112 protein-coding genes and 2 tRNA genes (1 of these 114 running past the window's edge) are annotated in these 115,343 nt (G+C 36.8%); 79 read left to right on the top strand and 35 right to left on the bottom strand.

Going from position 1 to position 115,343, the window contains the following annotated elements; genetic code table 11:
• The 4 genes from mdtN to DK858_RS14405 all read right to left on the bottom strand — a co-directional run.
• On the bottom strand, positions 1–251 hold the 5' portion of the coding sequence (gene mdtN, locus DK858_RS14420; protein ID WP_109397996.1) for a multidrug transporter subunit MdtN. 766 nt of this gene lie to the left of the window's left edge; 251 of the gene's 1,017 nt are visible here — the first part of the coding sequence; the start codon lies at positions 249–251; its stop codon lies beyond the left edge, outside the window.
• Positions 252–263: 12 nt separating this feature from the next.
• On the bottom strand, positions 264–530 hold the full coding sequence (locus DK858_RS14415; protein ID WP_109397995.1) for a YtcA family lipoprotein: 267 nt from the start codon (positions 528–530) through the stop codon (positions 264–266).
• Between the two features lie 373 nt (positions 531–903).
• Positions 904–1,422 (bottom strand): bifunctional 3-hydroxydecanoyl-ACP dehydratase/trans-2-decenoyl-ACP isomerase, encoded by a 519-nt coding sequence (gene fabA / locus DK858_RS14410; protein WP_023581351.1) that lies wholly within the window; start codon positions 1,420–1,422, stop codon positions 904–906.
• 83 nt (positions 1,423–1,505) lie between these two features.
• Entirely contained in the window at positions 1,506–3,248 is a 1,743-nt protein-coding gene (locus tag DK858_RS14405; RefSeq protein WP_109397994.1) for an AAA family ATPase, read from the bottom strand.
• Between the two features lie 362 nt (positions 3,249–3,610).
• Here DK858_RS14405 and matP point away from each other — a divergent pair, with 362 nt between their 5' ends.
• Entirely contained in the window at positions 3,611–4,072 is a 462-nt protein-coding gene (matP, locus tag DK858_RS14400; protein ID WP_109397993.1) for a macrodomain Ter protein MatP, read from the top strand.
• A 207-nt stretch (positions 4,073–4,279) separates the two neighbouring features.
• On the opposite strand, the gene ompA is transcribed toward matP, so the two are convergent.
• The gene (ompA, locus tag DK858_RS14395; protein ID WP_109397992.1) at positions 4,280–5,365 is read right to left on the bottom strand and encodes a porin OmpA; all 1,086 of its coding nucleotides are present in this window, start codon (positions 5,363–5,365) and stop codon (positions 4,280–4,282) included.
• Positions 5,366–5,713: 348 nt separating this feature from the next.
• Positions 5,714–6,265 carry an SOS-induced cell division inhibitor SulA gene (gene sulA, locus DK858_RS14390; RefSeq protein WP_109397991.1) on the bottom strand — a complete coding sequence of 184 codons (552 nt, stop codon included), beginning with the start codon at positions 6,263–6,265 and terminating at the stop codon, positions 5,714–5,716.
• A gap of 228 nt (positions 6,266–6,493) precedes the next feature.
• On the opposite strand from sulA, the gene DK858_RS14385 reads away from it, so the two are divergent.
• Positions 6,494–7,102, top strand: a complete 609-nt coding sequence (locus DK858_RS14385; protein ID WP_109397990.1) for a TfoX/Sxy family DNA transformation protein — start codon at positions 6,494–6,496, stop codon at positions 7,100–7,102.
• A 69-nt stretch (positions 7,103–7,171) separates the two neighbouring features.
• Here the strand turns inward: DK858_RS14385 and yccS are convergent, their stop codons facing one another.
• Positions 7,172–9,334, bottom strand: a complete 2,163-nt coding sequence (gene yccS / locus DK858_RS14380; RefSeq protein WP_109397989.1) for a YccS family putative transporter — start codon at positions 9,332–9,334, stop codon at positions 7,172–7,174.
• A gap of 114 nt (positions 9,335–9,448) precedes the next feature.
• On the opposite strand from yccS, the gene helD reads away from it, so the two are divergent.
• Positions 9,449–11,500 carry a DNA helicase IV gene (gene helD, locus DK858_RS14375; RefSeq protein ID WP_109397988.1) on the top strand — a complete coding sequence of 684 codons (2,052 nt, stop codon included), beginning with the start codon at positions 9,449–9,451 and terminating at the stop codon, positions 11,498–11,500.
• Positions 11,501–11,502: 2 nt separating this feature from the next.
• Here the strand turns inward: helD and DK858_RS14370 are convergent, their stop codons facing one another.
• Positions 11,503–11,961: a methylglyoxal synthase gene (locus DK858_RS14370; RefSeq protein ID WP_109397987.1), complete on the bottom strand. Its 459-nt coding sequence runs from the start codon at positions 11,959–11,961 to the stop codon at positions 11,503–11,505.
• A gap of 137 nt (positions 11,962–12,098) precedes the next feature.
• Here DK858_RS14370 and DK858_RS14365 point away from each other — a divergent pair, with 137 nt between their 5' ends.
• Positions 12,099–12,512 carry a CoA-binding protein gene (locus tag DK858_RS14365; protein WP_109397986.1) on the top strand — a complete coding sequence of 138 codons (414 nt, stop codon included), beginning with the start codon at positions 12,099–12,101 and terminating at the stop codon, positions 12,510–12,512.
• A 79-nt stretch (positions 12,513–12,591) separates the two neighbouring features.
• Here DK858_RS14365 and hspQ read toward each other — a convergent pair whose 3' ends face one another.
• Positions 12,592–12,912, bottom strand: a complete 321-nt coding sequence (gene hspQ / locus DK858_RS14360; protein WP_006537351.1) for a heat shock protein HspQ — start codon at positions 12,910–12,912, stop codon at positions 12,592–12,594.
• Between the two features lie 195 nt (positions 12,913–13,107).
• On the opposite strand from hspQ, the gene DK858_RS14355 reads away from it, so the two are divergent.
• Entirely contained in the window at positions 13,108–13,389 is a 282-nt protein-coding gene (locus tag DK858_RS14355) for an acylphosphatase (protein WP_109398211.1), read from the top strand.
• Between the two features lie 34 nt (positions 13,390–13,423).
• Here DK858_RS14355 and tusE read toward each other — a convergent pair whose 3' ends face one another.
• Positions 13,424–13,753 carry a sulfurtransferase TusE gene (gene tusE / locus DK858_RS14350; RefSeq protein WP_006537349.1) on the bottom strand — a complete coding sequence of 110 codons (330 nt, stop codon included), beginning with the start codon at positions 13,751–13,753 and terminating at the stop codon, positions 13,424–13,426.
• A 182-nt stretch (positions 13,754–13,935) separates the two neighbouring features.
• Between tusE and DK858_RS14345 the strand changes: the two genes are divergently transcribed.
• The 6 genes from DK858_RS14345 (at position 13,936) to DK858_RS14320 (ending at position 20,341) form a co-directional block, all read left to right on the top strand.
• A tRNA-Ser gene (locus DK858_RS14345) sits at positions 13,936–14,023 on the top strand.
• 308 nt (positions 14,024–14,331) lie between these two features.
• Positions 14,332–15,015, top strand: a complete 684-nt coding sequence (locus tag DK858_RS14340) for a hypothetical protein (protein WP_109397985.1) — start codon at positions 14,332–14,334, stop codon at positions 15,013–15,015.
• Between the two features lie 351 nt (positions 15,016–15,366).
• Complete coding sequence (locus DK858_RS14335; RefSeq protein WP_109397984.1) at positions 15,367–16,494, top strand: ABC transporter substrate-binding protein; 1,128 nt, start codon at positions 15,367–15,369, stop codon at positions 16,492–16,494.
• Between the two features lie 518 nt (positions 16,495–17,012).
• Positions 17,013–17,954: a curved DNA-binding protein gene (gene cbpA / locus DK858_RS14330; RefSeq protein WP_109397983.1), complete on the top strand. Its 942-nt coding sequence runs from the start codon at positions 17,013–17,015 to the stop codon at positions 17,952–17,954.
• Positions 17,954–18,259: a chaperone modulator CbpM gene (cbpM, locus tag DK858_RS14325; RefSeq protein WP_109397982.1), complete on the top strand. Its 306-nt coding sequence runs from the start codon at positions 17,954–17,956 to the stop codon at positions 18,257–18,259. The genes cbpA and cbpM overlap by 1 nt, the downstream gene beginning before the upstream one ends.
• A gap of 585 nt (positions 18,260–18,844) precedes the next feature.
• Positions 18,845–20,341 carry a C69 family dipeptidase gene (locus tag DK858_RS14320; RefSeq protein WP_109397981.1) on the top strand — a complete coding sequence of 499 codons (1,497 nt, stop codon included), beginning with the start codon at positions 18,845–18,847 and terminating at the stop codon, positions 20,339–20,341.
• 79 nt (positions 20,342–20,420) lie between these two features.
• Here the strand turns inward: DK858_RS14320 and DK858_RS14315 are convergent, their stop codons facing one another.
• Positions 20,421–21,317: an AraC family transcriptional regulator gene (locus DK858_RS14315; RefSeq protein WP_109397980.1), complete on the bottom strand. Its 897-nt coding sequence runs from the start codon at positions 21,315–21,317 to the stop codon at positions 20,421–20,423.
• Between the two features lie 358 nt (positions 21,318–21,675).
• Here DK858_RS14315 and DK858_RS14310 point away from each other — a divergent pair, with 358 nt between their 5' ends.
• The 4 genes from DK858_RS14310 (at position 21,676) to lpxL (ending at position 25,222) form a co-directional block, all read left to right on the top strand.
• On the top strand, positions 21,676–22,008 hold the full coding sequence (locus DK858_RS14310; RefSeq protein ID WP_109397979.1) for an MliC family protein: 333 nt from the start codon (positions 21,676–21,678) through the stop codon (positions 22,006–22,008).
• A 358-nt stretch (positions 22,009–22,366) separates the two neighbouring features.
• Positions 22,367–23,224, top strand: a complete 858-nt coding sequence (locus tag DK858_RS14305; RefSeq protein WP_109397978.1) for an alpha/beta fold hydrolase — start codon at positions 22,367–22,369, stop codon at positions 23,222–23,224.
• A gap of 393 nt (positions 23,225–23,617) precedes the next feature.
• Entirely contained in the window at positions 23,618–23,830 is a 213-nt protein-coding gene (gene cspE, locus DK858_RS14300) for a transcription antiterminator/RNA stability regulator CspE (protein ID WP_006537332.1), read from the top strand.
• 462 nt (positions 23,831–24,292) lie between these two features.
• On the top strand, positions 24,293–25,222 hold the full coding sequence (gene lpxL, locus DK858_RS14295) for an LpxL/LpxP family Kdo(2)-lipid IV(A) lauroyl/palmitoleoyl acyltransferase (protein WP_109397977.1): 930 nt from the start codon (positions 24,293–24,295) through the stop codon (positions 25,220–25,222).
• Positions 25,223–25,414: 192 nt separating this feature from the next.
• Here the strand turns inward: lpxL and DK858_RS14290 are convergent, their stop codons facing one another.
• On the bottom strand, positions 25,415–25,726 hold the full coding sequence (locus DK858_RS14290; protein WP_109397976.1) for a hypothetical protein: 312 nt from the start codon (positions 25,724–25,726) through the stop codon (positions 25,415–25,417).
• Positions 25,727–27,323: 1,597 nt separating this feature from the next.
• On the opposite strand from DK858_RS14290, the gene DK858_RS18185 reads away from it, so the two are divergent.
• The 4 genes from DK858_RS18185 to DK858_RS14275 all read left to right on the top strand — a co-directional run bounded on the left by DK858_RS18185 (position 27,324) and on the right by DK858_RS14275 (position 32,403).
• Positions 27,324–27,500 carry a hypothetical protein gene (locus tag DK858_RS18185; protein WP_185901974.1) on the top strand — a complete coding sequence of 59 codons (177 nt, stop codon included), beginning with the start codon at positions 27,324–27,326 and terminating at the stop codon, positions 27,498–27,500.
• A 659-nt stretch (positions 27,501–28,159) separates the two neighbouring features.
• Positions 28,160–28,720, top strand: coding sequence for an RBBP9/YdeN family alpha/beta hydrolase (locus tag DK858_RS14285; protein WP_109397975.1), 561 nt, complete (start codon positions 28,160–28,162; stop codon positions 28,718–28,720).
• A gap of 880 nt (positions 28,721–29,600) precedes the next feature.
• Positions 29,601–30,170 (top strand): hypothetical protein, encoded by a 570-nt coding sequence (locus DK858_RS14280; RefSeq protein WP_109397974.1) that lies wholly within the window; start codon positions 29,601–29,603, stop codon positions 30,168–30,170.
• Between the two features lie 793 nt (positions 30,171–30,963).
• Positions 30,964–32,403: a lipase family protein gene (locus DK858_RS14275; RefSeq protein WP_109397973.1), complete on the top strand. Its 1,440-nt coding sequence runs from the start codon at positions 30,964–30,966 to the stop codon at positions 32,401–32,403.
• A gap of 96 nt (positions 32,404–32,499) precedes the next feature.
• Here DK858_RS14275 and DK858_RS14270 read toward each other — a convergent pair whose 3' ends face one another.
• From DK858_RS14270 to DK858_RS14230, 9 genes are all read right to left on the bottom strand, one after another.
• Positions 32,500–33,675 carry a tyrosine-type recombinase/integrase gene (locus DK858_RS14270; protein WP_109397972.1) on the bottom strand — a complete coding sequence of 392 codons (1,176 nt, stop codon included), beginning with the start codon at positions 33,673–33,675 and terminating at the stop codon, positions 32,500–32,502.
• 1 nt (position 33,676) lies between these two features.
• On the bottom strand, positions 33,677–33,889 hold the full coding sequence (locus DK858_RS14265; RefSeq protein WP_020945460.1) for a hypothetical protein: 213 nt from the start codon (positions 33,887–33,889) through the stop codon (positions 33,677–33,679).
• A 414-nt stretch (positions 33,890–34,303) separates the two neighbouring features.
• Positions 34,304–34,474, bottom strand: a complete 171-nt coding sequence (locus DK858_RS18180; RefSeq protein ID WP_194294856.1) for a hypothetical protein — start codon at positions 34,472–34,474, stop codon at positions 34,304–34,306.
• 28 nt (positions 34,475–34,502) lie between these two features.
• Positions 34,503–34,682: a hypothetical protein gene (locus DK858_RS14255; protein ID WP_109397971.1), complete on the bottom strand. Its 180-nt coding sequence runs from the start codon at positions 34,680–34,682 to the stop codon at positions 34,503–34,505.
• A 47-nt stretch (positions 34,683–34,729) separates the two neighbouring features.
• On the bottom strand, positions 34,730–35,230 hold the full coding sequence (locus DK858_RS14250; RefSeq protein ID WP_103004851.1) for a siphovirus Gp157 family protein: 501 nt from the start codon (positions 35,228–35,230) through the stop codon (positions 34,730–34,732).
• On the bottom strand, positions 35,230–37,197 hold the full coding sequence (locus DK858_RS14245) for a hypothetical protein (RefSeq protein WP_109397970.1): 1,968 nt from the start codon (positions 37,195–37,197) through the stop codon (positions 35,230–35,232). Before DK858_RS14245 ends, DK858_RS14250 begins: the two co-directional genes overlap by 1 nt.
• A gap of 12 nt (positions 37,198–37,209) precedes the next feature.
• Entirely contained in the window at positions 37,210–37,458 is a 249-nt protein-coding gene (locus tag DK858_RS14240; protein WP_023843544.1) for a hypothetical protein, read from the bottom strand.
• A gap of 11 nt (positions 37,459–37,469) precedes the next feature.
• A complete protein-coding gene (locus DK858_RS14235) occupies positions 37,470–37,802 on the bottom strand; it encodes a hypothetical protein (protein ID WP_109397969.1) in 333 nt (110 codons plus the stop codon).
• Between the two features lie 401 nt (positions 37,803–38,203).
• A complete protein-coding gene (locus DK858_RS14230) occupies positions 38,204–38,896 on the bottom strand; it encodes a S24 family peptidase (protein ID WP_109397968.1) in 693 nt (230 codons plus the stop codon).
• Positions 38,897–39,001: 105 nt separating this feature from the next.
• On the opposite strand from DK858_RS14230, the gene DK858_RS14225 reads away from it, so the two are divergent.
• The 44 genes from DK858_RS14225 to DK858_RS14010 all read left to right on the top strand — a co-directional run bounded on the left by DK858_RS14225 (position 39,002) and on the right by DK858_RS14010 (position 71,371).
• Positions 39,002–39,247 (top strand): transcriptional regulator, encoded by a 246-nt coding sequence (locus tag DK858_RS14225; protein ID WP_100159634.1) that lies wholly within the window; start codon positions 39,002–39,004, stop codon positions 39,245–39,247.
• Between the two features lie 47 nt (positions 39,248–39,294).
• On the top strand, positions 39,295–39,750 hold the full coding sequence (locus DK858_RS14220; protein ID WP_109397967.1) for a toxin YdaT family protein: 456 nt from the start codon (positions 39,295–39,297) through the stop codon (positions 39,748–39,750).
• Positions 39,751–39,767: 17 nt separating this feature from the next.
• Positions 39,768–39,992, top strand: a complete 225-nt coding sequence (locus DK858_RS14215; protein ID WP_109397966.1) for a hypothetical protein — start codon at positions 39,768–39,770, stop codon at positions 39,990–39,992.
• Between the two features lies 1 nt (position 39,993).
• The gene (locus tag DK858_RS14210; RefSeq protein WP_109397965.1) at positions 39,994–40,878 is read left to right on the top strand and encodes a helix-turn-helix domain-containing protein; all 885 of its coding nucleotides are present in this window, start codon (positions 39,994–39,996) and stop codon (positions 40,876–40,878) included.
• Positions 40,871–41,464 carry an ATP-binding protein gene (locus DK858_RS14205; protein ID WP_099659441.1) on the top strand — a complete coding sequence of 198 codons (594 nt, stop codon included), beginning with the start codon at positions 40,871–40,873 and terminating at the stop codon, positions 41,462–41,464. Before DK858_RS14210 ends, DK858_RS14205 begins: the two co-directional genes overlap by 8 nt.
• Positions 41,457–42,830 (top strand): replicative DNA helicase, encoded by a 1,374-nt coding sequence (locus tag DK858_RS14200; RefSeq protein ID WP_109397964.1) that lies wholly within the window; start codon positions 41,457–41,459, stop codon positions 42,828–42,830. The genes DK858_RS14205 and DK858_RS14200 overlap by 8 nt, the downstream gene beginning before the upstream one ends.
• 19 nt (positions 42,831–42,849) lie before the next feature.
• Positions 42,850–43,026 carry a hypothetical protein gene (locus DK858_RS14195; RefSeq protein WP_004250541.1) on the top strand — a complete coding sequence of 59 codons (177 nt, stop codon included), beginning with the start codon at positions 42,850–42,852 and terminating at the stop codon, positions 43,024–43,026.
• A gap of 2 nt (positions 43,027–43,028) precedes the next feature.
• On the top strand, positions 43,029–43,262 hold the full coding sequence (locus DK858_RS14190; protein WP_109397963.1) for a hypothetical protein: 234 nt from the start codon (positions 43,029–43,031) through the stop codon (positions 43,260–43,262).
• Positions 43,263–43,265: 3 nt separating this feature from the next.
• Positions 43,266–43,604 (top strand): hypothetical protein, encoded by a 339-nt coding sequence (locus DK858_RS14185; protein WP_087726625.1) that lies wholly within the window; start codon positions 43,266–43,268, stop codon positions 43,602–43,604.
• Positions 43,605–43,719: 115 nt separating this feature from the next.
• On the top strand, positions 43,720–44,355 hold the full coding sequence (locus tag DK858_RS14180) for a hypothetical protein (RefSeq protein ID WP_087726624.1): 636 nt from the start codon (positions 43,720–43,722) through the stop codon (positions 44,353–44,355).
• Positions 44,342–45,445 carry an ImmA/IrrE family metallo-endopeptidase gene (locus DK858_RS14175; RefSeq protein ID WP_087726623.1) on the top strand — a complete coding sequence of 368 codons (1,104 nt, stop codon included), beginning with the start codon at positions 44,342–44,344 and terminating at the stop codon, positions 45,443–45,445. Before DK858_RS14180 ends, DK858_RS14175 begins: the two co-directional genes overlap by 14 nt.
• 73 nt (positions 45,446–45,518) lie before the next feature.
• Positions 45,519–46,112: a DUF1367 family protein gene (locus DK858_RS14170; RefSeq protein ID WP_109397962.1), complete on the top strand. Its 594-nt coding sequence runs from the start codon at positions 45,519–45,521 to the stop codon at positions 46,110–46,112.
• A gap of 11 nt (positions 46,113–46,123) precedes the next feature.
• The gene (locus tag DK858_RS14165; protein WP_109397961.1) at positions 46,124–46,435 is read left to right on the top strand and encodes a Ref family recombination enhancement nuclease; all 312 of its coding nucleotides are present in this window, start codon (positions 46,124–46,126) and stop codon (positions 46,433–46,435) included.
• The gene (locus DK858_RS14160) at positions 46,423–46,956 is read left to right on the top strand and encodes an antiterminator Q family protein (protein WP_109397960.1); all 534 of its coding nucleotides are present in this window, start codon (positions 46,423–46,425) and stop codon (positions 46,954–46,956) included. The genes DK858_RS14165 and DK858_RS14160 overlap by 13 nt, the downstream gene beginning before the upstream one ends.
• 162 nt (positions 46,957–47,118) lie before the next feature.
• Positions 47,119–47,316 carry a TrmB family transcriptional regulator gene (locus DK858_RS14155; RefSeq protein WP_036908152.1) on the top strand — a complete coding sequence of 66 codons (198 nt, stop codon included), beginning with the start codon at positions 47,119–47,121 and terminating at the stop codon, positions 47,314–47,316.
• Between the two features lie 142 nt (positions 47,317–47,458).
• On the top strand, positions 47,459–48,511 hold the full coding sequence (locus DK858_RS14150) for a DNA-methyltransferase (protein ID WP_194294855.1): 1,053 nt from the start codon (positions 47,459–47,461) through the stop codon (positions 48,509–48,511).
• Positions 48,512–48,565: 54 nt separating this feature from the next.
• Positions 48,566–48,880, top strand: coding sequence for a phage holin family protein (locus DK858_RS14145; protein ID WP_306666608.1), 315 nt, complete (start codon positions 48,566–48,568; stop codon positions 48,878–48,880).
• Positions 48,873–49,265, top strand: coding sequence for a M15 family metallopeptidase (locus tag DK858_RS14140; RefSeq protein ID WP_109397959.1), 393 nt, complete (start codon positions 48,873–48,875; stop codon positions 49,263–49,265). Before DK858_RS14145 ends, DK858_RS14140 begins: the two co-directional genes overlap by 8 nt.
• Positions 49,265–49,717: a lysis protein gene (locus tag DK858_RS14135; protein WP_410110870.1), complete on the top strand. Its 453-nt coding sequence runs from the start codon at positions 49,265–49,267 to the stop codon at positions 49,715–49,717. Before DK858_RS14140 ends, DK858_RS14135 begins: the two co-directional genes overlap by 1 nt.
• A 534-nt stretch (positions 49,718–50,251) precedes the next feature.
• A complete protein-coding gene (locus DK858_RS14130; protein ID WP_109397958.1) occupies positions 50,252–51,271 on the top strand; it encodes a terminase small subunit in 1,020 nt (339 codons plus the stop codon).
• Between the two features lie 122 nt (positions 51,272–51,393).
• Positions 51,394–51,804: a hypothetical protein gene (locus DK858_RS14125; protein ID WP_161670942.1), complete on the top strand. Its 411-nt coding sequence runs from the start codon at positions 51,394–51,396 to the stop codon at positions 51,802–51,804.
• 224 nt (positions 51,805–52,028) lie between these two features.
• The gene (gene terL, locus DK858_RS14120; protein ID WP_103004839.1) at positions 52,029–53,426 is read left to right on the top strand and encodes a phage terminase large subunit; all 1,398 of its coding nucleotides are present in this window, start codon (positions 52,029–52,031) and stop codon (positions 53,424–53,426) included.
• A 3-nt stretch (positions 53,427–53,429) separates the two neighbouring features.
• Entirely contained in the window at positions 53,430–54,932 is a 1,503-nt protein-coding gene (locus DK858_RS14115) for a phage portal protein (RefSeq protein WP_109397956.1), read from the top strand.
• Between the two features lie 37 nt (positions 54,933–54,969).
• Positions 54,970–55,683, top strand: coding sequence for a phage head morphogenesis protein (locus DK858_RS14110; RefSeq protein WP_103004974.1), 714 nt, complete (start codon positions 54,970–54,972; stop codon positions 55,681–55,683).
• Positions 55,680–56,942, top strand: coding sequence for a DUF2213 domain-containing protein (locus tag DK858_RS14105; RefSeq protein WP_103004838.1), 1,263 nt, complete (start codon positions 55,680–55,682; stop codon positions 56,940–56,942). The genes DK858_RS14110 and DK858_RS14105 overlap by 4 nt, the downstream gene beginning before the upstream one ends.
• Positions 56,942–57,439 carry a structural cement protein Gp24 gene (locus tag DK858_RS14100; RefSeq protein ID WP_109397955.1) on the top strand — a complete coding sequence of 166 codons (498 nt, stop codon included), beginning with the start codon at positions 56,942–56,944 and terminating at the stop codon, positions 57,437–57,439. The genes DK858_RS14105 and DK858_RS14100 overlap by 1 nt, the downstream gene beginning before the upstream one ends.
• The gene (locus DK858_RS14095) at positions 57,439–58,506 is read left to right on the top strand and encodes a major capsid family protein (RefSeq protein WP_109397954.1); all 1,068 of its coding nucleotides are present in this window, start codon (positions 57,439–57,441) and stop codon (positions 58,504–58,506) included. The genes DK858_RS14100 and DK858_RS14095 overlap by 1 nt, the downstream gene beginning before the upstream one ends.
• 69 nt (positions 58,507–58,575) lie before the next feature.
• Positions 58,576–58,917, top strand: coding sequence for a hypothetical protein (locus tag DK858_RS14090; RefSeq protein WP_109397953.1), 342 nt, complete (start codon positions 58,576–58,578; stop codon positions 58,915–58,917).
• A 2-nt stretch (positions 58,918–58,919) separates the two neighbouring features.
• Entirely contained in the window at positions 58,920–59,351 is a 432-nt protein-coding gene (locus DK858_RS14085) for a DUF4054 domain-containing protein (RefSeq protein ID WP_109397952.1), read from the top strand.
• Positions 59,351–59,809, top strand: a complete 459-nt coding sequence (locus DK858_RS14080) for a hypothetical protein (RefSeq protein WP_088206686.1) — start codon at positions 59,351–59,353, stop codon at positions 59,807–59,809. The genes DK858_RS14085 and DK858_RS14080 overlap by 1 nt, the downstream gene beginning before the upstream one ends.
• On the top strand, positions 59,809–60,180 hold the full coding sequence (locus DK858_RS14075) for a phage collar protein (protein WP_004250582.1): 372 nt from the start codon (positions 59,809–59,811) through the stop codon (positions 60,178–60,180). Before DK858_RS14080 ends, DK858_RS14075 begins: the two co-directional genes overlap by 1 nt.
• Positions 60,167–60,682 (top strand): phage gateway protein, encoded by a 516-nt coding sequence (locus DK858_RS14070; protein WP_109397951.1) that lies wholly within the window; start codon positions 60,167–60,169, stop codon positions 60,680–60,682. Before DK858_RS14075 ends, DK858_RS14070 begins: the two co-directional genes overlap by 14 nt.
• Positions 60,683–60,690: 8 nt before the next feature.
• The gene (locus DK858_RS14065; protein ID WP_109397950.1) at positions 60,691–62,178 is read left to right on the top strand and encodes a DUF3383 domain-containing protein; all 1,488 of its coding nucleotides are present in this window, start codon (positions 60,691–60,693) and stop codon (positions 62,176–62,178) included.
• A gap of 10 nt (positions 62,179–62,188) precedes the next feature.
• A complete protein-coding gene (locus DK858_RS14060; RefSeq protein ID WP_109397949.1) occupies positions 62,189–62,641 on the top strand; it encodes a phage tail fiber protein in 453 nt (150 codons plus the stop codon).
• Positions 62,642–62,681: 40 nt separating this feature from the next.
• On the top strand, positions 62,682–63,140 hold the full coding sequence (locus DK858_RS14055; RefSeq protein WP_109397948.1) for a hypothetical protein: 459 nt from the start codon (positions 62,682–62,684) through the stop codon (positions 63,138–63,140).
• Positions 63,141–63,225: 85 nt separating this feature from the next.
• Positions 63,226–65,487, top strand: coding sequence for a coiled-coil domain-containing protein (locus tag DK858_RS14050; RefSeq protein WP_109397947.1), 2,262 nt, complete (start codon positions 63,226–63,228; stop codon positions 65,485–65,487).
• Position 65,488: 1 nt separating this feature from the next.
• Complete coding sequence (locus tag DK858_RS14045) at positions 65,489–66,019, top strand: phage baseplate protein (protein WP_109398208.1); 531 nt, start codon at positions 65,489–65,491, stop codon at positions 66,017–66,019.
• Positions 66,016–66,333 carry a phage baseplate plug family protein gene (locus tag DK858_RS14040; protein ID WP_109397946.1) on the top strand — a complete coding sequence of 106 codons (318 nt, stop codon included), beginning with the start codon at positions 66,016–66,018 and terminating at the stop codon, positions 66,331–66,333. The genes DK858_RS14045 and DK858_RS14040 overlap by 4 nt, the downstream gene beginning before the upstream one ends.
• Positions 66,299–67,114, top strand: coding sequence for a baseplate hub protein (locus DK858_RS14035; protein WP_109397945.1), 816 nt, complete (start codon positions 66,299–66,301; stop codon positions 67,112–67,114). The genes DK858_RS14040 and DK858_RS14035 overlap by 35 nt, the downstream gene beginning before the upstream one ends.
• A gap of 2 nt (positions 67,115–67,116) precedes the next feature.
• Complete coding sequence (locus tag DK858_RS14030; RefSeq protein ID WP_109397944.1) at positions 67,117–67,809, top strand: Gp138 family membrane-puncturing spike protein; 693 nt, start codon at positions 67,117–67,119, stop codon at positions 67,807–67,809.
• Positions 67,806–68,150 carry a hypothetical protein gene (locus tag DK858_RS14025; protein WP_109397943.1) on the top strand — a complete coding sequence of 115 codons (345 nt, stop codon included), beginning with the start codon at positions 67,806–67,808 and terminating at the stop codon, positions 68,148–68,150. Before DK858_RS14030 ends, DK858_RS14025 begins: the two co-directional genes overlap by 4 nt.
• Positions 68,143–69,330 carry a baseplate J/gp47 family protein gene (locus DK858_RS14020; protein ID WP_109397942.1) on the top strand — a complete coding sequence of 396 codons (1,188 nt, stop codon included), beginning with the start codon at positions 68,143–68,145 and terminating at the stop codon, positions 69,328–69,330. Before DK858_RS14025 ends, DK858_RS14020 begins: the two co-directional genes overlap by 8 nt.
• Positions 69,327–69,983 (top strand): DUF2612 domain-containing protein, encoded by a 657-nt coding sequence (locus DK858_RS14015; RefSeq protein ID WP_109397941.1) that lies wholly within the window; start codon positions 69,327–69,329, stop codon positions 69,981–69,983. The genes DK858_RS14020 and DK858_RS14015 overlap by 4 nt, the downstream gene beginning before the upstream one ends.
• Before the next feature lie 5 nt (positions 69,984–69,988).
• On the top strand, positions 69,989–71,371 hold the full coding sequence (locus tag DK858_RS14010) for a hypothetical protein (protein ID WP_228407336.1): 1,383 nt from the start codon (positions 69,989–69,991) through the stop codon (positions 71,369–71,371).
• Positions 71,372–71,420: 49 nt separating this feature from the next.
• On the opposite strand, the gene DK858_RS14005 is transcribed toward DK858_RS14010, so the two are convergent.
• The 5 genes from DK858_RS14005 to DK858_RS13985 form a co-directional block, all read right to left on the bottom strand.
• Complete coding sequence (locus DK858_RS14005; RefSeq protein ID WP_109397940.1) at positions 71,421–72,209, bottom strand: glycosyltransferase family 25 protein; 789 nt, start codon at positions 72,207–72,209, stop codon at positions 71,421–71,423.
• A gap of 83 nt (positions 72,210–72,292) precedes the next feature.
• Positions 72,293–72,541 (bottom strand): hypothetical protein, encoded by a 249-nt coding sequence (locus DK858_RS14000; protein WP_109397939.1) that lies wholly within the window; start codon positions 72,539–72,541, stop codon positions 72,293–72,295.
• A 214-nt stretch (positions 72,542–72,755) separates the two neighbouring features.
• Positions 72,756–72,832: transfer RNA gene (locus DK858_RS13995), tRNA-Pro, on the bottom strand.
• A gap of 86 nt (positions 72,833–72,918) precedes the next feature.
• The gene (yejM, locus tag DK858_RS13990) at positions 72,919–74,655 is read right to left on the bottom strand and encodes an LPS biosynthesis-modulating metalloenzyme YejM (RefSeq protein ID WP_109397938.1); all 1,737 of its coding nucleotides are present in this window, start codon (positions 74,653–74,655) and stop codon (positions 72,919–72,921) included.
• A 26-nt stretch (positions 74,656–74,681) separates the two neighbouring features.
• A complete protein-coding gene (locus DK858_RS13985; RefSeq protein ID WP_004247042.1) occupies positions 74,682–74,909 on the bottom strand; it encodes a YejL family protein in 228 nt (75 codons plus the stop codon).
• Between the two features lie 155 nt (positions 74,910–75,064).
• On the opposite strand from DK858_RS13985, the gene yejK reads away from it, so the two are divergent.
• Positions 75,065–76,069, top strand: coding sequence for a nucleoid-associated protein YejK (gene yejK, locus DK858_RS13980; RefSeq protein ID WP_099074944.1), 1,005 nt, complete (start codon positions 75,065–75,067; stop codon positions 76,067–76,069).
• Between the two features lie 83 nt (positions 76,070–76,152).
• Here the strand turns inward: yejK and rplY are convergent, their stop codons facing one another.
• Both rplY and DK858_RS13970 read right to left on the bottom strand, forming a co-directional pair.
• A complete protein-coding gene (gene rplY, locus DK858_RS13975) occupies positions 76,153–76,437 on the bottom strand; it encodes a 50S ribosomal protein L25 (RefSeq protein ID WP_023581385.1) in 285 nt (94 codons plus the stop codon).
• A 144-nt stretch (positions 76,438–76,581) separates the two neighbouring features.
• The gene (locus tag DK858_RS13970; RefSeq protein ID WP_109397937.1) at positions 76,582–78,345 is read right to left on the bottom strand and encodes a DEAD/DEAH box helicase; all 1,764 of its coding nucleotides are present in this window, start codon (positions 78,343–78,345) and stop codon (positions 76,582–76,584) included.
• 183 nt (positions 78,346–78,528) lie between these two features.
• Here DK858_RS13970 and rsuA point away from each other — a divergent pair, with 183 nt between their 5' ends.
• The 3 genes from rsuA (at position 78,529) to DK858_RS13955 (ending at position 81,324) form a co-directional block, all read left to right on the top strand.
• Positions 78,529–79,233 carry a 16S rRNA pseudouridine(516) synthase RsuA gene (gene rsuA / locus DK858_RS13965; protein WP_109397936.1) on the top strand — a complete coding sequence of 235 codons (705 nt, stop codon included), beginning with the start codon at positions 78,529–78,531 and terminating at the stop codon, positions 79,231–79,233.
• Positions 79,234–79,270: 37 nt separating this feature from the next.
• Positions 79,271–80,455, top strand: coding sequence for a Bcr/CflA family multidrug efflux MFS transporter (locus DK858_RS13960; RefSeq protein WP_109397935.1), 1,185 nt, complete (start codon positions 79,271–79,273; stop codon positions 80,453–80,455).
• A gap of 521 nt (positions 80,456–80,976) precedes the next feature.
• Complete coding sequence (locus DK858_RS13955; RefSeq protein ID WP_072062745.1) at positions 80,977–81,324, top strand: YejG family protein; 348 nt, start codon at positions 80,977–80,979, stop codon at positions 81,322–81,324.
• Between the two features lie 124 nt (positions 81,325–81,448).
• On the opposite strand, the gene mepS is transcribed toward DK858_RS13955, so the two are convergent.
• On the bottom strand, positions 81,449–82,063 hold the full coding sequence (gene mepS, locus DK858_RS13950; protein WP_109397934.1) for a bifunctional murein DD-endopeptidase/murein LD-carboxypeptidase: 615 nt from the start codon (positions 82,061–82,063) through the stop codon (positions 81,449–81,451).
• A gap of 368 nt (positions 82,064–82,431) precedes the next feature.
• On the bottom strand, positions 82,432–83,139 hold the full coding sequence (locus tag DK858_RS13945; protein WP_109397933.1) for a phosphatase PAP2 family protein: 708 nt from the start codon (positions 83,137–83,139) through the stop codon (positions 82,432–82,434).
• Between the two features lie 346 nt (positions 83,140–83,485).
• Between DK858_RS13945 and DK858_RS13940 the strand changes: the two genes are divergently transcribed.
• A complete protein-coding gene (locus DK858_RS13940; RefSeq protein ID WP_109397932.1) occupies positions 83,486–83,797 on the top strand; it encodes a fimbrial protein in 312 nt (103 codons plus the stop codon).
• A gap of 266 nt (positions 83,798–84,063) precedes the next feature.
• The gene (locus tag DK858_RS13935; protein ID WP_109397931.1) at positions 84,064–84,393 is read left to right on the top strand and encodes a hypothetical protein; all 330 of its coding nucleotides are present in this window, start codon (positions 84,064–84,066) and stop codon (positions 84,391–84,393) included.
• Positions 84,394–84,537: 144 nt separating this feature from the next.
• Here DK858_RS13935 and yeiP read toward each other — a convergent pair whose 3' ends face one another.
• From yeiP to DK858_RS13920, 3 genes are all read right to left on the bottom strand, one after another.
• Positions 84,538–85,110 (bottom strand): elongation factor P-like protein YeiP, encoded by a 573-nt coding sequence (yeiP, locus tag DK858_RS13930; protein WP_072062741.1) that lies wholly within the window; start codon positions 85,108–85,110, stop codon positions 84,538–84,540.
• A gap of 144 nt (positions 85,111–85,254) precedes the next feature.
• Positions 85,255–86,496 (bottom strand): tryptophan permease, encoded by a 1,242-nt coding sequence (gene mtr / locus DK858_RS13925; RefSeq protein ID WP_109397930.1) that lies wholly within the window; start codon positions 86,494–86,496, stop codon positions 85,255–85,257.
• A 290-nt stretch (positions 86,497–86,786) separates the two neighbouring features.
• On the bottom strand, positions 86,787–87,203 hold the full coding sequence (locus DK858_RS13920) for a nucleotide triphosphate diphosphatase NUDT15 (RefSeq protein WP_109397929.1): 417 nt from the start codon (positions 87,201–87,203) through the stop codon (positions 86,787–86,789).
• Positions 87,204–87,392: 189 nt separating this feature from the next.
• Here DK858_RS13920 and fruK point away from each other — a divergent pair, with 189 nt between their 5' ends.
• A complete protein-coding gene (fruK, locus tag DK858_RS13915) occupies positions 87,393–88,331 on the top strand; it encodes a 1-phosphofructokinase (RefSeq protein WP_109397928.1) in 939 nt (312 codons plus the stop codon).
• 72 nt (positions 88,332–88,403) lie between these two features.
• On the opposite strand, the gene nfo is transcribed toward fruK, so the two are convergent.
• Complete coding sequence (gene nfo / locus DK858_RS13910; protein WP_109397927.1) at positions 88,404–89,246, bottom strand: deoxyribonuclease IV; 843 nt, start codon at positions 89,244–89,246, stop codon at positions 88,404–88,406.
• A gap of 166 nt (positions 89,247–89,412) precedes the next feature.
• Positions 89,413–90,507: a YeiH family protein gene (locus DK858_RS13905; protein ID WP_162556405.1), complete on the bottom strand. Its 1,095-nt coding sequence runs from the start codon at positions 90,505–90,507 to the stop codon at positions 89,413–89,415.
• 184 nt (positions 90,508–90,691) lie between these two features.
• Here DK858_RS13905 and yieE point away from each other — a divergent pair, with 184 nt between their 5' ends.
• The 9 genes from yieE (at position 90,692) to DK858_RS13855 (ending at position 115,307) form a co-directional block, all read left to right on the top strand.
• Complete coding sequence (yieE, locus tag DK858_RS13900; protein WP_109398206.1) at positions 90,692–91,585, top strand: DNA-binding transcriptional regulator YeiE; 894 nt, start codon at positions 90,692–90,694, stop codon at positions 91,583–91,585.
• A 118-nt stretch (positions 91,586–91,703) separates the two neighbouring features.
• A complete protein-coding gene (locus tag DK858_RS13895; RefSeq protein ID WP_109397925.1) occupies positions 91,704–93,191 on the top strand; it encodes an amino acid permease in 1,488 nt (495 codons plus the stop codon).
• Between the two features lie 486 nt (positions 93,192–93,677).
• On the top strand, positions 93,678–94,766 hold the full coding sequence (locus DK858_RS13890) for a FecCD family ABC transporter permease (RefSeq protein ID WP_109397924.1): 1,089 nt from the start codon (positions 93,678–93,680) through the stop codon (positions 94,764–94,766).
• A complete protein-coding gene (locus tag DK858_RS13885; protein ID WP_109397923.1) occupies positions 94,766–95,548 on the top strand; it encodes an ABC transporter ATP-binding protein in 783 nt (260 codons plus the stop codon). The genes DK858_RS13890 and DK858_RS13885 overlap by 1 nt, the downstream gene beginning before the upstream one ends.
• A gap of 171 nt (positions 95,549–95,719) precedes the next feature.
• Positions 95,720–97,741 carry a ligand-gated channel protein gene (locus DK858_RS13880; RefSeq protein ID WP_109397922.1) on the top strand — a complete coding sequence of 674 codons (2,022 nt, stop codon included), beginning with the start codon at positions 95,720–95,722 and terminating at the stop codon, positions 97,739–97,741.
• Positions 97,742–98,708: 967 nt separating this feature from the next.
• On the top strand, positions 98,709–100,088 hold the full coding sequence (locus DK858_RS13870; protein ID WP_109397921.1) for an APC family permease: 1,380 nt from the start codon (positions 98,709–98,711) through the stop codon (positions 100,086–100,088).
• A 494-nt stretch (positions 100,089–100,582) separates the two neighbouring features.
• Entirely contained in the window at positions 100,583–102,262 is a 1,680-nt protein-coding gene (locus DK858_RS13865; RefSeq protein ID WP_228407334.1) for a ShlB/FhaC/HecB family hemolysin secretion/activation protein, read from the top strand.
• An 81-nt stretch (positions 102,263–102,343) separates the two neighbouring features.
• Complete coding sequence (locus DK858_RS13860; protein WP_109397919.1) at positions 102,344–114,142, top strand: two-partner secretion domain-containing protein; 11,799 nt, start codon at positions 102,344–102,346, stop codon at positions 114,140–114,142.
• A gap of 103 nt (positions 114,143–114,245) precedes the next feature.
• On the top strand, positions 114,246–115,307 hold the full coding sequence (locus DK858_RS13855; RefSeq protein ID WP_458368156.1) for a VENN motif pre-toxin domain-containing protein: 1,062 nt from the start codon (positions 114,246–114,248) through the stop codon (positions 115,305–115,307).
• Positions 115,308–115,343 lie beyond the last annotated feature (36 nt).

Here is a 115,343-nt window from a genome sequence, read left to right as displayed (position 1 = left end):
TAATTTAAATCAGCTTGATAAAGCTGAGGATCTATTCGATAAAGTAAGTCTCCTTTTTTGACTAATTGATTATTTTCGATAGGAAGCTCAATAATTTTACCGTTAATTTCAGGTACTACATTAATTGTATCTGCGTAAATATAAGCATCATCTGTTCTTGGCGCATTATTAACATTCCAAAGCACTATCCCTAATACAATTAATGTGATTAATAGAAGTAATAGGCTATATATTTTACGTACTAATATCATTTCTAGTCCTTTTTACTTAGGAAAAAATAATAACCAAGTTAACATTGAAATTAATGCTGTAACGCAAGGATATACAATAATAACAGGGTACAAAAAGAAGTGTCCTTTAGTTTTGGATAGTATGATATGAATGATAATCATTCCTAAAACGCCAATAGCAGAACATAATAACCAATCAGGAAATGATGCACCAAATAATACAATGGAAGGGGCAGGTGAGCATCCTGTAAGGAATAATATCATTAATACAGTTGCTACTAATTTTTTTATATTATTCATAACATCCTATTTTCTAATAATGACGCATAAAAATGGCTTATTAAAATAAGTAATATTATTCATTATTGCACAAAAATTATTTAAAAATATAACAATAAGCTAAATTTATAGTCTTTGTTTAACTTTTAAATGTTAAATTTATCTTTGATATAAAAACAAAGAATAGATGAAATTCGGAGTTATGATATGAATAAGATTAAATTACTCACGTAATCAAAATGTTATCACTATGCTTTTTTGGAAAGGCAAGTTTTCAATATGATAGATAGGATGAAAAATAGATGAGAAGAGATTTTATTTTTATAACAGAAATAAAAAAGCCTAATCTTAAAAAGAGTATAGAGTAGGCTTTTGTTTATGAGTTACTATCGATTTAGAATGCAGTTGTATCTTTAAATAAGCCAACTTTTAAGTCTTTTGCTTCATAAATCAGCTTACCATCAACATACACTTCGCCATCAGCAATACCCATAATCAGTTTACGATTGATAACACGTTTGAAATCAATTTTATAGGTAACTTTTTTTGCTGTCGGTAATATTTGTCCTGTGAATTTTACTTCACCAACACCAAGTGCTCGACCTTTACCTTCGCCACCAAGCCAGCCAAGATAGAAGCCAACAAGTTGCCACATGGCATCTAGGCCTAAGCAACCAGGCATAACAGGATCATTGACGAAATGGCAATCAAAGAACCATAAATCTGGCTTGATATCGAATTCTGCTTCGATAAAGCCTTTATTATGGGTGCCGCCATCTTCTGTCATTTTAATGATGCGATCCATCATTAGCATATTACCAGATGGCAGTGGTGGGCCATCTTGGCCAAATAATTCACCACGGCCTGAAGCAATGAGGTCTTCTTTAGAATAAGATTCGCGTTTATCAACCATTGTCTATATAGCCTTTATCAAGTGTAAGACAACAGAATAGCTTACACTTGTACGCTGAACAACTCCGATCACTTGAAACAGAATTATCTGAATAGACGTAAGAACCAAGGTAATTTAGGTCTATCTTGATTATTTGCAAGTGTTATACGATCATGAATAACAGCTAACAAGTGTGAGTCTGATTGTTCTGGTTCACATTGCTCTTCATAATATGGCTGACGAGTTAGTAACGTTATGGCTTCCGCTACATGTGTGACAGGCCAAATATGAAATTTTTCCTCTTTTACTGCTTGTTGCACATTCTCGTTAAGTACAAGGTGACGAATATTGGCGAGAGGAATAATTACGCCTTGTGCACCTGTTAATCCTCTTTGTTGGCAGATATCAAAGAAGCCTTCAATTTTCTGGTTTACGCCACCAATCGGTTGAACTTGGCCAAATTGATCGACGGCGCCTGTAACAGCAATTTGCTGATCAATAGGCTGTTGTGCCAGTGTGCTAATAAAAGCACATAATTCAGCCAAAGAGGCGCTATCACCATCAACCTCACCATATGATTGCTCAAAAACAATCGAAGTGCTAAATGGCTGAGGTTGGTCTAAACGCAATTCTGAGTTTAAGTAAGCTTGCATAATCATCATGCCTTTCGCGTGAAGATTGCCACCAAGCTCGGCTTTTCGCTCAACATCCGTAAACTCACCATCACCTATATGTGCAACGCAGGTAATGCGAGTCGGTTCTCCGATTAAATCAGGATATCCAGGGTAATCTAAAACAGAAAGCCCATTGATTTGACCAATAGCTTCACCTTCTGTTTGTATCATAACTTGATCTTGTAAAATCTCATCACGACTGCGTTCTAACAAATAACTGTGTCGCCATAGGCGATTTTCTTCTGCTTTTTTTAATGCATCAGCATTTAAAGAAGCATCATGATTAAAACGCATTGCATAACGAAGCTGGCGTAAGATCCATTCTAAATCTAGGCTCAGTATTAGTTGATCTTCATGTTGTCTTGCTGCTTGTGTTAGCAAAACTTCCCAAGCATCCGCAGATAAAGAAGGTAGGTGATATTTTTGGCACAGTGAGTTTACAAAACCACACCATTGAGAAAGAGTTTTTTCGTTCTCTAAATACATGTCGTATTCATATTCACCATATAAAGCAGTACTACTTAGCTCCGGCTCCATAAATTCAAGCTCTTCAAGACTAAGTCTATCACCTACTAAAATAACGCGAAGATTGAGTGGCATACTCTCAATAGGTAAAGGCAGAGATTGATTGTCATTCCAAACTAGCCACTCAAAACGCTGTTCTTCAACCATTTTTTTAAGGCGGAACCACATGAGTGGTTGTGTAAGTAAAGACTTTATAGAGAGGACTAAGATGCCACCATTTACTTTATGCAATAAGCCGGGGCTGAGGGTCACTTCATCTTTATGGCAATAGAATGAGCCAAAGAGTTGTTCTGGCTCTATCCATTGGCAGCAAGTAATAGATTCTGATGATGAAAATGCACCTTGTACATTTTCTTGCCAATCGATTTTATTGGTTTCTGCTTGATAACTACCAACAACAGGATCAGTTTTGATCCCTGATTGCATTAGTGTGTCTGTCAGCATATCAAAGTAAGCAGTTGAATCATCCGCTTTTAACAGCATAAACTGTCCTGAATCTGCATTGTTTAACCATTGCAGGCTTTCATACAGGCGAGGTTGAACCTCACGAAGTAGAGATGCAGGTAATTGAGATGCTGATTGAAAGAAAGTTTGGTAGGAGGCGTAATCAGGACGTAACGCCTGCCATTCTAATTCGTTGTTTTTCAAGGTTACCGTTTTTATTATTGGTTAGTGAAAAGAGATAATTAGATATCGTATAAATTGATATCTATCCTGCAATAAGACGGTTCTTTAACTGTCATCAACTGCATAGGCAGGGAATATGTATCGCTATGACCTTATAATGACGAGTTAATAAAATTGGCCATTAAGGTTTTATGATAGCGACGCTCGATTCTATCATAACGTGCCCAGAAAACTATCCCTTATCAAGGCTTGTTATTAATTGATAAGAAAGATTATCTAAAATAACTTCGTTTATAAAATAGTCAAAAAATTTCGGTTCTGTGGAAGTATTTTTGTAAAATTGTTGATATGCTAGTATATAGTTACGTTGTCACGGGGGTTGTATGAAATATCAACAATTAGAGAACCTAGAATGTGGTTGGAAATGGGCCTATCTAGTAAAAAAACACCGTGAAGGTGAATTAATTACCCGTTATATAGAAAAAAGTGCTGCGGATGAAGTTGTTGAGCAATTGTTGCTTCTTGAATCGCAACCATTAAAAGTTTTAGAGTGGATAGATTTGCATATGAATCCTGACTTATCTAATCGGATGAAGCAAACTATTCGAGCTCGTAGAAAACGTTATTTTAATGCTGAGCATCAACACACACGCAAAAAATCAATCGATTTAACGTTTAAAGTTTGGCAACGTTTATCTGCATTATCACAACGCAGAGGAATAACATTATCAGAAACAATAGTGCAATTAATTGAAGACGCTGAGAGAAAAGAGCAATATGCATTAAAAGTGCATAGTTTAAAAGATGGGCTTATTGAGTTACTAGTACGTGATAAAGAAAAATAAGTTAAATTAATTTTCTCTTACTGGTTTCGACCGTTTATTGTTATAGCGGTTTTTGTTCTCTGTTTTTATTGTCATATTTCATACCTTGTACCTTTTCGAAAACGTTCTTACCTTTAGATTTTTACCTAATTTTATCTCCATAAAAGAAAAACCCTGCCAGTGGCAGGGTTTTGAATTCATCAACAGTAGATTATTCTACTATTTGAATTATTTAGCAGGAACAACAACTTCAGTTGTACCTTGGATTTCGATCTCAACACGACGGTCTGGTGCTAAGCAATCGATCAGAGCTGAACGAGCTTTAACGTTGTCACATGTGTTGCCAGTAACTGGGTTTTCTTTACCACGACCTTCTGCAGAGATGCTGTTTGCAGGGATACCTTTAGAAACCAGGTAATCAACTACAGATTGAGCACGTTTTTCTGACAGAGGCAGGTTGTAGTTTTGTGAACCAATACGGTCAGTGTAACCGATAACGACTACACGGCCTTGAGTTGGGTCGATGTTAGCCAGTTCAGCGTACAGACCATTCAGAGCTTCTTGACCTTCAGCTTTCAGAGTAGATTTGTTGAAGTTGAACAGAACGTCTGAACGCAGAGTAAAGGTTTTGTTCTCAACAACTGGCGCTGGAGCTACAACTGGCGCTGGAGCTACAACTGGAGCTGGAGTTTCTTGGTTGAAGCGGTAAGCAACACCAACACTCAGCATGCCGTTGTCTGGACGAGCATTCAGAGTACCTTTATCACCGATGTTGTTGATCCACTGATATTCAACACGAGTAGCGATGTTTGGAGTGATCGCGTATTCAGTACCTAATGCGAATACTGGAGAAACGCCAGTATCATTTTCAGAGAAACGTCTTTGAGTATCTGCTGAAGTTGCATTAACAGTTGCAGAAGAATCTGCACGCCATACCATACCACCTAAACGAGTATAAACGTCTAAGTCTTCCATTACTGGATAGCTTAATTTAGTAGTTAACTGGATACCTTGAGCTTTGAAAGCACCGTTGTTGTATGAACCTTTGTAAGTCATACGACCTAACCAGTCATAACCCAGCTCAAAACCTAAGTATTGGTTGTATTGATAACCAGCAAATGCACCAGCACCTAATTGGTCTTTATGAGTATTACCGTTACCGATAGATACATCACCCCATTGGTTGCTAGTACCTTGGTATTGAGACCAACCTAATTTACCACCAGTATACCAGGTATTGTCTTTTGGAGCTGCTTGCGCTGCAGTTGCGAAAGCTGCCACTGCCACTGCTAATGCGATAGCTGTCTTTTTCATTTTACGCCTCGTTATCATCCAAGTTAGGCATTTGGCTTTAAGCCTTATTATTTGCCCTTGGTTAAATTATTGTTAGGAATCCAATACTTTCATCAAATGATGATCCCAAAAAATGGGATTTAAAGCATAACCTTAACGACATAAAGTCTACAATGAACTTAAAAAGTTACAAGTAATCCTTTAAAATTCGACTTAAAATTTTAAAAAGATCTGCATTATTCCACAATGGGAAAGATTCTGTATTTTTGTTAAATTTATTGTAACTATATGATTTAGGTTATAAATACATTTGACTTATCTTAAATGATACAAGGGTGTTTTGAGTATTAGGAAAACTCTTAAATTTCACTAATGGTAGTGAATTGAATGAATTTTTACAGAATTCAAATGTCGTTTAGAGGTATTGCTACTTTCTAAATGGATATTCGTGTTAATTTGCTGCCGCATAATAAACCCGAGGGTTTTTCCTTTACTGGCAGCAGATTCTAATCGTTTCATCTCTTCTGACGATATTTCTGGTAACCAGCCGAGTACTACACTGTAATTACCACTCACCAGTGCTTTTTCCATTAAATCAACCGTAGTTATCATATTCACATGATTTAACTGGATTATTTTGTTAAGTGGTAAGCCTGCATTTTTTAACCAAGTACGGTTTAGCTTTTGTTGTGGGTTTAACCACAATAACCAACGTGATTCATGACTATACTGTTTCAGTAACGGTAAAAGGATGTGATTAATGACGAGTGGATTTTGGTAGAGAAGTTCACTCACCATGCCTTGTTTATTATTGCTATCGTCAGTCGCCATTGTGGAGGGGATAGATAGAGGTAATACCTCATTTGAGATCTCTTGGAGAATGGCGTTCTGTCTTGTCGGAGATGATGTTGAGAGTTTCATATATACCTCGTTCCATATGCACTGTATGAATATACAGTATATCTATATTTCGCTTAAATCAAGCTCATTTTTTGAAAGTTCCTCTCAAATTTCATGTAAATTTCTATTTTTAAGTTGTTAACTATTGGCAATAAAAAGGAATTTATTTATTGTCTTTCTTGTAATGTCTTATGCATGTTTTTGAATTCAAAGATAAAATTAAATCTTAAAGTTTGTTTTGGAGTTTCAATGTTATTTTTACCTGAGCAAAGGAAGGCTCATTTGTTATCGCGTATTGCACAATATGGAGAGTTAACAACAAAGTCTCAATTTGGTGGTGTTAGCTTAATGATTGATGATGTTATGTTTGCTATCACATCTAATAATGAGTTTTATTTAAAGGGGAGTGGCTTTTTAGAAACGCTCTATAAGGCAACAAAAATGAGTTCCTATACCTATATGAAAAAAGGAATTCCTATTATATTGCGTTATTACCATATAACGGATTCATTATGGACGAATCAGCAAAAACTAGATCAATATATTGATATGTCATATCACTACAGTATTCAAGAATATTTAGGACAACGAAAAAAGCCTTGCAGAATAAAAGATTTACCTAATCTAGGTGTGATATTAGAAAAAAGATTGAATCAAATTGGCATTAATCAAGTTGAAGAGTTGCGTTTAATCGGTGCTAAAGCGTGTTATTTAAAATTAATGCATAGTCACAATTTGAAAAATAGTGAGCTTTTGCTTTCATTGGCCGGAGCTATCATTGGATGCCATCGTTCTGTATTACCAAGCCAACTTAAAATGGAGTTATTAGATTGGTATAACGAATTATCTTTCCAATAAGATAAAAATATGACGGTTATTTTCTCTAATATGCTTATGGGAATTAGAGAAAATAACGTCAATAAGAGGTTAAGATTGAGGCAGTTTTTTTGATTCGCTTTGCTCAATAATTTGGATACAGCTAATAATTTGTGGTAGTAAATCCAATAGTAATCGGATTTGAGTGAGTACTAATTGAATGCGAGGATTATCTGCATTAGGTAATAGATTGATCCTTTCAATTAATTCTACATGAGATTGCTTAAATTCTTTGATTTGTGGCGTTTTACGACGTAAAGCCGAATCGATATAACACACGGTATCATTAAGTAACGTAAGTACATTCTCATCTTCTATTTTTGAACGATGAACGCCAAGTGCAGAAATATAACTGAGTAAGGTATGATTTAAACAAAGTAACTGAAAAGCCACTTCTTGGGATGATTGATAACTTTTGGGTTCTGATGACATATTTGAGATCAGGGATGCTAATTCACCATCACTACTATGAGCATTTCGACGAGCAATTCGATAACTCAAGCTATTATCTTTTCCTTGGTAATACTGAATAAGTATGGCATCAAGATAGTAGCAGTTATTTGTCATTGTTTTTTGAATGACAATAGGTAGTTGACGGAATTTCCAGTCAGGCCAAATAAAGCTGACAGCAAACCATGCTATGGCGCAACCAATTAAGGTATCGATAATACGAGGAAAGGCAACATCATAACCTTCACCAAGCAAATTGAAACTTAATAAAACCAATAAAGTAATAAATAGTGTGGCATGTGCGTATTGTATGGTTCTAAATGCGAAAAAGAGCGTACCAGTTATTACAATTAAAACGAGTTGTCCTTCAATCGAAGGCACAAAATATAAAATAGGGAAGCCAATTAAAATACCAATAATAGTACCACTCACACGTAAGGTAAGACGCCGGCGAGTAGCATTATAGTTGGGTTGGCAAACAAATAGGCTGGTCAATAATATCCAATAGCCTCTATCCAATTGGAAAAATTGAATAATGGCATAGCCAATACATAACACCAGTGACATCCTAACAGCATGTCTAAAAAGCGCTGATTTAGGCGTGAGGTGCTCTTTTATTCTTAGTGCAATATCGCGCCATCCAGTTAAACCATCATCAGAAAGTTGCGTTTCTTCTTTTTGGTCATGGGATATTTGGTATTGCTCTGTACTGATACTTCGTAAAAGTGCATCAATGCCTTGAAGGTTTTGTAGTAAATTATTTAAAGGTGTTATTAATTGTGGTTCTGAGGTCGTATTTTTTAAATGATTTAATGCATTCTCTAGATAATTTATAGCGCGTTCTAATGAAGGATTATGCTGATATTTTTTATGCCAAAGAATAGATTGTGCAACTTGTTCACAAGCTCGTGCCTGCATCGAAAGTAAACGTTGAAAACGAAATAACACATCGCTATGCCGTAATTCATTACTTAATAGCTGGTATTGAGCATGTGACGAACTTGCTCGCTCATGAATATCTTGAGCAACGAAATAGTAATGAAGTGTGAAACGACTACTACGTTGGCCTCTATCACCTTTTAACCGACTTAATAATGTAACTTTAGTTTGGTTCATCGTGTCAATTAATTGGCTATTTGCCATTGCTAAATTATAAAGCGAATGTTGATAGTCATCTTCGATATCGGGATCAAATAATGTCGCTTTAGCTTCAAGATAAGTTGCGAGTTGTTGGTAGCAGCGAGTTAAATTGTCCTGAACTGGGCGAATTGGGAATAATAAGTGACCAATTAACGTTAAAGAGTTATACCAAATAGCACCTAATAACAATAAAACGGGTTGTTCATACCATTCTGGGAAAATAGGCATACCGAGCATGGTATAAATCGCGATTAATAAAGCACCAAAAGCAATAGTTGCGTACCGTTGCCCTAGAGCACCCAATAAAATAAACCCCCAAGTAGAAATAGCTAAACCACAAAAGAATAAAATAGGATAGGGATAAAGCAATCCTATAGATGCTGAAGCAAGAAGAAAACAGCATAAAGTGATAACAAGGTTTTTTAAACGACCAACAAGCCTATCATCTAAGTCAGTTAATGCAGCCGCAACCACGCCTAAAGTTAGAGGAATTGTGTATTTAGGCTCTTGCCCTAAAATCCAAGGAAACAAAGTCGTTCCTGTAAGCGCGATTATTATGCGAATATAATATAAAAAGTGGCTATTATAGATAAATCGGCGGGCGCCATTTAGCAAAGTGAACACAAAAAGCCCTTAAATAAACAAGATGAAGATAATTACCTCTTAGAATATAGGGTTTATCACCGATTAAAAAGAGCTTAACGACAGACTATTTGTTATTTATTGCAGGAATTACGTATGGAACTGAAATCCACCCCGATGGGACAACGTTTAGCACAACATCCTTATAATAGAGTCAAATTGTTAAATGCAGGCATTGAAGTCAGTGGTGAAAAACATCAGTATTTAATTCCTTTTAACGAATTGATTAATATTTTCTGTAAAAAAGGGATTGTGTGGGGGGAGTTAGAATTTTTATTGCCTGAAGATAAAGTTGTTCGACTACATGGAACAGACTGGGAAGAAACTCAACAGTTTTATCGTTATCTTTATCAATCATGGCAAAATTGGAGCAAAGAAATGAGCGAAATAAGTGCTCAAGTGCTTGAGAAGCAACTCCATAATATTAATGAAATCACGCAATCAAATAGATGGATAAAAAAGTCTAAACTTAATGAAATTCAACAATCTATAAAAGAAAGTTTTTCTGCTATACCTCTACCCCTTGAACGCCTTATTCAATTTGACAATTGTCAGACTCTTTATCAGCAATGTTTAGAGTGGCTAAAGCAAGGTGAAGCACTTATTAATAAAGAAAATTCTGTCTGGGTAACTCAAATATTAAATGAGCATGCGGAATTTTTTAATACGATTGAATCATCGCCATTAAATGAATCACAGTGTCGTGCCGTAATTAATGGAGAAGAAAACATTCTTGTTCTCGCTGGTGCAGGAAGTGGTAAAACATCGGTATTAGTTGCCAGAGCGGGATGGTTATTACGTCGTCAATTAGCGCAACCCGAGCAAATTTTATTACTTGCTTTTGGGCGTAAAGCTGCACAAGAAATGAATGAAAGGCTTTCTAGTCGTTTAAATAACGATATTATGGCAAAGACGTTTCATGCACTGGCATTATCCATTATTCAACAAGCGACAAAAAAACAACCTAAAATTAGTGAGCTTGAAATAAATAGTGAAAAAAGAAGAGCTCTATTATTAGGTGAGTGGCGAGATCAGTGTCAACAGAAAAAAGCACAAGCAAAAGGGTGGCGAGAGTGGTTATCCCAAGAGTTTGAATGGGATATCCCTGATGGTGAGTTTTGGCATGATAAAAAATTAGAAAACCAAGTTGCTGTAAGATTAGAGCGTTGGGTTGGTCTATTAAGGATGCAAGGTGGTAGCCAAAAATCTCTGATTGAAAGTGTAGATCCCGAATATACCGAATCCTTTAAAAATCATTTAAAATTATTATCGCCATTATTAAAAGCTTGGAAAACAGCATTAAAAGAAGAAGATGCGATCGATTTTTCAGGCTTATTACATCAAGCTATTAACCTTATTGAAAAAGGGCGTTTTATTAGCCCATGGAAACATATTCTTGTTGATGAGTTTCAAGATATTTCACCATTAAGAGCTTCATTATTAACCGCATTAAAACAGCAAAATAAACAAACATCTCTATTTGCAGTAGGAGATGATTGGCAAGCCATTTATCGTTTTAGTGGTGCAGAATTATTATTAACGACTTCTTTCCATCACGCTTTTGGTGAAGGGGCTGAATGCGCATTAGATACGACTTATCGTTTTAATGACACGATAGGAAATGTTGCCAATACGTTTATTCAGCAAAATCCAGCTCAATTATCTAAACCTTTAAATAGTTTAGTGAAAGGTAATAAAAAGTCTGTTGTACTGTTATCTGACGATCAACTTGAAAATTTACTAAATAAAATGAGTGGTTATGTGGAAGAGAATGAAACTATTCTTTTACTCGCTCGTTATCACTATTTAAAACCAGAATTATTAAAAAAAGCGAAAACACGCTGGCCTAAATTAAATCTACAGTTTATGACTTTTCATGCTTCAAAAGGGCAACAGGCAGATTACGTTATTATTTTAGGTTTACAAGAAGGTAAAGATGCTTTTCCCGCACCCGCAAGAGAATCGATTATTGAATTGGCATTACTGCCAAGTGTTGAAGATTATCCTAATGCAGAAGAACGACGTTTAATGTATGTCGCTTTAACAAGAGCCAAAAAACAAGTATGGCTATTATTTAATAAACAACAGCCATCTTGTTTTGTTTCAGAACTAAAATCTCAAGGTGTTCCTCTACAGCGAAAACCTTAGGATTATTTTAATCTCTCTTTTAAATAACCTTCGTAATCTGGAATTTTAATTGTAGATTCTTGTGAAAAGAGAGGTGATGAAATCAAAAAGTTTGCAGTAGCGCGATTCGTTGCAACTGGGATGTTCCAGACCGTAGCTAAGCGTAGAAGAGCTTTAACATCAGGGTCGTGTGGAACTGCATTTAATGGATCCCAAAAGAAAATCATAATATCAATTTTCTTTTCAGCGATCATGGCGCCTATTTGTTGGTCGCCCCCCATTGGACCACTTAGCATTTGGGTAACATTAAGACCAGTATGGTGATTAATTAAGTTACCAGTTGTTCCTGTTGCAAATAACTTGTGTAGAGAGAGTTGTTCACGATTATTTTCAACCCATTCCAGTAATGAGGTTTTACAGTGATCATGGGCAACAAGCGCGATATTTTTTTCTTTTAAGAGCGTGCGGTCAATTTGTTCCATTTGATACCTTTAAAAATAAATATAGTAATTGTTTCAGTTTTCAAAATACCTTTTTTTTATCTCATAAGCTATGAACAGATCAAGATACTATGATGTATCATAATATTTTCAATCTTCATGATGAACGGAGTAGATAAATGGTGGATTCAGACATTTATGACATTTTAAGAAGCGTTAAAACCATTGCGCTTATTGGTGCGAGTAATAAAGAAGATCGCCCAAGCTATAAAGTCATGAAATTCCTATTAGAACAAGGCTATGATGTTATTCCTGTCAATCCAGGCATGTTAGGACAAACCTTATTGGGGCAGCAATGTTATGCCTCATTAAAAGATATTCCTGTTACGGTTGATATGGTGGATGTTTTTCGTCAATCTGACGTCGCACTAGAAATTGCGCAAGAAGCAATTGCAATTAATGCCAAAGTATTATGGTTGCAGATTGGTGTTATCAATGAAGAAGCGAAAGATTTAGCTGAAAATTCAGGGTTACGAGTGGTAATGGATCGTTGTCCTAAAAAAGAAATTGAAGCGCATGGACTTCCCTGGTAATGCACTAAAATAAAATCGCCGAAAACAAATTCGGCGATTATCATTTCATTCAGATTACTGGTTATATAGATTAATTGGGTTAATTTCTTAGTCGTGGAGCCTGTAATTGGCTACGAATTGACTGTGATAACTCATCCAATGAGTCATTATCTAAGTGTTCATCTGAAACTTCATAGGTTATCTGCGCTTCAGCAAGATAAGTATGAACGGGTTGCCCCTCATCATCTTCCATCACAACATGGTACCAAGGTGCTGCTCGCAAGGTCACATTAGATGCAATATCATCCTCATTAGGTTGATCAAGGGAATATTCAGCATCCACATCGACAACAACGCCTAAGTAGCCGAGTAATTTATGTCTAACTTGCTGTCCTATTCCAAATTTGCTGGCGGTCATCATAGTATCACCTCCATATAGCCTTGCTTGTTGGTTATATATATGAGGGCACAAAGTGAAATTTCAAGGAGTTAAAAAAATATAATCCTTAACTTTCATTATGAATAAAAACCTCACAAAATCAGATTATCTATTGTATAAAGAAAAGACAATAAGTTAGACAGAATTTTTATTTGAAGAATGTGGTTAGAAGGGTATATGAAAATAGGTAGAGAATATATTATTCAAGGGCGTGTTCAAGGTGTTGGTTTTCGTTTTTTTACTTATCAGTGGATGAAAAAACAACCAATTACGGGATATGTTTGGAATCGTGATGACGGTAGTGTGGGAGTAAAGGCTTTCGCGGAAGAGAATGCATTAAAAGAATTTGAAGATTGGCTAGAAGCGGGTGGTCCAAGAAGTGCTAACATTACATTCTGGTCAGCGACATCTTGTGAATATGAACAAATGGCAGATTTTTCAATCCACCATTATGAGTAATATTGTTTTAATTATCTTTTATCTAAAGATAATATTAAATACATTTAACGGGTTTTGGTAAACCAGCAAGTTTTGTAGCTTGTTTTGCAGGGCCTTTTGGAAACAAACGATAAAGATAACGGCTATTTCCTTTTTCATCGCCATATTTTTGTGCAAGCGCTTTTACTAACATACGAATAGCGGGGGAGGTATTAAATTCTAAATAAAACTGTCGAACAAAACGAATGATTTCCCAATGTTGTTCTGTTAGCTCAATTTCTTCTAATTCAGCTAATATTGGAACCATATCTTCATTCCACTCATTGCTATTTTTTAAATAACCATGACTATCTGTCTCGATTTCTTTTCCGTTAAATACAAACATGTGCGTAGCAACCAATCAAAAATAATACTGCTAATTTATCAAAAATAAGGAAAATACCCAAGTAGAACCCATAAATCGTTGATAAATTAAGCCATTGACTTGTAATGCGTTTAATTTTACGGCAAACAGTACAATAAGGGCTTTACAACATAAGCTTAGGTGTTTATATTGCTCCCCATTGCGGAGGGGTGGCCGAGCGGCTGAAGGCAGCGGTCTTGAAAACCGCCGATGGGAAACCATCCGAGAGTTCGAATCTCTCCTCCTCCGCCATCTCATCATCTCCTAGTGTCTCCTAAAGTCTCCTTATCCCAAGTAAATCAAGCAGTTCAACTAAATTCCATTATCCCAGTGCCTACTTACGTTTATTGAAACCAACTTCCTTTAGCTGGTACCCATTAAAGTTAGTTGTATTTGATATTAATTTGCTTGAGCCAGAAAAAAAACTAATTAATTTCACAGGTCGTTATGAGTGGTTTAATGGTTATCAGTTAACAGAGTCGTAGATAGTTACTTGCTAGAATCTGTATGTAAATGTAATCTTTAATGCCTATTTATATTTGTAACGAGTTTCTATCAAAATGAAAAAATTATTAGTTTCAATTGGTTGTGCTTTTTCTTTATCTGGATGTGCTGTGACTGAATATAATTACACTCCAGACTCGTATAAAATAAGTGAGCCGAAAGTAGGTAGTGTTAATAGTGTGACCATAGGTCAAAGTTTAGTAAGAGAAGGTAATATAAGTGAACTGAAGGCAATTAAGGTACTAAACCCAATACAAATAGATCTGGCCTATAAAATTATTCCTGGAGTCTTCAAAAAAGTTGGTTCAAGCGACAAAGGCGATTTTTATATGCCAACTCAAACTATTGACTCTGGTTCTGTCGTTGTTGAGGTTCTTGGTCAACCATGGAGTTCAATTTTAATAAAAAAAGGAGCTAAGGCTGATGAAATTTGTATAGTAACTGACTTAAATGTCGCTGTTTGTAGTGATAAGGCTAAAATTGAATATCTTAAGTTGAATAATTCCGATGGTAATTCATTTGAGCAGGCTTTAATTTTTAATGGGATACATGATCAAGTTGTAGATGTTAGTTATAGAAAAATAGGCTCAAACATAGAAAATCAAGGGTTTGGTAACAACATTCAATTTAATCTTAAACAAAGTAATATTATTTCATATGAAAATGTTAAATTGAAAATTATAAATAGTTCTGATAATTCATTAACGTATGAAGTGATAAGTAATTTTTCTAGTAATTAAAATTATCTAAAATGAATGGTTGTTTCTTCAAAATATAGCGTTAAACAAAGAATTTACTTTATCTGTTTAACGCTGCTATCGTAACTTGAAATAAACTTGTGACAAGAACATACGATAGTTTATGGTTAGGATTATTGTTGTATTGTTATCAGAATCATCATAAAAGGCTTTTTCAGTTAGATAGTTAACTGCACTAGTGAAATAAGCTGACATATCAGACTCGAATATTTCTTTATTGTTAGATATCGCGCTACTAAAGTGAATTTATTTAGTGGTCATAAAAAGATTATTTTTTATTGATGATGTTAATGATAATTGTTAGCATTAACTCTCTATTATGGAGAGTACATTATGAAAAATAAATATCACCTGTTAGCAATATCTCTTTCTGCATTACTTCCTTTTAGCGCATTGGCTACAACATATCCTGTTACAATTACGGATACTGATGGGCAAAAAATAACGTTAAAACATGAACCAAAACGCATTGTATTACAAGATGGTAGAGATATTTTAACGCTAGCGTTGCTTGATAGAAATAATCCGTTTGAAAGAGTTGTAGCATGGAATAATAATCTAAAAAAATCGGATCCACAGACAGTTTCTTTGCTAGAACAGAAATGGAAATCCAATATAAATTCAATCCCTGATATGGGATTTAATGATAAAGGTGAAGTGAATGCAGAACAAGTTATTGCACAACAACCAGATGTTGTGATTGCTCAACTCAGAGCAAAACCCGCATTAGAAGGATCGGGTGTTGTCAGTATTTTAAAAGAAGCCAATATTCCTATTATTTATGTTGATACTTTCTTAGAGCCAGTCAAAAACACGAAAGAAAGTGTAGAGCTTCTTGGTATCATTTTAAATAAAGAAAGTGAAGCTAAAGAATATACAGATTTTTATCAACAACACCTAGATAGTATTAAAAATAAAACTCAAGAAATTAAAAATAAACCACGTGTATTTGTAGAGGCAAAGGCTGGAGCAAATGGTGATGGGTGTTGCTTTACACATAATAATGCCGGTTGGGGTGGTTTGATTCAAGCTGTTGGTGGTGACAATATTGGTAGCCATTTCTTACCAGGAGCTTCAGGTGTAATTTCTTTAGAGCAAGTTATTAGCACTAAACCTGATGTATATATTGTAACGGGCTCTCGCTGGGTTAATAAAAATAATATTGCTGCACCATTTGGTTATGGGGTATCTAGCAAAGAGACTCAAGAAGGCTTTAAACGATTGAAGAGTCGAATTGGATTTAATCAAATCGCTGCGGTTGAAAATGGGCGATTATATGGTATATATCATAATTTCTATAATCATCCATATAATATCGTTGGCTTAGAATATTTAGCAACCTTCATTTACCCTGAACAATTTGCAGAATTAAAACCAGAGAATACTTATAAAGAGATAATAGAAAAATATACAACCTTGCCTAGCGCTAAATTTCTTTGGGCTGCAAAAGCAGATAAATAATAATGCTAATTATAGCCCTTGTTTTTAAGGGCTTTTTATATTCATCTGCATTTTGACCAATCAAAGTATTTGGCTTAATAAAGTTAAAATAAGGCTAATAACCATAAATAATAAGTAAAATACCAAGAAACGTTCTGACTAAAAGGTAAGAAAGCGTTGTAGCGGCACTTTAGGAAAAAATGCAGAAAAACACCTAATGATAGTTCAAAAGGTGTTTTCACATATCACCCATTTGGCTTGTCGAACAATTTGGGCATGAGTTATTAGTTAGTTTAAATTACGATCAGTTTCCGAAAAAATAGATATTGATTTGGTGTGGTCAAAAAATAATCTACCAGGAAAAGTGAGATATTGGATGATAGATAACTTATTGAAAAACAATATTCCGCATTCAATTTAGGCATTCGATTGTTGTTATTATAGGGTTTTACTCATCAATATAATTTCTTTGTTCTATAATTAATTAAGTCTAGGGTATTAATATTTAATTCATTATTTAACATAATTGAGATGTCACTATGGAATTAAAGGATTACTACGCCATAATGGGTGTCAAACCCACTGATGATACTAAAACGATTAAAACAGCTTATCGCCGTTTAGCGAAAAAATATCATCCAGATGTAAGTAAAGAGCCAAATGCTGAAGCTCGTTTTAAAGAAATTGCTCAAGCATGGGAAGTATTAGGTGATGAACAACGTAGAGCTGAATATGATGAACTTTGGGCTCATCGTAACGATCCTAAATTTAGGCAATTTACACAACAACATTCAAATAAGTCTCAAGAAAGCTTTAGCCAAGAAGATTTTGATGATTTTTACGCTTCATTCTTTGGTCAACATTCTCCATTTGAAGGACGCCGAACTCAACAAGCCTCTAAACAACGTGGGCATGATTTAGAAATAGAATTAGCTGTTTTTTTGGAAGAATCACAGGAAGAGCAGAAGCGTACAATTAGTTATCACTTACCTGTTTATAATGTTTTTGGAATTGTGGAAAAAGAGATCCCTAAAACTTTAAATGTTAAAATTCCAGCAGGTGTGATTGACGGACAACGTATTCGTTTAAAAGGTCAGGGAACAATTGGTGAAAATGGAGGAGAAAATGGTGATTTATGGTTAACAATTCGTATTGCACCTCATCCTCTATTTGATATTAAAGGTCATGATTTAGAAATAGTTGTTCCGGTCGCTCCTTGGGAAGCAGCATTAGGTGCAAAAATTCCTATACCAACAATAAAAGAAAAAATCTTGTTAACTATTCCGGCGGGAAGTCAAGCAGGACAAAAGTTACGTATTAAGGGGAAAGGGTTAATTAGCAAAAAGGTCAGCGGTGATTTATATGCGATTCTAAAAATTGTGATGCCACCTAAACCCGATGAAAAGATGCGCGAATTATGGCAACAAATTGCAGATAGCCAGACCGATTATAATCCACGTAAAGACTGGGAGAATAAATAATGGGTCAATTAACAACAACAGTATTTACTGTTACTGAGTTTTGTCATCATACGGGAATATCAAACGACGTGCTCAAAGAGTTTGTAGCTCTTGGGGTGATCGAACCACTAGAAATTGAAACTCAGGAGTGGTTTTTCGATGATAACGCTGTTGTGGTAACACATCGCGCATTAAAACTTCATAAAGAGCTTGCACTAGATTGGCATGGTATCGCCATAGCACTGACTTTATTAGATGAAAATGAACAATTAAAACAAGAAAATAAGCAATTACGTCAGCAGTTAATGCGTTTTATAAATGAATAACGATTGATAAAATAGCCACTAAAATAGAAAGCAACTTTAGTGGCTATTTTTATGCCTAAATTATATTTTTTATGTTTTTATTATTTTGCTACTGATCTAGTTATTTTTAGACTCTTTTCCTCTCTAGGAGAATATTTAACAAAAAGAAATGAAAAGAGAGATTGAAGAAGTTGGTTATCAGTTTGACTATAAAATAAAATTGGCACTACTTTTTAGTTTGAGATAAGAAATTAACATAATTTATTATCGGATTTAATTTATTGTTATTGTTTTTAATATTGATAGCTGTTTTATATAAATAATATCCCTGTTAATTACATAATAGTAATGCTAATAACAAACTCCATTTGTATTTATTTGCATATTAAATGTATCTTTCTATAAAACTCATTGATATTAATATGATGCGTATAATTAATGTTTTTATTTCAAAATATAATAATCATTGAGATATAAATCACGGAAACACACTATTTTTCATTGTTAATATTTTGCATCAGTTTATCTATCTGGTTTTTTATTTCGATTCTAAAAAGATACTTAATTGATCTACAAACTATAAATAACAAGCAAATGGGGAGTTTTATGTCTTTATTTAAAAAAGGCATTGTTGCCTTATCCGTTAATATTGCATTAGTTTCTTCAGCTTTAGCCTGTACAACGTTGCTAGCAGGAAGTGAAGCAACAAATGATGGTTCGTTGATTATTGCTCGTAGCGCTGATAGCGATGCATTAAAAGCACAACATTTTGTTATTCACCCTGCTAAAACAAATCAAACGGGTATTTACAGTACCAAGGAACATAATGGTGCTAATAATTTTACATATCCATTACCTAAGAATTCATTACGCTATACCACTGTGCCGAATTGGAAAACACAACTTCATGGTGCAACAGGATTTAATGAACTTGGGGTAGGGGTCAGTGGTACTGAATCTATTTTTGCTTCACCAAAAGCACTCTCTTTTGATCCCTATGTCGAAGATACGGGGATAACTGAAGATGATATTCCTGATGTCCTACTTTCAAGAGCAAAAACGGCTCGTGAAGCTGTGGAATTATTAGGGAGCATTATTGAAAAACAAGGTGCTGGCGAAGGATTTGGTGTTGCTGTTGTTGATAAAAATGAGCTTTGGTATTTAGAAACTGGAACAGGGCATCATTGGATTGCACAAAAATTACCTAAAGATAAATATTTTGCGACAGGAAACCAAGGTCGATTACAACACTATGATATTAACAGCAATGATGTTTTAGGCTCTAAAAATCTAGTGGAATTTGCTGTTGAGAAAGGCCTTTATCATCCTGAAAAAGAGGGGGAATTTAATTTTTCAAAAGCTTATACACGAGATGACGAACGAGATCGTACTTATAACGATCCACGAGTATGGGTTATCCAGCAACAATTCAATCCATCATTAAAACAAGCAGTGGATGATGGCCGTAATTTCGCACCTTTATTAACGCCAGAGAAAAAAGTATCTGTTGAAGAAGCAAAAGCGATGTTGCGTAATCATTTTGAAGGAACAGAGCATGACCCATATACTAATGGGTTAAATGGTCAAGAATCTTGGCGTCCAATTAGTGTATTTAGAACTTATGAAGCGCATGTTATGCAAGTTCGCCCTGAGCTTCCTCAAGAAATAGGTGAAGTGACCTATGTTGGTTTAGGAATGGCGGATTTAACTGCATTTGTTCCGTATTACAGTGGATTAAAAGCTTATCCGCAACATTATGGAATAGGAAGTAATCAAGCAGACAGTGATTCTATTTACTGGAAATATAGAAAGTTACAAACACTAGTAATGACAGATTATCCAAAACTCGCACCAATAGTGAAGAAAGCGTATCAAGAGTGGGAAGCAAAAACTGCATTAGAGCAAAAAAATATGGAAGCTAAATATCTTACTATGGTGAAAACAGATAAAGCTGGTGCAGATAAAATGCTTAATGAATTTAATCTACGAGTTATGGCTGATGCTGAAAAATTAACTGAAAACTTAATGAATGAATTATTCACAATAAGAACAAAAGATATTCAAGACGATATTTTCTTTGCGAATAAATCAAAAAAGGATTGATAGAAGAGTCGTATTTTAGATATCTATTTTAATAGAAAGATCCCAATTAAATTGGGATCTTTTTTATAGATGAAACTCATTAAAGAACAGGAATATAGTAGCTAATTTTTTGTACGTAATGATCACTTTGACCAAGCAGTTTATCGTAATCTACTGACTCTTTTAATGTATATCGTTCAATGTCTGGGCCCGGTCTGCGCAATAAATTCATTTTTGGAAGTACTTTTGTATAGACGGTATAAATAATGTCATCATAACCAGTCAGTGAATCTAAGATTTCATTCATATGAAATGTAATGGCCAGATAGTTGCCACTTGGTAATTCTAGTTGTGACATAGCAGAAATATTTGATGTTTTCGCTAACTTTTCTTTATCAACAGCAGTGCTATAAATATACATAGTATCTTCTAATGTACTTGCAGATGCTCGATGCATTGCATATAGCTCTGTAGGTATTGTATGTACATCTTTTAAAAATTTACGCCAAAACTCTTTTCTGAATTTTTTCTTGTCTGAATCCCATGTTGAAATAGGTTTATTGTAATGATGTGACATACCAACTAATTTTTGAGATGGGAATGTAACTAGTTCATATTGAGCACTCAGTTCAACGGTTTCTAATGCTGGGAAAATCAGTTCACTAATATCCCATCCTGGTTTTTTTCTATATTCCGAAGGTGTGATATTAAACTGTTTTTTAAAGGCTCGGCAAAATGTTTGTTGGGAATCAAAACGATACTTCAATGATATATCTAATAAACTACAACGTGTTACTCTTAACGCGTAGGCGCCACAAGATAAACGACGAGCGAGTATGTATTTTCCTAAAGATATACCTGTATATGCTTTAAATAAGCGCTGAAAATGCCATTTTGTATAGCCTGATTTTTCCGCAACAATATCTAACGATAAACGTGAATCGAGATTTTGCTCAATCCAAACGATGATATCTTTAACAACATTCTCTTGTAGCATGAATATTCCTATTATTTTTTCTATCGATATTTTTCAATAAGATCGACTTAATTTATTGAACTACAATAATATTTATAGGTGTTAGAATAATAGCATATCGTATAATGATAGTTACATTGAATAAAGTAAAATAGGTCGGTGGTAATGTAAAGTTATGTATTGCGATTTATTGTAATTAAAAAATTCTATTTTAATGCACTCATCGATAATTGATGGTTTTTTATTAAAATTAATTTTAAATTAAAATGCTCATGGTTTTTTTAGTTTTTATAAAATGCGGAGCTATCCTATTTTATATTTAAAATATAAAGCCTATTTTTATTTAGTAAATCTTGTTTGATTATTTTTGGAGATGTAAATGAATAAGTTACTTTCTATTTCTGCTATTGCTTTAATTTCTTCATTAATAACGGCTCCTGCTTTAGCTGCTAAAACGGATACTTATAACTGTGAAGGCCAAAAAATCAGAGTTTCTTTTCCTACTGAACAGCTCGCAGTTATGTATTACAGTGATGAAATTATTGTTTTAAAAGAAGCCATTGCGGCTAGTGGTGCTCGTTATGTTGGTGAGAATTTCCAAATTTGGGGTAAAGGAAAAGGTGAATTTAATTTAGCAACGATTTCAGAAGATGATGCTGTTAATGGACGAGTTGCTGAAGATAAAGGGCGTACTTGTAAATTAGTAAAATAACGTAGAAAGCAGCTATAAATAAAAAAAGAGGGCAACTTTATTGTCCTCTTTTTTATAAGAAAAAGATTAAGTAAATATAACAATAATTGAAAGTAAAAACTATTAGTGTAACAAAAATAATAATATATTTTTTGTCATATAAATAAGGTTGTCACAAAAATAAATTAGTTATAAAAATAGCTTTATTCTTCGTTCAGAATATTTTTTATGATTGTTGAATATATATTTTTTACTTATCTAAAATAGATAAAAATGTTGAGTTGTTTTTTAAAATAAATATGATGATTAAAATTATCATATTTCGATGGTGTGATTTAGGATAATATGTTACCCATAAATTAATAAAGAATAAAATTTAATGAAAATTAAAAACTTAAGAAAAAATAATTTATTGTTGCCAGATAATAGAATTTTAACGTGGTGTGAGTCAGGCCCAAAACAAGGTAAGCCAGTGTTATTTTGTACTGGTGCAGGTATGAGCGGTTTATTAGGGGTAGAGATTGACCTTTTAAATAAGCTTAATATTCGGTTGATTACACCTACTCGTCCAGGATTAGGTGATTCCACTTTTGATCCTCAAAAATCGTTAAAATCTTGCTCTAAAGATATTATATTTTTATTAGATCATCTTCGTATCAAAAACTTTAATGTAATGGGGTTTTCACAAGGTGCTGTTTTTGCTATGGCTCTTTGTATTTATTGCCATGTTGATAAATTACTTATTGTTGCAGGGCAAGATCAATTTGATTATCCGAATACACAAAATAGGCTAACAGATGATGTTGTTAATATGCAACGCCAAGCTGTTGAATCACCCGATGTGTTAGCTAGTTGGATTAAGCAAAATATAACAGCTAAGTGGTTAATGGATTTTATTCTAAAGCACAGTGCTGATGTTGATTTAGCTATTTATCAATCAATTGATTTTCTTCCAGTTTATCAAGAATGTATGGTAGAAGCCTTTAAACAAGGCAATGATGGATACACTCAAGATTTGCTGATTACTATGCAACCTTGGGGTTTTTCGCCTGAAGATATAAAGACACCAACAACCTTATGGTATGGAATGAAAGATATGAGTACAGTTCATTCTCCGGATTTTGGAGATTTATTATTTCAACGTATTCCTAATGCTGAGCGACATTTATGGCCAGAAGAGGGGGGCTCACTGTTATGGACGAAAACAGAAGAAATTTTATTAGAGCTAGCTAATTAAGGTGATGTAGTACATTAATGATAGAGTAGATACTGGTTACCTTAAAAATAACAGTATCTACTTTTTACTCATATTATTAAATTAAAATAATGAGATAGGTGAAATAGATGATTATTTTTATCTTATAATTATTTTCTAATTTTGCGTATAAAAAGTTTTTTTTAAATAAAGATGAAAATGATTTGCTATAAAACGAATTATATGACTTAATAGCACCACTGGTTTGGAAGTACAGACCTATTTATGTTAGTGCAGTTTTAAGTAGTTCACCGTTTAGCGTTATCCCTGATACCTCTTCGTTGCGAATTCCTTCAAATAGTGACCATAAGTAAAAATCCGAAATCAAACCGCAAACAATGCCTTATGGCAAAATAATTAATTAAAGGAAATCTTATGTCTAATACAATGACAGGTACAGTAAAATGGTTTAACGATGATAAAGGTTTTGGCTTTATCACTCCTAAAGACGGTAGCAAAGACGTATTTGTACACTTTTCAGCAATTCAAAGCGATAGCTTTAAATCTCTGAAAGAAGGCCAAGAAGTTTCATTTTCTATTGAAAATGGCGCTAAAGGCCCAGCAGCAGCGAACGTAATCGCTTTATAATCTGTTGATCTGTAATTACTGTATATATTGCTTAATGTAATATTTATATAAGTAAGATTTAAAAGCCTCACTTCGGTGGGGTTTTTTTATACCAATTTCTAGCGTTATTTAAATTTTAAGTATATTTAGTAAAGCCTATAAAAAATAAATTTATTAAATTTATGTAAGTGTTTAATGTAAATTTTTTAAAATTTTAGAAGAATATTTACTTTAATACTCGATAATATTTACAGATAAATAAATTAATGGATAAATAAATGTTTATAATGGCAAAATAAAGGCATTAAGATGCTGTCTTCTCAATCAAAAGAGAGAAAAGAATTTTATTAGAATAAAAAGATATCAGATAAATCATAAAAATAATTTAAGATAAAATTCAATAAATATTTTATGACTTATTTTAAACAATTGCTGTCTAATTCAGAGTGGCTTAAATGCTTTTAGTTCCTAGAGGACAAACTTGTGTACGCTAAAAATATTTTTTCATTGCATTTATTACATCCAAAATATTTCTTAACTTGGTTTGGTGTTTTTATTCTTTTTTTATTAGTACAACTTCCTTATTCTTGGTTACTTTTTTTAGGTAAACATCTCGGACTGTTATCTCGTTTTTTTGTCAAAAGAAGAGTCTCAATAATAAAGAAAAATTTAGAACTATGTTTCCCTGACAAAAATGAAAATGAAATTAACAAACTTGTTATGGATAATTTATCGTCACTAGGTGTCGCATTATTTGAAACGGGTATGGCGTGGTTTTGGAGTGATCGCCGACTAAAAAATCTTTTTGAAGTACAAGGTTTCTCCAATTTTACTGATGCTAAAGATAAAAAAACGGGAATTTTACTAATTGGTATACACTCTATGTCATTAGAGCTGGGAGGGCGCATTATGGGGCTTTGTTTCCCTGTGAATGCGATGTATAGACCTCATAATAATAAAGCGATGGAGTTTATCCAAACTAAAGCAAGATGCCGGTCAGATAAGGGTATGATAGATAGACGTAACTTAAAGTTTATGGTTATGGAGTTAAAAAAAGGGAAAGCGATTTGGTTTGCTCCTGACCAAGACTTTGGTTTAAAAGGTACAACATTTTCTCCATTTTTCTCTGTCGAAAAAACATCAACCTCTAAAGGAGTTGCTATATTAGCAAAATTATCAGGGGCACCATCTTTAACTGTTACTTTGGTAAGAAATAAAGATCAGAAAGGCAAAAAATACAGTTTAATTATTGGTAAAGAACTGATTAATTATCCTTCTGAAGATATTCAAAATGATACAGATAGAATGAATAAGTTGATTGAAACAGAAATTATGCGAGCTCCAGATCAATATTTATGGGCTCACCGTCGATTCAAAACTCGACCAGCAGGTGAAGCCAGTTTTTATAATTAGGTTAAAACAGAGTTAGCAGATATAGATTAAACTATATCTGCCTAATATATTATAACCATCATAGAAAATACCATTTATATAGTAATAAATTCTAATTATTGGAAAATATATACTCATTAATTAACAATAAATATTTTATCTATTTGTTAGAGACTAATTTTTATTATTAATATAGGTAGGGGGATTGCTATATTAATAGTATACGATATCCATTATTCCTACATTTTCTTTGATCCAATTAATATTTATTGAACCTTTATTCTCACCCAATTGAGCATTAAATGTTTTATTAGCTTCTATTTTATGTAAAGTTTCTTCCATTTCAGTTCCATTCCAGCAATTTGCTTTAAAAGTATTTCCTACAGAGTCTGTTATACAATTACCATCTACAATTGAACCTATAAATGTAATTGTTCCCGAACCTATTGTTTTATTATTATTTGCCATAGCTGGAAGTGATAATAAAAGTGTCAAACACATTCCGATAATAAAATTCTTTTTCATTCAATATTCCTTAAATATTCTTATTGGGTCGATTTTTTTATTTTCTATACGATGAATAAATATCTTTTCGTAACAGTTGATGGAAGGAATATTAGAGAAAAAAAATATATCAATCTGTAAAAAATCTTGATGGTTAATGACTTGTAGATAAAGATTTGTGAATGATCTTGTTGTTTTTATAGTGCTTCATTAGTAATGCAAACTAATGTTATTTTAACTAATTGCATGAAAATTAAATTAAAATTACTTTTTTGATTATTTTTTTTAATAAGTTAACTTTTCTTGATATTAGTTAAATTACTTAATTTTTTAATGATACATTTTGTCGTTAAAACATAAAACTTATAAAATGAGTAATTTCAGAATTCAAAAAAATTTGTCAAAGTATGACAAAGAAATGGTTATCAAGAATAAAAACTCATCTTTATTTGATAGTTTTTAGATTGATAAGATAGAACCTGATATTAAATGAAGGAAATTCTAGGTAAGATTCTTTGTATCTATATTGGCAATATTTGCACAGTTAACTCAAGTTAAAATAGTATCACCAAAATAAAGTAATTTTGATAGTTTGAAAATAGTGAGAGTTTATTAATTGAGCATCTTAAAAGGATCAGTTAGATAAAAAAATCCCCGCACTAGGCGGGGGAAAATTAAATATCTATCAGTGATGAAATACTGAAACTAATAGTAAGGGAAAAAAAGATATCAATCTGTAACAAACTTTAAAAAGAAATAATAAAAATAAGTAAATAATTAGAGTGAATTGTCTAAAGAGATAAATCGTTGTTTGATTTTTTTATTTAACTATTTGATTTTATTTTCTTTTAATTCTACTAAATATTAAGATTAAATCATGCAAACTCAAATTATCTTGGCTTGACTATAATTTTTCCATACATTTAATTAAGGATCCTAATAAATTACCTCATCAGCTTGAATAGAAGAAAAAGAGTATAATTATCTGTTGAATAGAATTTTTACAACAATTTCATTGTGTTATATACATCACAATGTAGAAGAGATATTGTGATGTATATAAAGATTTTTCTTTAGATACATTTTTCCAGCTTGTCGTAAATAAGGTATCAATCTACTATTGATGTAATTTGAGCTCGATAATACCTGAGTTACAGCTAAGCTTAGCTTTTCACTTTTATAGACTGTGGATCCATAAAATAAAAAAAGACCAACGCTAGGAGAGTTGGTCAATAAAGATTAGAAGCAATGTGAGCAATGTCGTTGTGAAAAAATTAAGTGGAAGACCTAACTATTCATAAGTTAAAAGATAATCATTATCATTTGACTTGTCAACCCTACGAAGATTGCGGTTACTATTTATTCATACTAAAAATCAGTAAAGTGTTTTACTTTAAAGAAATCAAAGTCGAGATTTTATTATTAATAACAGTAAGATCACTATTTTTTATTTAGTATTTATTATATTTTCCTTGAGTTTAAATAATAATTCCACTAGAAACTGGATCTATTTTATAAAAGTAGTATGGTATTAAATAACTACTGGAAATTATAAATAAAAAATATTTATAATTAATTTAAAGAGGTCTAAAGTTTAATTTAAATAAGGAAAATTGAAGTGGATAATAATCATAGATTTTTTTCTGAAGAAGTGTGTCCTAAAACTGCATTATATGGTCAATTTTATGGTGACAACCATTATGCAGGACGAGAGTATGAGCGGAAAATATATTATGGAAATAAATTCCCCAAAACTAAAAAAGGTTTTTATTTTAAAAAATTAATGAATTTTTAATTATAAAAATAATAAGAAAATTATATGGTGTCATTTTTAATAGAGACGTGTGATCCTTTAAAATGATACATATTTAAAAATACGTTGATGATTATGTAAATTATGAAAGTCATGATACTGAAAAATAACATCACAGTAAGAATCATTATTGAGTCTTTTCAATATCAATATATTGATAACATTGTTATAAAGATTTGATAGGTTCACCTTAGTTATTTGGTATTAAATGAATATAAAAATTACCGATTTTATTTAATAAATGTAATCATCGACGTATGCGATAAGTTGTACATAAAATTCTCGTTTAGTACCTGCTACTGCGATATAAAAGAAAGAAAAAATCCTTGTGCTTGGGGGCGTTAGTATAACCGTATAACATATATTTTGAATACAATTAAAATATAGATCAACTTATTCAAAGTAATAATATCTTCTCATGAAAGAATTTATCCTAGAATAAAAAATGAGTCATAAATCATAAATTTTTTGTTTAAATAAACAGTATAAAATTGCATTTTATTCAAGATAAGCTTACTATTTTTAATCGGTAAGTGCTCTATCTCTTAGTGTGCTCAATTTATGCAATATCTTGTTTTAAATATGGTTTTGGATATTTGTGCTTTTTATATTGACAACCTATTTTCATTTAGAGGTGACTCGTGAAAGGTAAAAGACTTTTTATTATTCATGGATATACTGCATCTCCAGAAGACAACTGGTTTCCATGGTTAAAAGAAAAACTTGAAGCTTTAGGATATCATGTTGATGTTCCTGATATGCCGGAATCTAATTCACCTGATCCTAAAAGGTGGCAACAACGACTTATTGATGCAAATATTAAACTCGATGAAGATACTATTCTTGTTGGACATAGTCTAGGTTGTATTACTCTTTTACGCTTTCTTTCTGAGCAAGCCTCTGAAAATACAAAAATCGGTGGGTATATTTTAGTTGCTGGTTTTAACCGTGAGCAGGATAATTTGCTTGAATTAAATTCTCATATTTGTGAGGATTTAGATTATAACAAATTAATTAAGATATCAGACAAGAGGGTATCAGTAATTTCATCTAATGATCCAGCTGTAGATCCACAAGCTTCTAAGGATTTAGCTAATAGACTACAAACTAAAATTTTTATTGAAGATAATGCAGGGCACTTTCTTGATAGAGATGGGTATACTGAATTACCAATATTACTTGATATTATTAATAATAATTAGAAAAAGTGAAATAAACAATTAAAGTAACAAACTCCACACTATTAAAAATTTAGTTATCCCATTATCTTTATGGCTTTTGTATCAGGTAATGAATAGAAAAAGGGTAATGTGATGTACTAAAGAAGTGTCGATTTTGAGGGATTATTTGTCACCGTTTTACCCTTTGTAAATTTTAGACATAAAAAAGCCAACCCTAATAGGTTGGTTTTTCTAAAGAACTCTGGTCAGCATGATAGAGTTTGAACCTACGACCCCTCACTCTGAGCTTAATTATTGTAATTCTTTGATTATAATAACTAATGAGTTAGTGAGTTATAGAGAATTTTACTTCTATTTAATTCTAGCAATTGAAAAAAGGACTAAGATATATCCGTTCATGCTACTTATTACCAAATCATAAATCACGTCGAGTTGTACATTCTCCTTTATCAAATTTATCTAGCACTATAAATGTAAAATGTTTACTATTTTCTTCTTTGGGAAATAGTATAAAAGTACTTCAAAAATATACTTATTATATCTTTATTTATGAGACTCAATTCATTCTTGTATCACTAGCAAATATCGAAAATACTTATCATCATCATTTTATGAAAGATAACTATAAGCGATATTAGATTTATGCAATTTCACAATGTGATACTTCAACCCATTGTACATGGTTTTCTGTTTTTCCTTTCGGAAACTGAGCTAAGTCTGAAACTATTAAGGGGGCATTTGGTTTTGTATTATTAAGTAGTTTTGAGTATATGATATTCAAAAATACAAAGAAAAGTTGTATTTTTTACTAAAATAATATTTGAATTTATTTAAACATAAGTGGAATTTTTCAATATATTGGCTATATTTATAAACAGGATGAATATTAAGAGATATAAATATGAAAAATAATATATTCTTGATTGGTATAGCTAGCTTAGTTTTATCTGGCTGTAGTTCAGGAACTGAAAATTCTTTTGAAAAATTAACTAAAATAGTCACTAATCTAAGTTCATATTCAGCTGAGGTTGATGAATGGAATGATTATGGTGCTAATTTGAAAAAAAATGGTATTAAATATGAAGATGCCAATTCATCAGACCAAAAATTTGTACAAAATAAAATGCAATCAGAATATGCCAATGCAATAAACCATGTTGGATCCGCATTTACTATTACAGAAGAGTCGAAAGAAGAGTTAGCTAAAGAAAATCAAGGTTATAGGTTTATATATAATAAAATTATTACTGTAAAAGATATAAGTAAAAATACCACAATAGGTTATTGTGTTAATTATGATTCAGAAAGAATCATTGATGGTCAGGTAAAATCAGAAGATAAAGATAAAAAGAATTTTATTTATATAGATAAAAATAGGCCGTTATCTATCTTCACTGGTAGTAGCGATTTTATAAAAGTCGTTTGTGGTGATGATTTCTATAAAAAATATAAAGGAAAAGATGTGGATTAATTTAAATCATTACTATTTTTTCCCTATAAGTGGCTTATTACTGACTGAGCGAATGGTGATTCGTTCAGGTTAAGTTTTTTGTCACTTTAGTTTCCCTTATTCAACATAATCTCATTTAAGCATTAACTCAATTTAACCGATAAAGGTCTAAATCTTTTTATTGAATTTAGACTTTTTTATTTATTACTAATTTATTATTAAAAACACATTTCTCATTTCATTATCATTTGGTAGTGAAATAGTTGTTTTTGTCATTTTATATATCTTTATAGATGTATATTTCGACTCGTTTTATGAGTGATCAGGACAGAATAGCAAGGAGGAAAAGGTAATTTTATGAGCTAAAGAAAGAGGGGTTTTGAGAGATTATTTGTCGCCGTTTTACCCCTATTTTACCCCGCGCAAATTTCAGGCATAAAAAAACCAACCATAAGTGGTTGGTTTTTCTAAGGAATTTTGGTCGGCATGATAGGATTTGAACCTACGACCCCTGACACCCCATGAAACCGATTTTAAGTCATCTAACACTTTGATTATAAATATAAATATTACGTTTTAATGTGGTTGCATACAGTGCCTAATATACAAAATATGCATTATAAGAATCAATGGGTTAAGGGGGGTTTTACCACTCATATAAATTTTAATTTTATTTCAAAATAAAATTTACTATTTTTTTAAATTATAAGTTTTACAATCGTACTTTTACTTAATTATAGAAACTAATAAAATTATGTAAGAGATGTATTGTTTGTTATTTGAAGATATTGGTGACGTCTTAAAGAGGATATTAATGGATATGAATGCTTTTTTTGTTTTTATGCTTGCAACTGTAGCAATTATGATAATTGGGTCTTTTGGGGCTTCTTTCATTTATTACATAACTATACACAGAAATGGTACTATTCAGTATATATTAAAAATATTTGTAATCGGACTTATGACTATTCCAATTGCAATTTTATTAATATTATCAACCTGTTACTATTTTTTTTGGATAAATGGTATTTATAAAATTTTGCGTTACTTTAAATTATCCAAGTCTCAAGAAAATAATACTGATGATAGTATGGAAGATGCGGATATCATTGTTCATCTTGTTCATGGTACATTCGAAACGAATGCATCTTGGACATTACCAGGCTCTAAAATTAGAGAAGAAATCAAAAATATAGGAAAAGAGATAGGTAGGAATATTGGTATTTCACGTTTTTGTTGGGATGGTAAAAATACAGTTGCCTCCCGAACTCTAGCTGCTGAAAATTTAAATAAACATATAGCACAGTTTCCTCAAAAAAATCAATATATTATTGCTCACAGTCATGGAGGTGCTATTGTAAGAGAAATGTCTCATTTGCAAAGCAATGATGATATTGCTGGAAAGATTCGTGGTGTTTGCCTTTTATCTCCTCCTTTTATCTTTCAACATGAAGTTATTCGAACATCAGGCAACTTGGGTTATATTTTTAGGTGTAGTGGTACTCTGGCTATTCAAGTGCTCCTTGCTGTATTCCTTTTGCCTTTTGATTTATACTCTTATAGTATTTCAGGTTTAATTTTCTTTATTACACTTTCTTTTGAGTGGGTGCTTTCTCAGAAATATAGTAATGAAATTTCTGAGGAATTAAAAAAAAATAAAGATTGTAATTCAATTGATTTTAATAACATTCAGATTTTTCATGCTATTGGAGACGAAGCTGATTCAGCTTTGAGGTTTATTAGCTCCCTTCACGAAGGGTGTTTCGCGTTATTATCACAATTAAAAGAAGTAAACTCAAAAGAAAATAAGCTATTAAAGTGCTCAGCAATTTTTAGTTCTATTGGTTACATATTATTAGCTATTATTTATTATTATGATTACATGATTTTAAGTATGGCTTTTATATTCAGTATTATTTTGACAATTATTTTTTATTTATATAATCTTCGTTTTAAAAGCTCAAATGATATTCCTATTGTATTGGCTATTGCTGCAATGCCAGTTGCGATTTTTTCTTTTTATCTATCTATTGCAAAAGCATTAGCTTATGGAGATCTACGTTTAATATTTTGCCCTCAAATATTTATCTCTTCATCAGAAACTCCTATAGGTGAGTACGAAATATTAAAACTATATCCAGAAACAGATTCTATGTTGATTCATTCGACACACTCACATCCAGAAGCCATAAACAATATTGTTAATTGGTTATATAGTAGTGAGTTAGAAAGGATGCCAAAATCTAATTTATAATAGGATTTTATAAAAACTGTATTTAGCATATTCCTTGTTAATTTAATAGGGATATGCTTCTAAATTAAACTTATAGGTAATATCTAATAATATTATTTAAGCTATTTCACAATGTGGCACTTCAACCCATTGTACATGGTTTTCTGTATAAATCTTGGTTGACTCCGCATCACTATGAGCCATTCGAGCTTGAGGATCAAAACCACGTTGTTTAAACATAAAGGCCGCCAATGCTCTTATTTCATGAAAGGTAGGTCTTTCATCTAAAGGCAAATGACTGGCAACGCCCACTCGATCACGTAACGTTGAAAATGCACGACTAAGATAATCAGGTGCAACTTGTGTTGGATGATTAACTTCTTTACTCACTTTATTTGGGATACGAGTAGGTAGTCTATGCACAATATAAGGGCTTGCCACATTGTCACGGCTATTATCGATAATATCCTTAAGTGCTTTGCCTATGGGGATCGCAATATGAGATGCCTCTTTATGTTGCACTTTTTGCCTGTGAATATAAATCATCCCGTATATTCCATTTAAAGGTTCCTCATACCATAAACACCCACATATGCCTTCTTTGGGGACTTTGATATTGTATTTTATGCGTGATACTTCAAGCCTTGCTTGTGTTGTTTGTAACGCCAGATCCATTGCTGTTCTTAACCAAGGTTCTGCGGATGCTCGAATTTTAAGAAAATCATCATAAGATAATCTTCTCCGTTTTTTCCCATCGACTCTTTTCATTTTCTTACGTTCAGCAGGGTTATCGAACATAAGAGATTCATCCATTGCGTAACTAAAAATTTTTTTTAGAAAACTGACCTTACGATTTTGTACATTGGCAGAAGCATCGGCATGATATTCATTAATATAGCCATTTACATGTTCCAGTGAGATTTCATTTGCGGGGATATCTTTAAAAAAGATCTTAATTCTCTCTAAGTCATTAACCCAGTTACTAAGTGTACTGTCTGATGGTTTCTCATCATTAGTGATCCGCAAAAATAACTTATCTAAATGTTCTGAGAGAGGGAGTGCCTCTCCATATTGCCCTCCCGAGTCAATAATTAATGAGTTAACAGAAACGCATTTTTCTGGTCGCATAATATTGTTGTATTCTCTGGCTATTGCGATAGCTTTTGCTTTATCTGCACCAATGCATTTTCTTAAACCATTAGTTAATGTAAGGCGATATTGTTTAACTGATTTATCAAAATAAAGAAAGTCAGGTAGATGCCTAAATTCCTTTCTTCTCGGTCTACTGGCCATATCACGAAGCCCTTATTAACTCATCGACACATGAAGAAATAACGGACTCGATACCCCAACGTTCGGATGAATATACCCAAACAGAACAATCAACGATTTTGCCTTTTAATAAACCTGTTTCTACCCATTTTTTTATGGTTCTATTATCTGGAATAGAACCTACTTCAAATTCTCGTTTAGCCCACGCACTAGCTTTCATCAGTTTTCCGCTCATTTTGGTCTTGCCTCATCATCAATAAAATAAGTCGGTCTGCTGTATCACAGGAGTGTTTGATTTCAGCGTCAGTGCATGGTCTATTTCTTACACTGAACGCTAACCGACCTAATTTAATATCAAAACTTGTTAATACTTGGTTCCCTGGTTTCCAAGGTGTTAATAATTTCATGGTGGTCACCCATTGGTCTTGAATAAGCCACCATGCTAATAACAACGAAAAGTAAAAACTGATTATGCTTAATCAACTTTTTACTCGAATAATTCCCTCTACTGGATAGCACTCTGCAATTTTTCCTTTGGTCGCGAGTACCTCTTTATCAATTAAACAATTTTGTTCATCAGGATAAATGTAGCCATAGGGCTCAAACTGACAATTTACCGAACTACATACCAAAAGGAATAAACCATACATTATTGTTCACTCCTTTGTTGCTCCGCGGGAGTAGGCTGAAGTTCAATTTTGACGTGTGCAGGAAAATCGTATGAAACATGGCAACGTCTATCTGTTGAAACAAAGCCATGTGTACCATCAGGTAATGTGATCTTTACGGTTTGGTCTTTTTGTTGAGAGTGTCTAAGCATTGGTCTTGCCTCTTTGTGACATGTCACGTTAATGAATGATAGCTGTATTAATGGGATATCCCAGTTGTAGCAATAACGCTTTTTGCATCGATGAAAGTGCTTGCTGTTCTTGCTCCGTGACATTTTTTGTTGATGCCGTAGACCATTCGATACTGCATTTATTGGTTGTTTCATCATGGGTAATAACAACTTCTAACTTCATGGCCATAACGTTTATCTCCTGATAATGCGCCCAATAAAGGGCGCTATTATGAATTAACGAACCATTAATGATCGGTCACCGACTTCTAAGTGAGCACCAGGTATTTCAATTCCGTTTTCAATCGCTTCTTTGATACCTTTTTTATCAGGTGCGGTGATGGTTTGAACATCAACCAACTCATCCGGCAACAAAGCCTCATTGTCGATAATGACTCGAACAACACCAGCTCTAGCAGTGAATGTATTTTTTGTTGTTTTTAATTTATCTAATCCTGAAGCCAATAAGCAGTTAAGAGCATATTTCTTTAGGTTTTTAGCTTGGTTTTCGAATGATTTTTTACGATCAGATAAACGTTTAGATTCCTCATCCAGTGTTTTAGCTTGACCTTCGATATTGCGAACGTGGTGCATAATTGCATCCAATTTATCACCTAACTCGCCCTCGATACCTTCCAACGTATCTGCGATATCTTCAGGAGAGAATTCTCCTGTTTCAACGAGTTGTTGTAATTTTTCGTAATTGGTCGCCAGTGCGATAGCAGTAGTATTGGTCATTAGATTGCCTCTTCTTTATGTTTCAGTTGGTCTAAACACTCTTTTTCGATTTGGTTTAATCGACGTAAACGGCCGGACAAATATTTCTCGTATTCTTCGTCTCGACGTTCTTGAGCTGATTTGATATGTGCAGAAATTTCTCGCGTTAATGTGGATGCAATGCCTCGCAGTTCATTCTCAGTAACAGCACTACGCATAACTTCCGTATGTTTAGTAAATTTCTCGTCTAATTCTTTGCGAATACGTGTGATATCTTCAGCTTTTTCACTCGCGTTTTTAATTTCAAATTCAAGCTTATTACTTGCTAAATATTCAGGGTTATCATGCATACCCATAAAGACATCAGAGCTAAAGCCAAGCATTGATAGTGCTTTTTTGATTGCATCAGTCAGCGATTTTTTAATAACTTCGCCATCAACTTTAATGCCATAGTTAGTCTGATAACGATAAGGAGTCGCCCCATAACTTTCAAACTCACCGCGGGTTTCACATTCGATGATGTACCAAAAACGGATCTTAATTGAGTGGTTTTGTTCGCAGAATAACGAGCCGTCACCATCCCGCAAAAAACGGGTTGCAACTTGTTTATTACGCTCATCAAGAACTGGTTCTAAAAGAGGCTTTCCATCAATAAATTTTTCTTCAAGGACTTCATAACCCCAGCCTTCACCAATAGGACCGAATATTTCAGTCGCACGCATAAACATGTAGGTGCTGTTTATGCTAGTTCCTACAAATCCCATGCCTTCTAACGGTTTAGTAAAGCGAGGGTCTGTACGTTGTACACGCTTCCAAATATTAAGATTATTTGCATCACCTAAGTTAAGAACTTCCTCAAGCACACTCGCGCGTTGCTCAAAATTATCGTGTTGTACTGATGGTGTTTCAGGCTCTTTAGGTTTTTCTGTTTGCTCAATCACTTGAGCTGTTTCTGCCTTAGGCGCTACTTCTTGCTTTTTACGCGAACGTTTAGGCTTAGTTTCTTTCTCAACTGTATTTTCTTTGGATACTAAAGATGCATTATCTGTTTGAGTTAACTTAGTAGTAATTTCTTCTTTTTTAGTGTTGTTAGATTTGCTAATGCCCAAATGCAGATCAATCAACTCTTTTCGTGCATTAGGATTATCTAATAACTCAGGTTGTTTTTTACTTTCAGCTATTAATGCAAAAATCTTTTCACGAGATATATCTAAGATGCCAGCTGTTGTGCGTAAATCCATTGACCAGCGTTTCCATGCTTTGTCGTCGTCATCTATTAGTTCTTTGGCTTTCTTTACTTGAGAGGGAAGAACATTATTAGGATCAAAATCATCTAACAGTGCTAAGGCGATTTCAGTATCTATAGTTGTGTAGTTACGCTTGATAGAAGATATTTCTTCTTGTGGTTGTTCTGGTTCTTCTGTTAGCCAACTTTCACCTAATGACTTAGCTTCTTCAACAGTGACATCTTCATTAGCGAACTCATAGATAGCCTGTGCTATTTCCATCGTTTGCTCAGCATCCATCAAAGATAATTTTGTTATTTCAGCAAGGCCTGTGGCGATATTACGAATTTTTGGATCTTCTGTGCCAGCAAGATATTTCAATGTAAAAGAGAACTCTTTGTTTGTTATTTGAGTCTTTCCAAATAATAACAGACTAGCGATACGAGGTTTTGTGGCCAGCTTTTTAAATTCTCTATATTCGATAGGTTTCCATTGAGTACCATCATACTCATTTTCAACAGCAAATTTTTCATCGAAAGCATCTAAAGTAGGGCATGCAGAACCGTCAAGATGCTCGCTAATTAACGGCTCATCAGTATTAAAGTTATCCATAGCTTCTGGATATGTTTCAGACAATTTTACTACTGCAGTCGCTGTTGCCAGTTTTGCATTAGCGGTGTTTAACGCTATTGCTAACGGTACAGCACCGTTGCTTGTACGAGCTTCGGTCGTAGGCTCAAATACACAGATAAAAGTTTTCATTGGTCTTGCCTCTTAATTTCCTGATTTTGCTAGTTTAATAGCTCGTTTAATGCCCGCTTTTTTGATAATTACACGCTTATATTTCCCATCAATGGGATTAGAGTAAGCCGTACCTGTTGAAGGGTAATATTCAACTCGTCTCTTACCTCCAATGATAGAAATATGTTGAGTGCCAGAAACTATCTCACTGTTATTTTCATGTTCAATAACAGATAGTTCAGCATCTAATACAGCATCAATTGCTAGATTAATTGCATCCATAATGTTCACCATCAGTAAGGAATTTCTTCATCTTCTTTAGCTATTGGTTTGCCTTCCAAGCAGAGAAGCATTTGGATCTGGTCTTCTAACAAACTTGTTTTTACTTGGGCATCAGCTAGGATTTTTTCTTGTTCATTACGTAGAAAATCAATTTCAGCGTGAATGAGATCAGTTTGAGTAGGCTTTTTAAAAGGAACATCAACAGTATGTTCTGCAATAACAAAACCTAACCCTGCATTGGGATCGGCTTTAAATGCGTAGGCGTTATATTGGTAAGAGCCATCGAACTGTTTTTGAGCATGAATATAGAGTGTGACGGTTAGGCTTTCAGGTTGTGCTTTCATAGCAACTCCTTTAAAATAACGGTGATCAGTGATTTATCATTGGTCTTGCCTCTTCTAGCGTTTGGTCGCGCTAGTAGAACTCTCGGTTAGCTTTGGTCGGCGACCCGAGGTAAAGGAACCCACTTCGGTGGGTTTTTTTACGTCTGTAACTTATTGCTCGTCTTTCCGAGCCGTCATGGTCATGTCTTTGTAGCTTTGGTCTTAAATATTCCCTAGTGCTGAATAAGAAGGTCTGAACACTTACCTAAACACTTGCTGTGTTGTTTTTGTTGTTAGTAAATCTACAAGTTAAAATTGAACATTGCAAGTCTATTTTACAAATAATTCTTGTAATTATGTGTGTAAAAAATTACAAGAGCTATTAAGCCCCTGTAATTTAGTTTGAATTTTATGAAAGGATTTTAAGCGTAACGCTTGTATGTTCTAGATTGACTGAGGAGGACTTTACCAAAAATGAAGAATTGGTCTTCATCTTCTTTATCAATATCCCAATCTCTGTAATTGGGATTATCAGAGATAACGGTTAATTTATTCTTTATCATTTGAAGTCTTTTAATGTGCAATGTTTGACCAAAAATGAAAACGTAAATGCCATCACCATCAAAATAATCTATGTGAACATCTATGAAAACCTGATCTCCTGGTTCAATAGTATTTTGCATACTATCACCAACTACAGTGATCATTTTTATATGGGCGCTAGGTCTGTTGCCAAATAAGCGGAGTGCTTCATCAGATGTATATTCAATAGCTCTAATTGTTTCAATAAATTCACTTTTATTAATAATGCCAGGGCCTGCGCTTGCTTCTATATCAAGTAGTTCAACAAGATAAGAATCACTCTTACGGACAACTGGCTTATTCATTACTTCAGTTGAAACATCACTCATAAAAAACCAATGTTCTGGATATCCTGAGAGACTAGACAATGCTGTTAAATTATTACCTCTAGGTGCTGTTTTACCGCTCACCCAAAATTGCACTGATTGAGGGCTAACACCGAGCCTACGAGCTAATTCTGATTGAGACCAGTTTCGCTCGGTTAGTATTTGGCTAATACGTGTAGCTGATACTTCATTCGGATTCTTTTTCATAAAATTATATTACAAGCTTTCCTTGTAGGGATCACTTCAAGAAAAACTTGATATTGTTGTGTGTTTGATTGTAAGATTAACTTGTAATTCAAAAAGGAGAAAACAATGACACCTTGTATAAAAAACAAAATTATCAATCTAGCGAGCCAATCAGAGATTGCTCGACGATTAAATACGAAGCCTCAAACAGTGCATTTATGGTTCAAAAATGGCGTTCCTGCTCTAAAGGTTTTAAGCCTGTGTGAATGCTTAAATTGGCAAGTAACACCTCATGAGGTTGCGCCAGAAATTTATCCAAATCAGTTTGATGGGCTTCCTAAATCATCATCAGTATTACAGGTATCAAATTAAAAAACTGATTATGTGTAATCAATTTTTTAGCGACAGGAGACGCAAAAATGAATTTTGATATCAACATTATCAGAGCTGAAATTGAAGATTGGGCGGTAGAACAAGGGCAAGAACATGTTGCCATCGAGATTAGTCGAGCTTATTTACGATTAGTGGTTAATCAAGAACATGGTCGATTATATGCCATTGAGGATCAAACTGGTAAGGCCGATTGGAAAGCAATCAATAATAACCGGCAACAGATATTTCGCTGGTTAAGAGGTGATTCTCGCGCATCTCAAAGAAAGATTGCGGAGTTAATGCCTGCGATTGAAATGGCACTACCGGCTTCAAGGTTAGCTCGAGTACGTGGAGATACAAAAAACTATTTAGCAACCGTGGCCATTCAGCGTTTTGCTGATGCTATGACTGAAATTTTATTAGAAGGTCGTGACATGTCACACCAAATAAACAATGTAGTACGTGCATTAAATGAGATATCACGCCCGACCCGCGTGCATTAATTCAAGAGGCAAGACCAATGATTAGATCAACTGAAAAAATCACATACCGCAATGGGTTTATGCTGAATGATAAGCCTGTTCATATTTCAGAAATTAGGGATATTTTTGAGGGTAGACGTGTTATTGCATTGTTAGTTTGGGAGCAGTATGAGAAGCAAAAACAAAAATTACTGTCAAAGAATTTAACCCCTGAGCAGTACCAAAATGCTTGCCGTAATATAGCTAAAGCACTGGGGGTGTGAAATGAGTAATAAATTAACTGGCTATGTATGGGATGCATGTGCTGTTTCAGGTGTTAAGGGTACCAAATTAATGATCATGGTACGCCTAGCTGATTATTCAAGCGATGAAGGGGTTGCTTATCCCAGTGTTGAAACTATTAGCCGTCAAATTGGTGCAGGAATTAGTACAATTCGTAATGCGTGTAATGAACTTGAGCGTGATGGTTGGTTAGTCAAAAAACAACGTAGAAATGGCAATCGTAACGCTTCAAATTTATATTTTTTAAATGTCGATAAATTAGAAAAAATTGCATTAGAAGAAAATGCAAAATTAAGAAAACAGCGTGAAAAACTATCAAATTCTCACCGTCCAGATTCTGACCGTTCAGATTCTGACCGTACAGAAAACGATAAAAATATACGGTTTGACCCTCCAGAATCTGGCGTTCAAGGGGGTTTTCACCCTCCAGAATCTGGCGTTCAAGGGGGTTTTCACCCTCCAGAATCTGGAGGCGATCCACAAGTAAATTCAAAACATGATCCACAAGTAAATTCAAAACATGATCCACAAGAATTACTCGAGGGGAAAAAATCGAAAAATAAATTCGATCCAAAATTATCTAAACCGTCAAATGTGAGTGATGAGGTTTGGCAGGATTGGATTAACTTCAGGAAAGAAATTAAAAAACCGCTGACAGAAACCATGTGCAAGCAACAAGCAAAAAAATTATCACTTTGCACCGATGCCAATGCTGTGATTTGCAATTCAATTGCTAACGGTTGGCAAGGGCTATTTCCTGAAAGAGCAGTAGTACAAACTCAAAAAGTAAATTCTCACACTGGGTTTAGCGAAAAAGATTACCAGTCTCAAGATCCGCATTGGTTTGTGGGAGGTGGAAATGTCTGAACAAAATTTACTAACTGCGGTGAATATTCCACCTCGCTTTGCTAATGCGACATTTGAATCATTTGTAGCCTCAACGCCAACAGCAAAACATAATTTAAAAATTTGTCAGCAGTACGTTGAAACTTGGGGTGACCGAAAAAACGCAGGAGAGGGGCTTGTACTGTGTGGAACACCCGGAACTGGTAAAACACACCTTGCAGTATCAATCGCCCGTCAGATTGCCGGAGAATTGCAAGAAACGGTATTCATTACCACAGCCTCACGTATCATTCGCGCTTTTCGAAGAACATGGGCTGGAAATTCAGAATTCAGTGAACTTGATGTACTTGAAAAATATTGCACACCTGATTTGTTAATTATTGATGAAATTGGTGTTCAGTATGGCACTGATTCTGAACGTAATATCTTGTTTGAGGTGATTAATGATCGCTACGAAGATTTGCTACCTACAATTTTGATAAGCAACTTGCCCGTTGTTGATCTACAAGAAATGCTTGGTGAACGAGCCGTGGACAGATTATTACAGGGTGGAACGGTATTAACGTTTAACTGGCCAACATATCGCAGAGGCAATCATCATGCATGAGAGAGAACTAGAATATGCGGTGATTAGTGGTTTGTTAGCTGGTGGTGCTAGTCAAGATGCGTATGAGGTATTAGCTACATTACCTGAAGAGGCGTTTAGCTCTGGATATTTCCGTAATGTCTACAAAGAAATTAAAAAACAAGCACTAGCAAGCTCTCTAATAGATCCATTTTTTATTGCTGACGCTCTAGGTGAAAAGGGCGATTTAGCAAATTTACTTGAGCTATCTAAAACACCTATTTGGACAGCGAATTTAAAAGGCTATGCTTCAAAAGTTTATAGTTATTATCGCGTTAGAGAAGTAATTCAATTAATCGCCAAGTATCAAAATGACATTACTACTGCAAATAATCATGAACAAGCTGAAGAATTTATTCATCAATTTGCAACACAAATTGGCCAGCTGACAATTGGTAGCCAGAACCTACTTCCTGTGCATTTAAATACACTACTTGAAGGCTATGTGGATGTTTTAGAACGCAGAAACAAAGGGGAAGATGCTGTTGGGATGATTAAAAGTGGTATTGAAGCTTTAGATGACAAAATAGGAGGCTTTAACCCAACAGACTTAGTTTTTATTGGTGGTCGTCCGGGAATGGGGAAAACAGAGCTTGCACTAACGATGACTGAGGGGATGACCAGAGATGGAGGCGGTGCATTGTTCTTCTCGATGGAAATGTCTAATCAGCAAATTACTGAGCGTCTAGTTGCAGGTTCTGCTCAACTACCAATATCAACATTGAGACATCGTGGGCGATTGGATGATGAAGGATGGGGGCGTTTAAGTTCAGCACTAGGCCATTTAATGGATAGAGATATTCATATCATCGATGCGAGTAATCTAACTATTGAACAAATATGTGCAATCAGTGAAAACCACAAACGTAAATATCCAAATTTGAAAGGAATTTTTGTTGATTATTTAGGGTTAATTAAAAAACCTAAAGCAGAACGTAATGATTTAGCAATTGCGAAAATATCTGCATCTTTAAAAGGATTAGCAAAGAGGTTACACACGCCAACTATTGCGTTAAGCCAGCTATCTCGTGATGTTGATAAAAGACCTATTAATCAACGCCGTCCTGTTTCTGCTGATTTACGCGATTCTGGTAGCTTAGAGCAAGACGCTGACTTAATTTTATTTACCTATAGGGAGGCCGTATATAACCCCAATAGCCCTGCGAAAAATTATGCCGAGATCATTATCGATAAATTTAGACACGGAGAAACCGGCACAGTCTATCAAGAATTTAAGAATGGCCACTATCTGCCTACCGACCAAATTACAGCGTCAGAAGTGTCCAAAATGCAACAACAATCACAGCAAAACGATAAAAGACGTCGTTACGCAGAAAAAGCATTTTAGTTAAAACAGAGGCAAGACCATGACAATTAAAGACTCTCTTACTCACGAATCTCTCGTTCGTGATAATCACCCTATATTACCCGACGATGGGTTAGACCATACACAGTGTCATATCGACCGTCTCCATGCGTCAGCAAGAGCAAGAACAAAAGCACCTTATCAACCTAAGGTTAAACCACAAAAATCTACGAGGTAATTATGTCTAGGCGTTCTTATTTGCCTGATGATTTACCTCACAATCGAGTTTTGTGGCCAGAAGAATATCGCGAGTTAGAACAACTTGATTTATTAGCTAGTCGATTAATTAGACAGCTTAAAAATCAAAAAATACATAGAACGCGAGTGTTGGTGGAAATTGAAAAGTTGCCTGAGGTACATCGGAAGTTTTTTAGAGATAGGTTGAATTATTGGCGTGAGGTGATGAGGGCATAAGTAATGGCAAAAACAGTAGCAGAACGTAAAGCGGAGCAACGTAAACGGCAGAAAGAATTAGGTGTAACCAAAATTGAACTACTTGTAGATAATCAAGAATTGGAAATGTTAAAGCGTAATTGTGTATTACGCATGCCTGGTCGAGAACCGTATGATGTTGTTGAATACTTACAGATGCTTATTCGTAAAGATGATGCTGAGTATAAAAGGCAAGCTGAGAAGTTATCTAAACAAAAGTGTAAACGCTGTGGTGAGCAATTACCTGTTCAACAATGCTGTTTGTCTGGTGATTCACAATGTTGGGTAACCAAAGGATATCATGAGGTAAAATTGAGTATATAAATACATTAAGAATACTGGTTGTCAAATGTTAATATACCCGAAGTTTTTTGGTTGACAAAAACACGAAAATGCGAAAATATATATCTGACATTTCACAATATAGGATTTAATACGAATGGAAGATAGAAGTCTTGCCCCTTGTTGGGATATTCAACCCTCTTTAGAAGAAAAACCAGTTACTTATTTATTGAAATCTATTGCTGGTGTACTAACTGAATTGCCTAAACATGAACATAAATTAGATTGTAATTGGATCAATGGTGTTCGTGCTTATGGGTGGGTCAAAAATCATATTCAAGATACTGCAGAAGAAGGCATTATACCAGAATTAAAAATGGTATATGACAAACTGGATTTTGTCTTTGCAATTAATAATATACCGATTCAGTTTTCAAAGGATTGTATTAGTGAACCAAAGAAAAAACATCGTTTAGTTCGAAATAAAGCAGAATTTAAACAATTAACATTATTTGGTGGTGATGATTCAGAAGCTGAAGAAGATCTCATTTGGCGTGTTCTTGCTGAGCCATTCTATATTGAAGATACGGATGATTATCCTCAGTGGGATGTAGCTTTAGTTGGGATTAATCAATATGGCGCATGTATTAGTGAGATTAGATACCATGAGGCAGTTTCTGTTCCATTAATGGATAATTCAGAAGCGAGACCTGAAGCGACTGACATTAGTGATGCACCACTTAAACGTCGTAACGCACCAGATGAAACTGTGAAAAAAGATGGAACTGTTTGATTTTAAATCAGGCTATAGAGGGGATAAGTTACGTCTTGCTAGGATGGCGAGGGGGTTGTCGTGTGAAGAGTTAGCGACAGCTTTAGGTAAAAGTAAACAATATATTAGTAAATTAGAGAAAGGATTTAAACCATCAGAAGAGCTAACTGATGAGATTGCAAGGCATTTGAATATATTGCCTAATTTTCTATTTAGTGAGCGTAGCTACCCAATAGAAGATGAACAATGTCATTTTAGAAGTAAAAAATCGAGAACTAAAACTTTAACTAATAGCATATTAGCTAGGGCTGAAATCTTGAGTTCTTTATTATCTGCTCTTGAAGATGAAATTGAATATCCTGAACTAAATATTCCGGATATTTCAGATCGAGCAATGAGTACATTAGATGATATTGAACGAATAGCTGAGAGTTGTCGTCGTTATTGGGGGATTGGTTTAGGACCAATAACATCTATGGTTAAATTCGTTGAGAATTTAGGCATTATTATCGCACATGTGTCCGATGTTGATGACAGAGTTGATGCTTTTACTGTAAATAGTAAGAGGCCAATAATAATTCGTAACGATGCTAAAAGTTCTGTATGTCGATTTAGATCCGATATTGGACATGAATTGGGTCATATTGTTTTACACGATGGAATTATTACTGGAGATAACTTAACTGAGAGTCAAGCAAATCAGTTTTCTAGTGCTTTTATGGTTCCAAGAGTTTCTTTCATGAAAGAATTTCCTAAAATGAAAGGGCGTTATTTAGATTGGAGTGCTTTAGTTGAGTTTAAATTACGCTGGAGAGTAAGCCTAAGAATGATAATTTATAGAGCTTCAGCTTTAGGGTTAATTACAAAAGACCAAGCAAGACAAGGATATATGTATCTTAATACAAAAGGATATACTGCAATTGAGCCTGGAGATAATTCTATCCAAGTTGAAGAACCAACATTACTTACTAGAAGTATTGAAATGTTAGACGACCTATCATGGAATAACATTCTTGTTAAAACAGGGATTACAAGAGAGTTAGTACGAGAATTGTTTTGTGTTAATAAACCAATTAGCGATAAAACTTCTTTTATTTATTCGGTTAGCTAATTCCTATATAATCATACCATTGGTCTGAACACCCCCAATCCTAAATATTTGCTGTGTCAACTGAGAGTCAAGTATGGCACAGCATAGCTTTATCAAAATGTCTAACGATACTCTTGTACCAGCTAACCCTGTTACGAGAGATTTTCTGCATTCAAAAATCAAGTGTGGTGATGTGCTTTCAGCTAATTTTAAGAAAGCTCGTAACCCTAGATTTCATCGTAAATACTTCGCATTACTCAACTTAGGCTATGAATATTGGGAACCAGTTGGCGGTACCATTTCACCTGAAGAAAAAGAGCTTGTGCGTGGTTACATCAAATTCCTTTCATATTACACGGATAATGCTGACGCGCTGTTATCAGCATCCGATATCTATCTAGAAGAAGTTGCACAAAATCGTGCACAAAATATCTCAGTAACAAAATCATTTGATGCTTTTCGCTATTGGGTTGTAGAGCAAGCCGGTTATTACGATACGTTTGAAATGCCTGACGGCAGTTTACGTCGTGTCGCTAAATCAATCAGCTTTGCAAATATGGACGACTTAGCATTTAGCGAACTCTACAAAGCCACACTCGATGTGCTTTGGAATTTTATCCTTCGTAAGCAATTCCCTACTCAAAAAACTGTAGAAAATGCAGTATCTCAATTATTAAGTTTCACATAGAGGCAAGACCAATGATCAAATCAAAGACCAAAGAAGAAAGACAGTGGCTATCAGATGTAGCGGAACTGGGTTGTATTTGTTGTCGCAATATGGGGTTTGGGGCAAGTAGAGCGGAGATCCACCATGTTAGAACAGGGCAGGGAATGGCACAGAGAGCTAGTCATACAGATGTTTTACCTTTGTGCCCACCACATCATAGAGCAAGTTATGAAACCGGCTTTCACGCTTCGCCTAAATCGTGGCAAGAAATTCATGGTAGCGAGATTGAGTTATTAGAACAGACTAAGCAAGAAGTAATGGAGTTACGAGCATGTCGAGTATAAAGAGCATATCAGATGGGTTAAAACTTGATTATGATCAGGTTGCATGGATCCAGCCTTGGTTATCAAAATTTGGAGCATGGGTATATTCAGGGAGGATAGAAAAAAGGCAAAGCAGTATTATTGCTGAATTTATGGAGACAGTAGAAAGGCGTGATTATCCTGAGCGAGAAATGTGTAATGACGATGACGGGATGTTGATCGCTAAAGTGGTCGATAAAATTTATCACATAGACAGAATAGCGTTTACGCTCTTGTTACTGCGTTATGCCTTCGGTAGTTCAGATCGCGCTATTGCTCGTTATTACCACAATATAGCAAAACCGCGACAAATGATTAGACGCAATAGAACGGTAGAATATAGAAAACCTTCTATGTCTACATGCAGAAGAGAAATTGAGGACATAATTAGTTCAGCTGAATATTTAATTTACCCACATTTAAAAGATGCATTTAAAAAACGAGAAAAAGAGTGGAAAAGTAAAAATAATAGTAAGAACGTGTTGACTTCTTTGAGCCAATGATCCACTATTTAAGTATAAGTTGCCGTTTTTATACAGTGACCAACTAACCCAGCCTAAGTGCTGGGTTTTTTTGTATCTAAAACAGATAAGAGTTGCTGTTTCCTTTGTTCAGAGTTACATGTGTGTTCACGACCAATAACTGACCAAAGGTATTAAAATATCATGTTAAAACATAGTGATATGACAGAAGAGGCAAGACTTGTTTTTGAAGTTGTTCCGCACACGATAGAGGTTACGGTAAATGAAGTTGCAGAATGCACTTATTTAACTGAGGAACGTTGTCAATTGATATTAACGCAGTTGGCGATGGCGGGACTAATCAAAGAAAACATCAAAGGAAATACATTTCAAAATATCTAATACTGTGAAAATGGGCGACTGTAAAAGTGTTGGTAGCACCTTTACAGTCATTCACCCGTTCTGGTAGATCACGGACAAACTAAAGCCCACTGCTTATGTGCACAAAGCATAGTGAGCTTATCAAAAAAGGTTCTCCTGATCTATGAAAAATACTGTGAATTTAAACAGTGTGAATTTAGTCAATGATGACTCACTCAGCTATATAAAAACACTTCCCGATAATTGTATTGATTTAATCGCAACTGACCCGCCTTACTTTCAGGTGAAGTCTTGTAGTTGGGATAATCAGTGGGAAAACGTAACATCATATTTATCTTGGCTTGATGAAATGCTTGCAGAATTTTGGCGGGTATTAAAGCCTAACGGTAGTCTTTACATTTTTTGCGGTTCTAAACTAGCGTCGGATACAGAATTACTCGTCCGTGAAAGATTTAATATTCTAAGTCATATTGTATGGGCTAAACCATCAGGGCCTTGGCGTAGGGCATGTAAAGCCGATTTACGCAGTTTCTTTCCAAGCACTGAAAGAATTTTATTTGCTGAACATTATCAAAGCCCATATAAGGGTAAAAGCAGTGTCTATCTTCAGCAATGCAAAGAGCTTAAAGAAAACGTATTTAAGCCTTTAATTGAGTATTTTAAATCTGCACGTGAATCATTAGGAATAACAGCAAAAGAAATAAAGCAGGCAACAGGTAAGCAGATGGCTTCACACTGGTTTAGTTATAGCCAATGGCAACTACCTAGTGAAACTGATTACAAAAAACTGCAAGAGCTGTTTCAGCGTGTAGCAAGTGAAAAGTTTAGTAGTAATCCTTTAAATCGTGATCATGCTGATTTGATAGAGGCACAGGCTTCTCTTAGTCGAGAGTACCAGGAGCTTGCTGAACAATATCAATTATTACGTCGTCCTTTTTCTGTCACCGTTGATGTTCCTTACACTGATGTATGGACGTATCCACCTGTACAATATTACGCAGGTAAACACCCTTGTGAAAAACCAGCTGAAATGATGGAACACATTATTCGCTCAAGCAGTCGCGAAGGTGATCTGGTTGCTGATTTCTTTATGGGGTCAGGTGCAACACTAAAGTCTGCATTAAAGTTAAATCGTCGAGTTCTTGGGATTGAACTTGAGAAAGAGCGATTTGAACAAACCACACTGGAAATAGAACAGTTTAGATTACGAAAGTGATTATGACTAATTCCGACTTTTATTAACTAATAAGCCCCAAGCTAAGGGGGAGGTATGAAGAAAATGCCATATAAAGACCCCAATAACTATAACTGGCTTGTGGGCATACTTATCAGCGTTATGACTTTGTTAGGCACTGCAGCTAGTTGTGCTTATAAAGCGTTGAATGGGGAGCATATAAGTTGGGGAGTATTTTTCCTTCAAGTTATCGTCTCTATTTTTGCTGGTGCAATGGTGTACCTAGCGTCTAGCTATTATGAGTGGGTTCCAGAACTTGCTGGTGGTATTGCTGGTTTAGCCGGTTGGTCTGGAGCTGAGTTAATTAAAACACTAGAAAAACGGTTTTTAAGGAAAGTTAGCGGTGAGTAAATTTGTATTTAGTACACGTAGTGAAAAGAACATGCAGGGTGTTCATCCTGATTTAGTCAAAGTAACTCGACGAGCACTTGAATTAACAGATATCGATTTTATGGTTATTGAAGGAAAGCGTAATGAAGCTCGTCAACGTCAGTTGGTCATTAATGGTAAAAGTCGAACGATGAATAGTCGGCATCTTACTGGTCATGCTGTGGATTGTGCTCCTATCGTGAATGGCTCAATACCTTGGCAAGAATGGTCATACTTTAAAAAAGTGGCTGAAGCGATGATCCAAGCAGGTAAAGAGTTTGGTATTGATGTTGAGTGGGGCGGTAATTGGGATTCATTTAAAGATGGCCCTCATTTTCAATTAACGTGGAAATCATATCCAGTATAATGTCTATGAATATCACCAAATTACTCGCTGGTGGTTGTGTAGTATTGGCGTTCTGGCTCTGGTGGGTAATAGATGACTATGGAACGTTAAAAGCTAATCACAAATTACTTACTAGTTCGTTCAATGAGCAAGTCAATATCAATCAAGATTACCAAGCACGCATAAAATCCCTTCATGATCTAGATGTAAAACATACGCAGGAACTCGATAATGCTAAAACTGAAATTAGCCGGTTACGTGATCTTAGTGAGCGTCATCCTGAGCGGGTGTACATCAAAGCCAACTGTCCAAAATCCGAAGGCGTTACCACCTCCGGCGTGGATGATGCAACCACCGCCCGACCTACTGACACCGCTATCCGAAATTATTGGTTACTCAGAGAGCGAATTGCACAGTCAGAGCAAGTAATATTAGGATTGCAGGATTACATTAGAATGGAGTGTGTGAACTAAAAAAGCCCAGCATGGGTGCATGGGCAAACTAACAGGATATTAATCAAAGTATAGTGATGATTACTTAGTATAGCTTAAGTAGGTATATATACTAGATTGATAATTCTGATTAACCTATCTCTTACCTAAATAAAAAAACAAGATAAAAATAACCCTGTGAGTTTGGGCTCCCACAGGGCTTTCACTAGCATATGTGAAAACAATAGATTACCAATACCCAGCAAGCCAATCTGTTAATAATCAACGTAAGTTTTTAGAAAACAACAGTCTTGTTGTAATAGCGGTTTTTTAATGCGTCGTATTGTCGCTGTCTCCTATGTTAGCTATGACCTGCATTACCTCACAGTGAGCGCATAGTGAGAATCAAAAACAATGAATACCACCATTTTGTTATATTTTTCGGTCATTATCAGCAACGTCAGCTGTAGGTAGAAGAAAGGGCGTGACAACCGGAGAGACGAGTACAATTCATAAGAGTCAATCACAAAGCCTACTTTCGAGAGGGCTTTTTAATAGGCTAAGGAGATAAACACAATGGCAAAACCGGATTGGGGGATGCTACAACAACAGTTCCTCGCCGAACATGCTATAACAGGAATATCCCCTAAAGAGTGGTGCGAACTAAAGGAATTAAACTACGCAACAGCCCGACGATATATCAAAATATCCCGTGCGCAGAATGCGCAAAAAACTGCGCACAAAAAATTGCGCACTACGCAGAAAAAAGAAAGCGCAAAAGAGCTAATGCGCAATAGTGATATACCCGATGCGCAGAGCAATGGAGTCAGTAATACGCACGATAATGAAAACACGTTTAGTCTGCGCAATTATGGGCTAACAGAACAACAGATTAAATTTGTTAGTGAATACCTCATCGACTTAAATCGAACAGGGGCATATAAGCGAGCCGGTTATAAAGGCGAAGGAAATACAGCTTATGTCAATGCTACTCGAATGCTAAGAAATGCTAAGGTTTCACGAGCAATCACTGACGCATTAGCCGAACGGGAACGCAGAACAGAGATAACCCAAGATGCCGTATTAAAAATGTGGTGGGATATCGCAACTGCAGACGTTAACGAGTTGACCGAATACCGTCGATTATGTTGTCGTCATTGCTGGGGTTTTGGTTTTAATTATCAGTGGCGTGATTCGATAGAGTTTGAAGATGCTATTAAAAAAGCAGTCGTAGCAAAGAAACCGCCTCCACAAGATGTTGGGGGATACGGTTACGATGAAACATTAGATCCAAATCCTGATTGCCCCCGCTGTAATGGTGCTGGTATTGGTCGGGCGCATTTCCATGATACGCGTGATTTAACAGGGCCAGCGCGTCGAGTATTTGCTGGCGTGAAAGAAGGGAAGTTTGGTGTTGAGGTTATTACTCGTAATCAAGATGAAGCGCTTAAGATGGTTGCACAGCATTTAGGCATGCTGAAGAACAAGACGGAATTAACTGGTGCCGATGGTGGGCCTATTCAAACAACAGGAATAGATTTAAGTCACCTAAGTTTCGAGCAACTTATGCAATTAAGAGTAAAATCAAAGCAGTAAGATTTTAGTCAGTGTGATATAACAACATATTTAAATATTGCATCGAGCAGATAGGGAATATGTCTAAATATCGATTTTATGCATTGTATTTATTTATTGTTCTTTTTTTAGGTGGATTATTTATGAATCAATCTGTTGCCATGTCTAATGAGTCACCTGAAATTTTGGTTAGACAATTTCAACAAGATTACATGGAATGGAATGACTACGCATTTAGCCTTATGGGTTCGAAGCCTGATGAGTATACGGAGTTAGCAGATAAGGCGTGGCGTAGGCTATTAACTAAATACACATTACCTGATTTTGTAGGAGAACCCATTGCATTTGGTTCTGAATCAAGTCATGACCCCAAAAAAGAGAAAATATTGTCGGTAGTAAAGAGCACTAACAATATCACTGTTGTCACAACGCAATATATTGTACCTGATGGTTACTCACCTATTTATGAATATTATTTAATTTTTCAGGATGGGCGATGGTATTTAACGCAGGTTTATTTTGTTGATGAAGGGCAATTATATCCTGGTCTGTAAATAGTATAAATTGTACCAATTATCGTTCTATTTAACATAATGATGCTAATGCGCCCCTTCACTTTTTAACTCAACTAAAAACACAACCTAAACCGCTAAAAGTAGCAATCTTCTTTCTGTTTTAATGCCGTTTTATTGTTAATCAATTGTTATCAAAAACATGAAAATCATTTCGTGCCAATTACGGCATGAAAGGGTTATTTTTATCACTTTAGGTATCTCTAATGGATGTCAATTTCGACTTGTTTGATGAAGAAGTCAGGAGAGAGATAGCTAGGCGTAGTTTGCATGAATTTATTCAGTATATAAACCCTGAATACATTACAAGCCACTTTTCAGAAACGGTATGTAATGCGTTAGACCAGTTTTTGTTAGATATGATGGATGGTAAACGGCCTAAGTTAATATTAGGGGCACCTCCACAGCATGGTAAGTCTGATATTGTTTCGCGTTACCTTCCAGCCTATTTCTTTGGTAAATACCCTAACATGCGTGTGGGTGCGCTGTCGTATTCCTCAGATTTAGCGGGTGATATGAATACTGATGTTCAGCGCATTATGATGTCTGATGAATATCGTGTGCTATTTCCTAAAAGTTGGTTAGGCAATAAGCCTGAAAACGGTATTACAGTTAAACGTAATTCTGATGAGTTTGGCCTTGCCAATCACAAAGGGGGGTATGTTTGTGCGGGGGTAGGTGGCCCATTAACAGGTAAGAAAGTTGATCTCGGTATTATTGATGACCCGATAAAGAACTCAAAAGAAGCGCTTAGCCAGACTGTTAAAAAATCAATTTGGAACTGGTACGTTTCGACCTTTAAGACCCGCTTATCAAAAAATAGCGGTGAAATTATCATGGCTACTCGGTGGGCAACCGATGATTTGTCTGGCCAATTAAAAGAAAAAGCGCCTGAAACTAAGGTGCTTGCATTCCCCGCTATCAATGAACGAGGGGAAGCACTGGTACCAGAGTTACACCCAATTGACAAACTCCTTGAGACAAAAGCAATCATTGGTGATTACTTCTGGTCTGCAATGTACCAACAATCACCTAAGCCGGGTGATGGCCAAATCTTCCACGAAGAATTTGCTCAGTACTACCTACCGAAAGACCTACCAGAAAAATTCGATAAGGTTATTCATAGTTGGGATATGACCTTTAAAGATAGTGACGGTACTGACTATGTGGTGGGGCAGGTATGGGGAAAGAAAGACGCAAATGCTTATCTACTGTATCAAATTAGAAAGCGCATGAGCTTTACTGAAACCTTAAAATCGGTGAAATGGTTAGCTGAAAAATTCCCTGAAGGACGACGTAAGCTGGTGGAAGACAAAGCCAATGGCCCTGCTGTAATCGACTCTCTCAAATCAACCGTATCAGGGTTAATTCCCGTCGAGCCAGATGGTAGCAAGGTTGCTCGTGCTCATGCGTGTACTGCTGAGTGGGAGGCTAGAAATGTGTGGCTACCTCATAAAGATATTGCGCCGTGGATTGTGGAAACCGTAGAGGAAATTACTACATTCCCGTTTGCTGGCCATGACGACACAGTGGATGCCATGACGCAAGCATTACGCGATTTATATCAGAAGAAAAAAGGCAGTTTCTTCACAACTAGGAGATGAACTATGTGGTGGCCGTTTAAGAGGCGAAAAACAGAACCACTCGCACCGGTTAAACGGTCAGCATTCACAACTGACTTATATCCTGCGCTGGCGCGAGAACAGGGCTTTGATGGGATTAATTTACCCCAACCCACAATTGCAGGTGTTGCGATGGATAGCATTGATAGCTACGTGCCATCATTTAAAGGTGAACAATTTTACGGTGTGCCAGAGTCACAGGCCTCATGGTATGCCTCACAAATGTTTATTGGTAACAATATGTGTGCGGTTATCGCTAAACATTGGCTGGTGGATAAAGCCTGTAATATGCCAGCTCGTGATGCGATACGCCAAGGCTACGATATTGATTGTGATAACGACGATGATCGCGCTATCAGTAAAAAGCTCCGTAAACGTGATAAAAAATACCGTATTACACACCAACTGAAAGAGCTGGTTCACTTTGGGCGTGTATACGGTGGTCGTTTAGCGTTATTTGTTGTGGAGACATCAAACCCGAAAGAGTGGTATGAAAACCCGTTTAATATCGATGGTGTGACTAAAGGGATGTATAAAGGTATTAAACAGATTGATCCACAATGGGTAACGGCCGATTTAACGGATGCCAATGTTCAAGATCCTGCCAGCATGGATTTCTACGAGCCGACCTATTATGTGATTGGTGGGCGTAAGTATCACAAGTCTCACTTTATTAAGTTTGTACCGTTTCCTGTACCTAACGTGCTTAAGCCAATGTACAACTACTTTGGCGTATCAGTGCCAGAACGTATTTATGAGCGTGTCTACGCTTCAGAACGTACCGCCAATGAAGCACCACAACTGGCAATGACCAAGCGTTTGCTTACGATGGGGATTGCAGATCCAGAAAGCGCTGATAAGGATATTATTCGCGAAAATATGCTTTATTTTATGGAGATGCGCGATAACTACGGTGTGCAAATGACGGGCAGTGAAGATACGGTTCAACAGTTCGACACCTCATTAGCGGATTTAGACGCCACGATTATGACGCAATACCAGCTGGTGGCATCGGCTTCTAATGTACCAGCAACAAAACTGCTAGGCACTACACCGAAAGGCTTTAACTCAACAGGTGAATACGAAGAGGCTAATTACCGCGAAGAGCTTGAAAGTATCCAATCAAACGACCTTGAAGAGCTATTACAGCGCCATTACGACATGTTAATGCGTAGCGATGGTTTACCTGTGACAGAAATCTCTATCACATGGGCACCACTTGATAGCCCGACGGCTGTTGAGAGTGCGGATATTGAGCTTAAACAAGCACAAGCCGATTCAGCTTATGCAACAACGGGGGCGATTGATGGGTTAGATATCCGCAAGAAACTGGCCAGTGATAAAGCGTCTAGCTATTACGGCATTGAAGTGAACGAGGCAGATTATGTCGAGGCGAATACGAGTACGAACGAAGCGAGCGCAATGGGCAACATCTCGCCAAGCAGTAATGAAAGGGAAGCCCCTGCAGTATTCGGTAGCGCCCTCTAGTCGTTATCAAGGTGACATGTCACGCCTCATTAATTCAATGATTAAAGACTATGAAAAAGTGTTTAGCGAATTAAATGACGACTTCGATGGCTTTACGATGGATGCCAGCTTTGCCAGTCAAACACGCATCTGGCTTAACCGTCTAAAACGTAAATGGGATAAGATTTTTAAGCAAAAATCCACAGAGATTGCAGATAAATTTGTTTCCCAAGTCGATATAGGTGCAAAGCGTAATTTAGATGATTCTCTTAAACAGTTGTCAGGTGGGATCACCATCAAAACCCCAGATATGCCCGAAGCCCTGAAAGATAAAATCATTGCTTCTACGGCTGAAAACGTAGCACTCATTAAATCCATTCCACTGCAATTTCATCAACGTATTGAAAGTGTTGCCTTACGCTCTATCAGCCAAGGTGGTGAAGGTGCAAAAACGTTATTAGAGGAAATTCGGCATACTGGCAGTGTGACAGAGAAAAGGGCGAACTTTATCTCTGTTGACCAAACGCGAAAAATTACGACAGCGGTTAACTATGAGCGCATGAAATCTGCTGGTATTCGTAAAGCGGTTTGGCATCATTCTGGTGGGAGTGCTGAGCCTCGTGAATGGCATATTAAATTGGATGGTGAAGTATTTGATTTAGATAACCCACCGATTATTGATCCCAAAACGGGAGAGCGAGGACTGCCCGGACAGTTGCCAAATTGTAAGTGCTTCTGGACACCGGTTATTGATTTTGGTGAGGAGACATGACAAAGCGACAATATGATTTAAACGGCTGGCTGGAAGTAAAAGATAACCCCATCTCTAAAGTTGGGGTTTTTGATTATTTAGGGTTTGAGATTGGCGCACCAATACCCGAAAAGATTTACAAGGTGTATCGCCCACAAGAAGAACTGGCCAGCACAGAGACAATTAACTCTTTCAAATTAATGCCCTTTGTTGATGAGCATGAAATGCTAGGGAAAGACGGCACACCCGCAGAGACAAAGGGGATACAAGGGGTCATAGGGGAACAGGTTTACTTTGAATACCCCTACCTTAGAAGCAATATCAAAATCCTGTCTAATTCAGCGCTTAACCAAATTGAGGGGGGGAAAATTGAATTATCTCCGGGTTATCGCTGTATTTACGATTTCACACCAGGCGAATTTAACGGTGAACGTTATGACGCCATACAACGGCATATTAGAGCCAATCACCTTGCGTTAGTCGATGAAGGGCGCACTGGCGCTGATGTTGCTGTGCAAGACCACTCCGTTATTACCATAGACACTAAGGAACTTATTCGCATGAATCCTGAAGATGAAAACAAAGACAAACCAACCACTGATGAAGGTGCCTTTACGCCTGAGCAATTGGAAGCGTTAAAAGCGATTATCAAAGAAGCAATCACCAGTGCTAAACCTGCAACAGATGATGAGCCAGACGATAAAGATAAGTCTTCAACTGATTCAGACCCTGACGAAGAGCAGAAAGCAGAAGAAGCAGTGGAAAAAGCTGAAATTGCCACAGAAGAGGCTGAATCTGGCGAGCCTGAAGCAGTAGAAAAAGCCGAGGTCGCGATTGAAACTGCAGTCGAAGCGATAGAAGAAGCTAAAGAGCATCTTGACCAAGCAACTACCGATGGTCTTAATCGTCGTTTAAAGCGCCTAAATCGTAGCATGACTGCAATGGATGAAATGGCATCTCTGAAACGTAAAATTAAGCGATTAGAGAAAGCAAAACCGGCAATGGATACGGGTGAATTACTCAAACAAATCGGTGCGCGTGATGCGTTAGCGCATAAATTAACGCCGTTTATTGGTGTGTTTGACCACTCTGCTATGACTCAACAACAAGTCGCGGAGTACGGTGTTAAAGAACTGGGTATTCAATGCAGTAAGGGAACCGAAGCGATTGCTCTTGATGCATGGATGCAAGGACGTGTACCTGATTCTCAAAAGCCCAGTTCAACAATGGACTCTGCAGTGAGCAATAAAACAATTATGGATAAATGGGGAGCTAAATAATGGCAATTCCTAAATCAGTAGCAGATGGCTTAATTTCTGGTGTTGTCGGTGAAATTAGTCATGCAGGCCCTATTCGCGCTGTTTCAGCTATTCTCAGTTCAACGGATGAAAAGCTGAATATTTTCGGTCGCGCCTATACCTACAAAGATGATTCAGTGGAATCCGTTCAAGTCGGTGGTAAAGGGGCATTTGCGGGGATCATGATTAACCCTAAAGCCTATCGTATCGAAGAAGCGTTCGCTCGTAACGGTACGCAGGGCGAATTCCTGACAATGGGGGAGGTTTTCGTTGAACTAAAAGAAGTGGCAGGAAAAATCAACGCACCGGTTGTGTTCGATGAAGCTGACGGCTCGCTATCTTCTAAAGCCACTATTAGTGCCGGTGATCGTGTCATTGGTTTTATCAGCCGACACCTTGAATCCACAGAAAGTGCTCACTTGGGCATTATTCGTTTAACAGAAATCCCATATCCAGCATCTCCAAAGGAAGGTGAATAATGCCAGTCAGTAAAATTAAATTTCACATGTCTGGCCGTGATGTCAAAAAACATGGCCAACTGAATATTAACCCTGACCAGAAATGGACATACGGAGAATTAGCGCAAATCGGCTTTGGTGGTTTTTCTGCGATGGACTCCGCAATTAGCGGTGGTGCAATGCAGGGTGGTTTAATTCAGCGTGAAATGTTGCAACACGTTTTGCCCGGTGTTATTCGTACCGCTACGCGTGTTCGTGTGTTGGATGAAATCACCGGTATCGTCAATGCGGGTGAATGGCATGATGAAGAAATCATTCTGAATGTGGCGACACCAATTAGTAAAGCCGAGCTTTATGGTGACCATACCAATGTGCCATTAGCGTCTTATGCGCAAGACCAAGAACGCCGTGGCCTTGTCCGCTTCGAATCAGGTTTTCAAGTGGGTAAATTAGAAGAAGCGCGCCAATCTTCCGCAGGCTTTGTTGCGATGGAAGAAAAGCGTAATTCAGTGACTGAATCATTAGAGCAAAGCCGTGAGCGCGTAGGTTACTACGGGTTTAATAGCCCTGAAACGCGCGTTTTTGGTTTGATGAATGAACCTAACTTACCCGCCTATGAAACCGCAAAAGGTAAATGGAAAGGCGGAACATTTGCGGATATCACTGCCGATATTACTGATATGTTCTCGCGTATTGAAACGAGCTCTGGCGGTATTATTAAAGATGATACGCCAATTACCTTAACATTACCGTTGGGCTTTCGTTCTGCGCTGAATGTGGCTAATCCTGTCGCACGCGGTGAAACAGTCAAACAATGGATAAATGAAAACTATCCAAATATGCGTCTGGTTTTCTCTCCTGAATTTGTTGGCGCAAATGGTGGGGCTGATGTGGCCTATATGTTCGCAGATAGCATTGATGATGGTTCAACAGCAACCAGTGCGGTGATCCTTCAAGTTGTGCCTGTGAAATACCAGTTATTAGGTTCACTCAACCAAATTAAAGGGTATATGGAAGATGCAACCAATGCGACTGCAGGTGTATTTGTGACTCGTCCGTGGGCGGTGACTCGCTTAACCGGCATCTAATCTTGCCACTTCTCTTTTTGCGCCCTCATTTGAGGGCTTTTTTATATCTAAACAATAGGAGAGCACTCCATGCCTCTTTACGCATATTGCACCTTATCAAATGACCAGAACTATACCGTGAGAGACGGGAAAGTGTTTATTGCCGGTCAAGCGAACGTAATGACTAAACACATGTACACACCGCGTGGCCGTGTGACAGAAATTACTGACGAGCAATACAAACAGCTCAAAGAAAATCACGTTTTCAATCTTCATCGTGACAATGGGTATATTACCGTTGAAGAACGCAAAGAAGATCCCGAAAAAGTTGCCACTGACATGGAAGCGAGCGACCAATCAGCCCCTGACACGCCTGAATCGTTAGAGGCTGAAAAGCTAGACGTTCCTAAAACCAACAAAAAAGGTAAGTGATCATGGAGACGAGCACATTTCCTTTAACGTCATTCCGTGTGCTCTATCCGCAGTTTAACGGTGTGAGTGATGATGAAATAGATATCATTGCTCAATCTGCGTTGAACTATTTCTCTGCCTGTAAGGGTGTTTGCACTAACGAGCTGTGGATGCTCGTTGTTGCACACATGCTAACACTCAGAAAAATGATTGCTGATGATGAGTCGCCTACCGGTGTGGTGACGAGTGTGACTATCGATAAGGTAAGCGTGTCATTTACGGCACCGCCTGCCGGTTCGGACTGGTCGCACTGGTTTAAAATGACCACCTTTGGACAGCAGTTTCTAGCGTTAATTAAGCGTTGTAGCGTACCTCAATACTTTGGTGGTGGTGGCGAACGTTCAGCTTTTCGGGGGGTAGGAGGGCGATTTACGAGAGGAGGGCGATTACGTTAATGACTAAATTAGCGCAATTAAAAGCGGTTTATGATGAATTGGCTAAAAAGCGATTAAGTGTTGGTTTCTTTGAACACGCAAAATATCCCGATGGAACACCGATTGCTTATGTTGCCTCTATTCAAGAGTTGGGCTATCCCGCCGGTGGCATTCCTCCTCGCCCATTTTTACGTCCGACCATGAATGACAAAAAGCAGGATTATAGTCAGTTAATTTTTCGAGCAGTGAAAGCGTCTGTTAAGGGCAATATCACGCTGGATAATGGGCTGGCACAAATTGGTGCGACGGTGGCGGGCGATGTGAAAATGGCAATAAAAGCAGTCACAACACCGGCACTGGAGGAGTCAACCGTTAAAGCAAGAGCACGTCGCCATAGTAAAGGTAAGGCCACCGATAAGCCGTTAGTCGATACTGGCCAAATGCTTCAAGCGGTTAGTTTCGCAGTGGAGGATAAATAATGTTTGGTAACTTAAATCGTATTGCTTCACGTTATATTCCACAGCAAAAGGTGCTTTGGTTTCGATTTAAAGAACGGGCACCCGATGAGCGAGGGAATGACCAAAATTATTATTATGATCCCGTAGAAGTTCGTGGCAGTTGGCAAGCGGTCGATACCCAAGATGTTCAATCAATGGGATTAGATACGAGCCAAGTGTACCGACGCCTATATACCTCTCATGATATTAAAGCTGTGCAACGAGGTACATCTCCTGATTTTCTTGTATTCAATGGTCGAAAATATGATGTGGTGGGTGATGCAGACTGGTACGAACAAGATGGCTGGAAATCGGTGATCTGTATCGAGGCGGGTACTTATGACGGATTATGAGGTTGATGTTGCTATTCGCAAACAACTCTTGTTGCAGTTAAAAGAAGTCGGCATTGGGATCCCCGTTAAAGCCGGTTTCCAATCTACCAAGCAAGGCCGTGAAGATAACATGGTGATGTTTTTTCCCATCAATGAAAGTGGCCACGGTTGGCAGAGCCGAAAATATAATGTTCAAGGCAATAAAGCTAATCACCAAGAAAACCAGTTATCTGAAAAAACGTACCAAGTTCAGGCTTTCATTACCCAGTTAGGCCATTATTCAGCGAGTGATATTACCGCGATTGTCAGAATGATCGCCAATTCATTGCCCTTTGTTGAAGCTCTCCGCAAACAAGGCATTGGCGTTCAGCGGGCAAGCGATATTCGAACACCTTATTTTTTGAATGACCAGGGCAACTACGAACAAAACCCCTCATTTGATTTCAATGTGACATTTAATCGCACACTTCATCCTGATACAGACGCCGTGAGTGCGTTGTATCCCGATATCTATCGTATTTAAGGAACGTTATGTCTATCAAACAAACTCGCTATGTCGATATCGCGAGTGCGGTGATTGGCGCGTCAGCTGTACCGATGCGTAAGCTCACGGCTCGTATTTTTTCAACTAACCCTAAAATCCCTGCCGGTAAAGTGCTTGAATTTGCTAGTGGCCAAGTCGATGACTTATTGGGTACTGACTCCCCCGAGGCACATTTTGCGCGTCAGTATTTCAGCTATGTCAGTCCAGCACCGGCAAGTAAGCCGAAAGAACTGCAAATTGCCTCTTATGAGCCTGTTGGTCGAGCGCCTACCTTGTTTGGAGAAAAGACAGGCGATTTAGCTGATTTAAAATTAATTAATGACGGTGAACTTAATATCACTATCGGCAAGGTGACCAAAACAATCACTGGAATTGATCTCTCTGAAAGTACGTCATACGCGGATGTTGCAACAGCTGTACAAGCGAAATTGAATGCAGAAAGTGAACCTCAATTTGCTAGCGCCTATGTCACGTTTAATTCCCTAGACAGCGCATTTGTTATTAGCGGTGGCGTACAAGAGCGTGCTGATATTAGCGTGCGTCAATCAGTACTTGCTGATGCGATGAATATTAGCCACGGCACATCATCAGCCGGTAATCCTGCACAAACTCCGTTACAAGCCTTTATTGCTTCTGAGGCTATTTCTGACTCTTTTGGTAGTGCAACGTTTTTAACGGAACTCTCATTAGAGCATGCCGTAGAGTTGGCGCAGTACGTGGCAGGCGAAAATGTGAAGTATCAATTGCATTTGTCTGTAACCAATCAAAATGCAGAAGATTTTAGCGGAGCGCTGGTGGGTACGGCTTCAACAGCCTTAAACCTGAAAACAGCGGATAATTTCTTTGTTCAAGCGTTACCGATGGCCATTATGTCCGCCACAGATTATGACCGCACCAATGCGACAACAAACTATATGTATCGTCAATTTGGTGTCACGTTCCCATCGCAAATTACGACCGATATCGATGCGGATCGCTTAGATAAACTACGAGTGAACTATTACGGAGAAACGGCCGTATCGGGTTCACATATTAGTTTCTATCAACGGGGTTTCTTATGTGGTGGTGTTGCCAACCCATTAGATATGAGTGTCCATGCTAATGAGCAATGGTTAAAAGCCTACATCGCGCAACAGTGGTTTAGTTTGTTGATGGCCACACGTGGAGTACCCGCCAATAAAGACGGTGAAGCACGTGCAATGATGGTGATTGCAGGGGCGGTGACCAAGGCGATTAATAACGGCACTATTCTAGCGGGAAAAACCTTAACCGATGTGCAAAAAATCGCAGTGACAGACGCTTCTGGTGATGATTTGGCATGGCATGATGTACAAAACAAAGGTTATTGGTACAACGCTCAAATTGTCGAAAACACAGGCCCCTCTAATTTGCCTGAGTACGTAATGAAATATGTATTGATTTACGGTAAGGGCGACTGGGTTCGTAAAGTCGAAGGCTCTCACAACTTAGTGTAAGGAACACAATATGCATGATGTATCAGCAACTGGCTTGAGTATTGTTATTCAAGCACATAAAACCTTTCCCGCCGGTATTCAAATTACCGCCTTCGCAGATGATGCCGATCCATTAGATTTGCCTGCCGTGGATATTGCGCAAACAGGAATGGATATCAACGGTAACTTGGTATCATGGTCAACGCCAACACCTCAAACGGTCACCATTAACGTCTTAGCGGGCAGTGAAGAAGATGAAAACCTCGCTATCTTGCTTGACTCCAATACCGCTCGTCGCGGACAACGGCATGCAGGGGATATTATCACTATGGTCGCTTCGTATGGTGATGGCTCAACAACTACGGCACGTAACGGCAAAATTACGAATGGTAGTCGTGGTAGCTCTGTTGCCAGTGCAGGACGACACAAATCCAAAGCGTATACCTTCGTATTCCAAGACTTCGATCGCACTCGCGCACGTTAATTTTAGGCGGTTATTCCGCCTTTTTTTATGGATATTAATCATGTTAATTAAACCGAAAGAAATTACGATCACCGATGCTGATCGTGAAGAGCACACTTTTATTATTAGCCGATTACCAGCAACGATTGGACGTGAAATTCTGGCGAAATACCCGCTATCGAATGCGCCTAAAATTGGCGACTATGAAGTCAGTAAAGAAGCCATGCTCAAAATGATGGCGTATGTTGCAGTGGAAAAAGAGGGACAAGAGATTTATCTGAAGACCAGCACATTAATTGATAATCATGTGCCCGATGGTGAAGCCCTTATTCGTCTTGAACTGGAAATGTTGAAGTATAACACCAGTTTTTTCGGCAAAGACGGGAGCCAAGGTTTCCTCCAATTCCTGCTCAACAAAATCACCGGTTCACTCCCGTCGATTATAAAAACGCTGATGGCTTCTTTGCCGTCATCATCTCAGCCGGTTTCGCCACGCTCACCGAACTCAAAACATCAATAGATTTAGAAGAGGCGTTTGATTTGTGGGAGATCGCCATTACCAACCGTTATAACGAAGCGCTGGCTTCATCGAAAGGATAACTCATATGGCTTTGCTAGATACCTTTGTTCAAGTATTTGAATTTGATACCCGCCAAGCCGATGATGCGTTTAATCGAGTGAGCAAATCGACCGATGACATTATTGCTGAGATGAAAAAAGCGCAACAATCGGCAACTATCGGTGCGGATGGGTTTACGCAATTTATTCAAAATCTATCCGCACAATTGACAGAATTATCGTCAAATTCAGTTGATATTCATGTTAATGGTGATGCATCAAATGCCTCTGATGCCATCATTTCAGAAATTAAACGGATCACTGAAGAAGCGGAGGGGAATTCTGAAGACATTGATAATATTGTTCAAAATATTATTGATAGTTTAGGTCATGTATCCAACGAACATACTGAGATAAATATTGATAGTGATACTGCTCAAGCTGAGTTAAGCGCATACATAGAGAAAATGAAAGATTATCTTGAGTATGCAAAGTTACTTTTACAGTCTAACGCTCTCTCATCAGAAAGTAATAAAAAATTATCGGAAGGCATTGTATTACTCGAACGTAATATTCAGAGAGCTAAACAGTCAATCAATGATCAAATTGCCACGAATAATTCGGCATCTAGAGAAACGGAACGACTGACGAGGCGAAATAATGAATTAGCTGAGTCAGCCGATGAGGTTGCCGATAATTATGGTAAGGCGACCTCGTCGTTAGCTGGTTTTCTCGGTCGAATGGCAGGGATGGTTGGGATTGGTTTAACGGTAGGGGGAATTGCGTCATTTATTCAAACAACAGCAGAAGAAGTGAATACGCTTTCTCAATCCGCGGAAGCCTTAGAACTTCCTGTTGAAGATGTTGATGCTTTTGGCAAAGTCATAACCTCAATGGGAGGAGATGCTCAAGGCGCTCGTGACTCATTGATGGATATGTCTGAAAGTATTGGTGAAGCATTACAAGATACTTCATCAGGGAAAGCAGATGTTTTCAAAAGTTTAAATATCTCATTAAAAGATATGAAAGGCGAATCTATTGGCGCAATGGAGGGCATATATCGCTTGTCTGATGCTGTGCAAGGGATGAGCAAAGAAGAAGCCGTATTTCGAATTAAAGAAGTGGGAATAACAGACAATAAAATTGTTGAATCCATTCTTAAAGGACGAAAAGAACTCGAGGAGTTGACTAAAAAGCAAAAGGAGAATGGCGTTGTTACAAAGGAACTTGCATTACAATCCCAAAAATATAAGGAAGTGACTGGAGGATTAAAAACCGTATTCAGTAGTGTCATGATGAGTATTATGAATAGTGCGTTACCAGCGTTAACTAAAGTCCTTTCTTGGGTGCAAACCTTTGTCAAATTTTGCCAAGAAAACAAAAATTTATTGATAGGTTTTTTCTCAGCTATTGGTTTGGCCGTAGCACTTTATTACGTTCCCCCTATGTTAGCTGCTGCATCAGCAACACTTGCTGCAACATGGCCTATTATCGCTATTATTGCCATTATTGCGCTTTTAGCTATGGCATTTGCGATTGTTTATGACGACATTATGAATTTCATTGACGGCAATGATTCAATGATTGGGCGTATTCTTGAAAAATATCCACGATTAAAAATCGTTATTCTTGCATTATGGGAAACATTCAAAAAGCTCTTTGAATATCTAAAGGTTATTGTCGGTGTTGTGGCGGATATTGTTGTTGCCGGTTGGGAGCTAATGGCTTCAGGCTTAAAGGCTTATATTAAGTTTCTCATCAATTGTATCTCTGTCATTGCAGGGTGGGGTAAGTCCTTTGCGGGTGTTTTTACTACGGTGACGGATGCCGTTGTGGGCGCGTTTGAATGGATGTGGGAGCAAGTTAAAAAAATCATTGGTTGGGTAAATACAGGGCTTGATGCAGTTAAAAATGGTTGGAAATCTGCTAAAGAGTTTTTTGGGTTCGGTGACGATGAAGAAATTACTATCAATCAAAACGTAGAGCGGAACGTCAATGATAATGGCGAGATTGAATATGCCATTCCTCAACAAGAAGAAAGCCAAACAACACAACAACCGGTTAGACACTCTATTGCTCAAGCCAATGCACAGTTAGATGCGATAGCCAACAATGCAATGAACCCTATTACCAGCCAAGCCATTAGTAATCAATCCAATGTGAAGAATGAAAGTAACGTAAGTATTGGAGAAATCAAGGTTGAAACTCAAGCAACCGATGCACAAGGTGTCGCAAGTGGACTTAGCAATGCGCTACAAGATGAAATAGCTAATGTCAATCAACAACATTCTAGTGGATTGGGAGGTTAAATTGCTTACAGAAGTCAAAATCTTTGATTTAGAATCGTTTTCTACTCTATTTGATAGCGTGAGTCCGATTCAAATCAATGTAAGAGATGAACATAAGGCGACACAATTTCAAGTTGAAAGTGGTGAAACTCGTAGTGATCATGTGATCATTAACCCCGTTGAGATTGGTATAGATTTGCTATTAACGGGAGAGATGAAAAACATCTTCTCATCGATGCAACAAGCTTTTGACGAACACAAACTTGTTGGTATTCAAACCCGAGTAAAAACCTATCAACCGATGTTATTGACGAGTTTTAATCATGATGAAATACCTGACATGATAGATGCAATAAAGCTGTCACTACGGTTTATTGAGTGGAGTACTGTTGAGCCTGAATACGGAGATTTACCGCCTCGAGCGACACAAAAGCCAGAGCAGTCATCAACCGTAAATCGGGGAAATGTGCAAACAAAAGAAGCCGATACGGAGACTAAAAAGAAAGGTTCGGTGGCAACACGTATCGCAGATGGTGATTGGAGCTTCTCATGAAAGTCATACCCTTAAAAGCTATTCCAAACCAACGCTTATCCGTCAATTTAGAGGGAGTTAATTGGACGCTAACAATAAAAGCTGGTCGCCATGCGATGTATCTTGATATTGAACGAGAAAGTGAGGTTATCGCCGTAGGCATGCGTGCGGTGGCAAACACACCTATCATTCCTTATCGCTACCTGACTGATGGCACGAATTTAGCATTTATAACAGAAAATGATTCTCTGCCCTGGTATGAATTATTTGATAGAACCCAATCATTAATTATTTGGAGTGATGATGGACTTACGACGAATACGGGTGGGGATTGAAGTTGCAGAACGATTGCAGTGGTATGAAGGATTGCGGATTAAAGCTAACGGTACCAAGTACGCAAACCCCTTACAAAATGAATGTACAGTTAGCATTGATGGATTAAATGCCCACACTCGAGATTATCTTCTCACTGAAACCAGCCCTTATCATAAAAGCAAACAAACACGTCGTCTTTACCTAGAGGTAGGGCGTGTCAATACGGGATTATTTCGTATCTTTACCGGTGATATTGTCAGTGCAGAAATTGCCTCGCCTCCTGATGTCACGCTAACCATTAAGGCTAAAACCAATAACGCCAGCTCAGGTGATATTGTTTCTTCTAGTGGTGGTGCCATGCAGAAAATGAGCGAGATCGCTTCATCAGTGGCGAAGGATTGCAAGGTTAGATTGGACTTTCAAGCTACCGATAAAAATATTGCTAATTGGTATTTTTGCGGTTCAGCGTTACAGCAAGTACAACGATTGCAGGAAGCGGGAAACGTTAAAGCCTTTATTGATGATGATACGTTGTTTGTCAAAGATGATAACCAAGCCTTAAAAGGGCGCTTGCGCATTCTTAGCATGAAATCAGGCATGGTAGGTATACCCAAATCCACCGAAAAAGGGTTGTCCGTTACCTACTTAATTGATGGCGCCTCAGAACTAGGAGGGATGCTACGACTTGAGAGTAAATTCAATTCTGCACTTAATGGCGACTATATCATTGAACAACTGAAATTTGATGTTGCGTCACATGATGATCCTTTCTTTTATCAGGCTACCTGTAAACGAGCATAACCATGAATAAACCCAATACAGATATTGCTAGCGATGGTTCGCTGGCAGGTGCGCTCTCGTCTGCATTTCGTAACCTGATGATGAATACAGAGGACATGCTCCCTGCAACAGTGGTCAGTTATGACGATAAAACCAATCGTGCTGTTATCAAACCACTGGTGATGATGGTAACAACGGAAGGGGGAACAGTCGGGCGTGCACCATTGGCCAACATTCCCGTTTTTAGATTTGGTGGAGGGGGTTTCTTTATTCGCGCACCGATTAAGCCGGGTGATTTCGGTTGGATAAAAGCCAATGACAGAGACATTAGCCTGATATTTCAGCGTGGGGGATTGGAGGATCAACCTAATACCGCACGTCTGCATTCATTTAGTGATGCGATGTTTTTTCCTGACACGATTAAAGATTGGGTTATTGATGGAAAAAACATTGATGCCTTGGTGATCCAATCAATGGATGGCTCTGTGTGTTTATCCCTGCATGAGGGTAAAGCGGTTTTAGATTCGCCCGTTCTTGAAGTCAATGTGCCTGAAACTACGTTTAATGGCAACGTCACAGTGAATGGCAATCAGTCCGTAAATGGTAATAGTGACTCTAGTGGTGGCACGATGAAACACAATGGAAAAGATATTGGCTCTACTCATCAACACAGTGGTGTTGAGACCGGTCATGGAAATACAGGAGCGCCTCTATGAGAACATTTTCAATCGATAAAAATAATGATCTCTTTATTGGCCCTGATGGAAACCTCCAGTTCAGTGAAAAAGACGATGCGGTTAAAAACCTTTGTCAGCATTTTGCCAAGGCCGTGCGTGGTGAAATGTTACATAAAAAAGATAAAGGTATTCCGTTCTGGCCAACAACCTTTGGTCGCCAAGCTGATATCCCGATGTTTGAAACGGCGTTTAGACAACGTATGAGCGAAATTGACGAGGTGGTTGAAGTGACCCATTTTAGCGCCACAGTCGAGAACGGTGAATTGAAGTACCAAGCGACAATTCGCACGATATACGGAGGGTTTACATTGAATGGCTGATTATCGTTATATCAATAATAAAGGCGTTATTCTTCCCGACACGGCCACAATACGTGATGAAGTCGAAAGCGAGTTTCGTGCGGTGTTTGGTCAATCGATTAACCTTGCCCCTGAAACACCACAAGGGGCATTGGCGACGATGGAAGTTGAAAACCGTGATGCAATGGTGAGGAATAATGCCGAGTTAGCAAATCAAATCAATCCCGATATTGCTGGTGGTGTTTTTCTTGATGCAATATGGGCGCTAATGGGTGGACAGCGCATTAATGCCACTCACTCTTATCTTTCCAGCGTTGAATTTAGTGGCGTACCCAGCACGATTATTCCCAAGGGCTCATTAGCATCCAGTGTTGCCGGTGCTATGTTTGAAACAGTTTCACCCTTGATTATTGATAATACCGGCAAAGCAACAGGGGATATGAGGGCGGTTGAATATGGCCCTGTTGAATGCGGTGCCGGCCAACTGAATTCTGTTGCTAGCTCAGTATTAGGTTGGGAGAAAGTCAATAACCCCACTCATGCGGTTGTTGGTCGTTATGCTGAATCTGATATCAAAGCAAGACGACGACGTAAGCAAACACTGGCTAAAAATACCGTCAGTGTCGCAGAAGCTATCACCTCTTCACTGTATGAATTAGAGGGCGTTAACTCGCTTTCTTTTCGCGAGAACTATACCGATTCGGTGCTCACTATTGATGAAATTTCTCTGTTGCCTCACAGCATTTACGTTTGTGTTGAAGGGGGCGACAGTAACGAAATTGCTAAATCATTGCTGAGAACAAAAACTATTGGATCGGCTTTTAATGGAGAGATAGAAATTGGTGTTGTTGAGCCGGTGAGTGGGCAAGAGTACCAAGTGAAATTTTCACGCCCTAAAGAGATCACCGTTTTTTGTCGAGTGACAGTTAAAAAATCAGCCGTTGATGCGCAAACTATCATCCCCAGTGCTATTGAACAATGGACGCGCGGAGAGCTGGACGGCGATAACGGTTTGATTGTTGGGCGTGAAGTATCGCCTTTTGAGATAGCCTCTGCAGTGAATACCGTTGAGCCTCGTCTGTTCGTGACTAAAGTTGAATTGTCGCTAGATGGGAAAGTGTGGAATGTCGCATTAATTCCGATTGCCATTAATCAAATCGCACGCTTGCAACGGGGTGCTGTGCAAGTGGTGATTGTATGAACGTTCAACAATTTGAGTTTCATTCAGACCTATTAAAAGCGATCCTCTGGCAGTATGAAGATGCAGAGAATTTAAAAAAGCTCGCTAGTTTTAAGGCCTCTCATTTTGAAAAGTCGATGGTGTCATTTTGGCAAAATTGGTACCGAGATGTGTTTAATATCGATACGGCAAATGACTTTGGGCTTTCAATCTGGTCACGTATTCTGGATGTACCGTTAGGTATTGATATTCCACCAAGCGACAAAAATAAAGTTGGGTTTGGTTTTGGCAAAAGGAAAGCCAATTTTAAATCTAACTTCCGACGTAATGCAGATTACACCTTGTCACTGACCGTTGATCAAAAACGCATGTTAGTACGAATGCGCTATTTTAATCTGACACAAAGCCCCACGGTCACCAATATTAACGAGTTTTTAAAACGTTTCTTTTGGCGTGATGACAGCAAAGTCTTTGTCCTTGATCCGCTGGACATGACTTACATGTATTACGTCTTTAACTTCAACCCTGACGAACGCCTACGTGTTCTTCTCGAAAATTTCGACTTAATGCCACGTCCTTCTGGCGTTGGCGTCAAATATCGCATTGTGACTAAAAAAGCCTTTGGCGTTGGTCTGCATCGTAAAAACTTCTTAGGCAGTAACTTCGGAGCATAATTCCTATGACAACTATTTTTAAAACCCCCTTTGCAACACAAGGGGATAAGGCTTCTATACCCGTAGAAATCCAACCAGACGGTTCTGTGTCTTATACACAAGGCTATGGTTACGACTATGAACGTGACCAAGTCACCGATCCTGCTGCGAAAGATATTGAACGTGAAAAAATGAACGGGATATTTCACGATATCACGGAAGCGATTGGCGAAATACAATCTTTTGGTTTTCCAAAATGGGATGAAGTTGGTAAGCCGTATGCGATACGCACTATTGTGTACCATAAAAATAAAGTCTGGCAGTCTAAAGTTGAGAATAACAATATTGAGCCGGTTGCCGGTAATGCATGGGCAGAGTTGAAAGCCGATGCCACTGCGAGTGATGTAGGCGCTTATTCTAAAACAGAATCAGATCAACGCTTTCAACCACTAGGTAACTATCAAGCCTCTGGTTATAGCTACTCAAAGGCAGAAGCTGACACCAAATATCAGCTAAAGGGTAATTATGCGCCAGCAGGGAACTACGCTAATAAAGGGGATAGTTACACAAAAGCAGAGACGGATGGCCGATATCAAGCGAAAGGAAGTTACCAACCGTCAGGCGATTACGCGACAAATTCAGCGTTAAATAGTGGGCTTAATAATAAGTTTGATAAGAGTAATGTAGCTCAAGGTACGGGAACATCAAAGGTTCATGTGATGAGCCAGAAAGCCTCTACGGATGCTTTTCAACCTAAGGGGAATTATCAACCTAAAGGTAATTATGCGTTAGCGGGTGCTTCATATACGAAGACCGAGTCGGATGGCCGATATCAAGCTAAAGGCAGTTATGCGCCAGCGGGAAGTAGCTACACAAAAGCGGAAAGTGATGGACGATATCAATCAAAAGGTAGTTACCAACCTGCGGGTAATTATGCATTAGTAGGTGCTTCGTATACAAAGGCAGAGTCTGACGGTAAATACCAACTAAAAGGCAGTTATCAAGCTTCTGGTTACAGTTATTCAAAATCAGAGTCAGATGGTAAGTATCAGCCTAAAGGGAGCTATGCAACGGCTGGAAGTAGTTACACAAAAGCTGAGAGCGATAGTCGATATGAAAAGAAAGGTACAGGAAAAAGTTGGCGAAAAGTAGGTGGAGCTGGTAATTCAACTTCGACTATTACATTAACAGAGGATGTTAGGGGTAAGCAGATATATTTCAAATTACCAGGAGGTTCAGGGGGAGAAAATTGGACAACTGTAATGATGCCTCCTGTTGATAATATTGGAATTGCGTTTCATCAAGGGCAGACAGGGTTTTGTGATGTATGTACATTAAATAATGGAAAAAACCTTAAGTCGTTAAGAGGGGTTTATATGGATTGGAGTGAAGTTTGGGTGTCTGAATAAATATATATGGCGCTGATATAGTTTATTATCAGTGCCATATTATTTAAAATTAATTCATGTTGAATGGTAGTTTTCTTTCTTTTTGTTTTTTGCAGATGAGATTAATGAGTTGTTTTTTTACTCTAGATATTTCTCTAATTAGTTTATTACTACTATTTTTTGTAACTACTTTTTCTTTATGAATACGCTCATTTTCTAGTGAACTTGGAAATTTATCATGACATTTATTTATAGTGTAGTCTTGCATGCATAAAGCAGGAATAAATTGACAAATAAAGTAATTTTTATCATTAATGAAGTTATCAAAGATTTCGTAATCAATGGGGTCTTTAAATGGTGTTGATGTTATTTTTTTAAACAGATATCTTGCACCTTTATTAGTGATTATATACCCTCCCGCACCGAGATGTTCCCCTTTTAACCTGAATATACCTTCATATTTATTAAATATTTTAACTGGCGATATTGCTGTTTTTACTTTTTCATCAGCACGCTCAATTTTAATAACATGCCAGTCAGGATTAACCCAGTCATAATTTTTTAAGTAATTTTCAGATTCTTTTGAAAGATATATATCATCTTCAAAAATAGTTGCCATTGGTAAGTTTTCATCAATTACTTTTTTCCACAACATTACATGGCTTAATATACATCCTTTTTCACCTAGTGAAAGGTTAGGGTTATCAAAAGTAACCCCCAAAGCATTAGAAATATTTATTTTTGTTTTATCAATTGCATCAAAAAATTCAAATGGTATCGATTTTTTTGAAAACTGTTCTACGATGTGATTTCTGCGTTTTTCGTTGTTTTGAGATAAACTTATAACAAAATTATTCATAGCATTTTTTCATTTATATTATTAATGTTTTTATTTTATTTGAATATAGTAGTGATGGCAATGGATGTAATAGTACAATGATATTATATGCACTTATTTCTACGATTGTAATATTCACTAAGTTGTTCTAGTAACTCTTTAGCCACATCTTCAGTCATATACGTTCTCATCGGTTCTCGTCTAATGTTCTTCATTTCAAATGTATTCTCATCAAACTTTGGATCAGAAAAGATAATATCGATAAACAGATAGCCATACGGGTTATCTGCAGATAAACGAGCCTCTTCTAACTGAGCAATATATTCCGCATTATTGATTTCAAGTTTAATCATGGTATTACCTACTTTACTGTGTTTTTATACAGTAATTTATATAAGGTAATGAATAGAATAGCAAGGAGAAAAGGGTAATTTTATGAGCTAAAGAAAGGGTGATTTTGAGAGATGATTTGTCGTCGTTTTACCAGAGTTTTACCAGAGTTTTACCAGTAGCAAATTTCAGACATAAAAAAACCAACCATAAGCGGTTGGTTTTTCTAAGGAATTTTGGTCGGCATGATAGGATTTGAACCTACGACCCCTGACACCCCATGACAGTGCGCTACCAGGCTGCGCTACATGCCGTTTGTGTCATGTATATTACTGTTTTTGACTGCTAAAGCAACCCTTTGCTAATTAAGTGATGTAATTTTATACGTTATTCAGTAGTGCTAGCGTTCTATAAAACGTTTCTGCTCAGCTAGAACTTGCAGTAGTAATTTTAAATCAGGTTTTGCAGCGCTGATCTCTTGCCCTGATTTATCAAATAAAGCATACCGACCATGTTTATCTATTAACAAGGTATTGTCTTGTAAAAAGACGACAAATGCCTCGTCATCACCTGTAAAAATCCATGGATGATTACGAGTACTTGCAAATAAATCTTCTCCTTGTGAATAGTTATCTGCTGGACTAATGACATGCAAAACATGTTGCATCAAGGTCGTCATAACATCTTGATGGCTTGTCATTCGATCAATAACCTGTGGTGTCATATTTGGCCAATGTATTATCAATGGCACTTGTGATTGGCCTAAATTAAAGGTGGTCTTATCTAACAGCCACTGATTAATCTGTTTTTTGTTGTTATCTTGATGATAGCTAGAAGTGACAACAACTACAGTATTATCTAGCGCTTTGGTTTCTTGTAATGTCTTAAATATTGTTTCTAGTTGATTATTTAATGTGGCTCGTTGATACGTATTATTGGTGTGACCATTAATTTGTAAGAAAGAGAACCAAGGAGTAGTTTGGCTGTTCTTGACCAACCAATTACTCCAACTATCAATTGTGGCATTGTTATCACCACTGCGTGATGTTGGGAGAGAGAAATCTGATAGCACAGCTTGTTTAAACAATGGTGTTTGGAAACCATTAGTTGAAAACATTGCTAATTGATAGTTTCGATAACTTAACGCATCGAAAAGTGCAGAGTTTTTTCTGCTACTTAATACACTGTCTAAATAAGAAGGTGAAATACCATAAAATAGGCCAAATAATGCAGTGTCATTATTTATACCTGATGAATAATGTCGTGAAAAATAAAGGTTATTTTGTGCAAATTGTTGCAAGCTCGGTAACTCAGGCACTTCTTCGTTACCTAAACCATCAATGACAACTATTAGCAAGTTATAAGAATAGGTATCTTTGGCATAGATTAATGGAGCAAGAGGATAGGTGATGCTTTGCGCTGCTGGATTACCTTCACTGATAACACGTTGCTCATATTCTGATTGATTAATAAAACCATGACGTTCAAGAAATTTTCGCGCCGTCATTGGATACGATAATGGTAAATTGGCACGTTGCATGGTGATAGGGCGATAGAAGTTAGCATCAGCCCAAATTGACATAGAGTGAGACAATATAAAGCAAGTAATAAAGACACCCGCTAATGGTTTACCCCAACGTTGGCGATTTAAGCTACGTAACTTTTGCCAACTCCATGTTGCAAAAAGCATTTCAATAAGAAAGATGATGGGAATGCCAATAAAGATAAGTTGCCATTCACGCGCCATTTCACCTTCATCTGGATTAATCACGAGATCCCAAACAAGTTGGGTCAAATGGAGTTGAAATTGCTGGTAAACGGCGATATCAAAAATAAGGATAGTTAATCCTGCACTGGCAAGGGCACAGGAAATAACTCTAAGTAGCCGTTGGGAAACAGCGACAAAAGTGAGTGGAAAAAGGATGAGTATGTAGATAGCAAAGACAATAAAACTAAAATGTCCCATCCAACTCACAATAGCGTAAAAACGACCAGCAAAAGTTGCGGGCCAGTCAGAAATAAACAGGTAACGGCTCCCAAGCAGTAAGCTTAGAATAATATTAAATAGCGCAAACCAGTGACCCCAACTGATCATTTGGGATACTTTTTCACGATAGGACTGAGGTTTCGTTACCATGTCTATAAATAATTTTTCTATGTTTATTAGTGAATATTGCCTTCATCAATCGAAGCACGCAATGCGTGAACAAAAGAATCAGCAATCAGCATTCGTTGAGCAGGGGCAATACTTGTATTAATTAAGTTTGTCACCATGTTCCCCAACACCATCAAAGAAAGATCTGTAGGAGTATGATGTTTTTCAAGAACGCTGACAAGTTCTGCAAGTAATTGCTCAACTTGTTCATCACTATAACGGGATTTTTGTGGCATAAAATCTGAATTCCTACTATATGAATAAAACGCTATATATTACCGTATTACTAGGCCTTTTTCCGCTATTAAATTAATTAATTTTCCCTTGATACTGAAAGTAGGGAGTGTTTGAATACGCGCACGAGAAAGAGCCGCAATAGAAGAGGACGACCATGAGTCTAGATATTAACCAATTAGTTTTGCATCAACTTATTAAGCGAGATGAGCAGACATTAGAAGTTGTGCTACGTGATTCACTCTTAGAAATTGAACCCGTTGTTCAGGAGATGATTGAAGAGTTGCATCGTGTCTACAGTGCAAAAAGTAAAGCTTATGGTCTGTTTAATGAAGAAAGCGAATTAGCAGAAGCGTTGCGCTTACAACGTAAAGGCGAAGAAAACTTTTTAGGTTTTTCACGAGCGGCAACCGTGAGACTAAAAGATGAATTAGCAAAATACCCTTTTGCAGAAGGTGGCACTGTTCTATTTTGTCACTATCGTTATTTAGCGGTGGATTACCTTTTAATTGCCGTACTTAGTAGTTGTAACAGTATGTGGGTAAATGACAGCCTTGATGTGTCATCAACACGCTATTTAGATATTCCTCATGCAGACATTATCGCTCGTATCGATTTAACTGAGTGGGAAACGGCACCCGACTCTTTACGTTATTTAACGTTTTTAAAAGGTCGTGTTGGACGCAAAGTATCTGACTTCTTTATGGATTTTTTAGGTGCTCAAGAAGGCTTAAACGCTAAAGTTCAAAATAAAGGATTATTACAAGCGGTTGACGATTTTTGTGAAGCTTCAGAAATGGGCAAGCAAGAACGTCAAACTTGTCGTGAGCAAGTATATAGCTACTGTAACGAGCAATTGCAATCGGGCGAAGAAATTGCCTTAACAGAGCTTGCTGAAGAATTACCGTCTTTGGGCGATCAAAACTTTGCTCAATTTACTGAAGAAAAAGGCTATGAGTTAGCTGAAACATTTCCAGCAGATCGCAGTACGTTACGTCAATTGATGAAGTATTCAGGAAGTGGTGGTGGATTAACAGTGAATTTTGATGCGAAATTATTAGGGGAGAGAATATTCTGGGATCCAGCAACAGATACACTCACCATTAAAGGTACACCACCTAATTTACGTGATCAGTTACAACGTAGAGCATCAGAAAAATAATTAAGTAGTAGAAACAAATAACGCCACATTAAGTGGCGTTACATGCTCGGCGTCCCGAAAAATAAAGCTCGAAGGGTGGCTTATTAAGCGCGCAGGAAGTCGATATGAGTAATTTTTGGCTTATACTCGTGACGTTGCACTGCTTTAACTTTAACTTTAGTTTCTTTGCCATCGATAACCAGGTTTACGAAATCTGAATAGAATTCTGATTTGTGTTCTTGGTTGATAACTTCATTGTGATCTAAATCGATAGCGATTGGCTCTTCATTTCCGCCATAAACGATAGCAGGAAAACGGTTAGCCACACGCAGGCGGCGGCTCGCACCCTTACCCTGCTCTTTACGTACAGTTGCTTTGATAGTTAACATCTTTTTTCTCTTATAAAAAAGAAAGAAAATACATACTTGTTACAGGCGACCCAGCAACAAGCTCGAGATTTGGTTTATCTAAAAATAGATAAAGCGGGGCGCATTTTAACGAAAAAGTCCCCTAACAGCAAATATAAATCCAGATTAATACAAGGTATCTGCTTTTCTGTAGCGACCTGTATAGTCAAAAATCTTATTTCTTATCTTCCAAAAGCTCTCTTTTTTACCTTTATGAGCTACAATAAAATCAGGATGACGCAATAAATCAAATTGCTTAATAATGTCGTTGGCATTATGCCAAATGAAAGGAACGCCTGGTGCTCGTTGATGTTCACGTAAGAATTTTAATTCAAATACTTTTCTTTGGGCTGGTGTGGTTAGTCGAAAACGTTCAGAAACAGAAGTGCCTTCTTCATCGTAATAATTTATTTCTAACCATTCACCTTTAGCATCATTTCCTGATTTAAATTGCATCCCACCACAACGCAGGACTAAAGCCCCTTTGAGTTTTAATGCTGCTTTGAGCATATCATCAGGATCAACTAAGATCTCATCACAATGAACACAGCGGCGTGCTGCAATATCATTTTCTTCATTACAGTGAGGGCATAATTTAAATCGGAAACGAAATTCACATTGCTGCTTTTGCCCTTGCTCATTGAGCTCCCAACCTTGGCAACGTCGACCATAGTGTTCAATGATATCTCCATCAGCATCTATGATGCCCCAGAAGGTATTAGCAAATTGGCAAAGAGGGCAAAAAACTTGCACAGGCTTACTATTTGGATTGGGTTTTTTAGTACCGACTTCGGGTAGATAGAGATCATGAGGATTACCTGCATAATCTAAAATCAGGCATTCTGTTTTTCCTGCAAACAATCTTAATCCTCGTCCTACAATTTGCTGGTATAAACTCACAGACTCAGTGGGGCGTAAGATTGCGATTAAATCAACATGTGGTGCATCAAAGCCAGTTGTGAGTACGGCCACATTAACCATATAACGTAATTGCTGCTGTTTAAAACGGGAAATAAGATCATCACGTTCATAAGATGGTGTATCCGCACTGACTAATGCCGCTTCATCTTGTGGTAAAAGAGAAAGGATTTCTTTTGCATGTTCAACCGTCGCTGCAAATATCATTACACCTCGGCAACTTTTTGCATATTCAATAATTTGAGTAACAATATGAGGCGTAATACGTTTTTGTCTCTTTATTTCACGGTTTAGATCTTCTTCATTAAATATTCCATTTTGACTTGTTCTTACTTGACTAAAGTCATATTGCAATATAGGCATATCTAGGCGAGTTGGTGGAACTAAAAAATGATTGCTTATCATATAACGCAAAGGTAATTCATAGATACAATCACGGAAAAAGCACTCTTCATTGCCTCTGATCATACCGTGATAATGATATTGATAAATCCACCCTGTAGGTAAACGATAAGGTGTTGCAGTTAATCCTAAGATCCGTAATTGTGGATTAATGGATTGCAATTGTTTAATGACTTGCTGATATTGGCTATCTTTAGACAAACTAATACGGTGGCATTCATCAATAATAAGAAGGGAAAAAGTATCACTAAATTGTGATAAATTACGGGCAACAGATTGTACACTACCAAAAACAACTTTTCCGCTACTCTCTTTTTGTTGTAAGCCCGCAGCAAAAATATCTGCAGATAGACCATAAGCCTCATATTTGCTATGGTTCTGTTCTACTAATTCTTTTACGTGTGCTAGCACCAATACACGTCCGCGCGCTCTTTTAGCGAGTTCTGCAATGACTAAACTTTTTCCTGCACCAGTAGGTAAGACAATTACCGCAGGTGTATTGTATTGGCGAAAATAAGCGATTGTCGCATTAACAGCGTCGAGTTGATAAGGTCTGAGAGTAAAAGCCATAGCGCTATATAAGAAATCAAACGGGGCGTCAGCGTAACATTTTTTTATGGGTAGCGCGAATAAAGGGAAAGGGTATATAGCGTGATAGTTTATTTACAAATTAATTAGTTGTTTTATTGTTTATATTCATTTTTAATAGATACCTCATATCAGATGGTATTCTTCCATTTTTCAGAGAAATTCATGCGATTAGATAAATTTTTATCCCAGCAATTGGGTATTAGCCGTAGTTTGGTTCTTCGTGAATTAAGAGCAGGGCTTGTAACAATTGATGGCGAAATGGTGAAAAGCGGTTCAACTAAGATTGCACCAGAGCAAGAAGTAGCTTACGACGGTAATGTTTTAACTCAAATTTTAGGGCCTCGTTACTTTATGTTGAATAAGCCGATTGGCTATGTATGTTCAACAGATGATCCTGTTAATCCAACAATTCTCTATTTTATTGATGAACCGTTGGCACATAAATTACATGCTGCTGGGCGTTTAGATATTGATACAACAGGGCTTGTTTTATTAACGGATAATGGTCAATGGTCACATCGTATTACGGCGCCAAAACATCATTGTGAGAAAACCTATCTGGTGACGTTAGAAGAACCGATTGGAGAGGGTGTCGCTGAACAATTTCAAAAAGGTGTTCAACTCAACGGTGAAAAAGATTTAACAAAACCAGCCTCGTTAGAAATTATTACACCAACAGAAGTTAAGCTCACAATAAGTGAAGGCAAATACCACCAAGTAAAACGTATGTTTGCAGCCGTGGGGAATCATGTAAGTGCATTACATCGTGAGCGCATTGGAGATATCACATTAGATGAGACTTTAGCTGAGGGTGAATATCGTCCGTTAACAGAAGAAGAGATCAACAGTATTCATCTACCTCAATAATTATTATTTATCCTGTCGTTTTTGGGAGTTTATCTTCGTGCAACAGCAACGTTCGTCGTACCTTAGTCTCATTTTAATACTGGGACTGATTTCTATGCTTATGCCATTGGCTATAGATATGTATTTGCCAAGTTTACCCACTATTGCACAAGATTTTGGTGTGCCTAGTGGCAAAGTGCAAATGACATTAAGTATCTATATTTTTGGCTTTGCTATTGGGCAATTAGTCTATGGTCCTATGGCTGATAGCTTGGGGCGTAAGCCTGTCATTTTGGGCGGCGTAATTGTTTTTGCTTTTGCCTCTAGTGCATGTGCATTATCTGAATCAATAGATATGTTAATTGGCATGCGCTTTTTACATGGCTTTGCAGCAGCTGCGGCAAGTGTTGTGATTAATGCATTGATGAGAGATATGTTCTCTAGGGATGACTTCTCTCGAAGTATGTCTTTTGTTGCGCTTGTTATGACCATCGCGCCGTTATTAGCACCACTATTAGGCGCTTGGGTGATGAATTGGTTTTCATGGCATGCTATTTTCTGGAGTATCGCAATAGCTGCTGTGATCGCATCTGTATTAATTGCTTTTTATATTCCAGAAACATTACCCAAAGAGCGTCGCCAACGCTTTAGCCTAAGAGTGACATTTAGCCAATTTATTAGCTTGTTTAGAACACGCCGTGTCCTTTGTTATATATTGGCTTCAGGTTTCTCTTTTGCTGGCATGTTTTCGTTCCTTAGTGCAGGTCCTTTTGTCTATATTGAATTACATGGTATTCCATTTGATCAATTTGGATTATATTTTGGTTTTAATATCATCTTCTTAATTTTGATGACAAGCATTAATGGACGATATGTTCGTCGATTTGGTGCATTGAATATGTTACGCCTAGGATTAACGATTCAATGTTTTATGGGGCTTTTTTTATTGCTGGTGGTTGCTCTTAATTTACATTTTTATTTCCTTGTTGTGGGCGTAGCAATGTATGTGGGAGGTATTGCGATGATCACATCGAATGCGATGGCTGTGATCCTTGATGATTATCCCCATATGGCCGGGACAGTTTCTTCTCTTGCAGGAACTGTACGTTTTGGTGTGGGCGCTTTAGTTGGAACGGCTATTGCTATGCTACCAGCTAAATCAGAATGGCCAATGGTAAGTTCTATGGCATTCTGTGTACTGTTTGCTATGGGCTTTATTTTGCTTGCTCGTCGTTATAAATAAGAACATCACGCTATAAATAACAGAAATTTATAGCGTGCTTCTCTTTTTTTTCTTCTATTTCTTCTAAAAACACCACATTTCCCTCTACTGTATTTCATGAATCGTTTCAAATTAGTGCAGTTTTTTGATTTGAATCAATATTCGATGTTGTTTTTTTGTTAAATTAAGTAAAGTTTATTTTAATAATCATCTATTGTTGTTTTGTTGATATGAAGCATCGTGATAAAAATTGATGGATTGTTTTACTTGAATACGTAATATTTTATACAATTATTTTATATAGTTGATAAAATGTTAAATAAATGAAAGAATAATTGAAGAGATTGAGTATTGCAGACATGAATATCTGCAAACACACTAAGCTAAATGAATGGTTTGATATGTCTCTTTGCTTCTTTGTAAAATAACTGTAATATTCATGTTATATAATTAACAAAGTTCTAATATGCGTGTGAGCAAGTCAGTTCAAACTCGTATTGATGATGTATTAAATTAACGTGTTGATGAAACAGGATTGATTTGTGGATAATGTACAACTTTCGGTAGTTCATAAGCTGCCGCTGAGTTATCGGTGGCTAGCAGGTTTTGCAGGTACAAGAGTAGAAATACTGCCTGAAAATGATGCTGGAAAGCAAAATACGCTAATTGGCTTAAAATTATTAAGTCATGATGGTATGACACTGGATGAAGCAATACAGAATTTGCGTCAGTATCTGAGTAATCTCCATATTGATAGTGTTGTGATTGAGTGGGATGGTGCTCCTTGCCTTTTCCTTCATAGCGACGATGAATGTGCTGCATTATGTTGCTTAAAAAACGCAGGAGTCGCTATTGCTGAGCCATTCCCAACAGCATATTCTTATTTATAACATCTATTAATGTTATAAAACTAATGTAGTTAATTTGTGGTTTATGCATAATCAAGAATATAAAAAAAGCCTCATTTCCTATGAAATGAGGCTTTTTTATTGTAATAAGATATAAGGGAATTAATTATCTTAATGCATTTTGCGAAAGGGTGTTTTCAGCAAGCGCCGTATCATTTTTATCAATAACACGTCTTGCTGCATAAAAACGTTTATTCCAGTATGTATTAGACATTTCTGACACTGTTACACCGTTACTGGTGGATGCATGTACAAATTTATCATTACCAATATAAATTCCAACATGGCGCATAGTACGGCCTGTTTTGAATAGAACGAGATCGCCAGCTTGTAATTTTGATTTATTAACCTGAGTACCAGAGAACTGTTGGTCTGAGGTTGAGCGAGGGAGTTCTACACCAAATTGGTCAAGAAAAGTTCTTTGTACAAAGGCAGAACAATCGATGCCTCTTTTAGTATCTCCGCCTAAACGGTAAGCGACGCCTTTCCAGTCTGCATATTGGTCAAGTATCTTGGATTTTATATCGAGATTCTTCACCAATGATTCAAATTCATCTTGTGATGCTTGGGAAATAGATGTGCTTGATGATGTATTTAGTGGGGCAGTGCTTGAATTCGCTAAGCGTGAATTTGCGTTCTGTGAGCTACATGCCGATAGTGTAGCTACAACAATGAACGCCGGTATGAGCTTAAGCATTCTCATATACGGTTTTGTTCTCATTGTGACAGATTTCCCTTACATCCTTACGTGCAGAAGTGCACATGAATATTCACCAAATAACCAGAGAATATAGTGTAATTTAACTCTGGCAACCTTATTTCGCGAAAAACGTGCTCTAAAGCACGTAAATATCCACATTAAACAATAAATAATGAGGAAACTAGAAAAGTGTACAGAAAGAGGGACTAAATGGCGAGAGGAAAGAGGCTTAATTTACAAAACATTAGATAATAAAGTGCTAATACTTAAAATAGATATCATTTTGTCATAATAATATCATTTAATTGTCAAAAAAATGACCAAGAGAATAAGTGCAATATTACATTTATTCTCTTTTAATAAATGAGATGTGTTTTCTCTTTTCTCTTTTATTTTTTAAAAGGAAGATATTTTTCTAATTGTCTGACAATAATATCTGATAATGGTGTGATTAATAACCAACTTGTTGTGATTAAAGTTAAAGAAATAGAACCGACTAATATATCTGATGCCCAGTGCGCGCCAGCCATAACTCTTGGTAATGAAAATATGACAGTAATAAGTAACGCACATACGAAAGAACGAAACGAGAGGTAACGTAAGATAAAGCTACAGAAGATAAGTAGCATTAAACCATGATCGCCAGGAAAGCTATCACCTGAGGCATCTTTTGTAGGAATGTTTGTCACCACGCTCACTCTATTCACATCTTGAAAATGAAGTGTTGGACTTGGCCTTTCAATTGGAAGATTTTGTCCGATTTGATTAATGAGTACAGCACTTATTACCATCAGTAATCCCACAATTATAAGATGGCGTTTACCCATATGATCTTTTTTACGGAACGTATTGTAATAAAGTGCACCCATCACCAGCAAAATAACCAAATCAAACTTTCTATTATTGGTATAAGCCACAAAAGAAGCAAAAAAAGTATCAGGTAAAATGTACTGATTAAAAAAATAAAAAATATGGGTATCAATTGATAGCCAAATTCCATGTTGTGCTGGAAGATACCAAGAGAAAAAAATAATTAAGCCTGCAAGATTAAGTAGAAAGATAGCCAGTGCTTTTTGGTGAAAATGAGAAAGTTTCATAGTAATAAAATAATAAATTCGCGTATATTTAGTGATCTAGATCACAATTAGTCTACCTTTGATTATAGGACTATAACCAAAATAAAAAAATAGATCTTTGCAATTAGCTGTTCATGCAATTGTTACACTTTGGTTTCATTTCTGTTAGGTTTTTTCATACCCACTTAACTCAAATTTAGAATATTTTTTTTTGATACTCGCAATTTGAGTATTATATAATGTTTTTCTATTCTTAAATTAAAGATAAAAGTTAAATAAATAAAGTAACGAGCCGATATTAGTTATGACTTTAATAACATATTGGTTTGTTGAATTCACACACCCCAATAATCATAGGAGATTAATTTTGAATAAAATTTATATAGCAGCTACGTGTCTGACTTTATTATTAAGTACATCTACTTTTGCTAAGGAGAATAAAGTCATTGGTTCTGGAACGATAACTTTTGTTGGTGCAATTGTTGAGGGCAATTGTCTAATTGATACAGATAAAAACACTTTTAAAACAAGCTGTTGGAATGGAAGTGAAATGCAAGAATCTCAATATCAGTTAGAAAGGAATAAGAGTTTTAACTCTAAATTGATTAACAACAAAGGTTCTATGGATATTAAATGGATTAATGATAACTTAGCCGTAATGAACATTGTTTATAATTAATCTTCCATAGTTCTAATAATAACAATAATTTTATTAATTAAATAAAATTTTAATACTTTTATAGAACTGTTATTAAAGTTAACAATATTTGACTTAAGTTTAATCAACGTTGATTTCTTATTTATAAATATCGAACACTTATATTTGATAGACATCAAATATTCTTTCTATGTCTATATAAATGTCATATTTTATTGCTATGATAAAAATATGTCGAGTAGGTGTGATCCTCATACCTGCTAGCGCAAACAAGAAGTGAGGTCGTTATGAGAAAATATCTGACCGTAGTATGCAGTCTTCTCGTTTCCAGTTCGATATCATTAGCTTGGGCATCTGATCCCATGCAAACAACAGGGCAGATTTATCTACGGGGTGTCATTGTGGATCCTGCATGTGAGATGAATTTCACATTTGATAAAGCTGAATACCAATGTTACAAACACAACAAAGTGTTTACATCTACTCAATCTATTGTTCCTGCGTCTTTTGAAAAATCCCAACAAACTATTATTTTGCCTCAAGATATGGGCAAAGCTGAGATCCGTTGGATGGATAATACCCAAAAGAATGGTGTTATTGACGTTCAATATTTTTAAGGCGTCTGTGAGTAGACAGAGGTAGCAAGTAAAAGATAAACAAGTCAAATAATCGTTTGTCACATTGACGTTATTTCGATTATCTGACCTATTTAAAGCAATATTAGCTGTTATACGCTAATAAGTAGGCTTTTTGACTGTTGATTAGTCAGCTCGGCCCATATAGCGACGTTCAGCAATATGAATACGAACTTTATCGCCAGTAGAAAGGTATTCTGGAACCTGAATAACTAATCCTGTTGGCAAGGTTGCAGGTTTAGTACGAGCACTTGCAGAAGCACCTTTAATACCTGGAACAGTTTCAACAATTTCCATATCAACAGTTTGTGGCAGTTCTAATGCTAAAACTTGACCATCCATTGTTAATACTTGCATTCCCGCCAAGCCTTCCTCAGGAATAAATAGTAATTCATCTTCGATTTGATCTTTTTTGAAGGTATACGGTGTGTAATCTTCATTGTCCATAAAGATATATTCATCACCATCAATGTAAGAAAAGCTAACAGGGCGACGTGTTAAACTGATGGTATCAATCATATCATCGCCTTTAAAACGCTCTTCTACCTTCTGGCCTGTACGGATATCAGTAAAACGCATTTTGTACAGTGTACTTGCACCTCGAGCACTTGGTGCTTGGATATCGATATCTTTTACCAGTAATAACTTGTTGTTATAACTAACAGCCATACCACGTTTAATTTCATTGGCTTTTGCCATATAAAACCTTCCATTAAATAACATTGACGATAATGGCGACAAAATTACTCGCAGTGCAGAAACTTGGCAAGTTATTCGCACATTTTTTTGTAAGATTTGATAAAAAAAGCCAGCTCAAATATGGGCCGGCTTTTAGAAAAGAAACTAACGATAGATGGGTAGAAGATTAAAGTTCGCTAAAATATGTGCCCCTGCATTGATAACACCAAATAAAATGACAAAACCAATCATAAACATACCACCAGGCGCTTTAAAGCTTTGACTTTGATTACGCTCACGACTCGCTTTTGCCATTAATGCTGGAATAATTGCAGCCCAAATGGTTGCTGCTAGTCCTGCAAAACCAATGGCATATAAGAAACCATCAGGAAAAATAATTGCCAAAATAGTTGGTGGTATAAAGGTGACTAAAGCAGACTTAAATCGACCACTTCCTGTATTTGAAAACTTAAAGAAGTCTGCTAAGTAATCGAATAATCCTAATGACACGCCTAAGAATGAACTTGCTAATGCCATATAAGAGAACAAGTCTAATAACATTGATACCGTGGCATTGGCGGTTGTTGAGCGCATTTGTGCTAATAAGTTACCAATATTTCCACCATCAGCAATCACTTGCTTGAAACCTTCGCGAGGAATATTACCCTGTACAACAAACTGCCATAAAATATAAATTGCCAGCGAAATTAATGTACCTATAAGCAAGCTTTTCATAACAGCTTTGCCATCTTTACGATAATACGTCACTAAGCCCGGAATATTGCCGTGATAACCAAATGAGGTTAGCAAATAAGGTAATGCGGCTAAAGCATAGGGCAAGTAGCTTGCATTGCTTTCATTGGTGTTAAATAGCACAGGCATTTTTACTTCTGTAAATAGGCCACCAATGGCTAATATAAAGGCAATTACCATACCGCCAATTAAAATGGTGCTTAATCTATCTACTGCACGTGTTGATAACCAAACAAAGAACGCAACAATTAATGCAAAGACTAAACCTGCTATGGCTTGGGGGAGGCTGATCACTTCTGCAAAGTTTTGCACGATAATGGAACTACCAGCAGAAATATAAGCGTAAGTTAAAATATAAAGAACAAACGCAATAGATAGCCCATTAATAGTACTCCAGCCTTTTCCTAATAAGTCTTTAGTAATGGTATGAAAGCTTGAGCCTAAAGGGTAATGAAGGTTTACTTCTAAAATCATTAACCCAGACATAAATAAACAAAACCAAGTGTAGATTAGAAGAAAAATAGAGCCGGTAAACCAGACACCGGAAGTCACAATAGGAATGGAAAACATACCAGCGCCCACTGCGGTGCCAGCAATGATCATTGCACCACCAAGTATGGATGGGCGCTTTGTTATTGATGTGACTTCTGACATAGGATGTCCTTATAAAATTGACTCAATGTACTAGCTTGATGGTGTAAAGAATACACGTTTGCTATAAAAGTGTAAATAGAGGTTATCGTGCTTTATAAAAGAAAAAACTGAGTAAAAATAATACAGTAGGAAAAGGTGGTTATATAAATCAATAGATTAGTGTGAGGATAATTAGAAACGATAAAGAAATATCGCTATAAATAAGTGAAAATTTGAGTAGAAATAAATCATTCGAACATTATTCTGAACAAAAAAGATCCAGAATAATGAAAGTAATAGAGCGCTTTTACTTAGCCTTGATAAAACTGCTTACTTTTCCATAATGCAATGGAATTGCGGCTGGCTTCGAAGTGTGGCTCAGGTAAATTATCTGGAGAACACCAGCGAAGTTCAGAACATTTATCTGGCTCCATCAATTTAGGCTCGTCACCTTGGTGTTGTGCGATCATACAAATAGAGACCGTGTGTTTACCTTCTAACTGGTAAGTTTCTAGATTATTGCTAATACCAATCACTTGTGGATCAGCGATCGCAATACCAATTTCTTCTTCTATCTCTCGAATAGCGCATTGCTCAAAAGTTTCACCTTTATCAACATGTCCACCAAAAATTGACCAATAAGGGGCATGTTTTCCACAACGTTTTCCTAATAATACTTCACCATTTTCATTAGTGATAATTACGCCAACACCGACTACGACTGACATTTGAGACTCCTTTTTTCTTTTTTATATAGTTAATGTATAAAAATAAGTCGTTTTTTATCGGTGATATTCTCCATTTAGGATGGATAGAGTGCAAGGAAAACGAGCTCAATTTCACTGAATGAAAGGTTAATTGATGTTATATATATCATTCAAAATATTCATCATAAAAAATGATTGGGGAGTGAGGGCATGAGGCGCCGTGTCGCTACGATCACCTTAAATCCTGCTTATGATCTTGTTGGTGCTTGTCCAACTATTGATGTAGGTAGTGTTAATTTAGTCCGAACTGCTGGACTTAATCCTGCTGGTAAAGGTAATAATGTCGCGAAAGTTTTACGTGATTTAGGTATTGATATTACTGTTAGTGGGTTTATGGGACGTGAAAATCAAGAAGAGTTTCAGCACTTCTTTAGTGAAAATGGTATGGCTAACCGTTTTTATTTAGTATCAGGACGAACACGCATTAATGTGAAGTTAACCGAGGAAAAAGGGCAAGTCACCGACTTTAATTTTTCAGGATTTATAGTATCACCACAAGATTGGCAACGTTTTGCAACAGATTCGCTTAGTTGGCTTGTTCATTTCGATATGGTGGTCGTTAGTGGGAGTTTACCTAATGGTGTTGATCCTGACGCCTTTACCCAATGGATGATTAAGTTAAGAAGATTATGTCCATGTATTATTTTTGACAGCAGTCGTGATGCTTTAGTCGCAGGGTTAAAAGCAGCACCTTGGTTGATAAAACCTAATCATCGTGAATTGGAAGTGTGGGTTGGACATTCATTAACTGAAATGGCAGATATTATTAATGTTGCTCATCAACTGAGAGATAAAGGTATTGCACATGTCGTTATTTCATTGGGTGAAAGAGGGGCTTTATGGGTAAATGCATCTGGTGCATGGCTTGCAAAACCACCACATTGTAATGTGATCAGTACCGTTGGTGCGGGAGATTCAATGGTGGCAGGATTAGTATATGGTTTATTAATGAGCCAAACGAGTGAGCATACATTGCGCCTTGCAACCGCTATTTCTGCGTTATCAGTCAGTCAGCCTGATGTAGGAATAAAAGACAGAAGCCAACTTGCTGAAATGATGACTAAGATTGAGTTAACGCCTATAAAATAAACTAATTTGCGGTTTATTGTTATAAAACGAAAATCGTATAAACCGCAAATCTCATTACTGTTAGTATTGTGGTTAGGGTTGTTGTGATTTCAACCAAGCAATTTCTTCAGGCCAAATATCAGGATTAATAGTTTCTAAAATCAGCGGAATACCATCAAAACGTTTATCTTGCATAATATAACTAAAAGGCACTTTACCTATATTACCTTCACCTAAACTATGGTGGCGGTCTACACGACTGGCTAATTCACTTTTTGCATCATTAAGGTGCATCGCTTTTAGATATTGAAAGCCGACAACCTTTTCAAATTCAGCGAATGTTTTTTCGCAATCTTCAATCGTTCTTAGATCATAACCAGCGGCGAAAGTGTGGCAAGTATCAATACAAACGCCTACACGAGATTTATCTTCTACGCCATCAATAATGGCGGCTAGATGTTCAAAGCGATAGCCTAAATTTGTTCCCTGCCCAGCAGTATTTTCAATCACAGCAGTGACATTTTTAGTTTTTTCTAAAGTGATGTTAATTGATTGGGCAATTTTTTGTAGACACTTATCAACATCAATCTTATTTAAATGACTTCCTGGATGAAAATTCAGTAATTCGATACCCAGTTGTTCACAACGTTGCATTTCATCTAGAAATGCGTCTCTCGATTTTTCGAGAGCATCTTCTTCAGGATGGCCTAAGTTAATGAGATAACTGTCATGAGGTAAAATTTGAGAAGGGGTATAATTATAAAGCTCGCAGTTCTTTTTAAATTTATCAATGACTTCTGTGGATAATGGCGCGGCTTTCCACTGACGCTGATTCTTAGTAAAAAGGGCAAATGCAGTAGCTTTTATTTCATGTGCGCGTAATACCGCCTGATCGACGCCACCAGCAGCACTGACATGTGCGCCAACAAATTTCATTATTTCTCTCCTTAGATTTATTTTACACCATGATAACAAATATACTGCGTATAACATCATATTGAGATAATAAAAGCAAAAAAGCGCAACTAAAAATAGTTGCGCAATCTAAAAATACTTCTCAAGTCGAAATTTAAAAGGGGATTATTTTTAATCGATATTCCGACTAAGACATCAGCACAGTTTGAATAAAGATATTAATCATCGCCCCACCTAGGGTTAACCAGAAAAATAATAATAATGCTAACAATAACGGTTTGACGCCAGCTTGTCGGATAGCACTAATATGCGTTGTTAAACCTAGTGCGACCATGGCCATTGCTAATAGAATAGTATCGATAGTCACAATGTAACTAACAATAGGCGCTGGAATTAAATTCAAAGAGTTAAATCCCGCCATTAAAATAAAGAATACGGCAAACCAAGGAATAGTAATTGGGTTTTTCTCAGTAGCTTGTGCGCCATTGTTTGCCTTACTTTTCTTCTTACTTAAATAAGTTGAAAGAATAATTAAGAATGGTGCTAGCATCATTACACGGATCATTTTACTAATAACCGCTGCATTTTCAGCATCAGGGCTAATAGAGTGTCCTACTGCGACAACTTGAGCCACTTCGTGAATTGTTGAACCAGAGAAAATACCAAAGGTTTCTTCTGTAAATGGTAGCCAGCCTGCAAATGCATTTAAGTGATAGAACCAAGGATAAAGAAAAATACCAATCGTGCCGAAAATCACAACAGTAGAAACAGCAACAGCGACTTGGCTTGCTTGTGCTTTAACTACAGGCTCTGTTGCCATAACAGCTGCAGCACCACAGATACTGCTACCTGCGCCAATTAAAATCACCGTTTGTTCATCTAGGCCGAAATATTTTCGACCAATCCACATTGCAATAAGAAAAGTCGATGCCAGCATAATCGCATCTATAATTAAACCTGTTGCGCCTACATCTGCAATTTGCTGAAATGTCAGCCTAAAACCGTATAGAATAATACCTGCACGTAATAAATAGTGTTTAGCGAATTTTACACCTTCATCACTATAAGGCTTTGCAACAGGATAAAAAGTATTACCCACAATAATACCGAATAAGATTGCCAGTGTTAATGCGCCTAAACCCATGCTAGAAAACCAAGGGATATCACCAATATAAATAGCAAGCGCAGTTAATACGCCAGTTAGTAATAAACCAGGAAGCCAGCGATAAACTGGAGTAACACATTTTTTCGCCAATGTAATAGTTTGACTTTGCTCTGACATAGAAAAACCTTGTTTATATGAATTTTGCATAAGCATATAACAAGCAATCTTATTTATTAAACTCATTATTTTTATAATAATAACCAGTAATATTAATATAGGTGTATTTTCTTAAATGTACTTGGTATGTTACTGGTTTGTGGATAGTATGTTATTACAATGACGGCTCAAGGGTGGAATGGATATGCGAATTACGTTGCGGCAGCTGGAAGTCTTTACTGAAGTTCTCAAGAGTGGTTCTACAACGCAAGCATCACAACAGCTTGCTTTATCTCAATCTGCTGTCAGTGCATCTTTAACTGATCTCGAAAGCCAACTAGGTGTACAGCTTTTTGATAGAGTGGGAAAACGGCTCGTTACAAATGAACATGGGAGATTACTTTACCCTAGAGCATTATCTTTGCTTGAACGAGCAACGGAAGTGGAGCAGTTATTCCAAGCGGGAAATGGTGCTTTACGCATCGCTGCAAGTACAACTATAGGTAATTATATTCTACCTCAAATGTTGGGGAATTTTCATCATAATTATCCTGATATTCCACTAGAAATGAGCATTGGAAATACAGAGGAAGTCGTTAAATTAGTGAGCGAATTCCGTGTTGATCTAGGATTAATTGAAGGCGCTTGCCAAAGTTCTGAATTGATTAGCCAGAAATGGCTTTTAGATGAAATGGTTATTTTTTGCTCGCCTGAACATCCGTTAGCTAAAATCCCAAATGTGACTTTAACTGATTTACAGTCAGCGCCTTGGATTTTACGAGAAAATGGTTCGGGAACTCGAGATGTACTTAACCATCTTCTATTTGCTTCTTTACCGGGTTATCGCATTGAAATGGAATTAGGTAACTCAGAAGCAATTAAACACGCTGTGATGTATGAAATGGGGATCAGCTGTTTATCTCGTCGAGTTATTGAAGAGCAGATTAATAACGGCTCATTAAAAGAGATAAAAGTAGAAGGGCTGACCTTACAACGAACTTTATATCTTGTATATCATCGTCAAAAACATGTCTCTGATGCACTGAAAAAACTGCTGACGTACTGTAATGCTGAACACTTAATCGGCAATTTTTCATAAATTGCTAATAATTGACGCCCGATCATGAAGGTATCTTATAATCCTAGATCCTTGCTATTCACGAACGACAGATTTGCTACAATCCTCGTTAGAAAAGTGAATATAAAAGTGGAATGTTATGTCAGAACAACAAAATAGTACTGCTGGTTCGGGCGCAGTACGCACTTTGCGCAGAGAGTTAAAAGCGCGACATTTAGCGATGATCGCTATTGGTGGTTCGATTGGTACAGGGCTTTTTGTTGCATCAGGTGCAACTGTTGCTCAAGCTGGGCCGGGTGGGGCATTACTCTCTTATGCTTTAATTGGATTAATGGTCTATTTTCTAATGACAAGCCTTGGAGAACTAGCCGCCTTTATGCCAGTTTCCGGCTCATTCTCAACATACGGTTCGAAGTATGTAGAAGAAGGCTTTGGTTTCGCATTAGGCTGGAACTATTGGTATAACTGGGCTGTTACTATTGCTGTTGACCTTGTTGCTGCACAATTAGTGATGCTTTATTGGTTCCCTGATGTTGATGGTTGGATCTGGAGTGCTTTATTTCTAGGCGTTATTTTCTTACTCAACTATATCTCGGTAAAAGGCTTTGGTGAGGCAGAATATTGGTTCTCATTAATCAAAGTTTCCACAGTAATTATTTTTATTATTGTGGGTATTGCGATGATCACTGGCATTATGAAAGGTGCCGAAAACGCAGGTTGGCATAATTGGGAAATTGGCGACGCACCTTTTGCGGGGGGATTTGCCGCAATGATTGGTGTTGCCATGATTGTTGGTTTCTCATTTCAAGGTACAGAATTAATTGGTATTGCAGCGGGTGAATCTAAAGATCCGGCTAAAAATATTCCAAAAGCTGTGCGTAAAGTATTCTGGCGTATCTTATTATTTTATATCTTTGCAATTTTAATTATTAGCTTAATTATCCCTTACACTGATCCTAGCTTACTACGTAATGAGGTTGGTGATATTAGTGTTAGTCCATTTACGCTAGTCTTTAAAAATGCGGGATTATTGTCCGCGGCTGCCATCATGAATGCGGTTATCTTAACAGCGGTACTTTCTGCTGGTAACTCAGGTATGTATGCATCAACGCGCATGTTGTTTACATTAGCAAGAGAAGGCAAAGCACCAAAATGTTTTGGTAAATTATCTAAAAACGGTGTGCCACGCAATGCACTTTATGCGACAACCGTTGTGGCTGGTCTATGCTTTTTAAGCTCAATGTACGGAAACCAAACTGTCTATTTGTGGTTATTAAATACTTCGGGTATGACTGGTTTTATTGCATGGTTAGGTATTGCGATTAGCCACTATCGATTCCGTAAAGGTTATGTTGCGCAAGGTCGTGATTTAAATGACTTACCTTATCGTTCCGGTTTCTTCCCAATTGGTCCTATTTTTGCCTTTATATTGTGTTTAATTATTACATTAGGCCAAAATTACCAAGCTTTCTTAGAAGACACGATTGATTGGTATGGTGTAATTGCAACTTATATTGGTATCCCATTATTTTTATTGATTTGGTTTACTTATAAGATCGTGAAGAAAACCCGCTTTATTCGTTATAATGAAATGGAATTTCCAACACATATTTCGAATAAAAAATAATCTATAAATCAAGTTATTAAAATGCCTGTTTTGTGATGATTATCACTATAAAACGGGCGTTTTTTTATTTTTTAACCTGTCAGTTATAAAAAAGACACAAAAAAATCTAATTATATTATTAATCGCATTGATAATAGTTATTATTTGCTTTATTGTTAGCGTGTAATTTATTTGCTGAAAATAAAATAATGACGCTATTGGTTGTAATTTATATGATTAATGTAATGGCTCTAATAAGAATTAGTTTTTCTAGTGCTCAATACCACCAACCAATAACTTATCGAAATATAATCAGTTATACAGTGAATATCTTTCACTGTGTAATTATTGTACGACTCACCTCTTTGATGAATAAAATGTCTCAAATTAATAATTGGTTTTTTATACATAAAATACAGTTGATGAGTTGTACGGTGTGTTTTTGCCTATTGAACGTGTTGGCAGGAGCAGAAAAGCGTAGAAAAAAAATTAGGTACAACAATTGATATGAGCATTATATCAGAGAGACTTACTACACAAGAGCATGAAAAAAACGCATCAGATAATGTAAAAACCCATTATCGAAAAATGATGAATAAACGCATGCTATGGTTGGGAATTATCGCTTTAATTATTTGTGGCTCAGTGGTGTTAGATTTTACCATGGGGCCTTCAGGCTTATCATTTGATAAATTATTAACAACCCTTTTTCAACCTGAGCTTGTTGATGCGGGTTCGCGAGTGATTGTATGGGATATCCGTTTACCTTATGCCTTAATGGCAGTTGTGGTAGGGATGTCGCTAGGACTCGCGGGGGCAGAAATGCAAACTATTCTAAATAACCCGTTAGCAAGCCCATTCACACTCGGTTTATCAAATGCAGCTTCATTTGGTGCTGCATTAGCAATAGTTTTAGGTATTGGTATTCCGGGTATTCCTGACCAATGGTTTATTTCGGCGAATGCATTTCTCTTTGCACTATTATCCGCTTTATTATTAGACGGGATAACCCGTTGGACTCGTGTTCCTACATCTGGAGTGGTGCTTTTTGGTATTGCTATGGTGTTTACCTTTAATGCATTAGTCTCAATGATGCAATTTATTGCAACAGAAGATACGCTCCAAGGTCTGGTTTTCTGGACTATGGGAAGTTTAACGCGTGCAACATGGGTAAAACTCGGTGTTATGGCGAGTGCTTTTGCTGTCATTATGGTGATTTCATGGGTGAGCTCATGGAAATTAACTGCATTACGATTAGGTGAAGATAGAGCGATTAGCTTTGGTATTGATGTAAAGCGTTTAAGATTAGGCTCATTACTGCGTATCAGTATTTTAACAGCGCTCGCAGTTGCTTTTGTTGGGCCAATTGCTTTTATTGGTTTAGTTGCCCCCCATATTGCTCGCATGATGTTTGGTGAAGATCATCGGTTCTATCTGCCAGGGAGCGCATTAATTGGTGCTTTAGTTTTATCATTGGCGTCTATTACTTCTAAAAATTTAATACCTGGTGTAATTATTCCTGTGGGTATTGTGACATCGCTGGTGGGAGTGCCATTTTTCCTCAGTATGATTTTACGTCATAAGGGGAATATCTAATGATGGAAGGATTAAAGATCCAAGGCTTTAATGCCGGATATGCTAAACATCTTATTATTAAGGCGCTGGATGTTGAGACATTACCAAAAGGAAAGGTCACTGTATTGTTGGGGCCAAATGGTAGTGGAAAATCAACATTATTAAGAGCGCTGGCTGGATTAAATAAATCATCGGGTGTTGTCAGTTTAGATGGCAACGATCTTGCGTCGATGAATTTTGCACAACGAGCTCAAAATGTAGTCTATTTGCCACAAACATTACCTGCTGGTGTTCATTTACATGTATTAGAATCCATAATTGTGGCGCAACGTGCTTCAGGTGGATTACATAATGAACATAGTGAAGCTCAAGTGATGCACTTATTGCGTCAATTAGGTATTGAGCATTTAGCACTACGTTATTTAGATGAATTATCGGGTGGTCAAAAACAATTAGTTGGGCTTGCTCAATCATTAATTAGACAACCCTCTTTATTATTATTGGATGAGCCATTAAGCGCGCTAGATCTTAATTACCAATATCATGTAATGGATTTAGTCGCTAAAGAAACACATCGCAGAAATATTATTACTGTCGTAGTTGTTCACGATATTAATATCGCCTTACGACATGGCGAACATATATTAATGTTGAAACAAGGACAGTTAATTGCACAAGGTGCGCCAGATAAGGTTATTACGGCACAAAGCCTTGCTGATGTTTATGGTGTTCAAGGTAGATTGGAATATTGTTCACAAGGAATACCTCAAATTATTATTGATGGTTTAGTGGATAAAATATAGAGAAGTAAAAAAGAAAGAGAGAAGAAGTAAATATAGGGATGCAGTAAATAGGGATATAAAAATAATATTAAAATAAACAAGGGTAATTAAATTTATTACCCTAATTTTTGAGCAACTGTCGATATATCCATCTATATAAAACTTAAAGAATATATTCTTGGAGAATCGGGAATGGTCGTGTTAAATAAAAATAAAATTGCGCTTGGCGTTGTTGCTGCTATTGCATCAAGTTTTGTTATGACTGCAACAGCAGAAAATGTAGAAAAATTGATTGTTACAACTGCTTCTGGTTTTAAACAAACTGTTGAAGATGCTCCTGCATCGGTTTCTGTTGTCACTCGTGAACAATTAGAAACTAAATCTTACCGTGATGTTACAGATGCACTAAAAGATGTACCAGGTGTATTAGTCACAGGTGGTGGAAGTAGTTCTGATATTAGTATTCGTGGTATGGATGCAAAATATACCATGATCTTGGTTGATGGTAAGCGTGTTGCATCGCGTGAAACGCGCCCTAATAGTGATAATGCTGGTATCGAACAAGGTTGGTTACCGCCGTTGCCTGCTATTGAACGTATTGAAGTTGTACGTGGCCCAATGTCTTCTTTATATGGTTCAGATGCAATGGGTGGGGTTATTAATATTATTACCCGTAAAGCGCAAAAAGAGTGGAACTTTAGTGTACGTGCAGACAGCACTATCACAGAGCGTAAAGACTCCGGTAATACTAATCAAGGTAGTTTTTATGCTGGTGGTCCATTAATTGATAATGTGCTGGGCTTAAAAATTCAAGGGCAATATTCACATCGTAGTGAAGATAAAATCGTGAATGGTTATAACCGCCAGATCACTGCAACAGGGGGTGGTACTTTAAGTTGGACGCCTGATGAGCAAAACACGATTGATTTTGAGTTTAAAAAAGATAAGCAACATCGTGATTCTCGTGTTTGGCATTCTAAATCAGGATTACCTAGCCGAGGAAGAACCCCTGAAAGTAGCTTTACTGATTATGAACTAACACACTATGCACTGACTCATGATGGTATTTATGATTTTGGAACCATGAATACTTATGTTCAGCGTGATGAAAACCGTAATCTATCCCGCAAAATGGATTATGACGACACAACTGTGCGTAATCAGACTGTTTTAATGTTCGGAGATCATACTTTAAGTGTCGGTGCTCAATATCGTTACGAAGAGTTAAAAGATGAAGGCAATAAACTTAAAGCTAGTAATAAATTAGACCGTTATAGCTGGGCACTATTTGCTGAAGATGAATGGGCTATGACCAATGATTTTGCTTTAACAGGCGGCCTGCGTATGGACAAAGATGAAAACTTTGGTACGCATTGGACACCTCGAGTTTATGGTGTATGGCATCTTACTGATGAGTGGACATTAAAAGGTGGGGTATCTACCGGTTATCGTTCACCAGATTTACGCCAAGCAACGGCTTCATGGGGCCAAGGCACTGGTGGCGGTAATTATGATGCTGTTATTTATGGTAACCCAAGCTTAAAACCTGAAAAATCAGTCACTGAAGAGATCTCGATTATCTGGGATAACCGTGAAAATCTGACGGCGAGTTTAGGTCTTTTCAATACCGATTTTAAAGATAAGATTATGGAAGTTCGCCGTTGTGATAGCCGTACCAATAAAGACGGTTCTAAAATGGCGCCGGGGATCCGTGACTGTAATTTAAGTGATGGTGTGAGTAATGGTGGTGATGCATATGACTTTGTGAGTGATAGAACTAACGTTGATAAAGCCAATATGCGTGGTATTGAAGCGACCTTTAATTGGACAATATCACCAGAGTGGAATTTAGCCGCTAACTATACCTTTACGGATACTGAGCAAAAAAGTGGTGATTTCAAAGGTAAGCCATTAAATAAACAGCCACGTCATATGGCGAATGCAACCTTAAATTGGGAAACCACTCCAGAGATGGAAACATGGGCGCGTATTAACTTCCGTGGTAAAACCTCTGATTACTTATCACGTACATCGATGTCACATGGTACACCTTCGTATGCATTTGTTGATATTGGAACCAGCTACAGCTTAACCAAACAACTCAATGTGATTGGTGGTGTTTATAATGTGTTAGATCGTCGCATTGACCAAGAGCATTTTAATACCACATTAGAAGGTCGTCGTTACAATATCGGTTTGAACTACAACTTCTAATTTATTTCCCTCAGTTTGTGTCATTAAGACTCCACATGTGGAGTCTTTTTTTATCTCTAACTTTCTATCATTTGCTCAGAATTAATACTGGAAAGTTTAAGTATTGAGGTTTATATTTAGCTCAATAATTCATCTTATTCATCGCTTTATTCAGACAATTAGATTGTTATTTCTACTTATTACCAGCCATTTTTTTCTTAATTTATTCTCTTATTTTTAATTTATATAAAGCAGGCTGTTAAAAAATAGACACTTTTTATTAAAAGTCTATTTTTAGAGTACAAAAGAAGTATGAGTTAACAAAATATTAGCATTAATCTTATTAATGTATTTTAAATGTTTTATTTTGATGGTTTGTTGACAATATTAATTTTAATATGATATTTAATTCTTATTTATCAATAAATTACATTTAGTTTTCTTTTTGTGAAGTAATGAAATTTGAAATATTTAAAACATAAGAATTGTGATAAAAGCACAATTATTGTTAATAAAATGTAGCGTTACATGTTGACTTAGTTTGAGAATTGAAAAGATCGTAAAAAAAGGGGGTTTTTTGATGAAAATGTATTGCTATTTAAGTCTGAGACGTGCAAAATGCGCCCACTAAAAATATGACTGATGCGTTTAAAGTGCATCGGTTTTTTTTTGCGTTTTTACTTATTACTACACCAAGAGGTCAGATTCATTTGAGTCTGAATAGATAACATAATTTGATTAGCAGCCAGCCCCTTAGAGAAAGGGTTGTCATGATAGAGGAATGCTAATATGGTACAATTATTCTCTTTCGCAGTCGGGCCTAACGGCACTGCGGGCAACGATGACTACGGAGCACGGCGTCTCCTAAACACATACACATCCTTAAAAACTTCATTCTATTCTGTTTATAGGCAGATGCGAAGTCTTCCCAGTAACTGTCGGTTGAGTTTATCTAATACTCACACCGAAGTTATGGGAGGGTTCGCTAATGTCAGATAACGTTATCTCCTCTATCGGCACTAACCAAACTGGTGCTAACAATCGAGTTCAATTACGTAAAACCTTGACTCTAATGCAAGTAGTCATGATGGGGCTTGCTTTTTTACAGCCTATGACTATTTTCGATACATTTGGTATCGTTTCTGGCATTACGAATGGTCACGTAGCAACTTCGTATGCGATTGCATTGATTGCCATTTTATTTACAGCGGTAAGTTATGGAAAATTAGTTAAGCGTTTTCCTTCAGCAGGCTCTGCGTATACTTATGCTCAAAAATCCATGAGTCCTTATGTTGGGTTTATGGTAGGTTGGTCATCTTTACTCGACTATTTATTTATGCCAATGATCAATATTTTATTGGCGAAAATCTATTTACAAGCAATATTCCCGGGCGTTGAACCGTGGATCTTTGTATTTGGCTTAGTTGCTTTAATGACGTTCTTTAACCTGCGTGGTATTAACGTTGTTGCTAACTTAAATACAGCAATTGTTATTGTACAAGTTGCAGTAATGGTTGTGTTTGTTGGATTACTTATTCACGGTGTTTATAACGGAGAAGGTGTAGGGGAGTTATGGACCTTTAGACCGTTTGCATCTGTGGATGCTGAATTGATACCTATGATAACCGGAGCGACAATACTCTGTTTCTCATTCTTAGGATTCGATGGTATCAGTACATTGTCAGAAGAGACACCAAATGCAGGTAAAGTTATCCCTAAAGCGATTTTCTTAACTGCGCTAATTGGTGGGATCATCTTTATTGCTGTTTCTTACTTTTTACAATTGTATTTCCCAGATATTTCACGATTCAAAAATCCAGAAGAGTCACAACCAGAAATAATGCTGTATGTTGCTGGTGCTTTATTCCAGTCTATTATTTTAGTGTTCTCATGTGTGACTGTATTAGCATCAGGTATGGCGGCTCACGCAGGTGTTGCTCGTTTACTTTATGTTATGGGTCGCGATGGAGTATTCCCAGAGAAAACATTTGGTTATGTACACCCTAAATGGCGTACACCGGCATTTAACGTGCTATTAGTCGGTTTCTTAGCCTTAGGTGCAGTGTTCTTTGATTTAGTGACAGCAACGGCATTAATTAACTTTGGTGCGTTAGTGGCGTTTACTTTCGTGAATCTGTCTGTTATCTCACAGTTCTATATTCGTGAGCGCCGTAATAAAGGATTAATGGATCACATTAATTACCTGATATTACCTCTCATTGGTGCTGCGACAATGGGTGTCTTGTGGATAAACCTTGAACCAGGCTCTATGGAATTAGGCCTTATTTGGGGCGCAATTGGTATACTTTATATGGTGTGGCTCACTCGCCGTTTCCGTCGACCAATGCCACAAATGCCAGAAAAGTAAGGCTATAAAAATAGTTATAAAAATTAGTGTAGAAATGGCTTCAGTAATGAAGCCATTTTTTTTGTATGTTAAATGGTCAGTATTAAATTAACAGTATCAATAAGAATTGAATAACAAAAGATAAATATAGCATTTTATATATCGAATAAATATTTCAATAATAAATAAATTTCTTAATTTAATTTTTAATTAAATAAATAATTATAATTTAATTGTAATTCATTTTAATTTTTATAATTCATTAATATTAATGAATTTATTAAGTGATTTTTGTTGTTATATAAAGCTGATTTTTTAACATAGGTTGCTTTTTTTAATCTTTATATTAATAAAATTGCATTATTTTATTTGTTATTCAATTTTTAATATTTACTTTACATTTTTTAATATCAATAATATTAAAGATTAGATATATCCTAAATAAATACAATTAAAATCACAGCCCCTGTTTATTACATAATATGAAAAAAATTATACTTTTTTTAAAGTTATGGGTGTTTTTTACACTATTTAATATTCCCATATCTTCAGCCGACGCTTCTGAAAAAGCGACGGAAATATTTAATCAACAACAACAGCATAATCAAAGCCAACAAGAAGCGCTTTATCAGCAATTAACACCAGAAATACCTAATATCTATTTTGATATTAGCCAATATGAAGAAAAAGAGAATAGAACAAAAGAAAAGCGCTGTTTTACAATCGAACACATTGAGATAACTAATGCAGAGGTTATTCCTCATTGGGTTAACTTGGCTCTTTTTAAGTCTGAATTTATCGGGCAATGTTTGGGGATAAACGGAATAAATACCGTCGTCACTCGTATGCAAAATCGCCTATTAACGCATGGGTGGATCACCACGCGTATTGTTGTACCTGAACAAGATATTAGTCGTGGAACATTATATTTAACAATAGTCCCAGGTATTATTCGTAATGTTCAGTTTACTGATGACTCAGATAAATACGCCTTACTATATACCAGTATGCCTGCGCATAAAAAACAATTACTCGATTTGCGAGATATTGAACAAGGGTTAGAAAACCTACAGCGCTTACCCGTTGTTAGTGCTGAAATGGAAATTAAGCCAGGCGAAAATGCGGGTGAAAGCGATATAGTGATAAAACGAAAACAATCACGTTTCTGGCATACTTCATTGTGGTTCAATGATGCAGGATCACCAGCAACAGGACGCTATCAAGGTGGTGTGATGTTATCACTCGATAATCCACTCTCTCTTAGTGATCTATTTTATGTTTCTACTGAACGTGACTTAGATTTTGCTGGTAATAAAAATAATCAGAACGTAATGGTGCACTATTCCGTACCTTTTGGTTACTGGTTATTTGATATCAATGCGTTGCGTTATGATTACTCACAAACCGTTGCAGGGCATTTAAAAGATATTCTCTATTCGGGTGAAAGTGAAAATGTGAATATGGGATTATCTTATACACTTTTTCGTAATCAAAGCAGTAAAACCGCATTGCGCTATGGTGTTCAAGCTAAAGTATTACGTAACTATGTTGATAATACTGAAATTGAAATACAGCGTCGAAGAGTAAGCTCCTGGTTAATTAATTTATCGCATCGCCAATATTTCTCTTTTGCGACTTTTGAAGGTAGCGTGAATTATCAACGAGGAACGCGTTGGTTTGGTTCTGTTCCTGCTTATGAAGAAGCCTACCTAGATAATTATTATGCAACAGATAAAGCGGATATTTTGACATGGCGAGCGGATTTAGAAATTCCTATATTAATAGGACAACAAGCATTTCGTTATCAAGGGCACTATCGCCGACAAGTGACCCATGATCCATTAACCGCAATAGATAAACTGGCTATTGGTAACCGCTGGACAATTCGTGGTTTTGATGGTGAACGAACTTTAAGTGCCAATGAAGGTTGGTATGTGCAAAATACGTTAAGTTGGCAATATCCTTCTACAGCGCATTTTGCTTATTTAGGTATTGATTACGGTAAATTAACTGATAATACGGACAATCCTCGTTTATTAGGTAAACATCTTGCTGGTGGCGTTATAGGAATAAAAGGCTCACTATTCTCATCAAAAATAAAATATGACACTTTTATTGGTACGCCATTATCAAAACCTGATGGTTTTAAAACGGATCACGTTAATTTAGGATTTAGCATTCACTTTAATTACTAAAATATAGCATTAACTAAAATATTAAATAAAAAATAATAATTAAATGAAGTTTATATTGTCTTTTAGGCAAGGATCTTACACATGAATAAATTATGTTATCGCGTTATTTATAATCGTACTCGACAATCAATGGTTGTTGTTTCTGAATTAACTAAATCTTGTGGTGAAAATAATAAGCGTAATACTCTTTTTTCATCATCCATTAAACGTTCGCTAAATAGCGTGGCATTTATTTTATTATTGATGCAAGGCATGGTCAGCTTTTCTGTGCAAGCCAGTCAAATTATTGCAGATCAACATGCGCCAAATAACCAACAAGCAACGGTATTACAAACCAGTAATGGCATAGCACAGGTTAATATTCAGCAACCTAATCAACATGGTGTTTCACGAAACCAATTTACGCAATTTGATGTTGATAATAAAGGTGCGATCCTCAATAACAGCTTACAAGATACACAAACACAATTAGCTGGAATGGTGACGGGAAATCCGTGGCTGGTTAAAGGCGAAGCGAATGTTATTTTAAATGAAATTAATAGCCAAAATCCTAGTCAACTTAATGGTTTTATTGAAGTTGCTGGTAAACGAGCGGAAATTATTATCGCTAATCCAGTGGGTATTAGTTGCCAAGGCTGTGGCTTTATTAATGCCGTAAATACCACGTTAGTTGCAGGTAATGCATTAACACACGACGGCGCAATTTCTGGTTATGAAATAAATAACGGAAAAATAGTTATTTCTGGACGTGGTCTAAATGATAGCCAAAGTGATTACACGCGTATTTTAGCGCGTGCTGTAGAAGTTAACTCACGTATTCAAGCTAATAACTTAGAAATTACGACGGGTAAAAATAAATTAGATAATAATGGCAATGTGATTAACCAAGATAATTCGGTAGCGAAACAAAATGATTATACCATTGATGTCGCACTGGTGGGTGGTATGTATGCCAACAAAATTAAACTGGTTGGCACAGAGCATGGTATTGGTGTGCGCAATGCAGGCGAAATTGGTGCTGAAGCCGGTGGTTTAACACTAAATCAAAACGGTCAGTTAATAAATACCGGACTAATTCAGTCTAAAGCACAATTACAAATTAATACGGTAAGTGTAAATAACCAAGGTGTGATTGCTGGCGATAAAAACCTAGCGCTAAATACCTCAGGTGATCTTGTTAATAGTGGCACACTGCAAGCTAAAAATAATATTCAGTTAAAAGCAACAGAAAACGTTTCTCAAACCGCATCAGGCAAAATAGTCGCTCAAGAGAATATTCAAATTGATGCTAAAGGTTATTTGGCAACACAAAAGAGCCAACTCGGTGCTGGTATTGATAATAGTGGTAATGCCGTTAATTCTGCCTCGCTAACTTTGAATATAACGGATGACATTATTTCTGCTGGTCAGCATTTAAGTGGCGATAAAATTAATTTAACTGCCAAAAATGTTGATATTTCAAACAGCAAAACACAAAGTAAAGATCTACACATTACGGCATCAGTAGGGAAAGTTAAAACAGAGCTAGCCGAAGTTAATGCCAATACAGTCATGCTTAATGCTAAAACAGAGATTATTAATCGTAAAGGTGAGATCAGCGGTGATAAGCTTCAACTTATTGCGCCGAACCTGATTGATAATAGTGAGGGTAAATTAAGCCAATCAGGTAGTCATGATTTAAAACTTAATTCCGTTGTACTCAATAACCAAAAAGGAGAGATTAATACCGCCGGAAATCTCTCTTTAAATCATCAAAATATGAATAATCAACGTGGCGATATTCAAAGTCTTGGTCGTCAATTAATCATTAAAACAACGGCACTAAATAATCCACAAGGCACAATCTCACTGCCTCAACAAGGTGTTATCACCCTAAAAACCGACACGTTATTAGGTAAAGAAGGCTCCTTATTAACAACGGGGCAGCTTTTTCTACAAGGGCAAAATTTAGATTTAGAAAAAGCCACAACTCAGGCGAAAAAAATAGAAATTAATGCAGTTAATCTTAACCATAATGATGCTAATTTAAAGCAAACAGGTACTGAACTAACATCAATTAACGTAGAAAAAATACTCAGTAACCAACGCGGTAATATTCAGACGCAAGGCGTATTAACACTCAATGCTCAAGAGATAGATAATACACAAGGTGAGGTAAGAACCTTAAACCAAAGTCGCCTAGATATAATCGCCAAAGAAGCCATTACAAACAATAAAGGCGCATTGATATCCGCTGACACCCTTAAACTTAATGGTAATATATTAACTAACCAGCAAGGCAATATTCATGCCGATAAAACAATTGACCTCACCCTGAACAATAAGCTTGATAATACGGCTGGGAAAATTGTCAGTAAAAGCAATAGCGAAATAAAAGCCAGCACATTAAATAACGTTAAAGGTGAAATTAGCGCTAATGGATTAAATATCACTTTAACGGGATATGCAGATAACCAACAAGGTGCCATAGTTTCGCAAGACAGACTGCGATTAATGACAAATAAAATTGATAATAGCCAAGGGGTTATTCAATCAGAAAAATCCTTGAGGTTGGCGACTCAAGGCGGCGAGTTAAATAACCAAAATACGCATCAATCTGGCGGTATTATTAGCCGAGAGGCGTTGCATCTAGACGTTGGTGATATTAACAATAGCCAAGGGGTTATCAATGCTAAAAACAGTATTGATCTGCAAAGTAAAACGGTTAATAGCCAACAGGGTAAAGTCGTTACACCCGGCGATTTTACTGCTAATACTCAAGATTGGAATAATACATCAGGGTTAATACAAGCATTTAATATCACCATTAACTCAAATAACCAGCAGTTAATTAACCGTGATACACAAAAAGATCAAGGTATTCAGGCAACACAAAACTTACTACTGAATACGGGATTATTAGATAATAGCCAAGGTGATATTAGCGCGAGTCAATTGCAATTAAGTACAGCCAAAGCCGGTTTTATCAACCAATTAGGTCGATTAACCTTATCTGATAATGCAACATTAAAAACAGGTGCGATAAATAATCACGCTGGACTGATTATTACCGGTAAAGATCTCATTATTGATAGCCACCAGCAAAAAATAACGAATAGTGAAACACAAAAAAGTGGCGGAATAGTTAGCCAAGGTGGATTAAATATTCACAGTGGCGACCTTAATAATCAACAAGGACAGATCCTAGCCAAGCAACAAGTTGATTTACAAACTAACACGGTGACTAACCAATCAGGCCGGATCCTTAGTGAGTTAGCGAATTTAGCATTAAAAGGAATATCGCTAAATAATAGCCAAGGACATCTGTTTTCTCCTCAACAATTACAATTAACTTTGCGTGATAACCTGATTAATCGTCAAACAATTGAGGGTAATAAAGGTATCGAAACAAAAGGGACATTAACTATTAATAGTGGTGATATTGATAGCACGCAAGGTCGTATTGTTTCCGCTAATCAGCTAGCCATTAAAAGTGGTAACTTAATTAATCAACAAGGCATATTAGGCAGCCTAAATAGCGATTTATCAATTACCAGTAAACAACTGATTAATGATAATGGTTCAATCAGTGCTAATAACATCACCATAAATACTCAAAGTGAGCGTTTAAGTAACCAAAGTACGAAAACCAATAGTCAGATTTTTAGTAAAAATACACTCAATATTACAACGGGTGAATTAGATAACACCAAAGGCAAGTTGATTAGTAATACTTCAGTAAATATTTTAACTAATGGCAAATTAAACAATACCCAAGGAGAAATAAGTGCTCTTGAGACGTTAGAAATTAAGACAAAAGAAGCGTTAAATAATACGCAAGGATCACTTGTCTCTAATAAATTAATGACGCTTATAATGGGGAGAGAGTTAAATAATACTAAAGGAAAAATCACTAGCCACGATGCATTATCCATTGAAACACAAGGAAAATTAGATAATACACTTGGTAAAATAATTGCACGCAATAGTGAGAATATTTTATCTTATGGCGATTTAATTAACTATCAAGGTCGTTTAGGAAGTGAGAAGTCATCACTGACTTTAAATACACATCAAATTGACAACCGTAGTGGAGTTATTTCTGCTCAAGGTTCTCTTAATTTAGATTCAAATAAATATGCTATCGATAACTCGCAAACCTTGAAAAGTGGCGGAATTGTTAGCCAAAAAAATATCACCATTGATAGTGGCGAACTCAACAATCAAGATGGTCAGCTAATTGCAAAATACAATGCAATAATCAATACGCATCAGCAACAAATTATCAATAATAACGGTGTTATTTCCGCTGATAATGGCACAATTTCTATTGATTCAGCCTCAATCAAAAATATTTCTGGGTTAGTTTACTCCCTAAAAGAGATGGTAATTAATACCTACGGAAATGTTATTGATAATAGCAACAGCAAAAATAAGGGGGGTATTTTAACCAAAGCTAATTTAACGCTTAATGCAGGTGATATTAACAATAATAAAGGGAATTTAACGGCTGAGAATGGTAGCAAAATTACCTTCAATCGGTTAAATAACCAACAAGGCAAACTAGCAAGTCTTAAGCAAAACTTAGTATTAGAAGGCCGTAAACTTGATAATGATGAGGGGTTGATCTATTCGTCAGAAAAACTGCAAATAGAATTATCTGATCAATTTAGTAATAACAATACACTAAATGACCTTGGTGTCATCAGCCATAATGATATCGAAATAAAAGCCAAGTTATTGGATAACCAGCAAGGTGTATTAGCCAGCCAAACAGGCAAGTTAATTATCGCCAGCCATGAACTATTAAATCATGCAGGGTTGATCACGGCGAATACAGCATTAAATATTAGCACTGACAAGCAGCGCATTGATAATAGTGATACGGCAACAAGTGGCGGTATTATAAGTAAAGGCGAATTAGAAATTAACGCCGGTAATATTGATAACCTTGAAGGTAAAATCACGTCAACGGCTAAACAGTCACTGTTTGTTGAAGATATCAATAATAAGAAAGGTAAGATTGGTAGCATAGAAGAACGGGTATTAATCGAAAGTGGTGCTATTAATAACCAAAATGGTCTTATTACAGCCAAAACGCAATTAGATATCACAACGAAAAATAATCAATTAGATAATAGCAACACGTTGTCTCAAGCAGGGATTATTAGTCATGGGGTATTAAACCTTGTAACAGGTAATTTAAATAATCAATCTGGCTATATCTTTTCTGCTAAATCCTTATTGCTTAATAACTTAGGAATGAACAACCGTGGTGGCGAAGTTATTAGTCAGGCAAACGGCTTTAAATTAACAACTCAAACGTTAGATAACCAGCAAGGCACACTCTATTCAGCCAGTAATTTCACTTTAGATACACAAGGTTATGAATTAAACAATAGTCAAACGCTATCGGGTGGCATTATTAGCCAAGGAAAATTAGACCTAAAAAGTGGTGAGCTTAATAATACTCAAGGGCAAGTTATTTCTGATGACGACTTAAATATCTCTAGCGCAAAACTGATTAATAACCAAGCACAACTAGGCAGCAAGCAGGGTGGGTTAAATTTAAAATCAGCTGAAATTGATAATAAAAAAGGTGTGATTAGTGCGAGTCAAAATGTCGTTATTAACACGCAGAAACAGAATATTAATAACCAAAATGGGCTAATAAGCGCATTAGCTAACCTGACTATTTATAGTGGGCACTTGGTTAATCAAGCAGGCAAAATAACCACTAATAAGCAAGCAACTATTATTGCTACCGATCTTGATAATAGACAAGGTAGCATCGCTAGTAATAGCCATCAATTAACCATTAATGCCAATAATATAAATAATGCGAAAGGGCTAATTTATGCCGTTAAAGCGCTCACCATTAATGCAGATGGCAAGCTAACGAATACGGATAACAACGCGATAGCGGGCATCATTACTCAACATAATCTGAACGCCACGGTTAAGCAGCTAGACAACCAGAATGGGTTAATTTCCGTTGCTGGTATGCTGAAACTAATTAGCCCTGAAAAATTAAATAATCAGCAAGGTCTAATAACGGTGGGTCAAAAAGCAGACCTACAAACAGAACAGTTAAATAACTATCAAGGAAAAATCTCTTCTGGCGATTTATTAACAATTAGCCACTCCAATACGCCACTTATTAATCGTGAAGGGACGCTTGTATCTTCTGGTGCGATTTCATTAAATAGTGGTGATATTGATAACCAGCAAGGGAAAATAACCGCACTTAATGCAGTCACCATTAACAGTGGCGAGTTGCAGAATAATCAAGGTACCATATACGCCAAAAAAGAGTTAAATATCCATTCTCAAGAATTGGTTAATACTGATGGATTATTGCAATCAGATAGTCAGCTTAAGTTAAATACCAGGCAAAATGATCTGATCAATTTAAATGGTAAAGTTATTGGTACGACAGAAACCCAACTTAACGTTGCAGGGCTTAATAACCAAAAAGGGCATATTCAAGCTACTGACAAACTGGATCTTCAGTTAAATCAAAGTGAGTTAGATAATCAGCAAGGAACACTTTTATCAGCAAATAACTTACTGATTAACGGTAAGAGTATTGATAACCAACAAGGTGTTATTCTTGCGGGTAACAATACTGAAATTACGCTCAGTCAGAGATTAAATAACCAGATAGGACAGATCCAATCTCAAGAACAACTCACTGTAACGGCTCAACAGCTTGATAATCAGCAAACAGACGATGAAAATCTAGGCTTAAAAGCCAATAATATTCATATTGCAGTGAATGATTTGCTTAATCATCAAGGTGTTATCCAAGCCAGTGAACAACTCAAATTAATCCCTGTTGAAAACCTTAATAATCAACATGGCTTGATATCTGCTGCAATGTTGGCTATTGAAGGTAAAAATGAAAATAAATTAGCTATTGATAATAAAAAGGGGCTGTTAGCAGCGACACAACAGCTCCGTTTATGGGCTGAAAAGCTGAGTGGTAATGGCGAAATTATTTCGGCTGGTGATAGTGAAATTCAATTAAAAACCGCTTTTAAGTTAGAACAAGATGCCACAATTAAATCGCAAAACGCTTTAACACTCTTTTCAGATGATGAAATACATAACGCTGGATTTATTTATGCGGGTGAGCAGATTTCACTTCAAGCGACGAACTTAAATAACAGTGAGTCAGTAATCCCGGTAGAAAGTGATGATTTAGTGACGACTCGTAGCAAAAGAAGTATTGATGATAATGAAAAACGTAATGGCGAAATTAGTGCTAAACAGTTGACATTAACTATTTCAGAAAAATTGCAAAATACAGGATTGATTGATGCTTTTGGCGGCACACTCGGATTAGTAGCTCATACAATTTATAACCAAGCAGGTGGACGAATTTATGGTGATAATATCCAGCTAAAAAGTCACCAATTTGATAATTATGCACAGCTTAAAGATATTGCTCCAGTATTAGCCTCTCGAGAAAATCTACAGCTATTCAGTAATACAATAAATAACCGTAATCACGCTCTTATTTACAGTGGTGGTGATATGGCTATTGCGGGTTTTGAAACAGAAAACTTGCCAGAAAGTGTTGCCGCTGATGTATTAAATAATGAAAGCGCATCAATTGAAGCGAGTGGAAATTTATTTGCTCATGTTTCAGAAATTAATAATCGTGACCTCTATTTAAAAATCAGTGATCCGGAAAAAGTTTCTGAAGTACCAATGTATCAATTTGGTGTTGATCATAGTGGCGATAAATTTGATTCTGATGATGAGCGAATTTGGTACAACATTAATACGCGTGAGCATTTATTAAATATTAATGGTCGTCAATATAAAGACTTCTATGAGTTTAAATATAAGATAATTACAGAAGAGTCAAAATTATTACATCGTGATCCGGCATTAATATTGGCGGGTAAAGATATCACTTTAAAAGGTGATAATTTAAACAATATTGATAGCCATATTATTGCAGGTGGTAAACTGATTATTGATGGTATGCATATTAATAATCAGGAAACTGCAGGTCAGCGTATTGAATACCATGAAGGTACAGCAATAAAGCATAAAAGACCGGGTAAACGTAAAGCGGGTCGTAAGAAGAAAAGTAGCTCAACTTCACATTCCCAATATGGGCCGTTTGAGGTGGTTACTGATTTACCATTAGGTTTATTGGAATATAAAGAAAATACCGATCTAACCTCAGATAAACGCCCTGAATTAAGTGAACAGAGTGAAATAAAAGTATTTACGACACGAAGATTCGGTCGATTAATTGCTCATCATAATCAAGTTGATGTTGATACTGCGGAGCTAACCCCGCTCACGCCTGAAAAAACAGATTATGATTTGGGCAATGATCTCTCATTAACAAGATATAAAGAGAGCTTATTAACAGACCAAAGTGATCTTGCTCTCTTTGATAAAATAACTACGAAAAAACTTGATGATACGATTAATGGTAATCAATCGACAGAAATCGTATTAGAAAGTGGTGATACTGTTTCTACATTTAACGCTGAAAAAACGGTAATTACACAGCCTAATAGCGTATTACCGGAAATAAAACGGTCAGAAAAACACCCTGAGCTTCCTATTGGCAAAATAATTACTGTTCCTCAATTAGAAAAACCAGCAGAAGAGAAAACAATAGAAGTTAAAATTCAGACCGTAGCGCCTATATTAAAGCTTCCTGAAAACCGTTTATTTAATGTCAATAAAGGAACCGATAGCCAATATATTGTTGAAACAGACTCTCGTTTTACCAATAAAAGAGAGTGGTTAAGCTCAGATTATATGCAGAATGCATTATCGGTTGATCACAATAATACCCATAAACGTATTGGCGATGGTTTCTATGAACAACGCATAGTCCGTGATCAAATTATTCAGCTAACCGGTAATCAATATCTAGATGGGCATAATGATAATGAACAGCAATATCACGCTTTAATGGATGCGGGTATTCGCTTTAGTGAAGAGTTTGGCATTAAACCGGGAGTGACATTAACCTCTGAACAGATGGCAATGATCACAACGGATATGGTGTTATTAACCAATAGAGAGATCACATTACCTAATGGCTCCGTTGAAAAAGTATTAGTGCCTCAGGTTTATGCGCGTGTTCTACCCGGTGATTTACAAAATAATGGTGCATTGCTTTCAGGTAGTGAAGTTATTTTAAATAATATTCCTGAGTTAAAAAACAAAGGCACGATTTTAAGTAAAACAGGCTTACAAGCTTCAACTGATAATTTAATTAACCAAGGGCTAATTAAAGGACAAACGGTAGATTTGCTTGCGTTGCAAGATATTAAAAATGAAGGCGGACAAATTGCAGGACAAAACCGGATTAATCTGCAAGCAGGTAATGACATTATTAGTACAGCAACCGTATCGGGTAATAGTACCGACCAATGGCTAAACCGTGGTGCCGCCATTTATTTAGAATCACCCGATGGTGAGATGGCATTAAAAGCAACGCGCAATTTAACGTTAACAGCAACAGATATTTTAGCAAGTGGTGATAACAGCCAATTGGCGTTAACCGCAGGTAAAAATATTGAATTAGGTACTATTCATACGCGTCGTCAAGAGAATATTGATTGGGATAGTAATAACTATCTGCATAAAACCACTGAAGAGGAGATTGGATCTCATCTTTATGCGGGTGATATATCAATAACTTCGGGCGAAGATCTTCATCTTACTGCAACGGATATTCAAGCAACAGGCTCGCTAGGATTAACTGCAGGTAATGATGTCTCATTACAAAGTGGTTATTCCTCTATTGACCAAATCGCACACAGTGTGACGAAAGATAAATCGTTTGGCTCTTCTGAAACGCGAACAACGCATGCTGAAATTCATAATAAACAAGCAACGGGAACGCAGCTAAAAGGAAATGAAATTTCTCTTTCTGCCGGCAATGATTTAATTGCACAGGGCAGTGAGATTATTGCTACACAAGATATCAATCTTGAGGCGGGTAATCAATTATCGCTTACCACAGCAGAAGAGCTTGCTTTCCAATCTTATGAAGAAAAAATTAAAAAATCAGGCATTGGTGGTACTGGTGGTATCGGCTTTACTGTAGGTAAATCTGCATTTGAGCAGCTTAATAATAGTAATGCGGTGACTCAAAAAGGCAGTGTGATTGGCAGTACGGATGGCAATATTCGCATCACTTCAGGGGATAATCTCACCATTGATGGCAGTGAAATGATAGCCAAAAAGGAGATATCTCTTACAGGGGATTCTGTTGATATTCTGGCTACCGAAAACAGTTATACCGAGCTAAGCAAAACCAAAACTAAGCAGAGCGGTTTTACCGTCGCACTAAGTGGTACTGCAGGAAGTGCAATCAATGGCGCTATTTCAGGTTATAAGGCATCTAAAGAAGCTGATGATAGCCAAATTAGCACACTTCAAGGCATTAAAGCGGGGCTTTCGGGTGCTCAAGCCGCTGGTGCGGTTGCATTAGATAATGCGCAATCTGGCACTGATAATGAGAGCACAACATTAATTGGTGTTAATGTCGCTTATGGTAAAAGCGCCTCTGAATCGGAACGTATACAGCAACAAGATATTGCCCAAGGCAGTAGCTTAAGTGCAGGTGAAAATCTTGCTATTACAGCAACAGGAAAAGAGCAGGGTGATATCACTATTACAGGCAGTGAGCTACAGGCTGGTGGTAATCTTACCCTAAGTGCTACGCGAGATATCACATTACAATCAGCACAAAACCAAGAGACGATAGACAGCAAAAACAGCAGCAAAAGCGCCTCTGTTGGTGTTGGCGTTACAGTGGGCTCGGGTGGAGTCGGGGTAAATATTAATGCCAATGGTAGCCGAGCGAAAGGCTTTGAAGAGGGCGATCACACCTATTACACCAATAGCACATTAAATGCAGGACAAACGCTCACATTACAAAGTGGCCAAGATACGACCTTAAAAGGCGCTCAAGCGCAAGGCGATAAAGTCATTGCTAAGGTGGGGGGAAATTTACATCTTGAAAGCCAGCAAGCGATTGATGACTACAAATCGAAGCAATCGAGTGAAAGTGTCGGTGGTAGTGTCAATGTGATGGGCACACCGGGTGGTTCGGCAAATATTTCGTTTAGCCGCGATAAAATGGACAGCAAATACCGTTCAGTAGAAGAACAAACGGGCTTATTTGCAGGCAATCAAGGGTTTGATATTAGCGTGGGTAAACATACCCAGCTTGATGGCGCGGTGATTAGCAGTACCGCAGAAGCTAAAAATAATCAGCTCGATACAGGCACATTAGGCTTTAGTGATATCCATAACTACGCAGAATATAAAGTTGAGCATCAATCTGGTGGTGTGAGTACTTCAGGGGGTGTTGAGGGCAATATGCTGGCGAATATGGGGCATGCATTAGCCATGGCAGGCAACCACAGTGACAGCGCTGAAAATACCACTCAATCTGCGGTATCGCAAGGCACATGGACAGTGCGTGATAGCGATAATCAGCAGCAAGATATCGCTCAATTAAGCCAAGATACCGATAACGCCCACAGTACGTTAAATAAAATCTTCGATAAAGAGAAAGAGCAAAACCGCCAACAGAAACAGCAGTTAGTGGGTGAAATTGGTGCACAGATTATCGATTTGGCAACCACGGTTGATACTATTCGTGGCACCAATATTGCTAAAGACGAGTCAACACTAAATCGCCTTTCAGACACTGCTTATGATGATATCTACCAAGCCCTTTCAGAAACTAAAGATAACGTTACTGAGCGTGATGTTCAAAATTACCTCTTCCAACAACGTTTACAGGATTATACCAACCAGTCTGACTTTGGCATGGGCGGTAAATATACCCGAGCTATTCAAGCCGTTACGGCATTTACACAAGGTNAATCAAATTCAAGGTAACAGTGTTGAAAGTGATATTCAGCGCACAATAGCGCACGGTTTGGTGAATGCCAGTCTTGCACTGGCAAAAGGTGAAAATGCGGCAGCACAAGCCACGGGCGCGATGACCGGCGAAACCATGGGTATTTTATCGCATTCACTTTATGGCAAAACCCCCGAAGAACTTACCGAGCCTGAAAAGCAGAATATAAGTGCATGGGCAACGTTAGCTTCCGGCATTGCCGGTGGGTTAATCAGCGATAATAGCGCAGGCGTTACCAATGCCGCCCAAGCCGGGAAAGTGGTGGTTGAGAATAATTATTTAACAGCTAAACAAATAATTTCATGGCTTGAAAAGTATTATCTTGCTTCTACGGATGAAGAAAAGAAACATTTAGTTGGCTTAGGAAATAAAGTCGATATGGAACAACAGCAAAAAGCGATGGAAACTAGGATCACTAAAGAACATTTGGTTCAACAGCAAGATGAATTAATTTTACTTATTCAATCAGCAGAATGTGATGTTCATTGTAAATCAATTGCTGAATATAGTATCAAAAAACTGGATCCTATCATTGAACATTATAGTGAGTTACAGCGTGGTAATAATATTCCACGAGCCGTTATTGCAACGACAACATTAGGTTTACCAATAATGAGTAAGGCTATTAGCCCTTATGTATCGAGTTGGTTAGGTAGCACAACTGTCGCTAGCCGTGTGATAGGTGTAACAACTACGGGCACAGCAAATTTAGGCATGCAAGGGTATAATATTTACACAGATCCAGAAACGAGCTTTAGTTATGCAAGCTTCGGTTCTTCTTTATTAACAGGAGGAATAACACCAGGAATGGGATATTGGGGAACGCTCACAACCAATACAACTGGTGCAGGTATTTCAAGTTTAATTGATGGGCAATCACCTTGGGTCTCTATGGGAGGCGCATTAGCTGGTTCAACAGTCGGCTATGGAGGCACAAAATGGCTAACTCATCGTCTGGATAATAAATTTAATCCTTGGTCTAGCGGACTTAAAGAGCGCCCATTAGTTGTAATGCCATCAATTACAGCTCCGCCGAGTGTATCAGTAGTACCAAGTATTGTTGGAAGTACAATTGGAGCTATTGGTTCTGAATCAGCAAATAAAATAATTACAGAAGAACTAAAACCAGAGGATGAGAAATGAAACTATTTATATATTTTTTATTTTGGTCTTTGAGTA

This window comes from Proteus faecis (genome assembly GCF_003144395.1).
GTDB classification, from domain to species: domain Bacteria; phylum Pseudomonadota; class Gammaproteobacteria; order Enterobacterales; family Enterobacteriaceae; genus Proteus; species Proteus faecis.
Note: the sequence above shows the minus strand (reverse complement) of the source record. Positions and strands in the feature narration are given on the sequence as shown.

Coding starts and splice junctions, on each gene's coding strand:
- DK858_RS14415 (WP_109397995.1), bottom strand. CDS start 530: ATGAATAATATAAAAAAATTAGTAGCAACTGTATTAATGATATTATTC.
- DK858_RS14370 (WP_109397987.1), bottom strand. CDS start 11,961: ATGGAACAAATTGACCGCACGCTCTTAAAAGAAAAAAATATCGCGCTT.
- DK858_RS14195 (WP_004250541.1), top strand. CDS start 42,850: ATGACAATTAAAGACTCTCTTACTCACGAATCTCTCGTTCGTGATAAT.
- DK858_RS14035 (WP_109397945.1), top strand. CDS start 66,299: ATGATGGACTTACGACGAATACGGGTGGGGATTGAAGTTGCAGAACGA.
- sulA (WP_109397991.1), bottom strand. CDS start 6,265: ATGAAACTCTCAACATCATCTCCGACAAGACAGAACGCCATTCTCCAA.
- DK858_RS14185 (WP_087726625.1), top strand. CDS start 43,266: ATGGCAAAAACAGTAGCAGAACGTAAAGCGGAGCAACGTAAACGGCAG.
- DK858_RS13885 (WP_109397923.1), top strand. CDS start 94,766: ATGATGGAAGGATTAAAGATCCAAGGCTTTAATGCCGGATATGCTAAA.
- cbpM (WP_109397982.1), top strand. CDS start 17,954: ATGGGTCAATTAACAACAACAGTATTTACTGTTACTGAGTTTTGTCAT.
- matP (WP_109397993.1), top strand. CDS start 3,611: ATGAAATATCAACAATTAGAGAACCTAGAATGTGGTTGGAAATGGGCC.
- DK858_RS14050 (WP_109397947.1), top strand. CDS start 63,226: ATGGCTTTGCTAGATACCTTTGTTCAAGTATTTGAATTTGATACCCGC.
- DK858_RS14030 (WP_109397944.1), top strand. CDS start 67,117: ATGAATAAACCCAATACAGATATTGCTAGCGATGGTTCGCTGGCAGGT.
- DK858_RS14340 (WP_109397985.1), top strand. CDS start 14,332: ATGAAAAAATTATTAGTTTCAATTGGTTGTGCTTTTTCTTTATCTGGA.
- DK858_RS14080 (WP_088206686.1), top strand. CDS start 59,351: ATGACTAAATTAGCGCAATTAAAAGCGGTTTATGATGAATTGGCTAAA.
- DK858_RS14115 (WP_109397956.1), top strand. CDS start 53,430: ATGTGGTGGCCGTTTAAGAGGCGAAAAACAGAACCACTCGCACCGGTT.
- DK858_RS14310 (WP_109397979.1), top strand. CDS start 21,676: ATGAATAAGTTACTTTCTATTTCTGCTATTGCTTTAATTTCTTCATTA.
- DK858_RS14135 (WP_410110870.1), top strand. CDS start 49,265: ATGTCTATGAATATCACCAAATTACTCGCTGGTGGTTGTGTAGTATTG.
- DK858_RS14010 (WP_228407336.1), top strand. CDS start 69,989: ATGACAACTATTTTTAAAACCCCCTTTGCAACACAAGGGGATAAGGCT.
- DK858_RS14365 (WP_109397986.1), top strand. CDS start 12,099: ATGGTGGATTCAGACATTTATGACATTTTAAGAAGCGTTAAAACCATT.
- DK858_RS14305 (WP_109397978.1), top strand. CDS start 22,367: ATGAAAATTAAAAACTTAAGAAAAAATAATTTATTGTTGCCAGATAAT.
- DK858_RS14355 (WP_109398211.1), top strand. CDS start 13,108: ATGAAAATAGGTAGAGAATATATTATTCAAGGGCGTGTTCAAGGTGTT.
- DK858_RS14020 (WP_109397942.1), top strand. CDS start 68,143: ATGGCTGATTATCGTTATATCAATAATAAAGGCGTTATTCTTCCCGAC.
- DK858_RS13920 (WP_109397929.1), bottom strand. CDS start 87,203: ATGTCAGTCGTAGTCGGTGTTGGCGTAATTATCACTAATGAAAATGGT.
- DK858_RS14000 (WP_109397939.1), bottom strand. CDS start 72,541: ATGATTAAACTTGAAATCAATAATGCGGAATATATTGCTCAGTTAGAA.
- DK858_RS13905 (WP_162556405.1), bottom strand. CDS start 90,507: ATGTCAGAGCAAAGTCAAACTATTACATTGGCGAAAAAATGTGTTACT.
- DK858_RS14320 (WP_109397981.1), top strand. CDS start 18,845: ATGTCTTTATTTAAAAAAGGCATTGTTGCCTTATCCGTTAATATTGCA.
- DK858_RS14165 (WP_109397961.1), top strand. CDS start 46,124: ATGATCAAATCAAAGACCAAAGAAGAAAGACAGTGGCTATCAGATGTA.
- DK858_RS14225 (WP_100159634.1), top strand. CDS start 39,002: ATGACACCTTGTATAAAAAACAAAATTATCAATCTAGCGAGCCAATCA.
- cspE (WP_006537332.1), top strand. CDS start 23,618: ATGTCTAATACAATGACAGGTACAGTAAAATGGTTTAACGATGATAAA.
- DK858_RS14005 (WP_109397940.1), bottom strand. CDS start 72,209: ATGAATAATTTTGTTATAAGTTTATCTCAAAACAACGAAAAACGCAGA.
- DK858_RS13945 (WP_109397933.1), bottom strand. CDS start 83,139: ATGAAACTTTCTCATTTTCACCAAAAAGCACTGGCTATCTTTCTACTT.
- DK858_RS14110 (WP_103004974.1), top strand. CDS start 54,970: ATGATTAAAGACTATGAAAAAGTGTTTAGCGAATTAAATGACGACTTC.
- DK858_RS14280 (WP_109397974.1), top strand. CDS start 29,601: ATGAAAAATAATATATTCTTGATTGGTATAGCTAGCTTAGTTTTATCT.
- DK858_RS13985 (WP_004247042.1), bottom strand. CDS start 74,909: ATGCCACAAAAATCCCGTTATAGTGATGAACAAGTTGAGCAATTACTT.
- DK858_RS14175 (WP_087726623.1), top strand. CDS start 44,342: ATGGAACTGTTTGATTTTAAATCAGGCTATAGAGGGGATAAGTTACGT.
- DK858_RS13870 (WP_109397921.1), top strand. CDS start 98,709: ATGTCAGATAACGTTATCTCCTCTATCGGCACTAACCAAACTGGTGCT.
- DK858_RS14160 (WP_109397960.1), top strand. CDS start 46,423: ATGTCGAGTATAAAGAGCATATCAGATGGGTTAAAACTTGATTATGAT.
- ompA (WP_109397992.1), bottom strand. CDS start 5,365: ATGAAAAAGACAGCTATCGCATTAGCAGTGGCAGTGGCAGCTTTCGCA.
- fruK (WP_109397928.1), top strand. CDS start 87,393: ATGAGGCGCCGTGTCGCTACGATCACCTTAAATCCTGCTTATGATCTT.
- DK858_RS14315 (WP_109397980.1), bottom strand. CDS start 21,317: ATGCTACAAGAGAATGTTGTTAAAGATATCATCGTTTGGATTGAGCAA.
- yieE (WP_109398206.1), top strand. CDS start 90,692: ATGCGAATTACGTTGCGGCAGCTGGAAGTCTTTACTGAAGTTCTCAAG.
- terL (WP_103004839.1), top strand. CDS start 52,029: ATGGATGTCAATTTCGACTTGTTTGATGAAGAAGTCAGGAGAGAGATA.
- DK858_RS14210 (WP_109397965.1), top strand. CDS start 39,994: ATGAGTAATAAATTAACTGGCTATGTATGGGATGCATGTGCTGTTTCA.
- yejM (WP_109397938.1), bottom strand. CDS start 74,655: ATGGTAACGAAACCTCAGTCCTATCGTGAAAAAGTATCCCAAATGATC.
- DK858_RS14155 (WP_036908152.1), top strand. CDS start 47,119: ATGTTAAAACATAGTGATATGACAGAAGAGGCAAGACTTGTTTTTGAA.
- DK858_RS14240 (WP_023843544.1), bottom strand. CDS start 37,458: ATGGATGCAATTAATCTAGCAATTGATGCTGTATTAGATGCTGAACTA.
- DK858_RS14100 (WP_109397955.1), top strand. CDS start 56,942: ATGGCAATTCCTAAATCAGTAGCAGATGGCTTAATTTCTGGTGTTGTC.
- rsuA (WP_109397936.1), top strand. CDS start 78,529: ATGCGATTAGATAAATTTTTATCCCAGCAATTGGGTATTAGCCGTAGT.
- DK858_RS18180 (WP_194294856.1), bottom strand. CDS start 34,474: ATGCTTAGACACTCTCAACAAAAAGACCAAACCGTAAAGATCACATTA.
- cbpA (WP_109397983.1), top strand. CDS start 17,013: ATGGAATTAAAGGATTACTACGCCATAATGGGTGTCAAACCCACTGAT.
- DK858_RS14075 (WP_004250582.1), top strand. CDS start 59,809: ATGTTTGGTAACTTAAATCGTATTGCTTCACGTTATATTCCACAGCAA.
- hspQ (WP_006537351.1), bottom strand. CDS start 12,912: ATGATGACCGCCAGCAAATTTGGAATAGGACAGCAAGTTAGACATAAA.
- DK858_RS14070 (WP_109397951.1), top strand. CDS start 60,167: ATGACGGATTATGAGGTTGATGTTGCTATTCGCAAACAACTCTTGTTG.
- DK858_RS14250 (WP_103004851.1), bottom strand. CDS start 35,230: ATGACCAATACTACTGCTATCGCACTGGCGACCAATTACGAAAAATTA.
- DK858_RS13880 (WP_109397922.1), top strand. CDS start 95,720: ATGGTCGTGTTAAATAAAAATAAAATTGCGCTTGGCGTTGTTGCTGCT.
- yeiP (WP_072062741.1), bottom strand. CDS start 85,110: ATGGCAAAAGCCAATGAAATTAAACGTGGTATGGCTGTTAGTTATAAC.
- DK858_RS14275 (WP_109397973.1), top strand. CDS start 30,964: ATGGATATGAATGCTTTTTTTGTTTTTATGCTTGCAACTGTAGCAATT.
- DK858_RS14015 (WP_109397941.1), top strand. CDS start 69,327: ATGAACGTTCAACAATTTGAGTTTCATTCAGACCTATTAAAAGCGATC.
- DK858_RS14265 (WP_020945460.1), bottom strand. CDS start 33,889: ATGAGCGGAAAACTGATGAAAGCTAGTGCGTGGGCTAAACGAGAATTT.
- DK858_RS14090 (WP_109397953.1), top strand. CDS start 58,576: ATGCCTCTTTACGCATATTGCACCTTATCAAATGACCAGAACTATACC.
- DK858_RS14245 (WP_109397970.1), bottom strand. CDS start 37,197: ATGAAAACTTTTATCTGTGTATTTGAGCCTACGACCGAAGCTCGTACA.
- DK858_RS14290 (WP_109397976.1), bottom strand. CDS start 25,726: ATGAAAAAGAATTTTATTATCGGAATGTGTTTGACACTTTTATTATCA.
- DK858_RS14255 (WP_109397971.1), bottom strand. CDS start 34,682: ATGGCCATGAAGTTAGAAGTTGTTATTACCCATGATGAAACAACCAAT.
- DK858_RS14055 (WP_109397948.1), top strand. CDS start 62,682: ATGTTAATTAAACCGAAAGAAATTACGATCACCGATGCTGATCGTGAA.
- fabA (WP_023581351.1), bottom strand. CDS start 1,422: ATGGTTGATAAACGCGAATCTTATTCTAAAGAAGACCTCATTGCTTCA.
- DK858_RS14215 (WP_109397966.1), top strand. CDS start 39,768: ATGATTAGATCAACTGAAAAAATCACATACCGCAATGGGTTTATGCTG.
- DK858_RS14270 (WP_109397972.1), bottom strand. CDS start 33,675: ATGGCCAGTAGACCGAGAAGAAAGGAATTTAGGCATCTACCTGACTTT.
- mepS (WP_109397934.1), bottom strand. CDS start 82,063: ATGAGAACAAAACCGTATATGAGAATGCTTAAGCTCATACCGGCGTTC.
- DK858_RS14145 (WP_306666608.1), top strand. CDS start 48,566: ATGAAGAAAATGCCATATAAAGACCCCAATAACTATAACTGGCTTGTG.
- DK858_RS14230 (WP_109397968.1), bottom strand. CDS start 38,896: ATGAAAAAGAATCCGAATGAAGTATCAGCTACACGTATTAGCCAAATA.
- DK858_RS14085 (WP_109397952.1), top strand. CDS start 58,920: ATGGAGACGAGCACATTTCCTTTAACGTCATTCCGTGTGCTCTATCCG.
- DK858_RS13970 (WP_109397937.1), bottom strand. CDS start 78,345: ATGGCTTTTACTCTCAGACCTTATCAACTCGACGCTGTTAATGCGACA.
- DK858_RS14205 (WP_099659441.1), top strand. CDS start 40,871: ATGTCTGAACAAAATTTACTAACTGCGGTGAATATTCCACCTCGCTTT.
- DK858_RS14200 (WP_109397964.1), top strand. CDS start 41,457: ATGCATGAGAGAGAACTAGAATATGCGGTGATTAGTGGTTTGTTAGCT.
- DK858_RS14025 (WP_109397943.1), top strand. CDS start 67,806: ATGAGAACATTTTCAATCGATAAAAATAATGATCTCTTTATTGGCCCT.
- nfo (WP_109397927.1), bottom strand. CDS start 89,246: ATGAAATTTGTTGGCGCACATGTCAGTGCTGCTGGTGGCGTCGATCAG.
- DK858_RS14235 (WP_109397969.1), bottom strand. CDS start 37,802: ATGAAAGCACAACCTGAAAGCCTAACCGTCACACTCTATATTCATGCT.
- DK858_RS14150 (WP_194294855.1), top strand. CDS start 47,459: ATGAAAAATACTGTGAATTTAAACAGTGTGAATTTAGTCAATGATGAC.
- DK858_RS14190 (WP_109397963.1), top strand. CDS start 43,029: ATGTCTAGGCGTTCTTATTTGCCTGATGATTTACCTCACAATCGAGTT.
- DK858_RS14180 (WP_087726624.1), top strand. CDS start 43,720: ATGGAAGATAGAAGTCTTGCCCCTTGTTGGGATATTCAACCCTCTTTA.
- DK858_RS14060 (WP_109397949.1), top strand. CDS start 62,189: ATGCATGATGTATCAGCAACTGGCTTGAGTATTGTTATTCAAGCACAT.
- DK858_RS14105 (WP_103004838.1), top strand. CDS start 55,680: ATGACAAAGCGACAATATGATTTAAACGGCTGGCTGGAAGTAAAAGAT.
- yejK (WP_099074944.1), top strand. CDS start 75,065: ATGAGTCTAGATATTAACCAATTAGTTTTGCATCAACTTATTAAGCGA.
- DK858_RS14065 (WP_109397950.1), top strand. CDS start 60,691: ATGTCTATCAAACAAACTCGCTATGTCGATATCGCGAGTGCGGTGATT.
- DK858_RS14130 (WP_109397958.1), top strand. CDS start 50,252: ATGGCAAAACCGGATTGGGGGATGCTACAACAACAGTTCCTCGCCGAA.
- DK858_RS14125 (WP_161670942.1), top strand. CDS start 51,394: ATGAATCAATCTGTTGCCATGTCTAATGAGTCACCTGAAATTTTGGTT.
- DK858_RS13935 (WP_109397931.1), top strand. CDS start 84,064: ATGAGAAAATATCTGACCGTAGTATGCAGTCTTCTCGTTTCCAGTTCG.
- DK858_RS14335 (WP_109397984.1), top strand. CDS start 15,367: ATGAAAAATAAATATCACCTGTTAGCAATATCTCTTTCTGCATTACTT.
- DK858_RS14170 (WP_109397962.1), top strand. CDS start 45,519: ATGGCACAGCATAGCTTTATCAAAATGTCTAACGATACTCTTGTACCA.
- mtr (WP_109397930.1), bottom strand. CDS start 86,496: ATGTCAGAAGTCACATCAATAACAAAGCGCCCATCCATACTTGGTGGT.
- rplY (WP_023581385.1), bottom strand. CDS start 76,437: ATGTTAACTATCAAAGCAACTGTACGTAAAGAGCAGGGTAAGGGTGCG.
- tusE (WP_006537349.1), bottom strand. CDS start 13,753: ATGTTTGTATTTAACGGAAAAGAAATCGAGACAGATAGTCATGGTTAT.
- DK858_RS13890 (WP_109397924.1), top strand. CDS start 93,678: ATGAGCATTATATCAGAGAGACTTACTACACAAGAGCATGAAAAAAAC.
- DK858_RS14385 (WP_109397990.1), top strand. CDS start 6,494: ATGTTATTTTTACCTGAGCAAAGGAAGGCTCATTTGTTATCGCGTATT.
- DK858_RS14220 (WP_109397967.1), top strand. CDS start 39,295: ATGAATTTTGATATCAACATTATCAGAGCTGAAATTGAAGATTGGGCG.
- DK858_RS14040 (WP_109397946.1), top strand. CDS start 66,016: ATGAAAGTCATACCCTTAAAAGCTATTCCAAACCAACGCTTATCCGTC.
- DK858_RS13855 (WP_458368156.1), top strand. CDS start 114,246: ATGACCGGCGAAACCATGGGTATTTTATCGCATTCACTTTATGGCAAA.
- DK858_RS14095 (WP_109397954.1), top strand. CDS start 57,439: ATGCCAGTCAGTAAAATTAAATTTCACATGTCTGGCCGTGATGTCAAA.
- DK858_RS13895 (WP_109397925.1), top strand. CDS start 91,704: ATGTCAGAACAACAAAATAGTACTGCTGGTTCGGGCGCAGTACGCACT.
- helD (WP_109397988.1), top strand. CDS start 9,449: ATGGAACTGAAATCCACCCCGATGGGACAACGTTTAGCACAACATCCT.